At 41.8% G+C, this 115,343-nt stretch carries 103 protein-coding genes and 2 other RNA genes (2 of these 105 cut by a window edge); 46 read left to right on the plus strand and 59 right to left on the minus strand.

Annotation, left to right across the window (positions count from 1 at the left end):
* From Q3A68_RS02825 to Q3A68_RS02835, 3 genes are all read left to right on the plus strand, one after another.
* Nucleotides 1-472, plus strand: partial view of a TolC family protein gene (locus Q3A68_RS02825; RefSeq protein ID WP_302899511.1) — the end only. Its footprint begins 887 nt before the window's first position; 472 of the gene's 1,359 nt are visible here — the last part of the coding sequence; the start codon falls outside the window, past its left edge; the stop codon is at nt 470-472.
* Between the two features lie 152 nt (nt 473-624).
* Nucleotides 625-2,391, plus strand: coding sequence for a glycoside hydrolase family 9 protein (locus tag Q3A68_RS02830; RefSeq protein WP_302899513.1), 1,767 nt, complete (start codon nt 625-627; stop codon nt 2,389-2,391).
* 55 nt (nt 2,392-2,446) lie between these two features.
* On the plus strand, nt 2,447-4,717 hold the full coding sequence (locus tag Q3A68_RS02835; RefSeq protein ID WP_302899514.1) for a glycoside hydrolase family 3 N-terminal domain-containing protein: 2,271 nt from the start codon (nt 2,447-2,449) through the stop codon (nt 4,715-4,717).
* Between the two features lie 65 nt (nt 4,718-4,782).
* Here the strand turns inward: Q3A68_RS02835 and Q3A68_RS02840 are convergent, their stop codons facing one another.
* The 5 genes from Q3A68_RS02840 to Q3A68_RS02860 all read right to left on the minus strand — a co-directional run bounded on the left by Q3A68_RS02840 (nt 4,783) and on the right by Q3A68_RS02860 (nt 9,575).
* Complete coding sequence (locus Q3A68_RS02840) at nt 4,783-5,784, minus strand: DUF3667 domain-containing protein (RefSeq protein WP_302899516.1); 1,002 nt, start codon at nt 5,782-5,784, stop codon at nt 4,783-4,785.
* A gap of 14 nt (nt 5,785-5,798) precedes the next feature.
* Nucleotides 5,799-7,058, minus strand: coding sequence for a nucleoside permease (locus Q3A68_RS02845; RefSeq protein ID WP_302899517.1), 1,260 nt, complete (start codon nt 7,056-7,058; stop codon nt 5,799-5,801).
* A gap of 148 nt (nt 7,059-7,206) precedes the next feature.
* Nucleotides 7,207-7,806 carry a bifunctional nuclease family protein gene (locus tag Q3A68_RS02850; RefSeq protein ID WP_302899519.1) on the minus strand — a complete coding sequence of 200 codons (600 nt, stop codon included), beginning with the start codon at nt 7,804-7,806 and terminating at the stop codon, nt 7,207-7,209.
* Nucleotides 7,807-7,831: 25 nt separating this feature from the next.
* Complete coding sequence (locus Q3A68_RS02855) at nt 7,832-8,809, minus strand: electron transfer flavoprotein subunit alpha/FixB family protein (RefSeq protein WP_302899520.1); 978 nt, start codon at nt 8,807-8,809, stop codon at nt 7,832-7,834.
* Nucleotides 8,810-8,837: 28 nt separating this feature from the next.
* Nucleotides 8,838-9,575 carry an electron transfer flavoprotein subunit beta/FixA family protein gene (locus Q3A68_RS02860; protein WP_302899521.1) on the minus strand — a complete coding sequence of 246 codons (738 nt, stop codon included), beginning with the start codon at nt 9,573-9,575 and terminating at the stop codon, nt 8,838-8,840.
* A gap of 132 nt (nt 9,576-9,707) precedes the next feature.
* On the opposite strand from Q3A68_RS02860, the gene Q3A68_RS02865 reads away from it, so the two are divergent.
* Nucleotides 9,708-10,046: a tetratricopeptide repeat protein gene (locus Q3A68_RS02865; protein ID WP_302899522.1), complete on the plus strand. Its 339-nt coding sequence runs from the start codon at nt 9,708-9,710 to the stop codon at nt 10,044-10,046.
* A gap of 97 nt (nt 10,047-10,143) precedes the next feature.
* Nucleotides 10,144-11,343: a chromate efflux transporter gene (gene chrA / locus Q3A68_RS02870; protein ID WP_302899523.1), complete on the plus strand. Its 1,200-nt coding sequence runs from the start codon at nt 10,144-10,146 to the stop codon at nt 11,341-11,343.
* A gap of 3 nt (nt 11,344-11,346) precedes the next feature.
* Here chrA and dnaB read toward each other — a convergent pair whose 3' ends face one another.
* Nucleotides 11,347-12,906, minus strand: coding sequence for a replicative DNA helicase (gene dnaB / locus Q3A68_RS02875; RefSeq protein WP_302899524.1), 1,560 nt, complete (start codon nt 12,904-12,906; stop codon nt 11,347-11,349).
* A gap of 290 nt (nt 12,907-13,196) precedes the next feature.
* On the opposite strand from dnaB, the gene rlmB reads away from it, so the two are divergent.
* Nucleotides 13,197-13,958 (plus strand): 23S rRNA (guanosine(2251)-2'-O)-methyltransferase RlmB, encoded by a 762-nt coding sequence (gene rlmB, locus Q3A68_RS02880; protein WP_302899525.1) that lies wholly within the window; start codon nt 13,197-13,199, stop codon nt 13,956-13,958.
* A 295-nt stretch (nt 13,959-14,253) separates the two neighbouring features.
* Here the strand turns inward: rlmB and Q3A68_RS02885 are convergent, their stop codons facing one another.
* Complete coding sequence (locus tag Q3A68_RS02885; RefSeq protein ID WP_302899526.1) at nt 14,254-15,339, minus strand: mannose-1-phosphate guanylyltransferase; 1,086 nt, start codon at nt 15,337-15,339, stop codon at nt 14,254-14,256.
* Nucleotides 15,340-15,584: 245 nt separating this feature from the next.
* Here Q3A68_RS02885 and recQ point away from each other — a divergent pair, with 245 nt between their 5' ends.
* Entirely contained in the window at nt 15,585-17,780 is a 2,196-nt protein-coding gene (gene recQ, locus Q3A68_RS02890; protein ID WP_489671727.1) for a DNA helicase RecQ, read from the plus strand.
* Between the two features lie 110 nt (nt 17,781-17,890).
* Here the strand turns inward: recQ and Q3A68_RS02895 are convergent, their stop codons facing one another.
* Nucleotides 17,891-19,795 (minus strand): OmpA family protein, encoded by a 1,905-nt coding sequence (locus tag Q3A68_RS02895; protein WP_302899527.1) that lies wholly within the window; start codon nt 19,793-19,795, stop codon nt 17,891-17,893.
* Nucleotides 19,796-19,838: 43 nt separating this feature from the next.
* Complete coding sequence (locus tag Q3A68_RS02900; protein WP_302899528.1) at nt 19,839-20,462, minus strand: 7-carboxy-7-deazaguanine synthase QueE; 624 nt, start codon at nt 20,460-20,462, stop codon at nt 19,839-19,841.
* A 187-nt stretch (nt 20,463-20,649) separates the two neighbouring features.
* Between Q3A68_RS02900 and Q3A68_RS02905 the strand changes: the two genes are divergently transcribed.
* The 4 genes from Q3A68_RS02905 to Q3A68_RS02920 are packed head-to-tail and all read left to right on the plus strand — an operon-like array spanning nt 20,650 to nt 23,217.
* A complete protein-coding gene (locus tag Q3A68_RS02905; protein ID WP_302899529.1) occupies nt 20,650-21,411 on the plus strand; it encodes a hypothetical protein in 762 nt (253 codons plus the stop codon).
* Between the two features lie 5 nt (nt 21,412-21,416).
* Nucleotides 21,417-21,755, plus strand: a complete 339-nt coding sequence (locus tag Q3A68_RS02910; RefSeq protein WP_302899530.1) for a Rieske (2Fe-2S) protein — start codon at nt 21,417-21,419, stop codon at nt 21,753-21,755.
* Nucleotides 21,755-22,189, plus strand: a complete 435-nt coding sequence (locus Q3A68_RS02915) for a hypothetical protein (RefSeq protein ID WP_302899532.1) — start codon at nt 21,755-21,757, stop codon at nt 22,187-22,189. Before Q3A68_RS02910 ends, Q3A68_RS02915 begins: the two co-directional genes overlap by 1 nt.
* A gap of 56 nt (nt 22,190-22,245) precedes the next feature.
* Nucleotides 22,246-23,217, plus strand: coding sequence for an NAD(P)-dependent alcohol dehydrogenase (locus tag Q3A68_RS02920; RefSeq protein WP_302899533.1), 972 nt, complete (start codon nt 22,246-22,248; stop codon nt 23,215-23,217).
* Between the two features lie 53 nt (nt 23,218-23,270).
* Here the strand turns inward: Q3A68_RS02920 and Q3A68_RS02925 are convergent, their stop codons facing one another.
* Nucleotides 23,271-24,152 (minus strand): bifunctional 5,10-methylenetetrahydrofolate dehydrogenase/5,10-methenyltetrahydrofolate cyclohydrolase, encoded by an 882-nt coding sequence (locus Q3A68_RS02925; protein ID WP_302899535.1) that lies wholly within the window; start codon nt 24,150-24,152, stop codon nt 23,271-23,273.
* A 97-nt stretch (nt 24,153-24,249) separates the two neighbouring features.
* Nucleotides 24,250-26,037, minus strand: a complete 1,788-nt coding sequence (lepA, locus tag Q3A68_RS02930; RefSeq protein WP_302899536.1) for a translation elongation factor 4 — start codon at nt 26,035-26,037, stop codon at nt 24,250-24,252.
* A gap of 69 nt (nt 26,038-26,106) precedes the next feature.
* On the opposite strand from lepA, the gene Q3A68_RS02935 reads away from it, so the two are divergent.
* Nucleotides 26,107-26,973, plus strand: a complete 867-nt coding sequence (locus Q3A68_RS02935) for a fructosamine kinase family protein (RefSeq protein ID WP_302899537.1) — start codon at nt 26,107-26,109, stop codon at nt 26,971-26,973.
* On the opposite strand, the gene Q3A68_RS02940 is transcribed toward Q3A68_RS02935, so the two are convergent.
* Complete coding sequence (locus Q3A68_RS02940; RefSeq protein WP_302899538.1) at nt 26,956-27,237, minus strand: hypothetical protein; 282 nt, start codon at nt 27,235-27,237, stop codon at nt 26,956-26,958. The two genes, Q3A68_RS02935 and Q3A68_RS02940, sit on opposite strands and share 18 nt — an antisense overlap.
* A gap of 93 nt (nt 27,238-27,330) precedes the next feature.
* On the opposite strand from Q3A68_RS02940, the gene Q3A68_RS02945 reads away from it, so the two are divergent.
* Genes Q3A68_RS02945 through Q3A68_RS02955 form a run of 3 tightly spaced genes read left to right on the plus strand, consistent with a single transcriptional unit; the run spans nt 27,331 to nt 32,790 of the window.
* Nucleotides 27,331-28,062, plus strand: coding sequence for an ImuA family protein (locus Q3A68_RS02945; RefSeq protein WP_302899540.1), 732 nt, complete (start codon nt 27,331-27,333; stop codon nt 28,060-28,062).
* Nucleotides 28,059-29,570, plus strand: coding sequence for a Y-family DNA polymerase (locus tag Q3A68_RS02950; RefSeq protein WP_302899541.1), 1,512 nt, complete (start codon nt 28,059-28,061; stop codon nt 29,568-29,570). The genes Q3A68_RS02945 and Q3A68_RS02950 overlap by 4 nt, the downstream gene beginning before the upstream one ends.
* A 4-nt stretch (nt 29,571-29,574) precedes the next feature.
* Nucleotides 29,575-32,790, plus strand: a complete 3,216-nt coding sequence (locus Q3A68_RS02955; protein WP_302899542.1) for an error-prone DNA polymerase — start codon at nt 29,575-29,577, stop codon at nt 32,788-32,790.
* 60 nt (nt 32,791-32,850) lie between these two features.
* Here the strand turns inward: Q3A68_RS02955 and Q3A68_RS02960 are convergent, their stop codons facing one another.
* The 6 genes from Q3A68_RS02960 to Q3A68_RS02985 all read right to left on the minus strand — a co-directional run bounded on the left by Q3A68_RS02960 (nt 32,851) and on the right by Q3A68_RS02985 (nt 36,748).
* Nucleotides 32,851-34,230 carry a sigma-54-dependent transcriptional regulator gene (locus Q3A68_RS02960; RefSeq protein WP_302899543.1) on the minus strand — a complete coding sequence of 460 codons (1,380 nt, stop codon included), beginning with the start codon at nt 34,228-34,230 and terminating at the stop codon, nt 32,851-32,853.
* 119 nt (nt 34,231-34,349) lie between these two features.
* An RNA gene (gene rnpB, locus Q3A68_RS02965) (RNase P RNA component class A) lies at nt 34,350-34,717 on the minus strand.
* A 36-nt stretch (nt 34,718-34,753) separates the two neighbouring features.
* Nucleotides 34,754-35,173, minus strand: a complete 420-nt coding sequence (locus tag Q3A68_RS02970) for a c-type cytochrome (RefSeq protein ID WP_302899545.1) — start codon at nt 35,171-35,173, stop codon at nt 34,754-34,756.
* A complete protein-coding gene (locus Q3A68_RS02975; RefSeq protein ID WP_302899546.1) occupies nt 35,170-35,829 on the minus strand; it encodes an SCO family protein in 660 nt (219 codons plus the stop codon). Before Q3A68_RS02975 ends, Q3A68_RS02970 begins: the two co-directional genes overlap by 4 nt.
* Nucleotides 35,826-36,239, minus strand: coding sequence for a hypothetical protein (locus tag Q3A68_RS02980; RefSeq protein WP_302899547.1), 414 nt, complete (start codon nt 36,237-36,239; stop codon nt 35,826-35,828). Before Q3A68_RS02980 ends, Q3A68_RS02975 begins: the two co-directional genes overlap by 4 nt.
* 53 nt (nt 36,240-36,292) lie before the next feature.
* Nucleotides 36,293-36,748, minus strand: a complete 456-nt coding sequence (locus Q3A68_RS02985; RefSeq protein ID WP_302899548.1) for a DinB family protein — start codon at nt 36,746-36,748, stop codon at nt 36,293-36,295.
* A 364-nt stretch (nt 36,749-37,112) separates the two neighbouring features.
* On the opposite strand from Q3A68_RS02985, the gene Q3A68_RS02990 reads away from it, so the two are divergent.
* A complete protein-coding gene (locus Q3A68_RS02990; protein ID WP_302899549.1) occupies nt 37,113-38,453 on the plus strand; it encodes a GH1 family beta-glucosidase in 1,341 nt (446 codons plus the stop codon).
* A gap of 1 nt (nt 38,454) precedes the next feature.
* Here the strand turns inward: Q3A68_RS02990 and Q3A68_RS02995 are convergent, their stop codons facing one another.
* Both Q3A68_RS02995 and Q3A68_RS03000 read right to left on the minus strand, forming a co-directional pair.
* On the minus strand, nt 38,455-40,620 hold the full coding sequence (locus Q3A68_RS02995; protein ID WP_302899550.1) for a tetratricopeptide repeat-containing sensor histidine kinase: 2,166 nt from the start codon (nt 40,618-40,620) through the stop codon (nt 38,455-38,457).
* Nucleotides 40,621-40,708: 88 nt separating this feature from the next.
* Complete coding sequence (locus tag Q3A68_RS03000; RefSeq protein WP_302899551.1) at nt 40,709-41,890, minus strand: acyl-CoA dehydrogenase family protein; 1,182 nt, start codon at nt 41,888-41,890, stop codon at nt 40,709-40,711.
* Nucleotides 41,891-42,036: 146 nt separating this feature from the next.
* Here Q3A68_RS03000 and folB point away from each other — a divergent pair, with 146 nt between their 5' ends.
* The 3 genes from folB to Q3A68_RS03015 are packed head-to-tail and all read left to right on the plus strand — an operon-like array spanning nt 42,037 to nt 44,480.
* On the plus strand, nt 42,037-42,396 hold the full coding sequence (gene folB / locus Q3A68_RS03005) for a dihydroneopterin aldolase (RefSeq protein WP_302899552.1): 360 nt from the start codon (nt 42,037-42,039) through the stop codon (nt 42,394-42,396).
* Nucleotides 42,383-43,795 carry an FAD-binding oxidoreductase gene (locus Q3A68_RS03010; protein WP_302899553.1) on the plus strand — a complete coding sequence of 471 codons (1,413 nt, stop codon included), beginning with the start codon at nt 42,383-42,385 and terminating at the stop codon, nt 43,793-43,795. The genes folB and Q3A68_RS03010 overlap by 14 nt, the downstream gene beginning before the upstream one ends.
* 52 nt (nt 43,796-43,847) lie before the next feature.
* Nucleotides 43,848-44,480 carry an MgtC/SapB family protein gene (locus Q3A68_RS03015; protein WP_302899554.1) on the plus strand — a complete coding sequence of 211 codons (633 nt, stop codon included), beginning with the start codon at nt 43,848-43,850 and terminating at the stop codon, nt 44,478-44,480.
* Between the two features lie 58 nt (nt 44,481-44,538).
* Here Q3A68_RS03015 and Q3A68_RS03020 read toward each other — a convergent pair whose 3' ends face one another.
* Nucleotides 44,539-44,985 carry an acyl-CoA thioesterase gene (locus Q3A68_RS03020; RefSeq protein ID WP_302899555.1) on the minus strand — a complete coding sequence of 149 codons (447 nt, stop codon included), beginning with the start codon at nt 44,983-44,985 and terminating at the stop codon, nt 44,539-44,541.
* A 142-nt stretch (nt 44,986-45,127) separates the two neighbouring features.
* Here Q3A68_RS03020 and Q3A68_RS03025 point away from each other — a divergent pair, with 142 nt between their 5' ends.
* Nucleotides 45,128-45,565, plus strand: coding sequence for an Hsp20/alpha crystallin family protein (locus Q3A68_RS03025; RefSeq protein ID WP_302899556.1), 438 nt, complete (start codon nt 45,128-45,130; stop codon nt 45,563-45,565).
* A gap of 197 nt (nt 45,566-45,762) precedes the next feature.
* Here Q3A68_RS03025 and Q3A68_RS03030 read toward each other — a convergent pair whose 3' ends face one another.
* Nucleotides 45,763-46,008, minus strand: coding sequence for a GlsB/YeaQ/YmgE family stress response membrane protein (locus Q3A68_RS03030; RefSeq protein ID WP_302899557.1), 246 nt, complete (start codon nt 46,006-46,008; stop codon nt 45,763-45,765).
* A 128-nt stretch (nt 46,009-46,136) separates the two neighbouring features.
* Here Q3A68_RS03030 and Q3A68_RS03035 point away from each other — a divergent pair, with 128 nt between their 5' ends.
* Entirely contained in the window at nt 46,137-46,547 is a 411-nt protein-coding gene (locus Q3A68_RS03035) for a nuclear transport factor 2 family protein (protein ID WP_302899558.1), read from the plus strand.
* Between the two features lie 27 nt (nt 46,548-46,574).
* On the opposite strand, the gene Q3A68_RS03040 is transcribed toward Q3A68_RS03035, so the two are convergent.
* Nucleotides 46,575-47,066: a YajQ family cyclic di-GMP-binding protein gene (locus Q3A68_RS03040; RefSeq protein WP_302899559.1), complete on the minus strand. Its 492-nt coding sequence runs from the start codon at nt 47,064-47,066 to the stop codon at nt 46,575-46,577.
* 196 nt (nt 47,067-47,262) lie between these two features.
* On the opposite strand from Q3A68_RS03040, the gene ppk1 reads away from it, so the two are divergent.
* From ppk1 to Q3A68_RS03070, 7 genes are all read left to right on the plus strand, one after another.
* A complete protein-coding gene (gene ppk1, locus Q3A68_RS03045) occupies nt 47,263-49,308 on the plus strand; it encodes a polyphosphate kinase 1 (protein WP_302899560.1) in 2,046 nt (681 codons plus the stop codon).
* An 11-nt stretch (nt 49,309-49,319) separates the two neighbouring features.
* Nucleotides 49,320-50,207, plus strand: coding sequence for a Ppx/GppA phosphatase family protein (locus Q3A68_RS03050; RefSeq protein WP_302899561.1), 888 nt, complete (start codon nt 49,320-49,322; stop codon nt 50,205-50,207).
* Nucleotides 50,208-50,360: 153 nt separating this feature from the next.
* A complete protein-coding gene (locus Q3A68_RS03055) occupies nt 50,361-50,924 on the plus strand; it encodes a UbiX family flavin prenyltransferase (protein ID WP_302899562.1) in 564 nt (187 codons plus the stop codon).
* Between the two features lie 83 nt (nt 50,925-51,007).
* Nucleotides 51,008-52,327 (plus strand): tRNA (N(6)-L-threonylcarbamoyladenosine(37)-C(2))-methylthiotransferase MtaB, encoded by a 1,320-nt coding sequence (gene mtaB / locus Q3A68_RS03060; RefSeq protein WP_302899563.1) that lies wholly within the window; start codon nt 51,008-51,010, stop codon nt 52,325-52,327.
* 27 nt (nt 52,328-52,354) lie between these two features.
* Nucleotides 52,355-53,524: a prolipoprotein diacylglyceryl transferase gene (locus tag Q3A68_RS03065; protein WP_302899564.1), complete on the plus strand. Its 1,170-nt coding sequence runs from the start codon at nt 52,355-52,357 to the stop codon at nt 53,522-53,524.
* The gene (locus Q3A68_RS23120; RefSeq protein ID WP_368045650.1) at nt 53,517-53,975 is read left to right on the plus strand and encodes a GtrA family protein; all 459 of its coding nucleotides are present in this window, start codon (nt 53,517-53,519) and stop codon (nt 53,973-53,975) included. The genes Q3A68_RS03065 and Q3A68_RS23120 overlap by 8 nt, the downstream gene beginning before the upstream one ends.
* Nucleotides 53,965-54,756 carry an inositol monophosphatase family protein gene (locus tag Q3A68_RS03070; RefSeq protein WP_302899565.1) on the plus strand — a complete coding sequence of 264 codons (792 nt, stop codon included), beginning with the start codon at nt 53,965-53,967 and terminating at the stop codon, nt 54,754-54,756. Before Q3A68_RS23120 ends, Q3A68_RS03070 begins: the two co-directional genes overlap by 11 nt.
* A 108-nt stretch (nt 54,757-54,864) precedes the next feature.
* Here Q3A68_RS03070 and Q3A68_RS03075 read toward each other — a convergent pair whose 3' ends face one another.
* A complete protein-coding gene (locus tag Q3A68_RS03075) occupies nt 54,865-55,413 on the minus strand; it encodes a NifU family protein (protein WP_302899566.1) in 549 nt (182 codons plus the stop codon).
* A gap of 164 nt (nt 55,414-55,577) precedes the next feature.
* Nucleotides 55,578-56,921, minus strand: coding sequence for an adenylosuccinate lyase (purB, locus tag Q3A68_RS03080; RefSeq protein ID WP_302899567.1), 1,344 nt, complete (start codon nt 56,919-56,921; stop codon nt 55,578-55,580).
* Between the two features lie 170 nt (nt 56,922-57,091).
* Here purB and Q3A68_RS03085 point away from each other — a divergent pair, with 170 nt between their 5' ends.
* The 5 genes from Q3A68_RS03085 (at nt 57,092) to Q3A68_RS03105 (ending at nt 64,597) form a co-directional block, all read left to right on the plus strand.
* Nucleotides 57,092-57,709 carry a TetR/AcrR family transcriptional regulator gene (locus tag Q3A68_RS03085; protein ID WP_302899568.1) on the plus strand — a complete coding sequence of 206 codons (618 nt, stop codon included), beginning with the start codon at nt 57,092-57,094 and terminating at the stop codon, nt 57,707-57,709.
* 93 nt (nt 57,710-57,802) lie between these two features.
* Nucleotides 57,803-59,224 (plus strand): TolC family protein, encoded by a 1,422-nt coding sequence (locus Q3A68_RS03090; protein WP_302899569.1) that lies wholly within the window; start codon nt 57,803-57,805, stop codon nt 59,222-59,224.
* Between the two features lie 30 nt (nt 59,225-59,254).
* A complete protein-coding gene (locus Q3A68_RS03095; RefSeq protein WP_302899570.1) occupies nt 59,255-60,361 on the plus strand; it encodes an efflux RND transporter periplasmic adaptor subunit in 1,107 nt (368 codons plus the stop codon).
* A gap of 20 nt (nt 60,362-60,381) precedes the next feature.
* A complete protein-coding gene (locus Q3A68_RS03100) occupies nt 60,382-63,804 on the plus strand; it encodes an efflux RND transporter permease subunit (RefSeq protein ID WP_302899571.1) in 3,423 nt (1,140 codons plus the stop codon).
* A 172-nt stretch (nt 63,805-63,976) separates the two neighbouring features.
* Complete coding sequence (locus Q3A68_RS03105; protein ID WP_302899572.1) at nt 63,977-64,597, plus strand: TetR/AcrR family transcriptional regulator; 621 nt, start codon at nt 63,977-63,979, stop codon at nt 64,595-64,597.
* A gap of 196 nt (nt 64,598-64,793) precedes the next feature.
* Here Q3A68_RS03105 and Q3A68_RS03110 read toward each other — a convergent pair whose 3' ends face one another.
* The 4 genes from Q3A68_RS03110 to Q3A68_RS03125 form a co-directional block, all read right to left on the minus strand.
* Nucleotides 64,794-65,201, minus strand: a complete 408-nt coding sequence (locus tag Q3A68_RS03110; protein WP_302899573.1) for a hypothetical protein — start codon at nt 65,199-65,201, stop codon at nt 64,794-64,796.
* A complete protein-coding gene (locus tag Q3A68_RS03115; RefSeq protein ID WP_302899574.1) occupies nt 65,201-66,247 on the minus strand; it encodes a PorP/SprF family type IX secretion system membrane protein in 1,047 nt (348 codons plus the stop codon). The genes Q3A68_RS03110 and Q3A68_RS03115 overlap by 1 nt, the downstream gene beginning before the upstream one ends.
* 15 nt (nt 66,248-66,262) lie before the next feature.
* Complete coding sequence (locus Q3A68_RS03120; protein ID WP_302899575.1) at nt 66,263-73,879, minus strand: DUF8696 domain-containing protein; 7,617 nt, start codon at nt 73,877-73,879, stop codon at nt 66,263-66,265.
* Nucleotides 73,880-74,148: 269 nt separating this feature from the next.
* A complete protein-coding gene (locus tag Q3A68_RS03125) occupies nt 74,149-75,387 on the minus strand; it encodes a nucleoside recognition domain-containing protein (protein WP_302899576.1) in 1,239 nt (412 codons plus the stop codon).
* Nucleotides 75,388-75,454: 67 nt separating this feature from the next.
* Between Q3A68_RS03125 and Q3A68_RS03130 the strand changes: the two genes are divergently transcribed.
* The 5 genes from Q3A68_RS03130 to Q3A68_RS03150 all read left to right on the plus strand — a co-directional run bounded on the left by Q3A68_RS03130 (nt 75,455) and on the right by Q3A68_RS03150 (nt 79,981).
* A complete protein-coding gene (locus tag Q3A68_RS03130) occupies nt 75,455-75,937 on the plus strand; it encodes a DinB family protein (protein WP_302899577.1) in 483 nt (160 codons plus the stop codon).
* Nucleotides 75,921-76,358, plus strand: coding sequence for a DUF3052 domain-containing protein (locus Q3A68_RS03135; protein WP_302899578.1), 438 nt, complete (start codon nt 75,921-75,923; stop codon nt 76,356-76,358). The genes Q3A68_RS03130 and Q3A68_RS03135 overlap by 17 nt, the downstream gene beginning before the upstream one ends.
* A 239-nt stretch (nt 76,359-76,597) precedes the next feature.
* Nucleotides 76,598-77,026, plus strand: coding sequence for an OsmC family protein (locus Q3A68_RS03140; protein WP_302899579.1), 429 nt, complete (start codon nt 76,598-76,600; stop codon nt 77,024-77,026).
* 37 nt (nt 77,027-77,063) lie between these two features.
* On the plus strand, nt 77,064-78,245 hold the full coding sequence (locus tag Q3A68_RS03145; protein ID WP_302899580.1) for a trans-sulfuration enzyme family protein: 1,182 nt from the start codon (nt 77,064-77,066) through the stop codon (nt 78,243-78,245).
* A 341-nt stretch (nt 78,246-78,586) separates the two neighbouring features.
* Nucleotides 78,587-79,981 (plus strand): OmpA family protein, encoded by a 1,395-nt coding sequence (locus Q3A68_RS03150; RefSeq protein WP_302899582.1) that lies wholly within the window; start codon nt 78,587-78,589, stop codon nt 79,979-79,981.
* Between the two features lie 56 nt (nt 79,982-80,037).
* Here the strand turns inward: Q3A68_RS03150 and Q3A68_RS03155 are convergent, their stop codons facing one another.
* Both Q3A68_RS03155 and Q3A68_RS03160 read right to left on the minus strand, forming a co-directional pair.
* Nucleotides 80,038-80,421: an SRPBCC domain-containing protein gene (locus tag Q3A68_RS03155; protein WP_302899583.1), complete on the minus strand. Its 384-nt coding sequence runs from the start codon at nt 80,419-80,421 to the stop codon at nt 80,038-80,040.
* Nucleotides 80,422-80,439: 18 nt separating this feature from the next.
* Nucleotides 80,440-81,027, minus strand: coding sequence for an acetate uptake transporter (locus Q3A68_RS03160; RefSeq protein WP_302899585.1), 588 nt, complete (start codon nt 81,025-81,027; stop codon nt 80,440-80,442).
* A 133-nt stretch (nt 81,028-81,160) separates the two neighbouring features.
* On the opposite strand from Q3A68_RS03160, the gene gpmA reads away from it, so the two are divergent.
* Nucleotides 81,161-81,850 carry a 2,3-diphosphoglycerate-dependent phosphoglycerate mutase gene (gpmA, locus tag Q3A68_RS03165; protein WP_302899586.1) on the plus strand — a complete coding sequence of 230 codons (690 nt, stop codon included), beginning with the start codon at nt 81,161-81,163 and terminating at the stop codon, nt 81,848-81,850.
* Nucleotides 81,851-81,855: 5 nt separating this feature from the next.
* Here the strand turns inward: gpmA and proC are convergent, their stop codons facing one another.
* Nucleotides 81,856-82,674, minus strand: coding sequence for a pyrroline-5-carboxylate reductase (gene proC / locus Q3A68_RS03170; RefSeq protein WP_302899588.1), 819 nt, complete (start codon nt 82,672-82,674; stop codon nt 81,856-81,858).
* Between the two features lie 3 nt (nt 82,675-82,677).
* Complete coding sequence (gene argB / locus Q3A68_RS03175) at nt 82,678-83,475, minus strand: acetylglutamate kinase (RefSeq protein WP_302899589.1); 798 nt, start codon at nt 83,473-83,475, stop codon at nt 82,678-82,680.
* A 187-nt stretch (nt 83,476-83,662) separates the two neighbouring features.
* On the opposite strand from argB, the gene Q3A68_RS03180 reads away from it, so the two are divergent.
* The gene (locus tag Q3A68_RS03180) at nt 83,663-84,961 is read left to right on the plus strand and encodes an NAD(P)/FAD-dependent oxidoreductase (protein WP_302899590.1); all 1,299 of its coding nucleotides are present in this window, start codon (nt 83,663-83,665) and stop codon (nt 84,959-84,961) included.
* A 1-nt stretch (nt 84,962) separates the two neighbouring features.
* Here Q3A68_RS03180 and Q3A68_RS03185 read toward each other — a convergent pair whose 3' ends face one another.
* The 12 genes from Q3A68_RS03185 to Q3A68_RS03240 all read right to left on the minus strand — a co-directional run bounded on the left by Q3A68_RS03185 (nt 84,963) and on the right by Q3A68_RS03240 (nt 94,192).
* Nucleotides 84,963-85,586 (minus strand): FMN-binding negative transcriptional regulator, encoded by a 624-nt coding sequence (locus tag Q3A68_RS03185; protein ID WP_302899591.1) that lies wholly within the window; start codon nt 85,584-85,586, stop codon nt 84,963-84,965.
* Nucleotides 85,587-85,671: 85 nt separating this feature from the next.
* Nucleotides 85,672-86,619 (minus strand): Rossmann-fold NAD(P)-binding domain-containing protein, encoded by a 948-nt coding sequence (locus Q3A68_RS03190; protein ID WP_302899593.1) that lies wholly within the window; start codon nt 86,617-86,619, stop codon nt 85,672-85,674.
* Nucleotides 86,620-86,633: 14 nt separating this feature from the next.
* Nucleotides 86,634-87,776, minus strand: a complete 1,143-nt coding sequence (locus Q3A68_RS03195) for an aspartate aminotransferase family protein (RefSeq protein ID WP_302899594.1) — start codon at nt 87,774-87,776, stop codon at nt 86,634-86,636.
* Between the two features lie 12 nt (nt 87,777-87,788).
* Nucleotides 87,789-88,787 carry an N-acetyl-gamma-glutamyl-phosphate reductase gene (gene argC / locus Q3A68_RS03200; protein WP_302899595.1) on the minus strand — a complete coding sequence of 333 codons (999 nt, stop codon included), beginning with the start codon at nt 88,785-88,787 and terminating at the stop codon, nt 87,789-87,791.
* Nucleotides 88,765-89,118, minus strand: coding sequence for a cupin domain-containing protein (locus tag Q3A68_RS03205; RefSeq protein ID WP_302899596.1), 354 nt, complete (start codon nt 89,116-89,118; stop codon nt 88,765-88,767). The genes argC and Q3A68_RS03205 overlap by 23 nt, the downstream gene beginning before the upstream one ends.
* Nucleotides 89,118-90,311 (minus strand): argininosuccinate synthase, encoded by a 1,194-nt coding sequence (argG, locus tag Q3A68_RS03210; RefSeq protein ID WP_302899597.1) that lies wholly within the window; start codon nt 90,309-90,311, stop codon nt 89,118-89,120. Before argG ends, Q3A68_RS03205 begins: the two co-directional genes overlap by 1 nt.
* A gap of 225 nt (nt 90,312-90,536) precedes the next feature.
* Complete coding sequence (locus Q3A68_RS03215; RefSeq protein WP_302899598.1) at nt 90,537-91,193, minus strand: GNAT family N-acetyltransferase; 657 nt, start codon at nt 91,191-91,193, stop codon at nt 90,537-90,539.
* Nucleotides 91,194-91,314: 121 nt separating this feature from the next.
* Nucleotides 91,315-91,440 carry a hypothetical protein gene (locus tag Q3A68_RS03220; protein ID WP_302899599.1) on the minus strand — a complete coding sequence of 42 codons (126 nt, stop codon included), beginning with the start codon at nt 91,438-91,440 and terminating at the stop codon, nt 91,315-91,317.
* A gap of 221 nt (nt 91,441-91,661) precedes the next feature.
* Nucleotides 91,662-92,621, minus strand: coding sequence for a YpdA family putative bacillithiol disulfide reductase (locus Q3A68_RS03225; RefSeq protein WP_302899600.1), 960 nt, complete (start codon nt 92,619-92,621; stop codon nt 91,662-91,664).
* Between the two features lie 173 nt (nt 92,622-92,794).
* A complete protein-coding gene (locus Q3A68_RS03230; protein WP_302899602.1) occupies nt 92,795-93,082 on the minus strand; it encodes a GNAT family N-acetyltransferase in 288 nt (95 codons plus the stop codon).
* A gap of 154 nt (nt 93,083-93,236) precedes the next feature.
* Nucleotides 93,237-93,336, minus strand: an RNA gene (gene ffs / locus Q3A68_RS03235) — signal recognition particle sRNA small type.
* A gap of 223 nt (nt 93,337-93,559) precedes the next feature.
* Entirely contained in the window at nt 93,560-94,192 is a 633-nt protein-coding gene (locus Q3A68_RS03240) for a 2'-5' RNA ligase family protein (protein WP_302899603.1), read from the minus strand.
* Between the two features lie 27 nt (nt 94,193-94,219).
* On the opposite strand from Q3A68_RS03240, the gene dinB reads away from it, so the two are divergent.
* Nucleotides 94,220-95,452: a DNA polymerase IV gene (gene dinB / locus Q3A68_RS03245; protein ID WP_302899604.1), complete on the plus strand. Its 1,233-nt coding sequence runs from the start codon at nt 94,220-94,222 to the stop codon at nt 95,450-95,452.
* A gap of 82 nt (nt 95,453-95,534) precedes the next feature.
* On the opposite strand, the gene Q3A68_RS03250 is transcribed toward dinB, so the two are convergent.
* From Q3A68_RS03250 to Q3A68_RS03270, 5 genes are all read right to left on the minus strand, one after another.
* A complete protein-coding gene (locus tag Q3A68_RS03250) occupies nt 95,535-95,768 on the minus strand; it encodes a hypothetical protein (RefSeq protein WP_302899605.1) in 234 nt (77 codons plus the stop codon).
* Between the two features lie 67 nt (nt 95,769-95,835).
* Nucleotides 95,836-96,348, minus strand: a complete 513-nt coding sequence (locus Q3A68_RS03255) for a GNAT family N-acetyltransferase (RefSeq protein WP_302899606.1) — start codon at nt 96,346-96,348, stop codon at nt 95,836-95,838.
* Between the two features lie 89 nt (nt 96,349-96,437).
* Complete coding sequence (locus Q3A68_RS03260; protein ID WP_302899607.1) at nt 96,438-97,025, minus strand: hypothetical protein; 588 nt, start codon at nt 97,023-97,025, stop codon at nt 96,438-96,440.
* Nucleotides 97,012-97,509, minus strand: coding sequence for an RNA polymerase sigma factor (locus tag Q3A68_RS03265; RefSeq protein ID WP_302899608.1), 498 nt, complete (start codon nt 97,507-97,509; stop codon nt 97,012-97,014). The genes Q3A68_RS03260 and Q3A68_RS03265 overlap by 14 nt, the downstream gene beginning before the upstream one ends.
* A 46-nt stretch (nt 97,510-97,555) precedes the next feature.
* Nucleotides 97,556-98,089 (minus strand): hypothetical protein, encoded by a 534-nt coding sequence (locus Q3A68_RS03270; protein ID WP_302899609.1) that lies wholly within the window; start codon nt 98,087-98,089, stop codon nt 97,556-97,558.
* A gap of 53 nt (nt 98,090-98,142) precedes the next feature.
* On the opposite strand from Q3A68_RS03270, the gene Q3A68_RS03275 reads away from it, so the two are divergent.
* The 4 genes from Q3A68_RS03275 (at nt 98,143) to rpmA (ending at nt 101,079) form a co-directional block, all read left to right on the plus strand.
* Nucleotides 98,143-99,543, plus strand: coding sequence for a dicarboxylate/amino acid:cation symporter (locus Q3A68_RS03275; protein WP_302899610.1), 1,401 nt, complete (start codon nt 98,143-98,145; stop codon nt 99,541-99,543).
* Nucleotides 99,544-99,585: 42 nt separating this feature from the next.
* Nucleotides 99,586-100,098: a hypothetical protein gene (locus Q3A68_RS03280; RefSeq protein ID WP_302899611.1), complete on the plus strand. Its 513-nt coding sequence runs from the start codon at nt 99,586-99,588 to the stop codon at nt 100,096-100,098.
* 160 nt (nt 100,099-100,258) lie between these two features.
* Nucleotides 100,259-100,567: a 50S ribosomal protein L21 gene (rplU, locus tag Q3A68_RS03285; protein ID WP_302899612.1), complete on the plus strand. Its 309-nt coding sequence runs from the start codon at nt 100,259-100,261 to the stop codon at nt 100,565-100,567.
* Between the two features lie 50 nt (nt 100,568-100,617).
* A complete protein-coding gene (rpmA, locus tag Q3A68_RS03290) occupies nt 100,618-101,079 on the plus strand; it encodes a 50S ribosomal protein L27 (protein ID WP_302899613.1) in 462 nt (153 codons plus the stop codon).
* A 73-nt stretch (nt 101,080-101,152) separates the two neighbouring features.
* Here rpmA and Q3A68_RS03295 read toward each other — a convergent pair whose 3' ends face one another.
* The 8 genes from Q3A68_RS03295 to pbpC form a co-directional block, all read right to left on the minus strand.
* Nucleotides 101,153-101,590, minus strand: a complete 438-nt coding sequence (locus Q3A68_RS03295) for an energy transducer TonB (protein ID WP_302899614.1) — start codon at nt 101,588-101,590, stop codon at nt 101,153-101,155.
* Between the two features lies 1 nt (nt 101,591).
* Entirely contained in the window at nt 101,592-103,187 is a 1,596-nt protein-coding gene (locus Q3A68_RS03300) for a M1 family metallopeptidase (protein WP_302899615.1), read from the minus strand.
* A 20-nt stretch (nt 103,188-103,207) separates the two neighbouring features.
* A complete protein-coding gene (locus Q3A68_RS03305) occupies nt 103,208-104,182 on the minus strand; it encodes a polyprenyl synthetase family protein (RefSeq protein ID WP_302899616.1) in 975 nt (324 codons plus the stop codon).
* A 66-nt stretch (nt 104,183-104,248) separates the two neighbouring features.
* Nucleotides 104,249-106,393 carry a ribonuclease R gene (gene rnr / locus Q3A68_RS03310; protein ID WP_302899617.1) on the minus strand — a complete coding sequence of 715 codons (2,145 nt, stop codon included), beginning with the start codon at nt 106,391-106,393 and terminating at the stop codon, nt 104,249-104,251.
* 114 nt (nt 106,394-106,507) lie between these two features.
* Nucleotides 106,508-108,601 (minus strand): beta-galactosidase, encoded by a 2,094-nt coding sequence (locus tag Q3A68_RS03315; RefSeq protein ID WP_302899618.1) that lies wholly within the window; start codon nt 108,599-108,601, stop codon nt 106,508-106,510.
* A 105-nt stretch (nt 108,602-108,706) separates the two neighbouring features.
* Nucleotides 108,707-110,383, minus strand: a complete 1,677-nt coding sequence (locus Q3A68_RS03320) for an ABC transporter ATP-binding protein (protein WP_489671728.1) — start codon at nt 110,381-110,383, stop codon at nt 108,707-108,709.
* Between the two features lie 23 nt (nt 110,384-110,406).
* Nucleotides 110,407-111,117 carry a 3'-5' exonuclease gene (locus Q3A68_RS03325; RefSeq protein ID WP_302899620.1) on the minus strand — a complete coding sequence of 237 codons (711 nt, stop codon included), beginning with the start codon at nt 111,115-111,117 and terminating at the stop codon, nt 110,407-110,409.
* Between the two features lie 118 nt (nt 111,118-111,235).
* Nucleotides 111,236-113,617, minus strand: coding sequence for a penicillin-binding protein 1C (gene pbpC / locus Q3A68_RS03330; RefSeq protein WP_302899621.1), 2,382 nt, complete (start codon nt 113,615-113,617; stop codon nt 111,236-111,238).
* A 32-nt stretch (nt 113,618-113,649) separates the two neighbouring features.
* On the opposite strand from pbpC, the gene Q3A68_RS03335 reads away from it, so the two are divergent.
* Entirely contained in the window at nt 113,650-114,375 is a 726-nt protein-coding gene (locus Q3A68_RS03335; RefSeq protein ID WP_302899622.1) for a glycosyltransferase family 2 protein, read from the plus strand.
* 78 nt (nt 114,376-114,453) lie between these two features.
* On the opposite strand, the gene Q3A68_RS03340 is transcribed toward Q3A68_RS03335, so the two are convergent.
* Nucleotides 114,454-115,343 carry the final stretch of an alpha-2-macroglobulin family protein gene (locus Q3A68_RS03340; protein WP_302899623.1) on the minus strand. Its footprint extends 4,702 nt past the window's final position, so only the last 890 of its 5,592 coding nucleotides appear in the window; its start codon lies beyond the right edge, outside the window — the gene reads right to left on this strand; the stop codon is at nt 114,454-114,456.

A 115,343-nucleotide genomic window follows, 5' to 3' on the forward strand; every position in this document is an offset into this window, starting at 1 on the left:
TTCAAATACCGCCACCCAACAGGATTCTATTGGTGGATCCCGTTCTATTGCATATAGAGATCAGCTTAAAAACAACTATAACTCTTCGATTGGTTTAGGTTTGAGTATCCCAATTTTTAATAATGGTTACAAACGCAATACCTTAGATAAGGCTAAACTAAATGCTTTGTATCAGAAAGATGTAGAGGAAAATACCAAAATACAATTGAAGCAGAATATTGAGCAGACCTATTATAATATGATGGCTGCTTATAAAAGATATCAATCGCTAAATGATCAGGTTAAAGCTTATACTGAAAGTTATCGTATCTATAAACTCCGTTTTGATGCCGGAGTATTGACCACAGTTGATTTTATTATTGCAAAAAATAACCTTGAATCGGCTACTGTGAATCTGATCAGTGCCAAATACGATTACTTCATCGAAAGCAAAATCCTGGATTATTATCAGGGCAAATTGTCATTGCAATAATTACTGCCGATTTATTAAGCCGTGTTTTTAATATAAAATACAGCGATCCGTGTTTTTGTATGATGATTTGTTGAAATCATGTGCTATAAATCAGGTATTTAGTTCTGCAGGTATCGGATAAAGACCGTAAATTTAAGGGCTAATTAAAATTTATGTTTAAGAAAGCCCTTTACATATCACTCTGTCTTTTATCTTTTTTCCGTTTAACAACGTCAGCACAGTTTAAATCAGATAGCGGGAAATATAAAATACGGCTTAATCAGGTTGGTTTTTATCCTAATGCTCCCAAGATTGTTATTGTATTAACAAATAAAAAGGGGAGTTTCTCGCTTCAGACACCAGATAAGAAAATAGTATTCAAAGGTATACTCAAAAAGTCTATTCAACCTAATTTTGCGGGTCAGTACACCTGGATTGCAAATTTTTCAGCCTTTACCAAACCCGGAAAATATGTTTTAAATGTTTCGGGCCTAGGTACTTCTTATACATTCAGCATTTCTAAAAATGTTCATCAGCAGGTTGCCAATGCCTCTATCAAAGCATTCTACTTTATGCGGGCATCTACGCCGCTTTTGGAAAAGTATGCAGGAAAATGGCACAGGGCAATGGGGCATCCGGATAATAAAGTATTGGTGCATGCCTCCGCAGTAAGCGAGGGCCGGCCTGAGGGTACCCTGGTATCTTCGCCGCGCGGCTGGTACGATGCGGGCGATTACAATAAGTACATCGTTAACAGCGGTATTTCAACCTATACATTATTGTCCCTCTATGAAGACTTTCCGGAGTATATGAAAACCGTTAAGCTAAATATACCGGAAAGTGGGAACGGCATTCCTGATCTATTAAACGAAACGCTCTGGAACCTGCGCTGGATGCTAACCATGCAGGATTCAATCGATGGCGGAGTGTATCACAAACTGACCAATGCAGCCTTTGATAAAATGGAAATGCCGGATAAAGCGACTGAACCACGGTATGTTATCCAAAAAAGCACTGCTGCGACATTGGATTTTACTGCTGTAATGGCACAATCAGCCCGCGTATTCAGACAATATGAGGTACAACTGCCGGGCTTTGCGGATTCTTGTCGTGAGGCCGCTTTGAAAGCTTGGGAGTGGGCTCAAACACATCCCCATATCATTTATAATAAATATGTTCTGAATGATAATTTCAGTCCTAAAATAACGACCGGTGACTATGGAGACGGTGAGGTGAGAGATGAATTTATTTGGGCCGCATCTGAATTGTTCGTCACTTTAAAAGACATTAAATATGTTCACAAGATCAATGTAATTCCTGATGTCAAAATGCCATTGCCTTCATGGAGCCAGGTGCGTGTGCTTGGGTACTACACCATTGCAAGAAATAGTGAGCGTGTAGCGGGTACAGGCTACAAAAACATTGCTGAAATAAAAAAACGTATAGTGAGTTATGCCGACGGCCTGATCAAAGACGCAAGTAAGACAGCTTATATAGCCGTAATGTATAAAAAGAAGGCCAATTTCATTTGGGGAAGTAATTCTGTAGCAGCCAATCAGGGGATTGCATTAATACAAGCTTATAAGCTTACAGGCGATAAAAAGTATTTGAAATATGCTTTAGATAACCTTGATTATATTTTGGGCCGTAATGGTACTGGTTATTCTTTTGTAACGGGTTATGGAAGCAAAACCCCTATGCATCCGCACCATCGTCCGTCTATTGCAGATGGTATAGTTGACCCAATACCCGGTTTACTGGCGGGAGGTGCAAATCCAGGTGACGAGGACCACGTTCCGCTACCGTCATTTATTCCTGATGAGGCGTATACCGATAATGACCAGGCATATGCTTCTAACGAAGTTGCAATTAACTGGAATTCGCCGTTTGCCTACCTTGCCAACGCGCTCGAAGCATTGCAAAATAACATAAGTTATTAAAAATAAAGTTATTATATCGTTTTATTAAACCAACTATCAAACCAAACGCACAACCATGAGAAGAGTATTTTTAAACCTCATCGGCTTTGCAGTGCTTACAATTCCGGTATTAGTTCAGGCCCAAAAGCCTGCCGATGCGCTCGATAAGAAAGTCGACGCATTGATCGCTAAAATGACGCTGGAAGAAAAAGTAGGGCAAATGACCGAAGTAACGCTGGACGTTGTATCCAAAAGCAATGTCAGTACACACCAGCTTGACCTTGATAAACTAAAGGAAGCCATTATGAAGTATCATGTCGGCTCTATCCTAAACGTTAGCGGATTTGCTTACGACCGGAAACATTGGTACGATATCATTTCCCAAATACAAAATGAAGCTGGTAAGGATCGTTTAAAAATACCGGTGATTTATGGCATTGATGCTATACATGGGGTTACTTATACTCTGGGCAGCACGCTTTTCCCCCAAGAGATAGCGATGGCGGCTACTTTCAATCGCGATATCGTACACAAAGCCGGGGAGATCACCGCCTATGAGACCAGGGCAAGTTATATCCCCTGGAATTATTCTCCTGTATTAGACTTGGGTAAATCGCCGCTTTGGCCGCGCATTTATGAAACTTTTGGCGAGGATCCGTACCTGGTAAAAACTATGGGAGCGGCCATCATTACCGGCTATCAGGGTAATAATGTTGGCGATAAATACCACGTGGCTGCCTGTATGAAACATTATTTAGGCTACAGTTATCCACTAAGCGGAAAGGACCGTACGCCTGCATGGATACCTGATCGTTATATGCGCGAATATTTTCTACCACCATTTGCCGAGGCAGTAAAGGCGGGTGCAAAAACGCTGATGATTAACTCTGGTGAAATTAACGGCGTGCCGATACATGCCAGCAAATATATGCTGACTGATGTGCTTCGCGGTGAACTGCATTTTGATGGCATAGCTGTAACAGACTGGCGTGATATACAATATCTGCACGATCGCCATCACATTGCCGCTACTCAAAAAGATGCTGTGATGATGGCAGTGAATGCCGGAGTAGATATGAGTATGGTACCGTACGATTATACATTTTTCACGTATTTAGTTGAACTGGTGAAGGAAGGGAAGGTGCCAATGAGCAGGATTAATCAGGCTGTTCATCGCATTTTAAAGGTAAAATATGAATTAGGGTTATTTGAGCGCCCCGTAGGGAATCCGGATGATTATCCGAAATTTGGTTCGGATGAATTCCGCAATGTAAGCCTGCAGGCAGCCACAGAAGCGATCACATTGTTAAAAAATAATAACAATACCTTACCACTGAAAAAGGGTATCAAAGTATTGGTTACCGGTCCAACTGCAAACACCATGCGATCATTGGATGGTGGATGGAGCTATAACTGGCAGGGCGAGATGGCTGATAAATTAGCAGTAGGAAAGAATACCATACTGAAATCTATCGAACAGAAAATAGGGAAGGATAATGTAACTTATCAGCCGGGTGCATCCTTCGATCAATTGCAAAATATAGATGATGCCGTAAACGCGGCTAAAAATGCAGATGCGATTATTCTATGCCTGGGTGAATTATCTTATACGGAAAACGTGGGTAATATAGATGACCTGAGTCTGCCTGTTGCCCAAACCCAATTGGCTTTGGAACTGGCTAAAACCGGCAAGCCTATTATTTTGGTATTGGCAGAAGGACGCCCGAGGATAGTTACAGATGCCGAAAGTCATTCGGCGGCTACCATTATGGCTTATCTTTCAGGCAATGAAGGTGGCGACGCACTGGCAAATATTCTTTTTGGCGACGCAAATCCATCAGGCAGATTATCGATTACTTATCCACGATATACAAATTCATTAAACAATTATTACCGCAAAAATTTGGAAAACGGCAATCCGGATGATAAGCATGGCTATAACCCGTTGTATGAATTTGGTACAGGTTTGAGTTATACTACTTTCAACTATAGCAACCTGCATATTAATAAAACTGAATTAATGGATGGCGAAACGTTAACTGTTAGCGTTGAGGTGAAAAATACTGGTTCGGTGGAAGGTAAGGACGCGGTATTGCTGTATACCAGTCAGATGTATGCCAGTATTGCCCCTGATTTTAAACGCCTACGCGCTTATAATAAGATCAATCTAAAACCTGGTGAAACTAAAACGGTAACCTTTAAGCTCACATCGAAAGACTTAGCTTTTGTAAATGATGTAAGCAAAACGGTAACCGAGGGCGGAGATTTCAAAATAATGATCGGCGATCAGTCGATTAGCTTTAAATATATCAGCAATACAGTTCCGTCGAGAACGGGAAGATTATAGCATGCTGATAAGATCAATTATTCCGGTAACGACTCTGATGGTCGTTACCGGAATAGTTTAATAAATTAAATGATGGTTGTTATGACAAATACCAGCGTTACACAAAATGAAAGCGCTGCAAAATACATAATCCACATTCCTATCATCTTCGTAATTGTTCTGAAGATACTGCGATGGTATACCGCACGCAACGAACGGTAAATATACCATATCACATATAACGTTGCGGGCAAGGTTAGCCATTCTATGACGCTTTTACCAAAGGGCAGTAGTATCAACTGCAACAGCATAAAAAAGGCTAAAAACAAGAATAGAAAGCAATGAAAATGAAAGGAGTAAATCAAATGTTCAACGTAAAATTTTTTGTTTCTCCAGAAAGCGATCTTAAGAATAAGCGCAAATAGCGGCAGCAGAATGAACATCATTTTGGGGATGTTATGCCTTAGCTCTTCCGCAAAAACTTCTTTTGCATGGTTTCCGTATTTTTCCCGGTATTCAAACGTCTTTTTATTCCAGACTCTTGCAACGAAACCATCACGATCGTTTTCCGCTAACTTTTTTTGATTGGTTAGATATTCAGCATAGCTGGTATCTTTTGTTGTAGGATGGAACCAACCATTAGGTGTCTTTGTATAGTCCAATACTACTTCTCCTGCTTTTTTTGCTTGTTCAAAGGGTTTATTGCTGGCTGGCGTAACAACTACGCCTTTTTCAGCCGGTTTCCCATTGTCGTTAATGCGTGCAATGTTGTTATCACCATTGGTTTGAAACAGAAGCAAGAAATAAACAATACTAATAAAAATATACATTTTTACTGGGTGCAGGTATTGTGCGCGCCGGCCTGACATATATTCAATGGTAAGAAAGCCGGGTTTAAATAGCAGAGGTTTTAGTGTATGAAAAAATTGATGATCAAAATGAAAGTAGTCGCTTATGGTATGGTTCATCAAGTGGCCAAAACTTTCATGTAGCTCCAGGTTCTCCTGGCCGCAGTTATGACAGTAGTGCCCTTCAAGTATGGTGCCGCAATTCAGACAGTTATTTTCATGCCGGTAATGCTTTTTCATGACTTAGTGTCTTTTTAGATGTGTTGCGTAACTCGTTGTAATGTAGCAGTATGTTTATATCTAAAAACAAAAGGGAACACGACAGCTATAACTAAGGCGTAAGCAGCAAAAGTAAGCCATATGCCATGCCAGTTTTTGTTATGGTCAGCTAATATAAAATACTTGTCGATCAATATTCCGCTTGTCAGGCTGCCAAATACCGCACCGAAACCATTTACCATCATCATGAACAGCCCTTGTGCACTGCCCCTTATCTCTGGTGTAGTTTGAGTTTCTACGAATAAAGAACCTGATATATTAAAGAAATCAAATGCCATTCCATATACAATACAAGACAATATGATCATCCACAGGCCACCATCAGGATCGCCAAATGCAAAAAGACCAAAACGCAGTACCCAGGCTAGCATACTGAATAACATTACGTATTTGATGCCAAATTTTCGCAGGAAGAATGGAATCGCCAGTATAAACATTGTTTCGGATATCTGCGAGATTGACATAATAATGGCAGGGTGCTTTACTGCCACGGTATCTTTATAGATAGGCATGCTGCTAAATCCATTGAGAAAGTCTGTACCATAGGCGTTTGTTAGTTGTAAAGCAGCACCCAATAACATCGAAAAGATAAAGAAAATTGCAAATTTGGGTTCCTTAAATAAAGTAAAGGCTTTTAACCCTAAGAGATTTACAAATGATTTTTTACTTGTATGCCTCCCAATAGGAGGGCATTTTGGAAGCGTAAATGAATACACGCCAAGTACTAAAGCAATGGCGGAGGAAATATAAAATTGATTTGCAGATGTTGTATTGTGTGTAAGACTTATGGTCCACAAAGCCACAATAAAGCCAACTGTGCCCCATGTCCGTATTGGGGGATAGTCTTTCACTATATCAATATTTTTCCTTTTTAAGGCAGAATAAGCAACAGTGATAGAAAGCGATATCGTTGGCATATAAAATATCATGTTTAGAAACATGAGCCAAAAGAAAGCCGAGGGGTTGGACGCAAGGGGCAGTGTAAATAGCATAATTGAGCCCAATATGTGCATGATCCCATAAAGTTTTTCAGCATTTATCGCTCTGTCAACCAATATGCCAGTAATTGCAGGCATAAAAATGGCTGAAAACCCCATCGTAGAGAATATAGCTCCAAACTCTGTAAATGTCCAATGCTTGGTGTGATCACAATAAGCTCCAACTGTAAGAAGCCATGATCCCCACACAAAATATTGCATGAAGTTCATCAGTATTAAGCGGAACTTAATATTCATAAAGTGCCCTGGTTTTGTTGAAAGCCATAACTATTGAGATCAAAAGCTGAAAAATAATGAAATAAACACAGAATCAGAAAGACGATGAATGGATATTAGTATTAAATAAATAAAAGTGGATTCACACCTCAAATCTAATATCTCAGTATCAGGATGCTTTTCTGCGGTTCAGTTCGTCCCTTATTTTGGCCGCCTTTTCGTAAGCTTCCTCTGATAGAGCTTCCTGGAGTTTACTTTTAAGCTCATCGGTACTTAATGATGCATAACCGCTTGTTGTAGGAGTTACGGCTTTTTCTTCGGTAGTATCACTCATGTTTTCGAGATAAACAAAATCGTTGCCTTCGATTACGATACCTGCTGTTGAAAGAATGAATTCGTAAGTATAAATAGAGCAATCGAAGCGAACTGCCATCGCAATAGCATCGGAAGTACGCGCGTCGATCTCTATCGTTTTTTTGCCGTCTGAACAAACCAGTTTAGCATAGAATATACCATCAACCAGGTTATAGATAATAATTTCCTGTATAGTGATATTATAAGCCTGTGCGAAATTCTTGAACAGATCATGCGTAAGCGGCCGGCTTGGGGTCATTTTCTCAATTTCAATAGCAATTGCCTGAGCTTCAAAACTCCCTATGATGATTGGCAATCTTCGGCGGCCATTTACTTCGCCTAAAACCAGTGCATAAGCGCCGGATTGTGTTTGGCTGTATGATAGCCCCACGATATCCAGCTTGATTTTTTTCATATTGTTACCCATCACTGATTCTTATTTATGCTGATGCTTTATATTCTTTTACTGCTGCGATTAATTTGGGCACTACCTCAAATGCATCGCCAACTATCCCATAGTCAGCTACTTTAAAAATAGGTGCTTCGGGATCTTTGTTTATTGCCACGATCACTTTGGATGAACTAATGCCTGCCAGGTGTTGTATAGCGCCCGAAATTCCAATTGCAATATACAAATTTGGACTGACAGCTATACCAGTTTGGCCAACGTGTTCGCTATGTGGGCGCCATCCGGCATCTGAAACGGGCTTCGAACAGGCTGTTGCTGCACCCAATAGCTCGGCCAGTTCTTCTACCATTCCCCAGTTCTCCGGACCTTTTAATCCACGACCGCCTGAAACCACTATCTCAGCATCTGGTAAAGAAACTTTATCGGTTGAGCGAACGATCTCTTTGACCATTGCCTTAAAGTCGGATTCTTTAGTTTCCGCAGAAAAAGCTTCGATAGCCCCGGCTGCTGGTTTTTCAACTACCTGATAAGAATTTGGTACTAAAGCAATTACTTTGTTTGATGATGTGAGTTGAACGGTAGCAAATGCTTTGCCCGAGAATGCGGTTTTTTTAACAGTGAATTTATCACCTGCTATCTCTGGTAAGGCCACTACGCCGTCGGCGACACCAGCATCCAGTTTAACACCGATACGCGGCGCTAATCCACGCCCGGAAAATGAGTTGGATAAAACCACAATGTCAGCACTTTCTTTTTTGGCTGCCGAAGCGATAACTGATGCATAAGCCTGATTAACAAAATTCTTTAACTGAGCATTTGATACCGTAAGTACTTTACCGGCCCCGTATTTGCCCAGCAGACTGAGCTGGTCATTGGCTACATCGCCAATAGAAATGGCAACAAGGCTGGTGTTAGTTTGATCAGCAACTGCGCGAGCGTAAGAAACGGCTTCAAAAGTTGACTTTTTGAATTTGCCTTCTGCATTTTCTGTATAAATTAAAACTGACATATATGATCCGGTTCGTAAAACTATTTATTTATATCACTTTGGCTTCGGTGTGCAATAAACCGATCAATTTTTCTGCTTCATTGGCAGCTACCAGCTTCACCTGTCCGCGTGGAGCAGGGGTTTGATAGCCGAGTATTTCTGAATTATTTCTTACCTCGGTAGCTTCAACAACATTCAACGGTTTTGTACGCGCCGACATGATACCACGCATATTTGGTATTTTGGGCTCGGCAACACCTTCAGCCGTGCCCGCAACAAATGGGAAGGGTATTACCAATACTTCCTTACCGCCTTCAATTTCACGTTCTACTGTGGCTTTGTCACCATCTGCATCAAGCTTTTTGATGATAGATACCGATGGAATATCCAAAAGTTCACCCAGCATACCAGCCACTTTTGAGCCATTGTAATCAATCGATTCCCTTCCTGTTAAAATCAGGTCGAATGGATTTTGTTTCACGTATTGTGCAATTTGATAAGCTACAAACCAGGCATCATGTGGTTTTGCATTTATGCGGATTGCATCATCAGCCCCGATAGCCAATGCTTTACGAATGGTAGCTTCGGTATTGGCCTCACCAACATTGATCACAGTAACTGATCCTTTACCACCTTCTGTTAGCTCAATTGCCCGTGATAATGCAATCTCATCGTAAGGATTCAGGATAAACTGAACGCCGTTTGCATTAAATTGGGTGTTATTATCGGTAAAAGTTATTTTTGTCGTCGTATCAGGAACATTACTTATACATACCAGTATCTTCATCAGGCTATTTGTTTTAATTGGCAAATGATCTTTACAATGTGTGTTATGGTTTTATTCTTTTACTCATGAACACACAAAAAGGTTTTCATGAAATAGGTTTCGCAAATTTAGATAAAAAAGAGAGAGTTTAAAATGCAGTTGAGCCGATTAGAAAAGCTGTTGGAATTTTTACAAAATGAACCCAACGATGAATTCCTGCAATATGCCCTGGCCACCGAGTACCTCAGGCTCAATGATACTGAAAAAGCATTGTGGTATTATGAGAACCTGGTAAAAAATCACCCGGATTATGTGGGAACCTATTATCACCTTGGGAAATTATACGAAGCCCTAAACCGCAAAGAAGATGCAATAGGCACCTATGAGAAAGGAATGGAAACGGCTAAACGAAAAAGGGACAATCATGCGTTTTCGGAATTGCAGGCTGTATACCGTGAAGCGACCGGCTCGAACGAAGATGATGACTATTGAATGTTCATTAGTTCAAGGGAGCATTATGTTTATTAGTAATGCAAATTGATTATAAAAGAAGACCAATGAATCAGTGAACAATTGAACCAATGAACTAATGAGGAAACGTCAACTACTGTTTATCCGTGATGTGCTGATCTACACCTTCACTGCCTTTGGCGGGCCGCAGGGGCATATAGCCATTTTGCTACGCGAGTTTGTTGAGAAACGCCGCTACATCACCGAACTGGAGTTGATGGAATTGAACGCATTAGCCCAGATATTGCCCGGTCCATCATCCACTCAAACGCTGGTTGGTATAGCATGGAAAGTAGGAGGGCTGAGGCTGGCTATCATTACCTTTTTGATATGGATAGCGCCTTCGGCCGTAATTATGGGTATAGCGGCTATCAGTTATAAAATGTTTTTGACACATGCCCGGTTTGCCGAGATATTGCGCTTCGTGCAACCTATTGCGGTGGGCATAGTTGCTTATGCAGCGTATACTTTTGCCACAAAATTTCTGAAGAGCAAGGTGACCACTATGCTGGCTATAGGTTCATTGATAGCTACATTGATATTGCAGAATGCCTATGCCTTCCCGATCCTGGTTTTGTTAGGAGGGATCATTTCCTCCGCATTAGAAACACAACCACAGGAAAGTGAGCTACGGGTAAGCCTGTTTGCCAATGTGAACCCCAATAAGGTGGCTTATTTTATAGGCATTCTATTGGCCTTTGCCGCACTGGGTGCTATTATCAATCAAACATCACCTTTCAGTTTACCTATACGTTTGTTCGAAAACTTTTATCGTAACGGAATTCTGATTTTTGGTGGGGGACAGGTACTTGTTCCGCTGATGTATACCGAGTTTGTTGAAGTAAAGCACTACCTGGGAGCTTCTGAATTCCTCTCCGGATTTGCTTTGCAACAAGCTTTACCCGGTCCTACATTCTCCTTTACCTCATTTATTGGTAGCATGACGCTGGGTAATAAAGGCTTTGGCTTATGGGGGCAAATTCTTGGAAGTGTCATCGCAGTAATAGGTATAAACCTGCCGGGATTGATATTGATATTATTTATCGTGCCATTTTGGGAAGACTTAAAAAAGATAACCCGTATCCGTAATTCGCTGAGCGGTATCAGTGCTGTCGCGGTAGGTTTTATGGCTACGGCACTAATATTACTGGTAAGGCCCTTTGGAACCGACTGGTTGGCTTATGTATTAATGATAGGATCTTTTTGCCTGCTATATTTTACCAAAGTAAAAACCCCGATCGTTATTATTATCGGGGTGGTATTGGGACTAATATTTTGATCGTTAAAACGGGGCGTCATCATCATCAATCTCGTTTGCTCTTGATGGTCGAATAATAAAATTGCTTGGTTTATCAAATTCCTGCGAAGGGGTTAAGCCTGTGAATGGAGTACCTTGGGGCAGGAATGTTCCACCCTGATCCAAATCCTGGAATTTCACAAATTTGCCCACAAACTTCAATCGTACAGTTCCTGTCTCGCCGTTACGGTGCTTGGCAATAATAACTTCACCTACGCCGTTTGTCGGGTTGCCGTTCTCATCCTCGGTCATGCCGTAATATTCCGGACGGTAGAGGAACAACACCATATCCGCATCCTGCTCGATGGAACCCGATTCACGTAAGTCGGACAACATTGGTCGTTTAGAGGCGCCTGGCCTGTTTTCCACCGCACGGCTCAACTGCGACAGGGCTATTACCGGTACATTCAATTCTTTTGCCACAGATTTCAATGCACGTGATATACTACCGATCTCCTGCTCACGGTTGCCGCCGCCCTTACCATCGCTTTTACCTTGCATTAGTTGCAAGTAGTCGATGATGATCAATTGAATGTCATGTTGTGATTTTAAACGGCGGCATTTTGCCCTGAATTCAAAAATATTCAGTGCCGGAGTGTCATCTATAATGAGTGGCGCCTGCTCAAGCCTGCCTATTTTAGAGTGTATCTGCTGCCATTCCCATTCTTCCAATGTCCCTTTACGAATCTTTTCCTGCTCAATTTCTGTTTCACCAGATATCAAACGATTGACCAGCTGTATTGATGACATCTCCAGCGAGAACACCACAACAGGACGGTTAAAATCAACAGCTGCATTACGTGCGCAGCTCAACACAAAGGCAGTTTTACCCATCGCCGGGCGAGCTGCGATTATCACTAAATCGGAACGCTGCCAACCTGAAGTCATCCTGTCAAGGTCAGTAAAACCAGAGGCCACGCCGGTAAGGCCATCTTTTTTATCTTTTAATGCCTCGATCTCCTTCAGGGTTTCGTGCATAATGTCATCCATTTTTCGCGAGTCGCGACGGAGGTTGTTTTGGGCAATATCGAATAGGTTTTTCTCGGCCTTATCTAACAGGTCAAGAACGTCAGTAGTATCCTCATAAGCATTATTGATCACTTCTGTCGAAATGCGGATCAATTCACGTTGAATGAATTTTTGAATGATGATACGCGAGTGAAATTCAATATTGGCTGCTGAAGCCACACGGTTGGTGAGCTCGGTGATATAATAGGCACCACCTATCATTTCCAGCTCACCTTGCTGGCGCAATTGGGACGTCACCGTAAGAATATCCACGGGCGATGTTTTCTCAAACAAATACCTGATGGCCTTGAATATTTTCTGATGACTGTCTTTGTAAAAAACCTCGGGCTTAAGTATGTCGATCACAGAGGATAAGGCATCCTTTTCGAGCATCAATGCTCCAAGAACAGCCTCTTCCAAATCGATTGCCTGGGGCGGCAGCTTACCGAGACCGGTGTAGGGTGTGGGGTTACTAATTCTGCTGCGTCTTTCATTGGTAGTGGGCTTGTTGTAAGGGTTATCGTTCTCCAGAATCATAACCCAAAAGTATACGAAAAAATCACGATTTACTTATACGTTAAAATCTTTTTTTTAAGATCTTATGAAACGCCAAAGCAATAGACAATTAAATAATTTGTAAATAATTAATTAACAATGATTTGTTGAAAAATTTAATTTCCCGCTGTAAATCAGCCACTATTTATACTTGTTAGTAAATTGAACTTGCCACTAGTACTTTAAAAATTTGGTAAAAATTGCTATACATTTTAACCTCGTTGCAATACAATTAATATGGCTAATTTTACCCCTTCAATTAATCAAAAATAATGGCTTATAATAACAGGGAAAGCAGAGAAAATAATCAAATGGTTTTTGGTATCCGTGCTGTAATTGAGGCGGTTCGTTCGGGCAAGGAAATCGAGTCGCTATACATACAAAGGGGCATCGGCGGAGGCTTGTTGAATGAACTGAAGACACTGATGCAGGAATACGGAATTATCGGTCAACAGGTACCCGTAGAAAAATTGAACCGTATTACTCAAAAGAATCACCAGGGAGTGATTGCTGTTATTTCGCCTATTATTTACCAGAAGATTGAAAATATTATTCCCGAAATATTTGAAAAAGGGGAGACTCCTTTGATCTTGGTGCTGGATGGCATTACCGATGTACGCAACATGGGCGCCATTGCCCGTACAGCAGAATGCGCCGGTGTACATGCTGTTGTGATACCCGCTAAAGGCTCTGCACAGATTAATGCTGATGGTATAAAAACTTCAGCTGGCGCATTATACAAAATTCCGGTTTGCAGACACGATAACTTTATGCAAACCGTCCGCTTTCTGCAGGAATCGGGCCTGCAACTGGTATGCTGCACTGAAAAGACTAACGATGATATCTACAAACCTGACTATACCTCGCCAACTGCCATTATTATGGGCTCTGAAGAGGATGGTATTCGCAATGAGATCATCCGCATATCAGATCATTTAGCTAAAATCCCAATGTTTGGTGAAATCGAATCGCTGAATGTGTCAGTTTCTACCGGAATTATTCTTTATGAAGCAATTAGACAAAGGATGAATTAATCACCAATTATTTACAACAAAAATGCTGAGTAAACTTATTTGAATATTTCTAATTCTATTATTGACCATAACTGTACTTTTCTTCATTACGGCTCAGGGGAGCGGGCATAAAATACCGACGAAAACTAACTTAACTTTTGGACTAACCATTATAATCTTATTAGTATTGACTTTGATATTTAATTACTTAGCAAAGAAAAATTCTCTACTCATTAAATAGATAGCAATCCATTTTGTTAAATGTATAACATAGATTAATTAAAAGTCATGTTACTGGTCTTCAACCACTAAAAACTCAAATATACTTCGACCCAAACTTGGCTTTTACATCTGCAACAACCTGCTTTACATTTTGCTCCTGGTCACGCGGGCAGATGAGTAAGGTGTTGTTAGATTCAACAACGATGTAATCATGCAAGCCTTGTAAAACCACTAGTTTTTCGCCTGGCACGTTCACCATGCAGTTGGACGAATCATACATGATCACTTTTTCTGAAGGAATCACAACATTACCTACATAATCTTTCTCTGCAAGCTGGTAAATCGATGCCCAGGTACCCAGGTCAGACCAGCCGAACTCTGAGGGTAACACATACACATTGTCTGCTTTCTCCATTATTCCGTAGTCAATAGAGATATTGGTGCACTGTAGATAAGTCTTATGAATGTGATTCCTTTCGTTATCGGAATTGTAGACCGGACGGGCCTCGGCAAATATTTCATTCATTTCCGGCAGGTAACGGCTGAAAGCCTTCAGAATAGCATCAGCTGACCAAATGAAAATACCCGCGTTCCATAAGAAATCACCGCTTTGAATAAAGGTTTTGGCGATATCCAGGGTCGGCTTTTCTGTAAAGGTCTTCACTTTATGGAAGTCTTCATCCAATATTTGATCGGTGTATTGAATATAACCATAGCCGGTGTCTGGGCGTGAGGGTTTGATTCCAAGAGTGATCAGGCATTGGTTTTCTGAAGCAATTTTTAACGACTTTTCAATAGATGTAATAAAAGCTGCTTCATCCAATATCAGGTGATCCGATGGTGCAACGACGATTGATGCCTTCGGATTAATGCTTTCAATTTTAAAACAACCATATGCAATACAGGGCGCAGTATTACGCATCACAGGCTCGGTCAGGATCTGCTGATCGGTTATACCCGGTAACTGTGCCCTTACAAGATCAAGGTAATTTTCATTGGTAACAATGTAGATATTTTCCTTTGGACAAACTTTTAGAAATCGTTCGTAAGTATTCTGTATCAGTGTTTTGCCTGTGCCCAGTATGTCAATAAACTGTTTAGGATGTGATGTTCTGCTAATCGGCCAAAAACGGCTTCCAATACCGCCTGCCATAATGATAGCATAGTAGTCTTTATTCATGTTTGTTTTTAAAGAATTTTATTGCTGCAAACTAACGGCAAAAATGTAGAATATTCTGTAAATAATATACTAAATAAAATTACATAAAGCACAGTTGTGTTTAATTCGTTTTAAAACGAAGCAAGAAAATAAATTGTTTTCATTTAAAAATCATTTTTGTATAAAATTTTAAACAAAACCCGCCGTTTATTTAGAAAAATTTGTTATTTTGAGTTTTAAAATTAGAATTAAGGATACGTTGAATAATGATTGAAACAAAAAGGTCGCTTTTTGATAATCTACAGAACTTTTTCGGGTTCGACAATTTCAAGGGGGAACAGGAAGCGATTATAACCAATATCCTCGCAGGCAATGATACGTTTGTAATTATGCCGACAGGCGGGGGTAAGTCCATGTGTTACCAGTTACCGGCATTGATGAGCGACGGAACAGCGATTGTAATTTCGCCATTGATAGCCCTGATGAAAAACCAGGTAGACCAATTGAGGGCCTTCGGCGGCTCTGACAGCATTGCACATTTCCTGAATTCCTCATTAAACAAGGCTGAGATAGGCCGGGTAAAAGAAGATGTACTAGGCGGCAAAACTAAACTTTTATACGTTGCACCTGAATCATTAACTAAACAGGAAAACGTTGATTTTCTGAGACTCAACCAGGTATCGTTCGTTGCAGTGGACGAAGCGCACTGTATCTCTGAATGGGGTCACGATTTCAGACCTGAATACCGAAAAATAAGACAAGTGATTAGTAACATAGGTGATGATATTCCTATTATCGCCCTTACTGCTACAGCGACACCTAAGGTTCAGCAGGATATTCAAAAGAACCTGCAGATGAACAATGCAACGGTTTTCAAATCATCCTTTAATCGCTCAAATCTATTTTATGAGGTGAAAGCCAAGCGCAATGTATTAAAGGAGATCGTAAAATTTGTAAAGCAAAACACCGGAAAATCGGGAATTATATATTGCCTGAGCCGCAAAAAGGTAGAGGAAGTAGCAGAAGCACTTAACCTGAATGGCGTAAGGGCTTTACCATACCATGCCGGACTGGACTCAAAAGTACGTGCCGATACACAGGATAAATTTTTGATGGAAGATGTGGATGTGATTGTTGCGACTATCGCCTTCGGTATGGGTATCGATAAACCGGATGTTCGTTATGTCATTCACCACGACATGCCAAAGAGCATGGAAGGTTATTACCAGGAAACCGGTCGTGCCGGACGTGATGGTGGTGAGGGCGTTTGTGTCGCTTTTTATTCTGAAAAGGATATTGATAAGCTACAGAAATTCATGAAGGATAAACCAGTGTCTGAACGTGAGATTGGTACGCAAATATTGAAAGAAGTAATCGACTATGCGGAATCATCTGTATGCCGTCGTAAGCAATTGCTTCATTATTTTGGTGAGAACTTTAACGAAGCAGGTTGCAATAATATGTGCGACAATTGCTGTGCACATAAAGAGCATTTTGACGGCGAAGAACATCTGCATAAGGTATTGAGCCTGATTAAACAATTTGGTGAGAAGTTTGACGATGCCCATATCATTAGTGTATTGATGGGTAATGATAATCCTCAGGTCCACAATTATGAACACCATTTGTTGGATTCGTTTGGATCAGGCAAGGAGCAAGGCGAAAATCTATGGAATTCATTGTTAAGACAGGCAGTGTTGAATAATTATCTATCTAAGGATATCGATCAGTACGGTTTGTTGCGCTTAACAAAAATAGGAAACTCCTTCCTTGAAAACCCGCACAGCATACGTTTCATCATGAACAGGCCGATGGGTGCTACTGATGATGATGACTCAGAGGAAGGGCCGAAACAAGGTGGTGGGGCATTAGACGCCGAACTGCTGCAAATGCTGAAAGACCTCCGCAAGAAGATCGCCAAGCAAAAAGGACTTCCGCCGTTTGTCATATTCCAGGATCCTTCATTGGAAGAAATGTGTACACATTATCCTATCACAACTGAAGAATTGAAGCAAATATCAGGAGTAGGAGCCGGTAAAGCGATGAAGTTCGGTGCTCCGTTTATTGACCTGATCAAGAAATATGTGGAGGATAATGAGATTGATCGCCCGGTAGATATGGTAATTAAAAGTGCTGCCAACAAGTCTGCACTTAAGGTTTATATCATTCAGAATATCGACCGTCATTTGAACCTGGAAGATATTGCTGCTTCAAAAGGTCTCACTTACGAAGAGATATTGCGCGAGGTGGAATCAATTGTTAATTCCGGTACAAAACTCAACCTGAATTACTTTATTGATGAAGTAATTGATGAAGACAAACAGGAAGAGGTATTTGACTATTTTAAATCAGCCGAAATTGACTCAATTGATGACGCTTTGGTTGAACTTGGTGCCGATGACTATACCCGCGAGGAAGTACAATTGATGCGTATCAAGTTTATGTCCGAAATGGGTAATTAAGCGGAAAGCTTAAAGCTATAAAAATGGGAGGCCGGATCTTTTAGTCCGGCTTTTTTATATTTGCAAACGGCATAATTAATTGACAATCAGTTAACCTGACCGCTGAATAACTATTTCGCCACAATTTTAAATTCTGTCCTGCGATTCTTACTTCGATTTTCATCGTTGTCATTAGGCGCAATAGGTTGAGTTTCACCATAACCCTTATAAACCAGGCGCTCCGCCTGTACACCGTTGCCTAATAGATACTGATAAACTGATTTAGCCCTGTTCTCAGAAAGTATTTGGTTGGATTGTGCAGTTCCAACATTGTCAGTATGCCCGGAAACTTCAATCTTAACAGTTGGGTTTAATTCTAAAAAGTCGATCAGTTTCTTCAGCTCGGCTTTCGATTCATCCTTAATATCCCATTTATTGGTATCAAAGAATATATTTTTCAATACTACTTTGTTGCCCACCGCGATAGGTTGTAGTAAAGCAAGTATATCAAATGGGTTTTTATCATTATGCCCAATCAAGGAGAAGTTTGCTGAATAGAAAAGATATCCGTTTCTGGAAACATTAAGGCCGTAATTATGACCAGTTGTGAGTGTGGCCAAAAAATCGCCTTTATCTTCCGAACTGTAGTCCTGGAAAACAGGTTTTTCGCTTGCCAGATCAATTATCTCTACGGCTGACTCTAATGGCTGCTTAGTCACCGCATCCTCCACAATGCCTTTTACATAAGTTACCAGGTGTGGTCTCAGTTTTTGCGGAAGCTCAAATGCATAAATATCAAAGCCACCGGCTCCATTCAAGTTATTGGACGAAAAGAAAGCATAATTGCCATTTGCGGTAAGCGTTAACCCATTTTCATCACCGCTGGAATTGATAGGGAAGCCCAGGTTCTGTGGTTTTTGCCATTTGCCATCTTTCCCTAGTCTGCTAACAAATAAGTCTTTTCCGCCTAATCCCGGCCAACCGTTTGAGCAAAAATAAAGCGTACTATCGTCAGGATGTATGAAGGGTGATTGTTCGTCAAATGACGTATTAATATTCGGGCCCAGATTTTCTGGCTCCGCCCAGCCTTTGTCCGTTAACGTGGATTTCCAAATGTCATAACCTCCATAACCACCTTTTCGATTGCTCACAAAATATAATGTACGGCCATCTGAGCTAATTGATGGCTGCGCCTCCCATCCCGGTGTGTTTACCGGAGGCGTGATATCGAATGGTTTGCTCCAGCCTTCACCTTTCTTTTGCGATATATAGATATCGCAGCGACCTAATCCATCAGGACGATTGCAACCGGTAAAGAACAGTACTTTGCCATCCTGTGATAACGACAAAGCGCCTTCGTTATAATTCGGTGAATTAATATTATCACTCAAAGGAGTTGCTGTTTGCCACTTACCATCAACTTTAACGCTTTTATAAAAGTCTTCGTTGCTGTTAATTTTCCGTGTAAATATGATGGTGCTTTCATCAGCAGTAAGTGCAGGGAAGTACTCATCATCAGCAGTGTTGATCTCTGGACCTAAATTAACCGGTTTAAAATCTACGGGATGTTGAATGGCATCAAGACTAAAATTGCAGTCTTTTAAAAGTTTTTGCGCTAAAAAAGTGCTCTGCGGTGTCAGATGATCAATATAAGTCAGATACTTCTCAAGATGTTGTTTAGCATCAGCATAGGCAGCCAAATGTATTTCACAGTCGCCCATCTTAAAGTAGATGGACTCATTAAAATCGGGGTTGAGTTTAAGACATTGTTGGTATTGTGCTACCGCCTCCTTGTATTTCCATTCCTTTCGGTAAACATCGGCTAATTGTGCACGCGCTTCAATAAATTTAGAATCCTCATCTATGGCTTTCAGTAATTCAGCCACAGCTTCATCAAACATATGATCATCCAGATTCTGACCAGCCAGAGCATAATGCTTTATTGCCTGCTCGTTAGTGGTGCTGTATTGTCTTTCCTGGGCAGATAAAGAGAAAAAGAGGAATAAAAAAAATACCGATAAGAAAAAAACTTTCATTGTAGGTAATTAATACGGTATTTAATATCCGAAGTTACGCCTTTTAAGGAATATTCAAATATTTATGAGTCTGTAGTGATATTTCCCATTTCGGATTGTTCATTACATAATCTACTATGAGTGGCGTCATTTCTTTTGCCTTTGACCACTCGGGTTGCAGGTAAAGTTTGCAATCAGGCGATACCAGTTTAGCATGTTCCTCGGCCCAGGCGAAATCTGATTTGTTGAACACAATCACTTTAAGCTCGTCTGCATGTGCCGCAATACCCGGAGATGGAGATTTGAACTTTTTAGGTGATAAGCATATCCAGTCCCAATTGCCTGACAGGGGGTAAGCACCTGAAGTTTCGATAAAAGTTTTAATTCCTTTTTGCTGTAATTGGCTGGTTAAGTAATCCAGATTATATAACAAGGGTTCTCCGCCTGTAACTACAACTGCTTTTGAAGGATATTTTGAAACATTTTCGACAATCTGGTCAGCTGCTGTGAGCGGATGCAATTCAGCATTCCAGCTTTCTTTAACATCGCACCAGTGACAGCCCACATCACAACCGCCAAGGCGGATAAAATAAGCGGCTTTTCCGGTATTAAATCCTTCGCCCTGTATTGTATAAAACTCTTCCATTAAAGGAAGTAATGTGCCATCTTCCGGAACCTGGTGTGCCATAATTAAGCCGCAAAATTACCTTTTTAAGCTGAGACCGTAAAGCAGAATAACACAAACAGTACGGATTTTACTTTAAAAGGATAAACTTAATATCAAGATTATCAACAGGTTCTTTTTCAATATATTATTTAATTTTTTGCTTTTAAAAGTCCGTTTATTTTTTTACTATTACTTTAAAGGTTCAGGTATGCGAAAACTCTACATGTTCATGACTGTTTTGGTGATTTTTTGCCTGACATCGTGTGTTGATGTAGAGGAACATTACGACTTTAAAGCCGATGGTTCGTGCAAGGTTGCCTACAGCTTTGACATGAGTAAAGCGGTGTCAGTTTTGATGAACCTGATGTCGGATTCTGTAAAGGCAACGCCGCAATTTGCCGTTGTAAAAGATACTACACTTAACTTCTACAGCGCCTTGCCCGACAGTACGCAACAACGAATGACGCTGGATGAAAGCAACCTGGCGAAAAGTAGCAATCTGTCGGTGAAGATGAACCTTCAGAAAAGCCTGATGAAGATCAGCATCACCCATGATGCAAAAGATGCGGCCGACCTGCAATATTACCTTCGCAATATCTCAAGGATAGAATCAAACAGTAATCTCAAAGGCGTAACCAAGGATAAAAATACCCGTGATTTTGACGCCAGTCAGCTTATAAGCGGGCAGGATTATTACACTTATGAAGTAAGCCCTCATAAGTTTTACCGCATCATCGATAAAGCGAAATTTAATGCTTTCCTGAAAAAAACGCAGTCAACTTTTGCAATGGCAAAAGCGATGCTGATCGATATGCCTTATAAAGTGATCCTCAACTTTGCCAAGCCTGTAAAAAAAGTAAACAACCCTAAGGCGATACTTTCTGCCGACAGGAAGAGGGTTATCCTTCAAACCAATATGGATGAGATTATTAAGAATCCAAACGTAATGAATTTGAAGATCGACTTTTGATCTATATGAACTGGTACCTAATACCCGATATACAACTCACTGGAAAACCATTTATAAAGAAAGTAAAAGCAGGAGGCAAAACGCTTTGTCTGGTAAGCGTTGATGATAAAGTGTATGCACTTGGAGCCCGGTGCCCACATGCAGGTGGTGATTTGACACAAGGATGGTGCGAAGAAGGAAAACTTATTTGCCCTGTGCATCGTTATTCATTTAGCCTCGAAACAGGTAAGGGAAGTGAAGGCCAGAATGACTATATCGAGAGTTATCCTATAGAGATAAAGGATGGGATAATATATGTAGGTATAAGCTCATTTTGGGATAAATTGAAACAAGCATTTAAGTAATGAGTACCGCGGAAATCGATTATCTGACTAAAGATTTTTACCGGGCGATCAGTTTTGGCCATTCAACATCACCGGATTTTACTCCAGTGAAAATATTGTTCTATGGGACGGGTATATTAATCAATAACAGCTTTAGTAAGCCAATAACTTTTACCGCAGAAAGCTTTATAAAAGCAATGGAGTCACAAGTTGCTGACGGCGCAATCGAGCAATTTATGCAGCGAGAGTTACATTCAAAAACTGAAGTATTTGGCAAGGTTGCCCACCGCATCAGTGTTTATGAATACAATTTTGCGGATCATGAAATGCCAAAGTTACCCCGTGGCATTAACTTCATTCAATTCGTGCAGATCGAAGGTCACTGGCGTATACTATCAATGGCCTGGAGCGATGAAAATGAAAACCATTTAATACCTGAGGAGTATTTACATTAGTATTTGGTAAGTTTAATTGTTCTTAAAAACAATCAAACAGATACTAAAGTCAATTAATGAAAGCAGTTACTTATAGTAAATATGGCCCACCGGGCGTTCTCCAAATTAACGATGTTGAAATTCCTGTTCCGAACGACAACGAGGTTTTGATAAAAGTTTGCGCGGCTTCTGTTAATCCGCTCGACTGGCACTTTATGAGGGGTACACCATATCCTGTTCGGCTAATGACCGGGCTTAGGAAACCCAAGGTTGAAAGACTGGGTGCTGATGTAGCTGGTTATATTGAAGTTGTTGGAAAGAATGTAACGCAGTTCAAGGCCGGGGATTCGGTATTTGGCTCATGCCGTGGCGCCTTTGCAGAATATGCATGCGCTTCAGAATCAACATTAGTTATAAAACCAGAAAACGTATCGTTTGAACAAGCGGCCTCCGTACCTATTGGCACACTGACTGCGCTCCAAGGGCTTCGAAACAAAGGACGTATTCAGCAAGGAAAACATGTTTTAATTAATGGAGCCGCGGGTGGGGTGGGGACATTTGCAGTACAAATCGCCAAATCATTCGGAGCGGATGTGACGGGTGTATGCAGTACAAGGAATATGGATATGGTTCGGTCTATAGGCGCGGAGCACGTTTTTGATTATACCCGGGAGAATTTTACCCAAAGTGCACAATGTTATGATTTGATTTTCGACACCGTTGGGAATCACTCATTGTCGGAATATAAACGGGTCTTAAATCAAGGAGGAATCTATGTAGGGGCCGGAGGGCCGTCTGACGTGTGGATGATTGGCCCGATTATTCATGCCATACAAGCGCTAATGCTATCTTCAATCGGAAGCAAAAAATTTGTCGGATTTCTGGCGAAAATCAATAAAGACGATCTGATCTTAATAAAAGAGCTTATGCAGTCTGGTAAGATAGCGCCTGTTATCGACAGAAGTTATAAATTGACCGAGATCCACGAGGCCATCCGTTATCTGGAAGGAGGACACGCCCGAGGGAAAGTTGTAATAGTCTTAGGGTAACAGTACTGTCTAAATGTTGCTCAACGACTAATGCTTTTAACCTTTGCTGCATTTCAAGGATATACCTCTTTTTTTGCAGAAGCCAGTGTGTTCTTTAGCAATCCAATAATAGTCATCAAACCAACACCACCCGGTACAGGAGTGATCCATGATGATTTTGGTGCAACGTTTTCAAAGTCTACATCGCCATATAGTTTGTAACCTGACTTGGTTACTGTTGATACTTCGCGGTTCATACCCACATCAATCACGATCACACCATCTTTCACCATATCGGCAGTAATAAAGTTCTTTTTACCAATGGCTACGATCAGGATATCGGCTTGAAGGGTGTATTCTTTAATATTCGGTGTGCGACTATGGCAGATAGTTACAGTGCAGTTGCCTGGTTGGGTATTGCGCGCCATCAGAATACTCATTGGTGAGCCCACGATATTACTGCGACCAACTACTACACAATGCTTGCCGGTAGTATCAATACCGTATTCTTGCAGCATTAAAGTAATCCCATAAGGGGTAGCCGGGATGAATGACGGCAGGTTGCGCTGCATGCGACCCAGGTTAATAGGGTGAAAACCATCAACATCCTTGCGGTGATCAATTTGCTCGGTTACTTTCTCCGGATCGATATGTTTTGGTAAAGGCAACTGAACGATAATACCGTCAATATCCGGATCAGCATTCAGTTCAGCTACTTTTTTAAGTAGCTCTTCTTCGGTTACGTCGCTTTCATAGCGTACCAGGGTAGACTTAAAACCTACTTTTTCGCAATTTTTCATTTTGCTGGCTACGTAAGTTTCACTGCCGCCGTCATGACCAACTAACACCGCTACCAAATGCGGTTTGCGGCCTGTGTTTGCTAAAATTTTGGCTGCTTCTTCAGCTATTTCGCCCTTTAATTTTTCTGATACGTATTTACCGTCGAGTAATTCCATTTTTTTAGATGTGAGATATGAGACGTGAGATTTGAGATAAGAATTTAAAACCATGAGATCGGTCTCAAATCTCATATCTAACATCTCAAATCTATTATTAATCCAGTTTCAACACCGCCATAAACGCAGATTGCGGGATTTCCACGTTGCCAACCTGTCGCATGCGTTTTTTACCTTTTTTCTGTTTCTCCAGCAACTTACGTTTACGCGAAATATCACCACCATAACATTTTGCGGTAACATCCTTACGCAAAGCTTTTACTGTTTCACGGGCGATGATCTTGGCGCCGATAGACGCTTGTATAATGATCTCGAACTGCTGACGTGGTAATAATTCCTTCAGCTTTTCGCATATCTTTTTACCAAAATCATACGAGTTGCTGCGGTGGATCAAAGATGACAAAGCATCAACCGGTTCACTGTTCAGACGGATGTCCAAACGCACCAGGTCCGACTGGCGGTAGCCGATTTGGTGATAATCGAATGAAGCGTAGCCTTTGGAAATGGTTTTTAGTTTATCATAAAAGTCGAATACGATTTCGCCCATTGGCATCTCGAAAATCAATTCAACACGATCTGAAGTAAGGTATGACTGGTTTTTAATAAAACCACGTTTCTGAATACACAGTGACATTACCGGGCCAACAAATTCCGCTTTGGTAATGATAGTAGCTTGGATATAGGGTTCCTCTACATAATCCAACTTGCTTGGATCGGGTAGATCAGATGGGTTATTTACCTGTAATTCTTCACCTTTGGTGGTATAAGCTTTGTATGATACGTTGGGAACGGTGGTAATTACCGTCATGTTGAACTCGCGCTCCAAACGTTCCTGGATGATCTCCATGTGCAGCATCCCGAGGAAACCGCAACGGAAACCAAAACCCAGTGCCGCCGATGATTCCGGCTCGAATACCAGTGAGGCATCGTTTAACTGCAACTTGGCCATCGACTCACGAAGCTCTTCATAATCTTCCGTGTCCACCGGGTAAATACCTGCAAATACCATTGGTTTTACTTCCTCAAAGCCTTGTATACCGCTTTCGCAGGGGCGTTCTACATGTGTTATCGTATCACCGACTTTTACCTCACGCGCTTCTTTTATACCCGAAATAATATATCCTACGTCACCGGTCTTTATCACATCTTTAGGTAACTGGTTAAGCTTCAATGTACCTACTTCATCTGCAAGGTATTGCTTTTCGGTAGCCACAAATTTAACTTTATCACCTTTCCTGATCTGGCCGTTTACAACCTTATAATAAGCAATAATACCACGGAATGAGTTAAACACCGAGTCAAATATCAAAGCCTGTAGCGGAGCTTGCGGATCGCCGACAGGAGCGGGGACACGCTCCACAATAGCCCGCAGGATATCATGCACGCCCATACCGGTTTTACCTGAAGCAGCAAGAATTTCCTCGCGTTTGCAACCCAACAGGTCAACTATTTGGTCTTTAACCTCCTCAGGCATAGCGCCCGGAAGGTCCATTTTATTTAATATAGGGATGATCTCCAGGTCGTTTTCTAGTGCCAGGTACAGGTTAGATATAGTTTGTGCCTGTATACCTTGCGCGGCGTCTACAATGAGCAAAGCGCCTTCGCAGGCCGCAATAGAGCGGGAAACTTCGTACGAAAAATCCACGTGTCCGGGTGTATCGATCAGGTTCAGAACATATTTTTGACCATCTAGGACATAGTCCATCTGGATGGCGTGGCTCTTGATGGTAATACCACGCTCACGCTCCAGATCCATATCGTCAAGCAACTGTGCCTGCGATTCGCGCTGGGTAATGGTGTTGGTATATTCTAATAACCGGTCGGCAAGCGTACTTTTACCGTGGTCGATATGTGCTATAATACAGAAATTACGAATATGCTCCATTTGAAGCGCAAAAATAGCTTTTTAAGGCGACATTTTGGAATGCCGTTTTGAATTAGGTATTTTGATGATATGGCTATCAATAATGAGCTTTTAAGACACCTGGAAAAGGAATTGAATGCGACAATAAGCAAGGCTGGGCCCGTTGGTGGGGGAAGCATCAGCCATGTTTATTGCTTGCATACTGCAAAGGAAAAATATCTTTTGAAGCTTAATAATAAGGGTGCTTTCCCCGGTATGTTTAAGGCGGAAGCCGAAGGATTGGACATTATAAAAAGTACAAATTCTATTCATGTACCGACGGTTATCTTGCAGGATAATTTTGAAAGTGATAGTCTCCTCGTGTTGGAATGGATCGAAACTAAAAGGCCCAATCCCCAATCATCGGCATTATTAGGCGAGGAACTCGCTCAGATGCACCGGAACACTTCTGCAAACTTTGGCGAAGTGGCTGATAATTACATGGGCTCATTAAAGCAAGGTAATCGTTCACACCCAACATGGGCGGCGTTTTTCATCGAAGAACGATTGAAACCAATGGTTGAGTTAGCTATAAATAAACATCTGATAAACAACACGTATATACAAAATTTCGAGAAGCTGTATAAACAACTTCCGGGCTTGTTCCAGGAAGAACCCCCCTCTCTTATCCACGGAGATCTGTGGAGCGGTAATTACCTGATCAGCGTTGATAACAACCCTTACCTGATCGATCCCGCAGTATCCTATGGCCACCGCGAGTTTGATATCGCTATGACTACCTTATTCGGCGGTTTCTCTAACGAGTTTTACGAGGCTTATAACCATCATTCCCCTTTAGCAAAAGGCTGGCAACAACGTCTTGATCTTTGGAATTTGTATCCATTGCTGGTACATCTGAATTTATTTGGCTCAGGATATTTAGCACAGGTGAGGGATTGCTTAACGCAATTCATCTGATACTGCCGCTGCGTGCTTTTTAACATGACAAATAATGAACTTGGCCAGCTGTTCCTGTTCGTCAATGCTCATCACTGAACCATCGTATATCCAATAGCCTTTTACGTCAAACAATATCCTGCCCAAATAGTCAGGGTGCTCATCAAACGTTTTGTATAGATTATAAGCAATGACCTTGCTTCCAACTCGGTGGTCAAGTATTACTTGTATGATCTCGCCTGTGCCATTTTTCCGTTTTATCCAAACTTTCGTTTCTGTTATCAAATTAATATGTTTTACCATAGCAAAACAAAAATGAAAATTATTTACTAAAAATACTAAAAATATTAGCAATTTTGTTATCCGTAATAAACAGTTATGCCGGATAACAAAAGAGACATAATCAGCAAGTTGCAAAAGGATATTTTGCTTTGGGAGGGATTTAAACCACCCCAAACCGATAGTGCTGATACTTTTGGTCTCGGCCCGATAGAAAGCGCTTTCCCAAATGGCGTTTTTCCGCTCGGTGCTTTGCATGAGTTAATTTGTCCAACAGCTGAACAAGCGGCAGCAACGTCCGGGTTTATAACGGGAATATTAGGAAAATTGATAAAACAGGACGGGGTATGCCTTTGGATAGGGTCAGCAAGAAAGCTATTTCCATCTTCCTTGAGCGCATTTAATATAGAGCCCGACAGAATGATCTTTATAGACCTGAAGCGGGAAAGAGATATGCTTTGGGTAACAGAAGAAGCCCTGAAATGTGAGAGCCTGACCGCAGTTATAGCAGAATTGCAGGATATCAATATTGCGCAATCACGTAGGTTGCAATTGGCAGTTGAAAGTAGTAAGGTGACTGGCTTTATTATGCGAACAGATCTGAATAAAGCTAAAACAAGTACCTGTGTAGCACGCTGGAGGGTATCCCCAATATCAAGTGAAACCGAAGATGGTTTACCAGGTGTAGGTTTCCCGCGTTGGCAGGTTGAATTGCTTAAAGTTCGTAACGGGAGTCCGGGGGTTTGGAAAATGGAATGGGCCGGCAGAAGTTTTGTATCGCTTGATGAAAAAGTAATAGCACACGAAGCTTTGGAAAGGAGGGCTGGATGAGGGTAAAAAGACGATTTGTTGCTATATGGTTCCGTCATTTGATGACCGACTGGATGACCCTTAAACATCCGGGATTTAGTGAATTGCCATTTGTTTTGACAACACCTGTTAGGGGGCGTGTTGTGATCACTGCAGCCAATGCACTGGCAGAAATGCAGGGAATTACTACCGAAATGGCAATGGCTGATGCGAGGGCTATTATTCCATCCCTTGAAATGATGGATGATATACCGGGACAACCCGCAAAATTATTAAAGGCGTTGGGCGAGTGGTGTATTCGTTATACACCGTTGATTGCTGTAGATATGCCCGACGGATTAATACTGGACATTTCCGGCTGCAGTCATTTATGGGGTGGAGAAAGAGCTTATTTGGGCGCAATTATCAAAACGCTTAGAAGCAAAGGCTACGACGCAAGGGGTGCTATGGCCGATACGATAGGCACGGCTTGGGCCGTCGCACGTTTTGGCAAAGTAAAACCAATAATAGAACCAGGCCAACAGACGGAAGCTTTGCTGTCCTTAGCGCCAGCAGCATTACGATTGGAACCGCTGACTCTTGAACGGTTACAGAAGCTGGGATTCTATACTATTCAGGGATTTATCGGCATGGGGCGCCCTGTTCTGAGACGACGTTTTGGGCAGGAGTTTTTAATGAGGTTAGACCAGGCTTTAGGTAATGAGGATGAACCCATGCAACTGCTGCAACCCGTTGAGCCTTATCACGAGCGTTTGCCATGCCTGGAGCCGATCAGAACAGCTACCGGGATCGAAATCGCCATTAGGAAACTTCTGGAGCAGCTTTGTCATCGTTTAGAAGGTGAAGGAAAGGGTTTGAGAACAGCCATTTTAAAATGCTACCGGGTAGATGACAAGATCATACAGGTAAGCATCGGCACAAGTCACCCATCGCGCTATATCGATCATTTATTTAAGCTATTTGAGTTAAAAGTGCCTCTCATTGAACCTGCTTTGGGAATAGAGTTGTTTACGCTTGATGCATTAAAAGTAGAAGACGTTGAACCGGAACAAGAGGTGCTTTGGTCAACCACATCGGGAGGGTTGGAAGATGGACGCCTGACTGAACTTCTTGACAAAATATCCAATAAAATGGGCGCAGCGACTATTCATCGCTATTTACCACAAGAGTGCCATTGGCCGGAAAGGTCAATAAAACAGGCAAAAACATTACAGGATAAACGTATGACTGCCTGGCGTACCGACAGACCGAGGCCCTCTCTGTTACTACAAAAGCCTGAACAAATTCAAGTAACGGCACCTATACCGGATTACCCGCCGATGCTTTTTGTTTACAAGAATAAAGTTCATCAAATCAAAAAAGCAGATGGTCCTGAACGTATTGAGCGGGAATGGTGGCTGGAGAAAGGTGAGCATCGGGATTATTATTATGTAGAAGATCAGGATGGCCAACGTTATTGGTTGTTCCGCTCAGGTCATTATTCTGATGGCCAACCCAAGCAATGGTTTATTCACGGTTTTTTTGCCTGATATTATGAGCTATACGGAATTACAGGTAACCAGCAATTTTAGCTTTTTAAGGGGCGGCTCACACCCCGAAGAGCTGGTGCAGCAAGCTGCGGCATATGGTTATACTGCCATTGCAATTACCGACCGTAATAGTGTGGCTGGAGTGGTTCGTGCTCATAAAACTGCTCAGGTTTTAGGTATAAAATTTATCCCGGCTTGCCGGCTTGATTTACTTGATGGGCCAAGCCTGCTTGCCTATCCCACTAATATTACTGCCTGGGGCCGGTTATGTGCTTTACTAAGCAAAGGTAACTTGCGGGCTGAAAAAGGCAAATGTGATCTTTATAAAAAGGATGTATTTGAGCATGCCGAAGGAATAAAGTTTATTGCTATTGCGCCTGAATCTTTAAATGAAAGGTTTGACTTTGATGATCCTTTCAAAAGGGACATCAAAGAATATTATAAAGTATTGGGCAATAATCTTTATATCGCAGCTAATCGCTCTTATGATGGGAATGATGGTAAACGGCTTCATCGTATTTCGCAATTCGATGTGGCGATGGTAGCAACAAACGATGTCTATTATCATGAAGTACAGCGCCGCGAGCTGCAAGACGTAGTTACCTGTGTTCGCGAGAAATGTACCGTAAATAATGGCGGGTTTAAATTGCATGCCAATGCAGAGCGCCATTTAAAAACGATTGATGAAATGCAGCGCTTATTTCGTCAGTATCCTGATGCAATAGTGCGAACACAAGAAATAGCCGACGCTTGCCAATTCTCACTGGACACGTTGAAATATTTGGAACCGGAATGGATAAGTCCTGATGGGCGCACAGCGGATGAGCACCTTGCAGAACACACATGGAATGGCGCCAGGAAACTGCTTGGTGATAAAATAACACCTAAAATAATTGAACAGATCGAGTTTGAGCTGGCTTTTTTTGCACGTCGTAAACTGGCTCCATATTTTTTGAGGATATATGAATACACTAATAAGGCAACAGAATTAGGTATCCTGCACCAGGGACGAGGATCGGCTGCTAACTGTACGGTTTGTTTTTGTCTGGGTATAACCCCCGTAAACCCTACTAAATCGCAAATGCTGTTCTCAAGATTTATGTCTGACGCGCGTGATGAGTGGCCTGATGTGGACGTTGACTTTGAGCATGAAAGGCGCGAGGAGATTATTCAATGGATATACCAAACCTATGGCCGTGAGCATGCCGCCATTGTGGCTACTGTAACTCAGGAACGGCATAAAGGGGCTATACGGGATGTAGGTAAAGCGATGGGGCTATCCGAAGATACGATTAAAAGGCTTTCGGGTGCGATATGGGATTTTTCGGAAGAGGCTTTTGACCGTCAGCGAATACTCGAACAAGGACTGAATCCTGATGACCCTCATTTGTTTAAGGTTTTGGAGCTGACCGATCAACTCATGGGCTTTCCGCGCCAATTAGGGCAGCATACCGGAGGCTTTGTTATTACACAATGTAAACTTTCGGATATATGCCCTGTGATGAATGCCCGGATGGAAGACCGGACCCAGCTTGAGTGGAACAAAGACGACCTGGAAGATTTAGGGATTTTAAAAGTTGATGTGTTAGGTCTTGGCATGCTCACCTGTATACGCAAAGCATTCGACCTGGCTAAATCGAGTTATAACCTCAATCTTACTTTGGAGAACGTACCTCAGGATGATCAGAGAGTTTATGATATGATCTGCAGAGCAGATACTTTGGGTGTTTTCCAAATTGAAAGCCGGGCGCAAATGTCAATGCTTCCGAGGCTGAAACCAAGAGAGTTCTATGATTTGGTGATCGAGGTAGCTATTGTGCGTCCCGGCCCGATACAGGGGGACATGGTACATCCTTATTTACGTCGTCGTAATGGTGAAGAATCTGAAGAATACCCTAAGGAAGAGTTAAGAGCTATTTTAGCCAGAACTAAAGGCGTACCATTATTCCAGGAACAAGCGATGGAAATTGCCATTGTAGCAGCAGAGTTTACACCTGCTGAAGCTGATCAACTACGGCGCAGCATGGCAACCTTTAAGGCGAAAGGACTTGTGAGCCAGCATAGAAAGAAGTTGGTCGACGGGATGGTGACAAGAGGATATGAGGAAGAATTTGCAAACCGAGTATTTAAGCAATTGGAAGGATTCGGCAGTTATGGTTTCCCTGAAAGTCATGCCACCAGTTTTGCTCATTTGGTTTATATTTCCTGCTGGCTCAAGTGTCATTATCCGGATGTTTTTACAGCGGCTTTGCTTAATAGCCAGCCCATGGGCTTTTATCAGCCTGCCCAGATCGTGATAGATGCACAAAAACATGGGGTTATAGTACGGCCGGTGGATGTTAATCATTCCATGTGGGATAATACATTGGAAGAAAAAGAAGGTAAGTACTGCGCTTTGCGATTAGGTTTCCGGCAGGTAAAAGGATTGAAGGAAGAAGAAATGCAATTATTAATCGCGGCACGTGGGAATGGTTATAAAAGTATTAATCAATTAAGTGATGCGGGCATATCTCAAACTGCTATAGAAAAATTGACCGATGCAGATGCATTCAGATCACTTGATCTTGATCGTCGACAAGCTTTATGGGAAGTGGCGGCACTAGCTGATAAACCTACCGGGATTTTTATAGGGCAACCTTCTGAAAGCACCCAAGAACATCAAATGGTTTTACCATTTATGACCCAGGCGGAGCATGTAGTTCAGGACTATGCCTCTATAGGTTTATCCTTGAAAGCGCATCCGGTGAGTTTTGTCCGTGAGAAATTAAACCTGTTGCATGTAAGGACGACCAGCGAATTGTCCACCCTTAAAGATGGAGATTTAATTAAAGTAGCAGGGCTTGTAACCGTTAGGCAGCGACCAGGCACAGCCAAGGGGATTTTGTTTATCACCATCGAAGACGAAACCGGATTCTCTAACCTGGTGGTTTGGGAAAAGTTGTTTGACAAATATCGGAAGGAAATACTTCAATCACGTTTGTTAATGGTAGAGGGTAAGTTGCAGATCGAAGGACTGGTCATCCATGTGATTGTTAATCGTTGTTTCAACCTGTCGAAATATTTATCTGAACTGGTGCCTCAAAAAAATGAAGATGTGCCGGTGCTTTCTTTATCACGCGCTGATGAACGAACGGCATCTGTGCCTGATAAACGAAATACAGCACCCGATCAAAATAAAAGAGTAGAAAAGGTTTTTTATAAGGGGCGGAACTTTCAGTAGGTGGTCTTAAAACATTACAGCGCTTTGAATTTTATTAATTCAAAGCACTGTAAAAATGCATTACTCGCCTCGTTTTAAACCAAACTTTTCGATCTTACTATATAAGTGACTGCGTTGAATATCAATATCATCGGCAGTTTTGGATACATTCCAGTTGTTCTTCTCCAGTTTAAATTTGATGTATTCGCGCTCCGCATAATCTTTGTATTCCTGGAAATTGGCAAACTGATCAAAATCCGTTTGAGGGGCTGCCGAGCCGCCATTAGTCGATGGGCCAATGGCAGACGGATTAGCGAAAGACCTAACGTCGTTATCCGTGATTATTTTATCACTCAGAATAATCAGACGTTCTACCATGTTACGTAACTCACGAATGTTACCGGTCCAGGGTAATTTTTTTAACTCATCAATAGCAGCTTCCGATATTTTTTTTGGAGGCATGCCGTAGTCATTACATATTTCCTCGATGAAATTTTGTGTGAGTAAGCCGATATCATCTCTGCGTTCTGAAAGCGGCGGCACATGTATCAAAATCACACTTAAACGATGGTACAAGTCCATACGAAAGTTGCCAGCTTCAATTTCTTTAAGCAGATCCTTGTTTGTTGCAGCTACTACACGTACATCAACCTCAATTTCTCTTTCTCCTCCTACACGGGTTATTTTGCTTTCCTGCAAAGCCCGCAATACTTTAGCCTGTGCCGAATGACTCATGTCTCCGATTTCATCCAAAAATAATGTGCCACCATGGGCCGATTCGAATTTGCCAATGCGTTGCTTTACAGCCGAAGTAAATGAACCTTTTTCATGCCCAAATAATTCGCTTTCAATCAGCTCTGAAGGGATAGCGGCACAGTTTACTTCAATTAAAGGCGCAGAAGAGCGGTTCGATTTTTCATGAAGCCAACGAGCAACCAATTCCTTCCCGCTACCATTCGCCCCGGTTATCAATACACGGGCATCGGTAGGTGCTACTCGTTCAATAGTTTCTTTAATCTTCTGTATCGGTTGGGAATTGCCTAAAATAGCGCGTACCTTAGAAACCTTTCGTTTTAAAACTTTCGCTTCGGAAACAAGGTTGCCGCGGTCCAGGGCATTTCGAACTGTAATCAGTAAACGGTTCAGATCTGGCGGTTTCGAAATAAAGTCGAACGCGCCTTTTTTGCTGGCCTCCACAGCAGTTTCCACTGTGCCGTGGCCCGATATCATGATAAACGGCAGATCCGGTTTAATAGCAAGTCCTTCCGAAAGAACCTCCATGCCGTCCATGCGGTTCATTTTTATATCACATAGAACCAGGTCGTAGTTATTATGTTCAATTAATTCAAGACCGTCGGTTCCATTATCCACATCTTCAACTTCATAATCTTCATATTCAAGTATTTCGCGCAAGGTGCTACGAATCGCACGCTCATCATCAATAATTAAAATCTTAGCCATTTTTTAGTTAGAGTCGGTAGAAATATTAAACACACGAAGATAGAGAATTGTTGTATAGAAAAACAAACACTTTAAAAGCAGGTAAAAAATAACCCCTTCCGTTTAAGAAAGAGGTCAAATTCAGCAGCAAAGCTGTAAGCCGGGTTCTGTCTGGTTCTATCATTGATCTGGCCCTGTCATTGCTGACAGGTTCAAGCAACCTACCCATCCTGGTGACCGCCGAAACGATACAAAAGCGAGCAGCTTCATTTCCAGGACCTATTTGGTCTTTCAACTCCTGAGGTTTACCGCGATCCCTGTCGCCAGGAAAAGCCGTGAGCTCTTACCTCACGTTTTCACCCTTTCCCCGATAAATCGGGGTGGTTTATTTTCTGTGGCACTTTCTGTCACCGGCTGAACGGCGCCTTCCCGTTAGGAAGCAGGATGCTCTATGTTGCCCGGACTTTCCTCCTCCGCCTAAAGCGGAAGCGATAGAACGATTTGCAGACACAAAGATAGTTTATTAAGTTGATTGATTAAGTGATTACTTGCAGCCGGCAAGGTTCTTTTGTACCGATTGCTCATCAATCGTACTTAATTTATTGCCGAATGAATTGCCAATGTACGTTAATACCTGTGAGATTTCTACAGGTGAAAGATCATTAGCTGGCATCACATCTTCAAAGGTTTTACCGCTTATAATAATCTGACCTTTTAAGCCATTTTTTATATAACAGGGTAGGGCCAATATGTTTTTTCTTAAATAGGTTGAATCTGAAAGCGGAGGTATGAGTGCTGATAAACCTTCGCCCTTAGTACCGTGGCAGTTTTGGCAATGCTGCTGATATACCAGCGCGCCGGATGAGTAATAACGTTTGAATTCCAGGCTTTCATCACTTTGGCAGGCCGTAATAAACAGAATAGCTAAAAATGCCGCAATGCTGCTGACAAATCTCCAACTCATTGTACAATCATTTGATCGGGTTCGGCCTGTAAGGTTTTGATATCATCTATCAACTGATCCACTTGTTTTGGATCGGTACCATCGTATGAACCTCTGATCCTTTTTTGCTTATCGATTAATACGAAATAGCCGGCGTGAATATAGCCTCCGGCAGCGCTGCCGTCCTGCTTCACAGCAACCAGGTAATTCTTTTCAGCGATGGTATAAATATCTTCTTTTTTACCTTGTAGAAACCACCATGTGTTCCCGGTTATCCCCAATTTATCAGCATACTTCTTCAAAACAGGTACACTATCGTGCTTGGGGTCGATAGTGTGGGATATGATCTTAAAATTACCCGTACTCTTAAAGGTATCATACACCTTCAACATATTACGGTGCATGATGGGGCAAATCGAAGGGCAGGTGGTGAAAAAGAAGTCGACTACATAAATATTTCCATTCAGGGTTTTATTACTTACGCTATCCCCATACTGATTGACAAATTTAAAAGGGGGGATTGTTTGGTAAATAGTGTCCGTTACCTGTTTGCCATCTACAGTTTTGGTTATTGGTTCACGGTTGCCGTAAATAGGTAATGTTTTTTTATCAGAACCCGATTTGCAGGCACTCCATAATGTTATTGCTACAAATCCCGCGATCAGGAAATTTTTCATTTTGTTCTGCTTGAAAGGTATTTGGTAGATTCATCAACAGCGGTATTCATGAGTGAATCAACCGACATTATGCTTTTTTTTTGCTCGTTATAATAACTTATGATCTCATCATGCTGTTTTTTGTTAATCACATCAGGATCAAATTTTTGCATCCAAATCTCCATAGCTTCTTCGGCAGCAGTTAATTTTAGCTCAATTGCCTTCATATTGGTTTTTTCTGCTGTGTCTTTTGCGGGTAATTTCAGCAGGCTGTCCAATGCCATTTTATTTTTCATGATGGCTTCATCCTTACCCATTAATTTATCATGTACCTTTAGAATATTACTGAGGAGCTCTTTTTCCTGTTTTTTATTATCAGAACAAGCTGCAAAAATTAAGCTTGCAATAAGTACAAGAGATCGTTTTTTCATAGTAGTATATTTAGGCTCAAAAGTAAGATTTAAACCGCAAAAGCCGGAGCAAATTAATGTTCACGTGCAAATAATATATAATCAGTACCGGGCAAACCTATCCCCACAAGTTTTAAATGCTGACCAACTTGTGCACGGTGATGAGTTCCGTGATTAATTAAATGGGTGAGGATATCGGAGAGCCTGGTTTCAAAAGTATCTCCCTGCAGGTTTTTGTAATATATGGATTGTTCAAAATCATTATTGCTTGCACCTACGAGGAATGTCAGCCATTGACTGTGATTATCATTTATTATTTGCTCGAAGGTGTTAGCCTTCCAGTCGGGCCATAAAGTGGTAACACTAGCGGGTTTACCTATGCAGCGGCCCAACCAAACTTGTTGTGCTATTAATAAGTGCGCCATCAATTGTTCAGCTTTGGTTCGGTCCTCGGTTTGAAGTAAGGCGGCCAAGATACGCAGATTGGCATACCGATCGTAATGAAGCAGGCGGATAAAGTAATCTTTCATCCGTCAAATTTAATTAACGGAGGACGTGATTTAGTCCTTACTGCGTCTGTTCGAAGTCAATTTTTCAACTTATGTGCATAACAAAAAGATAATGTTGTCTTCACTATTAGATTATATACTTGTATTAGTTTTATATCAAGAAAATGAATTGTTATGAAACTCTTTTCCGCTCTTTTCAGAAGTTTACGTGAATGGATGATCTTAAAAAGCATGAGATCAACTTTTATTCACTAAACACTTTTATCGGTTTTACTTTTCTATTATCCAATTATATTGTACAATTTGGGATTCATATTATTGTCCGCTGTTAAAAGCAAATCAGGCTTTTTGACGGGGGCTTATCCTGTGTATGGATCAATAACTTATGGATCATTTGACTAAAGCGCTTTTTGGGGAAGATTTCAAGTGGGGTGTATCAACAGCTGCATTTCAGATAGAGGGAGGGTGTGATGCCGACGGTAAAGGGGCGTCCATCTGGGATGCGTTCACTGCGAAAAAAGGTAAAATATTAAATGGCCATAAAGCAGACGTGGCCTGCGATTTCTATAATAACTACAAGGCTGATATTGATCTTATCAAGCAGTTAAATATCCCTAATTTCAGATTTTCAATATCTTGGACGCGCATATTGCCAAATGGAACAGGCGAAGCTAACCAGGCCGGTATTGACTATTATAACCGTGTAATTAGTTATTGCATTTCACAAGGTATCGAACCCTGGGTTACCATTTATCACTGGGACCTGCCGCAGGCTTTAGAAGATAAAGGCGGCTGGACAAACCGTGATATTATAGAGTGGTTTACCGAGTTTGTCACTTTATGTGCGAAAAGCTTTGGTGACAGGGTAAAATATTGGATGGTGATGAATGAGCCGTCGGTATTCGCAGGAGCAGGGTATTTTTTTGGAATACACGCCCCGGGACGAACTGGGCTAAAGAATTTCTTGCCTGTTATACATCACATTGTTCTTAGTATGGCTGCTGGTGCCACGAAGCTCCGTGAAATATTGCCCGATGCGGTAATAGGTACTACATTTTCGTGTTCCTATATTGAACCACGGTCAGCTAGTAAACGTGATATGAGAGCTGCGATGGTAGCTGACGCTTTGGTAAATCGTCTATTTATTGAACCTGTATTGGGCTTAGGATACCCTGTAGCCGATCTTCCGGTTCTAAAAGGTCTTGAAAAATTTATTCAGCCTGGCGATGAGCAGAATATGTCATTTGATTTTGACTTTATCGGTTTGCAAAATTATACGCGGGAAATTGTACGTTATTCATTCTTTACGCCATATATTAATGCCAGCTTAATAAAGGCAAAAGACCGAAAGGTGGCTATAACCGCAATGGGTTGGGAAGTCTACCCTCCGGCAATCTACCATATTATTAAAAAGTTTAATGCTTATCCACAGATTAAAAAGATACTCATCACAGAAAATGGTGCGGCATTCCCCGATGAGGCTATAGATGATGAGGTAAATGACCCCCTTCGTACAGAGTATCTGCAGAGCCATTTGAAGCAGGTTTTTAAAGCGAAACAGGAAGGTTGCAGAGTAGAAGGATACTTTGTGTGGACTTTAACCGACAACTTTGAATGGGCCGAAGGCTATCATCCGCGTTTTGGATTGGTACATGTTGACTTTGACACGCAAAAACGCATCATCAAGTCGTCGGGTAAGTGGTATGCCGATTTTTTAAAAGGTTAAATTAGTTTACCTTTTGTTTACTGGCCTCGCGGTCTGATTCAAGGATAATCAAATCCATCTTCTTTGGCTTTGGGAGGCTTATGTAAAATGTGGTGCCCTTTCCGGCCTTACTTTCGAACCAAATTTTGCCCTGATGTTTTTCAATGATCTGTTTACAAATAGAAAGTCCTAGCCCAAACGATTTCTCGCCAATAGTGCCGGCCCGCTTGGCATCGGTAAACATATTGAACACTTTATCTTTCATCTCGTCGGGAATGCCAATTCCATGATCAGTTACGGATATTTGTACCTGAGTTGATTCATTGATACACTTCAGGCGGATAGTTTCGCCTACAGGACTGAATTTTATGGCATTACTGATCAGGTTGCTTATCACGCGCCATATCATTTCACGATTGATATATAATTGTTCAATTGAACTTAATGGATCTAAAATGATTTCCTGATGCTTTTCCGAAGCTTTAAATCTTAATAATTCGATACTGTTGTTTAACAATGAATTCACTTCAACCAGTTGCTTTTTCAGAGCAGTTGAGGTGGTGTTTGTTGCTTCCAGAATCTCGTTGATCAGTTCAAGCGTATCCGATGAGGTATCTTTAATAATCTTTAATTGATATTGCAGATCGGTATCATACGCTGTTTCTTCCACCATAATACTGGTTAATGAAGCTATGCCTCCAAGTGGGTTTCGCAAATCATGCGCTACTGTACGCAAAATGCGGTCTTTCTCACGGCTACTGTTCTTAATTTCGTCAAGTGCTTTTTCCAGATCTTTCTTTTGCGAATTGATCTCCTTGTTTAGATTTTTTACTGTAATTACATCCAATTTCGATCTGCTCCAGTTGCGCCAAACCAGAAATATGATCGCAATAGCCATCAACGCAGAGATAATAGCTACAGACAGATAAATTTTCTGCAGTTTATTATTGTTGCTCAGATTTTCAATTTCGTATTGTTTTTCAAAATTTGCTAACTGCTGGTTTACATCGCTTTCTTTTAATGTACTCAGTCTCTTAATGGCCGAATCCTTAAATACATTATAATGCTGAATATAGGTCAAAGCTTTAACAGCGTCTTTTTTCTCCAGGTAATATGCTCCCATGAGCCTGTTCCAGTCAATTTCAGCATCCGGATTACTTAAAACATCCAATTGTTTGCGCAGGCTGAGCAGTTGCTTATATAAGGAATCTCTTTTATGTTGATTGTAATAGATCTGTGCCAGTTTAATTTCGGATGATTGCGCATCACGGTTATCGCCACCTTTCTTTAAGTTGATAGCAATGCTTTTTCTTAGTAACCCCTTAGCCTTGTCATACTGTTTACTCATGATAAGTGCTTCAGCTTTATTACCATAGATCACCCCCCTGGCCATATCCAGCATATCAGCTCTGTTTTTGAAACGATCGATGTTACTATTAACGAATGCAAGGGCTTTATCAAAATAGAAAACAGCACTATCCAAATTGCCATTATGTCTGTAGCTTATTGCTATGTTATCTAGTAATTCCTGACGACGATAGAAAGTTGGAAAATCGTCTTTCCCATTATCCGGTATCGACAGGTTTTGAGCATAACTATCTTTAAAATATTGTGCCGCCTGTTTGTAGTGAGCCTGCTTGTACATAATCATACCCATTCGGTAAGTATAATCAGACAAGGATACTTTATTCAGGTAGCTTTTTGCAATAAGGTAGCCCTGAAAATAACATTGATACGAATCATTATATTGGTTCAGGCTAAAATAGGTGTCACCTTTCGCATAATTCGCCTCGGCAAAGTTTGACACATACTGTTGTTTACTAACACTTTGTTGTGCTGTGGCGAGCATGCTATCTGCAAACGCCAGGGCAAGCTTATAATTGCCTTTAGTTTTTTGCTGATAAACATAATGAAAGCCAAAATATCGGAACCGGTCATTTAGGTTTGGATTTTTGATATGGGCAAATGCTGAGTCGAGATAGTACATCCCACGGGCCGGTTGATTAAAATCAAAATAATGGGTAGTGTTTGCAAAAACGGGCTTAAAAGCATCAGAAAACTCACTAGCTTCTGTGTTTTTTTTGTTGCAAGAAATGATCAGGAAAGAGAAAAAATATAAAAACAAGCTTGCCAGGCACATACCTACGGTAAGCGGGAACGACTTGTTTTTGGTTTTTAATAAAAGCATCAATAGAGAGTCCTAACCACGCCCTTATACGCAGAAGGAGAAGATGTTGTTATGATTTAAAGGGGTTTTTGACTAATTATCAAAAATGTTACTTAAAAGCATCTTCGCCGGTAATGTCCATGCCGGTTATTAATAAATGAATGTCATGTGTGCCTTCATAGGTAATTACCGATTCAAGGTTCATCATATGGCGCATGATGGAATACTCACCTGTGATACCCATTCCGCCTAATATTTGTCTCGCTTCCCGGGCTATGTTTATCGCAGTTTCCACACTGTTACGTTTAGCCATCGATATTTGGGCAGGGGTGGCCCTGTTCTCATTCTTTAAAGTTCCTAACCGCCAAACCAGTAGCTGTGCCTTGGTTATCTCAGTGATCATTTCCGCAAGCTTTTTTTGTTGTAGCTGGAAACCGGCTATTGGTCTACCAAACTGTACCCGCTCTTTGGCATAACGCAATGCGGTATCGTAACAATCCATGGCGGCGCCTATCGCTCCCCATGAAATGCCATATCGAGCCTGATTTAGACAACCAAGGGGGCCTTTTAACCCTGAAACATTAGGAAAAATATTATTTTTTGGAACTTTTACATTATCAAATACTAACTCACCTGTGGCAGAAGCCCTTAAAGACCACTTATTGTGTGTTTCGGGGGTGCTGAAGCCTTCCATACCACGCTCTACCACCATTCCGCGGATCTTTCCGCTTTCGTCTTTTGCCCAAACTACGGCAATATCTGCAAATGGGGAATTAGATATCCACATTTTGGCCCCATTTAAAACGTAATGATCGCCTGCATCTTTAATATTAGTGACCATACCGCTCGGATTTGAGCCATGATCAGGTTCGGTAAGTCCGAAACAACCCATTAATTCACCGGTAGCTAGCTTAGGCAGGTATTTCATTTTTTGTTCTTCCGAACCGTAAGCATAAATAGGGTACATTACCAGCGAACCCTGCACTGATGCCGTTGAACGGATACCTGAGTCACCACGCTCAATTTCCTGCATAATAATGCCGTAAGAAATATAATCTAATCCGGCACCGCCATATTCTGCAGGTATGGTTGGACCAAAGGCACCTATTTCAGCTAATCCTTTTAATAATTGCTTCGGGAATTGCGCTTTTTGAGCATAATCCTCAATAATCGGACTTATTTCTTTTTTAACCCAGTCGCGTACACTTGCACGTATTAGTTTGTGCTCATCAGTTAGTAATTCATCAACAAGAAAGTAATCAGGAGCTTCAAATAGGTCTGTTTTTGCCATAATGATACAATTGGTGAGGCAAAGATAGATGTTTAGTCCGAAAGTCCGCGTAAGTCGGAAAGTCAGTGAGACAGCATTCAGTTAAATAATCTTCCGGACTTATGCGGACTTTCGGACTTTCCGACTATTAAAACTAAATTTGACCCATGATCACAGTAGCAATACACGGCGCTGAGTTTTTTGCAAAACATGGATATTATCCCGAAGAGCAACTTTTAGGATGCAAGTTTTTGGTGGATATTACGGTGGATTTTACACCGGCAGACGAGTTGAAAAAGGATAGTCTGGCCAATACAGTAAACTATGAGCAATTGTACAACATCGCCAGTCGTCAGATGCAGCATCCAAGGAAACTGATTGAAACTTTAGGGGAGGCTATAATAAATGATATCAGAACTGCGTACCCTTATATCGAAAAGGCAGAGGTGATCATCAAGAAGAAACATCCTCCTATGCCCGGGCCGGTTGATCATACAAGCGTTACAATTACCTATGCAAAACCATAAAATGGAATTTAATAAAATAACTGTCGAGCTGTTATCGGCCATCAAGGCTATTGTTGGTGGAGATGCTGTGATAGCGGAGCGTGAAGAGATGGAAGAATATAGTCACGATGAGACCGAAGATTTAACCTATTACCCTGAAATAGTGGTTAAGGCCGGGTCGACAGAGGAAGTTTCGGCATTGATGAGGCTTTGTAACCAGCATCTGATACCAGTAACACCAAGAGGAGCGGGAACAGGGTTAAGTGGTGGCGCATTGCCAATAAAGGGGGGCGTACTTTTGTCGATGGAGCGATTTAACAGGATTCTGCATATTGACGAAGGAAATCTGCAGGCTACAGTTGAACCGGGTGTGATCACCGAAGTTTTTATGGATGCCGTTGCCGAGAGAGGTTTACTTTATCCTGTTGACCCGGCAAGTAAAGGTAGTTGCTTTATAGGCGGCAATGTGTCTCATGGTTCTGGTGGACCGAGGGTGGTCAAATATGGCACAATCCGCGAATATATCCTGAATCTGCAAGTAGTTTTGCCAGACGGGGAGATTATCTGGACCGGTGCAAACACTTTAAAATATGCCTCAGGTTATAATTTGACCCAATTGATGATCGGTTCTGAAGGCACTTTGGGTATTATCACCAAAATTGTAGTTAAACTAATACCAAGACCTACGCAGGATGCCTTGTTGCTGGCTTCCTTTGGTAATAACGAGATGGCCTGCGCTGCGGTGTCAGCTATATTCAGGGCCGGAATTGTTCCGTCAGCTTTAGAGTTTATGGAACGAACAGGAGTAGAATGGGTGATAGAGCATGATGATATTAGCTTTGATTTGAAAGACGGTATAGAGGCGTTTTTACTAATTGAAGTAGATGGCACCAACCAGGATGTGATCTTCTCTGATTGTGAAAAAATCAATGAAGTCTTGGAGCAGTTTGATTGTAAAGATGTACTGTTTGCCGATTCATCAGCTCAAAAAGAGGAATTCTGGCGTTTACGTCGTACCATGGCTGTGTCGGTAAAATCAAACTCCATTTACAAAGAAGAAGACACCGTGGTACCGCGCGCTCAACTACCACAATTAATTAAAGGGATAAAAGAGATAGGTGTCAAATATGGCTTTGAATCAGTTTGTTATGGCCACGCAGGGGATGGTAATTTGCATGTAAATATAATAAAAGGCAACATGAGTGACGATGCCTGGCATAATCAGCTGAAAGACGGTATTCGTGAGATATTTGAGCTAACAGTATCTTTAGGCGGCACGCTATCCGGCGAACATGGGATCGGCCTGGTTCAGAAAGAGTTTATGCCGGTTAAATTCACCGATAGACATTTTGCATTATGGCGTGGTATAAAAAAAGTGTTTGATCCAAACGGAATTCTAAATCCCGGTAAAATATTTTGATGCAATTTTGGGATTAAGTGATTTTATAATAAATTGAATAAAAAATCGGCAATTGAAAAGCTTAGAGTTTGATATTTCATCCGGCGACCTTATAAAAGTGGCTTTAGCGGTATTCTGTGGTTCTGTTATGGGTTTGGAACGTCAATACAAAAACAAAACGGCCGGTTTCCGTACTATTATCCTGATCTGTCTTGGCTCAACCATTTTCACCATGATCTCACAACGTGCAGGCCAGGGAGTAAACATCAATCTGGTTACAGGTGTTGGTTTTATTGGGGCAGGAGTAATATTTAAGGACAATATTTCTGTCAATGGACTTACTACAGCTGCAGTGATCTGGGTTGCCGCTGCTATCGGAATGGCCAATGGTTCAGGTAATTATATGCTGGCAATTATCTCCACCTTTATAACACTGATCGTATTAATTATTTTCCACTTTTTTGAAAACTACCTGGACAATATCCATCACGAAAAGCTTTTATCACTGGTATTCGATGATGATGATTTTGAAAACCTGAAAATGGTAGAAGATATTATCCAAAAACAAAAACTCGGAGCGGAAACAAGGCTGGTTAATAAAAAAGACGGTTGTTTGCAGGCGACTATTTTTGTTACCGGACGTAAAAAACATATCGCCAAGCTGAACGAAACGCTTTTGACAATAAAAGAATTAAGATCATTTTAGCCTGACCCTAAACCTATTTCAGGCCATTTACACATTCACACAATTGCAAATTTGCAAATCAATTTGTATTCAATATCATCCTCGGCTCATCATAAGCAATCATGCGGGCTCGTTGTTCTGTGGGAATCTTCACTGATTTGTGCATAGTGTAATCATAGCTGATGCAAACGGTTTTGCCAGTAGTACAAATTTCTTCAGTATCGCCATTTACCTTCACCAAAACGTGCATAACATCAAAGCTACTGTTGCCGATGCGGGTGGTGCGTACATAACAAACTATCTCATCTTCCCTTAAAATAGGCTTCAGGTAGTTGATCTCTGATCGTGCCAGGATAATGCCGTTGTGGTTCCAATCCCATTTTACGACATCACGCCAATAGTTCGACCGCGCTATTTCGAAATAGGTTAAATAGACAGCGTTGTTCACATGCCCATAAGCGTCAAGATCTGAGAAGCGGATGGGAATCATGGTTTTATATTTATAATCTGCTAAATTTTCGCTCATTTTATGTCATTATGTCTGTCTTAAATCAAATCAATCAGACACAATGTCTTAAATTGATGATTTTTAACACTTGGTATAACAGTTGATTTATCCTCCCCGAAGTTAATAAAACTAACATAAGAAATTCTGGAGGATATAAATTATGACACTTGTAAAATTCAATAACGGTCACAGAAATGCAGTAAACCCTTGGTTTAATGATGTATTTGATACTTTGTTTAATGATTCAGTTTTAAACGACAGGTTTGTTACTAAAACCCCTGCCGTTAACATTGCAGAAACTGAAAATGAATTCCAAATCGAATTGGCTGCACCAGGCTTAAAGAAAGAAGATTTTAAGATCAACCTTGACAAAAACGTATTAAGCGTATCTGCTGAAAAGAAAGCTGAAAATGTAGAAGAAGGTAAGAAATACAGCAAACGCGAATACAGCTACAGCTCATTTGTAAGATCGTTCACCTTACCTGAAGTAGCTGACCAGGCTAAAATTGAAGCTGAATATACCGATGGTATCCTGAAGCTGAATGTAGCCAAGAAAGAAGAAGCTAAGGCACAAAGCAGAGAAATCTCTGTAAAATAATTTTTCCCGGGTGCCAAGAGCAGTGAGATTAAATGTTGTGATTTGGTAGAATAGCTTGAGGCCCCGGAAAAATATAAAAGTCCGGAAAGCATAACGACACTTTCCGGCCGGTTTTAAAAGATCGTTTTCATAAGTAAGTTGTTGGTTTAGTTTGATTAGGCCGTTCCGGATTCCGGAGCGGCCTTTTTTGTATACGATCAGGATCTTCCTTTTATCAATCGTACTATCCAAACCAGGATAACCGCCCCGATAAATGCGGTGACAATGTACCCAATGCTGCCACCTGAATGGATATGAAACCATCCTAAAACATGGCCTCCTAGCCAACCGCCAATAAGCCCTAAAATGATATCAACAATAATTCCGTATCCACCGCCCTTCATCACCTGACCGGCTAACCAGCCTGCAATGCCTCCCAGTAAAATCGTCCATAATAAGCTCATGATTTTTTAAATTTAAGTGTGACAAGAAATAATTGGTTCGGTCTGCACAGGTCGCAGATTTCAATCTAATATAACTATATCGCCGGTATTATCAATATGCTTATTTTAGGTCATCAATATTCAATCCTATGGATACCATCACCGAATCAAACAAAAAGGTGGTCGATACCTTTTTTATGGCGTTGGAAACCCAGCAATTTGATCTTTTGAAAAATATTTTTGCGCCAGATGGGAAGCAACTTAATCCTTATGCTCCCGACGGGTTTCCGAAAAGTTTTAATGGATCAGAAGGTATCTACAAACAATACAGTGGGTTAACGGCTAATTTTGGCAAGATGCTATTCCCGCGAAAAATTTACGCTACCGAAGATCCGGATTTCTTTTTTGTACAATTCAGGGGGGAGATTGAGATCAAAGCCGGCGGTAAATATGAAAATGACTATCTGGGTACATTCAGATTAAAAAATGGAAAAATCATTGAATACACTGAATACTTTAACCAGGTAGTAATGGCCAGAGCATTTAATATAAAGCTGTAAATTACGCCGTCCGCCTTGCATCAACCACTAATTCCGCATATTGATATATTGCAACGGCTGTCCAAAATCTTCTTTCCGGCAAAGGCTGATGACGGCTTGCAAGTCGTCGATCTTCTTACCCTGAATACGAACCTGGTCGTCCATAATGGAAGCCTGTACCTTTAATCCGCTGTCTTTGATCTTCTTTACAATTTTTGAAGCGGTTGTTTTATCAATGCCTTCCTTGATCTTAAGCTCCTTGCGGATCATATTGCCTGATGCATATTGTTCTTTACCATCATCCAAAACCGAGGGATCTATACTCTGCTTTACCATACGGCTGATGATCGAATCTTTAATGGCTTTAAGGCGCATATCGTTCTCAGTTACAATCGTGATCTGGTTAGTTTTTTTATCTAATTCAATACTGCTTTTTGAATCATGAAAATCATAACGGTTCAAAATTTCCTTCTTGGCGGTATTGATTGCATTATCGAGTGTTTGGCCGTCTATCTTGCTGACGATATCAAATGATGGCATAATCGGAGGTTGTTAATTGTACAAAAATATATTCCTTTATAAGAAATGATAATATAAAATTTAGATTAGTTTATTTCAATCTGTTTTGTGTGTAAATTGTATATACTAAAATACCCGCTATTTAAAGTTTAGTTAATATTAACTTAACAAATAAATAGGCAGTTTTGTAAGCAGGGCTTTACGGGGCCGTATTTATATGGATATTAAAAAGATACCTTTAATTAATAGAGAGATCAGCTGGTTATACTTCAATGACAGAGTTCTACAGGAAGCCTCCGATCCGACAGTCCCGTTAATTGACAGAATACGGTTTTTGGCCATCTTTTCCTCCAATCTGGATGAATTTTATCGCGTACGTGTGGCCACCATGAGCCGCCTGGCCAATCTAAACGAAAAGGCCAAGGAAGTATTGGGCTATAACCCTAAAAAGATTCTCAACCAGATAAAGAATGTCGTTGTAAAACAGGAACGTAAGTTTAATAATCTATACGAGAACATTATTGTAAAGCAACTGGCTGAAGAAAAGATATTCATCCTGAATGACAAACAGCTGAACGTAACCCGAGGTGCTTTCGTGAAGAATTATTTCCGCGAACGCTTGCTGGCAACATTGGTACCCATTATGCTTGACGAAACTCAGGCTTTCCCTGAATTAAGGGACAGGGCGATATACTTTTTCGTGAAACTTTCAACAGGTAAAAAATCGCGGTACGCCCTGATAGAAATACCTGATACGCTATCAAGGTTTTTGGTTCTGCCTGATACAAACAATCTGAAATTTATTATTCTGCTGGATGACATAATCCGCTATGCCTTGGAAGATATATTTTTCATTTTTGATCATGATACGATTGAAGCGTACTCTATCCAGTTGACCCGCGATGCAGAACTTGACCTGGATAAAGAAGTAAGTGAAAAGTTTATCGATGCATTGAGCAAAAGCCTGCAGAAACGTAAGAAAGGTAAGCCAATGCGGCTACTTTATGATACAGAAATGCCATTAGAAATGGTTACTTATCTGGTGACCAAGATGGGATTACATGCGGAAAGCCTTATTCCGGGCAATCGTTATCAGAACTTTAAGAATTTTATCAGTTTTCCTAATGTGGGCCGGCCTGAACTGGAATATACACCCTACCAGCCATTACCCGTGGATGGTCTGTCATTCGGCAAAAGTTTGATGGGTATGATCGCTCAAAAGGACTATATGGTAAGTACGCCATATCAATCGTTTGATTATATCATTCACTTTTTGCGCGAAGCAGCTATTGATCCGAAGGTAAAAGAGATAAACATTGCCTTGTACCGTGTTGCAAGTAATTCGAGGATTATTCACGCTTTGATCAATGCGGCAAAAAATGGCAAAAAAGTAAACTGCCTAATGGAGTTGCGTGCGCGGTTTGATGAACAGAATAATATTACCTATAGCAGCAGGCTGGAAGAAGAAGGGGTAAATGTTCTGTATGGTATAAGCGGCTATAAAGTGCACTCCAAAATATGCATGGTCACCCGTACTGAGAAAGGTAAGCCTGTGAATTATGCGGTATTTTCAACCGGTAACTTTAATGAAAGCACGGCACGAATTTATGCTGATCATACCTTATTTACCTCTAATAAAAAATTAACGGATGACCTGGCTGAAGTATTTAAGGCACTAAAACAAAATCAGTTTGCAAAAGGCTTGAAACACCTTATTGTTTCACCGATAGACTCGCGTCCAGCTATCTATAAGTTGATAGACAACGAGATCAAAAATGCAAAAGCTGGTAAGCCGGCTTATATGATATTAAAGATGAACAGCCTTGCCGATGAGCAGGTGATAGCAAAATTATACCAGGCAAACAATGTTGGTGTAAGAATAAAGATGATCATCAGGGGGATGTGTTGTTTGGTGCCAGGAGTAAAAGGCTTTAGTGAAAATATCGAAGTGATCAGTATTGTAGATAAATACCTGGAACACGCCCGCATACATATTTACTGTAACGGAGGTAATGAACTGATTTACCTGACCTCCGCTGATTTTATGACCAGGAATATAGATAACCGGGTAGAAGTAGGCTTCCCGATCTATGATGAGGAGCTTAAGAAAGAGATCAGAGACATCATCAATATTCAGTTGGAAGACAATACCAAGGCCCGCGAGATTAATAGCCAGAACAGTAATAAATATCACAAAACACACAATGATATACCTTGCCGGGCACAAATAGACATTTACAACTACCTTAAATACAAGAATTAATCCCTTTAAAATTGAGATACGCCGCTATAGATATTGGATCAAATGCTGTAAGATTACTTATAGCTGATATTATTGAAAACAACGATTCCGTTTCATTCAAAAAGAATACGCTCGTCAGGGTCCCCTTACGTTTAGGAGACGATGCTTTTCTGCAGCAATTTATTTCGGAGCGTAAGGCAACAGATCTGGTAAAAACCATGATTGCCTTCCGCAACCTGATGGACGTTTATAAAGTAACCGACTACATGGCTTTCGCGACATCAGCCATGCGCGAAGCTAAAAACGGAGCTGACATTGTAAGAACGATTAAAGAACAGGCTGACATCGATCTGGAGATAGTTACCGGGCAAAAGGAAGCAAAGATCATCTACACCAATCATGCCGAACAAAATATAGATAAAAGCAAAAACTATCTTTATATAGACGTCGGCGGTGGCAGCACCGAGTTATCGTTATTCACTGAAGGTAAATTAGAGGCCTCACGGTCGTTCAACATCGGCACCATACGTATTTTGGATAATCAGGATAAGGAAGAAACATGGAATGAAATGCGCGATTTTATTCGCGACCATACCAAACATTTCAAAAGTATTAACGGCATAGGTACAGGTGGTAATATTAATAAGCTTTATCGTTTATCGGAGGAAAAGAACAACGCTCCGTTAACTTTTGTTAAGTTAAAATCTCTTTATAGCTACCTGAATTCTTTCTCGTTGAAGGACCGTATTAACGTATTAGGGCTTAATCAGGATAGGGCGGACGTCATCATCCCGGCATGCGAAATATATTTGTCGATAATGAAATGGGCCAATATTAAGGCCATATATGTTCCAAGCGTAGGCTTAGTGGATGGAATTGTTCAGATTTTGATCGAAAAAAACTTTTCAAATACCGATTAAAAATATTTTAAGAAATTGTTTAAAAATTAAAAAACTGTTTTTACATTTGTAGTGCCCTCTCATAGGGCATGTTTTTCATAGGTAGATGTAGGGTCGAGTACGTGTATTCGACCCTTTTTTGTGCGTCCGATATAAATCTGTAGCTTTGTTTCAATGCCGAAAAGAAAGATTGTCGTTGCCATTACAGGTGCCAGCGGGGCTGTTTATGCTCAATTATTACTTCAAAAATTGCAGCAATTGCGCGCTCAGATTTCAGAAGTGGCTATTGTTATGTCTGATAATGCCAAACAGGTATGGCAATTTGAGCTTGATAATTCCGATTACGACAAACTTCCTTACAAGATTTACCCGAAGAACGATTTTATGGCGCCTTTTGCATCCGGATCAGCGCGTTTTGATACGATGGTGGTCATTCCATGCTCTATGGGAACACTTGGTCGCATAGCCAGTGGAACATCCGACGACCTCATTGCCCGGGCTGCGGATGTGATTCTGAAAGAACGCCGTAAACTGATCCTGGTGGCTCGCGATACCCCGCTTAATTTGATTCATATCCGCAATATGGCTACTATTACAGAGGCAGGTGGAATTATTTGCCCTGCTGTCCCGTCATTTTATAGTAAACCCGAAAGTATTGAAGATGTAGCCATGACGGTTGTACACCGGGTGATTGACTTGATAGGATTGGAGAACGAGAGCTATCGCTGGAGCGAGTAGGGGCTGTAGATTAATTGTCAAAATGCGCCTAATCATTGATCTCTAATCAACTAATCTCTAATTTTAGTACATTTGCGCCGCAAATGAATAAGAAAGTCGCATTTTATACATTAGGCTGCAAGCTTAACTATTCGGAAACATCAACCATCGGTCGCCTGTTTAATCAGGCCGGTTACGATACGGTTGATTTTACCGACACGCCCGATGTGTTTGTGATCAATACATGTTCTGTTACCGAAAATGCTGATAAAAAGTGCAAAAAGGTAGTTAAAGAGGCATTAAAGATATCTCCAAATGCCTATGTGACCATCGTCGGTTGCTATGCTCAGCTTAAGCCAAAAGAGATTTCGGAAATACCGGGTGTGGATATGGTTTTGGGTGCCGCAGAGAAATTTCAGATCATCGATCATATCACTGATCTGACCAAACAGCCAAAAGCATTGGTTTATAATCAGCCGGTATCAGAGGCCAACCAGTTTGTTTCATCTTATTCATTTGGCGACCGCACGCGTACTTTTCTTAAAGTTCAGGACGGTTGTGACTATTCCTGTTCATTTTGTACCATTCCCCTTGCCCGTGGGGCCAGCCGGAGTGACACTATCGAGCACGTATTGGAACAAGCCAAACAGATTGTTGCCTCAGGTGTGAAAGAGATCGTGCTTACTGGTGTTAACCTTGGTGATTTTGGTATTCGCAATGGAGAACGTGAAGATAAGTTCTTCGACCTGGTAAAAGCTCTGGATGAAGTAGAAGGAATAGAGAGGATTCGTATATCATCTATCGAGCCAAATTTGCTAACGGATGAGATCATTGAGTTTGTGGCCAAGTCAAAGCGCTTTATGCCACATTTCCATATTCCGCTGCAATCGGGTAATAACAAGATATTAGGTTTGATGCGCCGCCGGTATAAAAGAGAGCTGTATGCTGACAGAGTGGCTAAAATAAAGGAACTGATGCCAGATTGTTGTATCGGGGTGGATGTGATCGTCGGGTTCCCTGGCGAAACACGTGAGGACTTTATTGATACCTATAATTTCCTGAATGGGCTGGACATTTCTTATCTGCATGTGTTCACTTATTCGGAGAGGGAAAATACCCCGGCTGCCGAGATGAGTAATCCCGTTCCGGGATCAACGCGTGCCGAAAGGAGCAAGATGCTGCACATTCTGTCTGACAAAAAACGCCGTGCTTTTTACGAAACACAGCTTAATAAAACCGAAAAAGTGTTATTCGAAGGCGATATCAAAGATGGTTTTATGCATGGCTTTACCCGCAACTATGTGAAGGTGAAAGCCAAATACGACCCTGTTTTAGTTAACGAATTAAGGTCGGTTTATTTAACAAATATTTCATCTGACGGTGACGTGGAGATTACCGAAAGCGAAGAATTATTAGTGCATTAAGTTTATATTCGCTGCAAATTAACATCTATGTTCCCAACCCTTAGTTCCCTCATCCAATATCTTACCGGCCTCGATATTCCGCTTCCAATACAAACCTTCGGTTTTTTTGTGGCCTTTGCTTTCCTGGGAGCTTATTGGGCTTTTTCGCAAGAATTTAAACGTAAGGAAAAACTGGGTTATGTTCATCCGATGGAACGTACAGTTACAGTTGGCGAACCAGCCTCTTCCGGCGAGTTGATTGCAAATGGCATATTCGGGTTTATTTTAGGTTATAAGCTGATAGATGCTGTTGTCAACTATCACAAGCTTTTAGATGATACACAAGGCTTTATTTTGTCGGCGCGTGGCAATTGGATAGGTGGCATTGTCGGTGCGGCTGTTTTTGCCTACTGGGCATATGCTGAAAAGAAAAAACATGTGTTAGCTCACCCCGTCACCAAACAGGTAACTATGCATCCGCACGAATTGATGGGCAGCATATTGCTTTGGGCGGCTATTGCAGGCTTTGCTGGCGCTAAAATATTCAATGCACTGGAGAACTGGGATCAGTTTGTGGCCGACCCGGTTGGCATGTTGATCGGCTTTGCAGGATTAACCTTTTTTGGAGGATTAATATGCGGTGGAGCAGCTGTTTTATACATAGCCAATAAAAATGGAATTAAGCCGTTTACCATGCTGGATATCGGCGCACCGGGTATGATGTTATCTTACGGCATTGGCCGTATCGGCTGCCAGATGTCGGGTGATGGTGATTGGGGTATAAATAATTTTAACCCAAAACCACACTGGTTAAGTTGGGCGCCTGATTGGATGTGGGGTTTCAAATTTCCTCACAATGTGAATGAGGCGGGAGTAAGCATACCTATGTGCGTCGGAAAATATTGTAAGGAGTTACCGATGCAAGTTTATCCGACGTCATTTTATGAATCGGTGGTTTGTATATTACTGTTTTTCTTTCTGTGGAGTATACGTGACAAGATAAAGGTACCTGGCGTTATGTTTGGAATCTACATGATCATAGCAGGTGTTGAACGCTTCCTGATTGAGTTGATAAGGGTCAACACCAGGTACAAGATTGGCGGATTAGAATTTACACAAGCTGAATTAATTTCCGTTATATTGGTAGTAGGAGGAATCATTTTGATAGCTGTAGCGAAACGTAATTCAAAACAATTGACCCCAACAACGAATGGTTGATCAGCTTTTGCAACATAAACTGGTAAAAAACCAGGTTTTTAGATTTCTTCTTTCGGCGGGTACTGGTGCTTTGGTTGATGTCTCGGCCTTTCATTTATTTTACCAAAATATTTTCGAACAAAAGACCTATAACGTTTTTTCTTTTACGCTCGGCAATTATACAATATCATTGGCTATATCATTTTTTTTAGGCGTCATAGTTAATTTTTTAGTAACAAGGTATTTAGTGTTTAAGGAATCGAAATCCAAACCTACTAAGCAGTTTGTAAGATTTATTTCAGTCGCAATTGTTGGATATTTTGCGAATTGGACACTAGTAAAGCTATTTATTTTAAAATTTGACTTTAATCCGGATATAGCAAGAGTAATGGCAATTTCAATTTTATTCTTTGCCAGCTATTTTATACATAAGATGTTTTCGTTCAGCTTATCTTTGCGGCATGCATCTTGAAAGACTAACGCACGAAGTAATTCGTGTTGCCAAACAAGCCGGCGATTTCATCCGGCAGGAACGTAAAAACTTTGATCCAGATAAAATAGAGTATAAAGGACTGAACGACCTCGTGTCCTATGTTGATAAAACAGCGGAGAAGATCATCGTAACCGAACTGGAAAGATCCTTACCCGAAGCCGGATTCATCACCGAGGAAAAAACCACTACTAAAATAGGTGATCGTTATAATTGGATCATTGACCCCTTAGATGGCACTACCAATTTCATACATGGCGTACCCAGTTTTTCTGTAAGCATTGCGCTGAAAGAATATGATGAGTTGGTATTAGGGGTGGTGTATGAGATCAACCTGGACGAATGTTTTTATGCCTGGAAAGACGCACCCGCTTATCTGAACGGCAAAGAAATTAAAGTGAGCAATAATCCTTCCGTTGGAGGTAGTTTGATCGCAACCGGTTTCCCTTATTATGATTTTGAAAAGCAAGCGGCATATATTGCACTATTTACAGAATTAATGAAAAGCTGTCATGGCTTGCGTCGTTTAGGTTCTGCAGCAGTTGACTTAGCTTACACAGCATGTGGCAGGTTTGAGGCATTTTATGAATATAACTTAAATCCGTGGGATATAGCAGCCGGTGTTGTCATCGTTCGGCAAGCCGGAGGAGAAGTGGTGAATTACAAAGGAGGCGATGAAGTACTTAATTCGCGTCAGTTACTGGCAACCAATGGCAAGATAACTCGGGAAATGCTTGAGATTATTCAACAATACTTTAATTAAGTAGCACGAATTTCACGCTGATTAAAAGCAAATTGCACGAATAAATTCCATCAACAGGACCTCAATTCGTGCAATTCGTATTTTATTAATTCGTGTAATTGGTGCCAATTACATCGCTTCCGAAACTACCTCGGTAACTTCTGGAACCATTCTTTTCAACAGATTCTCGATACCTGCTTTAAGCGTAACAGTTGATGACGGGCAGCCACTGCACGAACCTCTAAGTTCAACAGTTACTACGCCATCTGTAAATGACTTATAGTGAATAGCTCCGCCATCTTGCTCAACAGCAGGGCGAACGTAATCCTGCAATATCTGCTGAATTTTGATCTCCGCTTCGGTGCCTTCAAACGCAACTTCCTGTTGCTCTTCCATTTGTACTTTCAGTTCAGCTTCAACGGCGCCTTTTACAAACTCCTTAACTATTGGCTCCAGGTCGTTCCAGTCACTTCCTTCAGTTTTGGTTACAGTAACGAAGTTGCTGGCAAAGAAAACACCGTTCACAAACGAGAACTTGTACAGTTCTTTTGCAAAAGGTGAGTGTTCTGCACTCTCCTTTGTAGGGTAATCAACACTACCATTGATCAGCAACTTGTTCACGATGAACTTCATGGTTGCCGGGTTTGGGGTCGATTCAGTATATACGTTGATGTTCATTTTAATTCTAAATTAATGCAATAACAAAGTTAGACAGCTTTTTGCTTACTTTCAATAGGTCGAGTTGTTATGACGCCTTTATGATAATGTGCAAATATGCGAATGCGTAAACGTACAGATTCGATTTTTTCATTTGCACGTTCGCACATTTAACCATCTGCACATCAAACACCTGTATAATTTGAGGGACTTATTTTCTTGATCTCTGCTTTTATTACGTCGCTTACATTCAAGGTTTCTACAAACTCAGCAATAGTTTCGGCATTGATCGCTGCGTTTGTTCGGGTCAATTCCTTTAATGCTTCGTATGGATTAGGATAGCCTTCGCGGCGCAAAATGGTTTGTATAGCTTCTGCAACTACTGCCCAGTTAGCTTCCAAATGTGCATTGATTGCCGGTTCATTCAGTAGTAATTTATTTAAACCTTTTACAGTTGATTTGATTGCAATTAAAGTATGTGCAACCGGAACACCAATATTACGCAGGACTGTAGAGTCAGTCAAATCGCGTTGCAAACGAGAGATCGGCAGTTTGCCCGCAAGGTGCTCAAATAACGCATTAGCTATGCCCAGGTTGCCCTCGGAGTTTTCAAAATCTATCGGGTTAACTTTATGCGGCATGGCTGATGAGCCCACTTCTCCGGCTTTTATTTTTTGCTTAAAGTAATTCATGGAGATATAAGACCATATATCCCTGTCCAGGTCGATTAGAATATTATTGATACGTTTTAATGCATCACATTGCGCTGCAAAATTGTCGTAATGCTCTATCTGCGTGGTGAATTGTGAACGGCTAAGGCCAAGAATGCCGTTTACGAAATGATCCCCAAACTTTCTCCAGTCGATTTCAGGATAAGCTATATAATGTGCATTGTAGTTACCAGTAGCACCCCCAAATTTTGCCGAATAAGGCACCTGTTTTAATAAATGAAGCTGGTTTTCCAGGCGTTCAATAAACACTTGTATCTCTTTGCCCAAACGTGTTGGTGATGCAGGCTGACCATGGGTATGCGCCAGCATGGGTAAAGTGGCCCATTCGGCAGCATAGCTTTTTAATAGATCGATTAACTCTGTAATAGCAGGGAGATAAGCCTCGTCAATAGCTAATTTGAAACTGTAAGGAATGGATGTGTTATTAATATCCTGTGATGTAAGTCCGAAATGAATAAACTCCTTATACTTTTCAAGGCCAAGCTTATCGAATTCTTTTTTGATAAAATACTCAACTGCTTTTACATCGTGGTTGGTGATCTTTTCAATGTCTTTTATGCTCTGGGCATCACTTTCTGAAAATTTTTGGTAGATGCTGCGTAACTTTTCTGATAATTTTTTATCAAAATCCTGGAGCTGTGGCAAAGGATATTCGCACAGGGCTATAAAGTATTCTATTTCAACAAATACTCTGTATTTGATAAGCGCATATTCTGAAAAGTAACCGGCTAACCCGGCTGTGGTATTACGGTACCGGCCATCAATAGGAGAGATTGCCGAAAGCGGTGTAAGCGTCATGTAGTGCTAATTTTCGGCAAAGGTAACAAAATCAGTTCGCAGTTTTGAGTTTGCAGTTTGCAAACTGTTAACTGACAAGTATAAACTGGTTGAGATTGTCTTGGAAAAGTCATTTATTCAGGAAACTTTGAAATCAAAAAATGTTTCCATAGTTTTGACCCATTAAGTCAATGAGTCAAACAGAGAGAATAATATTAGGCGGTGAGGAGCTTTTTTTAAAGGCGGGGATCAAGAGCGTCACGATGGACGACATCGCCAAACACCTGGGAATGTCGAAGAAAACTATCTACCAGTTTTTTAGAGACAAAAATGAACTGGTGATCGCCCTGGTTAATAAAAAGCTCCGGGAAGATGAGGATCAGATGGAAGAGATTGTTGCTAAATCAACCAATGTGATCGAGGGAATGATCAACATGATGAAATGTTCGGAAGATATTTTTTCCAGGATCAATCCGGTGGTGATACATGACCTTCAGAAATATCATCCGGATGCCTGGAAACAATTCCAGAATTTTAAATCGGGCGTGATGGTTCAAACACTCGAAGAACTTTTGAAAAAGGGGATAGAGCAGGGTTACATAAGGGCTGATATCGACGTAAAGATAATTGCAAGGATGAGGATGATGCAGGTGGAGATGGGCTTTAATACCGCCATTTTCCCGCATTCCGAGTTCAATATATGGAAGGTGCAGCAACAGTTTCACGAGCACTTTAATTATGGGATTTGTACGCTTGAAGGGTATAAACTCCTGAATGAATACAGGAGCCTGCACGAACAGGTAAATTAATTAATGCTATTGACATACCGTTGTCACACAGGTTTTTAACCTTTGATAATGCAAACTAATACTAATACGAATAAACACAACTCACTATATACTATGAAACATCTATTTCTATTTATGCTGCTTCTGTCGGGATTAACTTTAAGCAGTTATGCCCAGCAGACTGCGCCTCCACCGGGTACAGCCCATAATTTTTCGCTCCAGGACTGTATTAACTATGCCTATGAACACCAGGATACTGTGAAAAATGCGGCGCTGGATATTAAAAGTGCTGAATACAAGGTAAAAGAAACGACAGGAATAGGTTTACCCCAGATAAATGGATCTGCCAGCTTTACGGATTATTTAAAAACCTCTACTATTTTATTTCCCAATTTTATTACACCAGCGGTCTATCAGGTATTGATAGATCAAAAAATAAAAGACGGATCAGGCAATACAATTACTACTGTGCCGAATGGTGCAGGTGGCTATACATCAGTAAGCTTTCAGCAAAAATATAGCACTAATGTAGGCCTCACATTAACTCAGATATTATTTGATGGTAGCTACCTTGTCGGCTTAAAGGCTTCAAAAACATATAAGGAGTTATCTGAGCGCAGCTATATACGCTCAAAAATCGACGCAAAAGTAAATGTCACCAAAGCCTATTACCAGGTATTGGTAAGTAATGAGCAAATCAGATTATTAGATGCTGATTTAACTCAGCTTAAACAACAGCTTGACCAGACAGTTGCTCAAAATAAGCAAGGCTTTGTTGAGCAAATTGATGTTCAACGCATACAAGTACAGTATAATAACCTGGTAACAACCCGGGAGAATACGATAAGATTGTTGGTGCTAAATTACCAGTTATTAAAATTCCAGATGGGAATGCCTGTAAATGAAGAGCTTACGCTGGCTGACAAGTTGGAGGATATTAAGTTAGAATCAGATATCTCAAACCAGGGAGATACAACATTTTATCATAACAGAATAGAATATGGTCTCTCTGAAACCAATTTGAAGCTCAACCAACTTGATCTTCAGCGTAGAAAGTCTCAGTTTTTGCCAACATTTTCAGCAAACGGTAATACTTCAATAGTTAACCAAAATAATTCGTTTAACCAATTGTTTAAAGCTGACTATCCATCGACTTATGTAGGATTAAGTTTGAATATACCAATTTTTAGTGGCGGCCAGCGCATTAACCAGGTAAGGCAATCAAAAATAGCCGTGTTGAAGGCACAGAACGACCTTGATAACCTTAAGAATGGCATTCTGCTTCAGGCTAATTCAGCGCAGATTACATATACCAATAGTTTGAAATCATTAGACAACCAGAAAGAGAATCAAAAACTGGCGCAAGAAGTATTACGTGTATCGAAGATCAAATATGGCCAGGGAGTAGGCTCAAGTATTGAGGTGACGCAGGCGCAAACAGATCTTGAAACAGCCGATAACAAATATATACAAAGCTTGTATGATGCCCTGGTTAGCAAAGTTGACCTGGATAAAGCATACGGAAAAATTCAATAAACAATCACAACAGACTCAGAATATAAAGACATGAAAAAACTATTATACATACCGGCAATTTTATTATTGGCAGCTTGCAGTCAGCCACAGGGTAAAGCTGCTAAACAGGCTGAACTGGATAAACTTAAAAAAGAACAGGCTGACCTGAATGCCAAAATAACCAAGTTACAGACTGAGCTCGGCTCAACCGATTCCGTGAAACGAACTGAAGTGAACGTTGTTGATATAAAAGCAGGTAACTTTACCAATTATGTTCAATTACAGGGCCGTATTGATGCTCAGGACAATGTGGTAGCGTATCCACAGGCTTCGGGCTCCATTACAGGCTTATATGTAAAAGTAGGCGACCACGTGAGCAAAGGTCAGGTTTTGGCGCAGTTGGATAACAGTGTGCTATTACAAAACATTGCACAGGCACAAGCGCAGGCGGAACTTACTAAAACAGTATATCAGCGTCAGAAAAATCTTTGGGATCAGAAAATAGGAACTGAAGTGCAGTTTTTACAGGCAAAAAGTAATTTCGAAGCATCTGAGAAGCAAGTAGCTTCCTTGAAACAGCAATCTAATTTGTATCGCATTGTTTCTCCAATATCTGGTTCTGTTGATCAAATGGATCTTAAATTAGGTCAGATAGCGTCGCCAGGTGCAACAGGTATCCGCATTGTAAATGCTGATGTTTTGAAGATTAAAGCCGATGTTCCCGAGTCCTACGTAGCAAATATCAATCAGGGTGATAATGTTAAAATTGTTGTTCCTGATGCGAATGATTCGTTAACGGCTAAAGTGACTTTTGCTGCAAAGGTTATAGACCAGGCATCTCGCAGCTTTGGTATCGAAATAAAATTACCTCAGCGCAAAACATTGCGTCCGAATATGACAGCTGTGATAAAGATCGCTGATTATTCAAAAAACAATTCGATTGTTGTCCCATTGAATGCAGTGCAAAGGTCAACATCAGGCGATTATGTTTTTGTTGCTGATAACGGCGAAGCAAAGAAAAAAACGGTGAAAGTGGGGGCAGTCTCAGGCGCACAGGCAGAAATATTAACCGGACTAAGTAATGGCGAAAAATTGATCACACAAGGCGCCAGTGAAGTTGAAGACGGTGATAAAATCAAAATATCAACTGCTAATTAATCATCTAAAATCGACAGGATATGAAAGATGTTGTAAAAGAATTCAAGCCCTCAAGCTGGGCGATAGATAACAAGACAGCAGTTTATGTGATGATATTTTTGATCACGTTGCTTGGCTTGTTAAGCTATAACAGGTTGCCGAAGGAAAACTTTCCGGATATAGCGCAATCAAAAGTATTTATCACTACGGCTTATGGTGGTCAGTCCCCTCAGAATATTGAAACACTGGTAACCAAACAGATCGAAAAGCAATTAAAATCGCTTAAGGGCCTGAAAAAGGTGACTTCGAACACGCAGCAGAACGTTTCTATCATCACTGCTGAGTTTCAGGCGAATGTTGACATTAAAGATGCTAAGCGAGATGTAAAGGAAGCGGTTGATAAAGCTAAACAAGACCTTCCTCAAAATGATAATCAATTAAAAGAATCGGTTATATCGGATATTAATGTGGCTGATATTCCTATCCTGTACATTAATATATCAGGTAACTATGATCTTAAAAAATTGAAGGAATATGCTGATAACCTGAAAGATGATATCGAAGCCATGAAGGAAATTTCCAAAGTGGATGAGGTAGGGGCGCTCAAACCAAATATTCAGATCAATGTCGACCTGAATAAGATGACTGCCGCACAGGTAAGCTATAATGATATTATCCAGGCTGTTGGAAATGAGAACGTCATTTCTTCGGCAGGTAACATCAAGACCGATGGCGTGCAACGTGCTATTGATATAAAAGAGGATTTCAAGAATGCGGATGAAGTAGCTGCCATGGTGATCAGAAATCCGCAGGGCAAAGCTGTTTACCTGCGTGATATTGCCGAAGTAAAGGATGCATTCCAGGACCAGGAGAGCTACGCTCGTTTAAAAACAAATGATGATCCTAATTTTAAGAACGTTATTACGCTTAACGTTAGTAAAAGATCCGGAGAGAACCTGATCGAGGCGTCGGACAAGATCAACCAGTTGATAAAGGACAAACAAAAAACTGTATTCCCTAAGGGATTGAATATTACAGTTACTGGCGATCAGTCAGATAAAACCCGTACTACGCTGAATGACCTGATCAATACCATCGTGATCGGTTTCATCCTGGTAACTATCATCCTGATGTTCTTTATGGGTAGTACCAATGCCATCTTCGTGGCACTATCGGTACCATTGTCCTGTTTCATCGCATTTTTGGTGATGCCGGCCATTGGGTTTACCCTGAACATGATCGTATTGTTCTCGTTCTTGCTTGCATTGGGTATTGTGGTGGATGATGCCATCGTGGTGATCGAAAACACACACCGAATTTTTGCTAATGGTAAAGTGCCTATTAAACAAGCTGCTAAAATGGCTGCAGGTGAGGTGTTTTTGCCTGTATTTTCAGGCACCATGACCACTTTGGCACCATTTGTTCCGCTGGCATTCTGGAACAGCTTAATCGGTCACTTTATGTTCTTCCTGCCAATTACGCTGATCATTACCTTACTGGCATCGTTGGTTGTAGCTTATATCATGAACCCGGTTTTTGCTGTTGACTTTATGAAGCCGCATCATGATGGCGAACATGATCATCCGAAATTTGATAAAAAGGTGCAGCGAGCTATGTTGTTTTTGGGTATTGCAGCAGTTTTTGGATATTTGATGAATCGTGGTGTAGGAAACTTTGTGGTATTTGCAGCACTATTGTATTTACTAAACCATTTCTTTTTGATGCGATGGATCGACCGTTTCCAAAAGAACGCCTGGCCCAGATTCCAGACATGGTACGCAAAACGTTTGGAATGGGCAGTGCAAAGACCATGGTGGGTATTAGCAAGTATCATTGGCTTATTTATTTTTACGATTGGATTTACTATCGTTCGTAGCCCGAAAGTGGAATTCTTCCCGGCAGGCGACCCTAACTTCACTTATGTTTATGTAACCATGCCTATTGGTACCGATCAGTCGTATACTAATGAGGTGGTTGCCAAACTCGAGAAAAAGGTAGCTGCTGTAGTGGAACCAGACAAGGATATTGTATCATCTATTATCTCCAACGTTTCAATCGGTGTAACCGATCCTACGGATGAAGACCAGGGTACTTACTATAATAAGGGCAAAATAACAGTAGCTTTTGTTGAGTTCGGTAAACGTAACGGTAAGGATACCAAGAAAGTGATGGAGAATATACGCAGGTCTGTACAAGGTATGCCTGGCGTAAAAATTTCTGTAGCTCAGGAAAATGCGGGACCACCGGTACAAAAGGACGTCAGCATAGAGATGATAGGCGATAATCTGGATACGCTGGTAAGAACCAGTGACAGGTTGAAAAAATTCATTGAGAAACAGAACATAGCCGGTATCGAGAATCTGGTACCTGATGTACAGAATGATAAGCCTGAGATTGTATTTGATGTAGACCGGGAGCGCGCAAACCGCGAAGGTATTACTACGTCGCAGATCAATCAGGCTTTATTTACCTCTATCTATGGTTTTAAAGCTTCCGATTTCAGGAACACGAAGGAGGATAACTACGAGATCGATGTACGTGCCCAAAAAGCTCAACGCGATAATATTGACGCTTTGAAAAATCTGAAGATCACTTATCGTGATTTGGCGACCGGCGGTGCTATTCGCCAGGTACCTATCTCAGCCTTTACAGATATCAGGTATACAAATACCTATGCTAACATCAAACATAAACAATCAAGACGGGTGATTACGTTAGGATCAAATGTATTGAAATCAGCTAATGCCAACGAAGTGAACGTTGCAATAGCCCAGGCTATCAAGAATTTTAGAGTACCTGATGGTGTAAGCATCCACATGGGTGGTGGCCAGGAAGACCAGGTAGAAGCAGCAACATTTTTGGGTACTGCTTTGATGATATCTTTCGGTATAATCCTGATTATATTGATGACACAGTTTAACTCGATAGGAAAGACATTTATTATCCTGACGGAAATATTCTTCAGTATCATTGGTGTGTTCCTGGGCGTGGCCATATTCAAAATGACCATCTCCATCGTAATGACAGGCATCGGTATAGTTGCATTGGCCGGGGTAGTTGTTCGAAATGGTATCCTGCTGGTTGAGTTTACCGATATGCTGATAGAGCAGGGGGCAAGCCTGCACGACGCAGTAGTAGAAGCTGCCCGTACCCGTATGACACCGGTGTTGTTAACTGCTACTGCTGCTATGCTTGGGTTAATCCCGCTGGCTGTGGGCTTCAATATCGACTTTGCAGGTTTATTTACCTCATTTAAACCGCACATTTACTTTGGTGGTGATAACGTTGCATTCTGGGGGCCACTATCATGGACAATGATTTTTGGCTTAGGCTTTGCAACAATTATTACGTTAATATTGGTACCATGTATGTATATCATCAGGATAAGGCTTAAAACAGCACTCTTTAAGAAAAAAGACTCCGCCGAAGAGCCACAGGAAATTGAAGTAGGTCAAATGGTCTAATCTTCAATATGCATATTCAAAGAGCTGCCTGCTACACCAGGGCAGCTCTTTTGTTTTAGGCTAAAAAACATCGTCCAGGCATATTCATTGTGTAAAAATGACATTGTAATGTTGGAATTTTTGATAGATTTGTTTGAAAAGTCAAATTTGTCTATTAAACATTTAATATTTAATGGGTGTAATAAGCGAACAACAGGATATTAAGAGGGAAAAAATATTAGAGGCAGCTTATGAACAGTTTTTGCATTATGGTTACTCTAAGACCACAATGAATGAGATTGCCGGCTCATTATCTTTATCGAAAGCCTTACTTTACTACTACTTTCCAGATAAAAGTCAGCTTTACATAGCCGTAACACGCAAGCTGGCCGGTGATTATCTGAAGACTTTACAGGATAATATCAGCAAGATTACCGATCTGAAAGAAGCTTTTGTATTCCAGATTGATACCCACCATAACTTCATACTAAATAATTATAATTTCTTTGATTACTTCAGGCTCAATGAGCAAAATATGCCAGATGCGATATGGGAAATAGTGGATGATATCCGCCAGGCAGAGATGAGCTTGTTAGGCGATACCATTATTGCTGAGGCCGAACGCGGTAACATAAAACCAGTTGATACCCCCCGGGAAGTTGTTGGATTATTGCTGGACGCATTACATGGTGTAAGGGTCGGGTCGGCAGCTTACAATAAAAAGAATAGTTTTCCCAGGAAAGAACATCTGGAAGAGATCCACAACAAGCGTCTATTGCTGATCGATATTTTTATTAAAGGATTAAAGTACTGATCTACTGTCACCTTTGGGTCAAAAAGTCATTAACCTTAAATTAACGCCTGCTTTATTTGGTATATTTGACTAATTAAATTATTTGGTCAATAATTATTCGTCATATAATTGTTAAAGATACTTCTTAATTTAGAGGTGATTGTTTTAGAGTGATTGAAGCATCCCGGGGATTACCGGGGTGCTTTTTTCTTTTATATCAGTCCTTAATAAGACTAACCATTTTCCATCTTTTTTTATTTAGGGCATCACCACCAAAAAACTGCAACGTGATTACGAAGGATGTTACCGTTTTTTCTCCCCTGGTATCCTTCGACTCCAGGTAAGATTTTATGGTGTAAGTAGAGTCGGTTTTTTGGTCAAACTGATAACCTGTCTCAGGGAAAACAATATTAGCAGTTTTTACATTCTGTTTTACAAACTGCTTGGCAATAGTGTATACATCTTCATTTTTCGGAGGGTTATTTACTATTTCCTCATTCGTTCCGCTACGTGCAAACCTGACGAGAACAAACGTAAAAAAAACGGCAAGTATGATCAGGAATATGATCAACTTGTAAGCAAACTTCTTTTTAATCGCCTGATTGTTAACGTAGCTTTTTGACATTAGTAAAACTCATAACAACGCCTTACTCCTTCAAATCGCCCTGGCGATCCATCGCCGCTACTTGAAGGTAAAGTCGTTTCGTATCCTATGCTTCCTTCGGTGCTACCCGCAGTGTTACCATAGGTAAGGCCTTGTACCGCTGCGTCATGACTAAAACCAAAACGCAGCTTTTCGCCACCTTCCCTGTTAATAAACAGATCAAATATAAGAGATAAAACGACAGCACTAGGGCCTGTTTGTGCACCACTGCGGTAGGAGAGTCCAACGTTTACACCACGGCGCTTGTATTGCATACCGATACTGTACGATTGAAACTTGTCTTGCTTATAATAAACTACGGATGGAATTACATAAGATTTATCGTCATCATCCATATTTTCGAATGGATCAAGGTTCAGGCGATAGCTGATATGGGTATTGAGTCTCATCGGCAATTTAGCTGGCATACCGGTAAACGATTCGTTGGGTTGGTTCACATGTTGCAACGCTGCACCGATATTAAATTCACCTATTACCAGGTTTGTACCAATACCTGTATCAAAATAAAATTTATTATTAAAAGGTAATTGAGTAGCTGCTGAAACTGAGCCGGGAATAATACCAATGCTGGCGTCTAACTGATCGTCAAAAACCAATTTATTATAGTCTATTTTCCGTTGAGTAAAGCCTGCCTGCAAACCGAATGAAAGTACGAAGTCTTCGGAACCGACGCTGTACGAATACAAACCCGATAAGTTTGTTTTATCCAGGTAAGCGGTACCTTCACTGCTTCGGGTAAACAACAGACCAATACCGCCACCAAATCGTGGAATATTCCAATCAATAGATCCGGAAACATACGATAATGTACCGGGCACCGCCGTCCATTGGTTACGGTAGATCAGGTTCATCCTGAGATCAGCCTTGAACTGGCCCGTAAGAGCAGGGTTAAGATATAAAGGCGAATTGAAAAACTGCGAGTACAAATGATCCTGGGCAAAGCTCGTAAAGCTTTTAAATAGTACCATCAGGAGCACCAACCGCCGCATAACCATATTATTCTTCACCTTAATATTATCGTATTATCTTAATAAATGTATTGCCCCTGTTTTGCTTGGTGATGAATTATGGTATGACATTCCTTTCCATTCCTCGCCGTTTAGAAGTGTAGCACTTATTTGCCATATGTAAACACCTTGCTCTACAATTTTGCCTTTATAAGTACCATCCCAACCTTCAATAGGCGAGCCATTGTTATCTAACTTAGTTGTTTCCCAAACCAATTGACCGAAATTGTTAAATATCTGCATGCGCCATGTTTTCATCCCGAACCCTTTCGCAATAAATGTATTCAGGCTCTTATCCGAACTGGCTGGAATAAACGCATTTGGTAAAAATAAGTTTCCCTTAAACGTAATATTTATGCTCTTAGAGATCACTTGGGAACAATCCGTACCTGGTGTCGTGGCAGTCAGCGAGACCGTAAATGGCGCCTTACTAAAATCAAAATGGTGTGAAGCAGGCATATAAGACGGATCAAAGTTTGATCCATCACCAAAGTCCCACTTGTAAGTTAATGATGATGCAGGGATGTTATCTACCCCAGGCGTAGTGTTGTTGAAAGTAACGTTAAAGTTCTGATCAGCAGTCCAGGTAAAGTTTGGAGCGGGGATAGGATAAACCGTAAACTGTTTCAACGCCGATTCAGGGGCATCACCACAACCGGAATTGCCCGCTGTTATTGATACGTAATATACACCTGTGGCGGGAGGAGTATAGGGAATGTCTCCAGTTCCGGCGGGTAAGGTCAGTATCGGTTTTTTATTGGAATCATATATAGTAATCGTGAATTTATCGCCGCCGGATGAGAGGTTCTGGAACGTTACCGGGCTGCCAATACAAACATTGCCGACATCACCTTTGATCTGTATTTTCGATATCAAAGATGATGGCGAAACCTGTATATCATTAGACGGAGAAGTAGCCTGGTTACCGCACTTGTCTATCACCACCAGGTACATTGAAAAGTGAGTTTGCTGAGTAACCGTCATTGGTTGAAAGACGGCATCCCGCGTATCCGGATAAGTCAAGTGTTGTACTATGTTACCATTTGCGTCTTTCAGATAAAAATCATACTGCGCATTATCGCCGGGCGATAAGTTTTGAGCAGAAAGCGTAAATGTACCACAGGCTGATGTTTGAGACGGATTTAAAACTGCAAGCGGTTTAGCAGAGCTCACTTTTACGTAAGCAACATAAGGTGCTTGCGAACCGCAATTACTTGTAGGTGTCATAGAGACCTCATAAATAGCTTCGGTACCATCATTTGATGGCTGGAAGGTATGAGACGGCGGGTTCACAGCAGTTACCTGGGGCGACCCATCACCAAAATTCCAAACAAATGTACCACCGGTTGGTGTAGGAGTAGATGTATTGGTAAATGTAACTGTTACAGGTCCGCAACCATGGTCTTGATCCATCGCGAAATTTGGAGTAATGTCGGAAGACACACTGATTGCAACAGTTGAGGGTATATCCTGACATGGTGGTAAACCTTTTATTGTCCAGGTGAACTTGTAAACGTTCCCTCCTTTCATACCAGTAACTGACGTGATATAATTATTAGGATCAGCAATATTCACTGGTGGGCCTCCGGTTTGCATCCATGCTCCAACAAATGCCCCCGGATCGTTACCTTTTAATGTGGTGCTGAATTGATTGCACAAATTTTGGTTTGGTCCTGCATCAGCAATAGGCGTTGGCGGGTTAACGGTAATGGTAGTAGGTGTCGAGCGTACGTCACCACAAGTAAGACCATTACGTACAATTGCCCTGTATTGCGTAGTTCGTGTTAGATTTTTATAATTTATTACAGATGTCGTATCACCCATCGGCTGCCAGTTATTCCCACCAACTGAGAATTCCCAGCCTACTACAGAACCGACCTGCTGCGAAAGGCGAACTTGTCCGAAATTGCTACCATAACAAACGGTATCATTGGTCGATGTAATACCACCGTATGGCGCCGGGTCGATCGTAATATCCACCTCATCGGGTTTAGACGGACACGCCGCTGTATTTGTTACCGTCCAAATGAATTTATAGACACCAGGTTTCAGGCTATCAACCATGGTCTTCGGATCTGCAACGTTAGCAAAAACTGGTAACGACGGCCCTGATAGCATGCTCCACCGACCTTTATTTGGTAATTGGACTGGAGTGGCGTTGAGCTTATAAGAAGTTTGATTACATACACGATCAGATGGTCCTGCATTTGCAGCAACAGGAGGTGGATCCACGGTAATTGTGGTCACTGTTGAAGGCACCTCCGGGCAGACCCCATTTTGAACCCAGGCACGATATTGGGTGGTCTGGGTTAAATTGTTATAACTAATTTTTCTATTGGTATCCAATATCGGCTGCCACCCGTTACTGATGGTGTCACGGTACTCCCAGCGAACCACATGGCCATATTCTCCCGAAAGCGTGATCGGTCCGCCATTGCTGCCGGCACAGACCGTTGCATCACTTGATGTGGTACCACCTACCGGTGCTTTGTCAATAATGATGGTAACGTCATTTGCGCTTGGCGGACAGGCTGTAGCATTGCTTATTGTCCATCTGAATACGTATTTGCCGGGTATTAAATTGATTACATCGCTACTATTGCTAGTTGAATCTGCAAACTTTGCATTGGCCGTTGGCGGTTCACTAAATATTGTCCACACCCCTTTATTTGGGAATGAAACGCCGGTAGCCTTAAGCTTGTAAGTAGGTTGATAGCATATTGTTTCATCCGGGCCGGGATCGGATACCGTTGGAGGGGGATCAACGGTAATGGTCGTGATTGTCGATGAATCGGCCGGACAAGTGCTGCCGGGGATTTGCACCCAGGCCCTGTATTTAGTTGTCTTCAACAGACCTGAATAATCTTGTTTATCCGTAGTATTAAAGATGGTTTGCCATGTTCCGCTATCATTATATTCCCAGCGCAATACGGATCCCGCATACGCTGTAAGCTGTATGGTGCCCGAATTGGCTCCCGAACAAACATGTGTATCACTTTGGGTGGTACCACCAACAGCTGGCGGGTCATTTTTTATCGTAACCGTATCAGCAGTTGGTGGACAAGATCCTGTCCTGTTGGAAATGGTCCATATAAATTTGTAGGTAGTACCGGGCAGTAGTCCGCTTACTCCTGAATTAGAAAGCGTGTCGTTTGCAAAAACTATACTTGCCGGGCTGCCTAAAACGGTCCATTTGCCTTTGCCGGGTGATGGGTTATTGCCTTGCAGAACATAATTACTCTGATTACATAGTGCATAATCCGGACCGGCATTTGCCGCAATCGGCGGCTGATCTACCGTAATTGTAGTTGGAGTCGAATATGCAACTGGGCAAACTCCATTAGTTATAACAGCCCTGTACTGAGTGGTCTGCATCAAACCTGAATAGTCGTATATATTAGTTGTGTCTGCAATCGGAAACCAAGTGGTATTATCAACCGAATATTCCCACCTCAATATTTTGCCGGATTGCCCAGAGAGTGTTATCCTTCCTGCATTGGCGCCTAAACACACGTGCGCGTCGCTTGACGTGTTACCGCCTATAGGGGGAGCATCGAAAGTTATGTTTACCGTACTACTGCTCGGAGGACATGATGGGGAAGCTGTGATGGTCCATTTAAATGTGTACAGTCCCGGAGCAGATGGAGTGACCGTGGCATAGGGGTCTGTTATAGAAGAAAAACTGGCGGCAGGTCCACTACTTACCTGCGACCATACACCTGTACCAACAGCAGGTGGATTACCACTTAATTGATACGAGCCCGATGAATAACATATTGTGGCGGGCGAACCTGCATTCGCCGTTGTAGGTGGTGGATCTACGATTACTGTTGCTGTGGTCGAATAATCATCGGGACATGAGGCTCCATTGTGTACCTTGGCACGGTAATAGGTTGTTTGTAACAGGCCTGCAACATTCAGGGTATCCGCCGTAACCGTGATCGATGTCAAGTTGGTAGCAAAGGTCGAATCGGTTGAAGACTGCCATTCTACTAACGTACCCGATCTGCCGGCAAGCGCGATTGAGCTGTTTCCACCCACGCACACTTCCGCAGGGTTAGGTGTAGCTATGCCACCGACAGCCGGAGGCTCGAAAGTTATAGTTACCGTACTGCTGCTCGGCGGACAACTCGCAGAAGCTGTGATGGTCCATTTAAATGTATACGATCCCGGAGCAGGAGGGGTGACGAAAGCCTGACCGTCTGTCAAGGAAGAAAAACTGGCCGTAGGCCCACTGCTTATTTGCGACCATACCCCTGTTCCAACAGTCGGCGTATTTCCGCCTAACTTATATGCACCTGATGCATAACATACTGTGGCGTTCGGACCGGCATTTGCCGTAGTAGGCGGAGGGTCTACAATTACCGTTGCTATAGTTGAATAAACGTCAGGACATGAAGATCCGTCATGTATCAGGGCACGATAATAGGTGGTTTGGGTCAGGTTGGCAACAACCAAGGTATCCGCGCTAACAGTAGTCGATATCCAGTTGGTAGCAAAGGCCGTATCTATTGAAGACTGCCATTCCACTAAAGTACCCGATTTGCCGGCAAGTGAGATCGAACTGTTGCCACCCTGGCAAACTTCTCCGGGGTTAGCAGTCGCAATACCGCCCAGGGGCGCTTTATCAATAATGATAGATACCGAACTGCTGCTTGTTGGGCATGAAGCAGATGCCGTAATTGTCCATTGAAACTGGTAATTGTTGCCCGGTGTCAAACCTGATACAGTTGCATGAGGGTCGGTATTATTCGGCGAAAAAATGATACCTGGAGTTGGGGCTCCCACTTGTGACCACATCCCGGTTTGGGGTGTCGGATCATTAGCTTGTAACGGGACAGAGGTTACGTTACAAAGGTGCTGCAGCGGCCCTGCATTAGCAGTAATAGGGGATGGCTCAACAGTAATTGAAACAGTCACAGGCGTACCCGGACAGCTGCCATTATAAGGAGTGATCGTATAGGTTACAACGCGCGGCGTAGTATTACTGTTCACCAGGTTATCTACAATACTATTTACAAGAACGGCTGTACTTTGGCTGCTATTGCCTGTTACACCTGAAGGTGCGGCACTTGTCCAGGTGTAGGATGTATTGGCTACATTTGACGATAGCGTAATATTTGCGTTTGCAAGCACATTACTACAAACTGGTGAAGGTGCGTTTGCAATGGCCGATGGCAACGGATGAACGGTAACCTGAAGCGTAAATGGAACTCCAGGACACGAATTATAAGTAGGGCTGATCGTATAAGTCACGATAGCATCCGTAGTGCCGGAATTAGTGATCTGATCGGTTATGTTATTACCACTTCCTGGAGTAGTAAAGTTGGCTGCCGTTCCTGTAGTTACAGCGGCCGTCCACGTAAAGCTGGTTCCGGCATGGTCAGCGGTTATATTATAATTAACCGCCTGCCCCGAGCAGGTTGCCACAGTAGCAGAACTATTGATCTTTGCCTGTGGCGTGATATTAATTACAACCTGGTCAGTTGTTGTAAGACAAGGGGCAGTAGACGTAGCTGTAAGCGTCAATGTGGCTATTCCTGCCGATATTTCTGAAGCAGAAGGTGTGTAAGTTGGCGTTAGCGATGTAGTGCTCGAAAAGGTACCTCCACCTGCACTGCTCCAACTGTAACCGGTACCACCCACCACATTTCCCGACAAGGTAACGGTTGGTACAGGGTACGCACAAACAGTCTGGTCCGTACCGGCATCGACAGTAGGCGGCTGGATAAAAGTGATATTTTGCGAGTCGGATGCGGTGCCGCAGGCATTAGCATGAGTTACATTAATGGCATAAGTGCCATAGCCGACGAATTTTATTTTTGGATATTTACTGCTTGAGTTTGTCCCTCCTGCAAAAACAGCGCTGCCACCTGCTGGTGGCGTTACGGTCCAGGCATAGGTATCTGTTGAGGCGGAGCCTGTAAATAGCACTTTGGTAGACGAGCCACTGGTGCCATCAAAAGTTAGTGTCTGGTTATCACCACAAAGCGACACATCTGGCGACAGGGTAGCAACAGGCGTAGCTTGTACTACTATAGTTTGTGTAACCGATCTTGTGGCACAGGCCGTATTAGCGACATCGCTAATGTTCAAGGTTATTGTATAAGTACCGGCTGCCGTAAACTTAAATAGAGGTGAAATGCTGTTTTGGTTAGTTCCGCCTGTAAAACTATAAGTGGAAGGCGTAGCTGACCAGGTGTATACTATAGGGCTGCATGGAGCACTATCTACTACTGATGTATTAGTTACGGGTACTGATGCAGTTGTTACGCAAACCGGGCTTATAATAGTAAATGCCGGCTGCGGCGGGTCTTCAAGACAAATAGACTTTTGAACATCTGCTGCCGCGCAGTAAGGAACGTTGGGATCCGCAGGCGCGTCTGCATGAAGTAATATCGTGTGGGTACCATGTGACGTAGTAGCAGGTATGACATAAGAATAGGCCAGATTTACCTGGCTAGCTACCAGAGTTCCATCAAAATACCAATCGTACAATGCATTTGGATTCTGTAAATTACAGTCAAGTTGGGTAGCTGTACTGTAGTCCGGCCCCGGTCTGGAATTATTGGGCACGGTGATCGCCGTGCCCACACAGGCAATGGCGGGTAGGCCAAAGTCGACCGTCGGTGTAATTATTATCTTAGCAGTAGTAGTACTTGGAGCAGTTAATCCACCGCAATATGGTGTCGATGGCTGGCATATTACCTGTAACGGAGTGCCTGAACCACAAGTTGGCGCCGTATAGTCATGCGACAATAGACCGCCGGCCTGAACTATATCGCAATAATCTAAAACGCTGGTTGTCCCATCGCCCCAGCTAACTGTGTACAATGTTCCCGGATAGTTGTTGTTTATTCCAATAGCGCCCGAGAAGGGTACACCAAACGTTAATGTCGCCATACCACCCGCCGGCATACAGGCAAAAGGCTGACCAACCGGGCTAAACGGATTAAGCAAGTTATTGTTAATAAGTTGATAGCCATAGGTGCCAACTACACCACCAATGGTTGATTTAGCAATAACGGTATAATAAGATTTAGTAGGCGTGAATGAATACCCGCCTGCCGGTATTGTGATATTAGTACCCTCGCTGCTGCCTGACGTCTCGTTATAAAAACTGGCAGTAACGGTACCGCTGGATGTTGGTGTAATTGTAAAAGGTGGAAGGGTACCTACACATCGCCCGAATACACCACTGGAAGGAATTGTCTCCGTAGAGATCGTAGGTTTTACTGCCGTACCAGCCGCAACAGTGATGCTCGCCGTGTTTGAACTGGTGGAAGCTGGGGTAGTTGTTACTACTTCGATGTTATAGGTTCCCGGTGCCAGTGCTGCAGGTAAAGTACCATTAACAAAACTGGCATAGAATCCTGAATAGGTTCCTAAGACTGTTGTGCCTGACGCAAAAGAGCCTGATGAGTTGGACAAAATTACCTGGAACTGATTGCTGCTTTTATCCAGACAAGAGCCTGTAGTACCGAGACTGATAGGAACTGCCACAGTTGATCCCGGAGCATATGGCCCCGGATCAACCGTGCCGACCGTTATAGTTTGAGCAAAGGCACCTGTTATAAAAAACAAGGTGAGTATTGCTAAAAAGAATAAATGTTTCGTAAAGGTTCTATCCATACACATTTTTTTCACTTAATTGTAAGGGTATGCCTAACAGTTGTTCTTTACCTTTTTAGCAACAAAACCTGCTTTTATCAGAAAATGCAGGTTTTAAGTAAATAGAACTAACTTCCGCCTTTATACGAAACTGAGTGCATTGGGTTGCAGTATTTTAGCTAAAACGAGCTTGTTAAAAATGCTCCAAAAAGAGTCGAATTAGAACATTCTGATTAACTGGAAGTTAATTATAATATCTGAAGCGAAAAGAAATCAAAATGTGGATAAGTTTATCCGAAAAACAAGTATGAAACGAAAATTGCAGCAACAATTCCAGCCAAATCTGCTATCAACCCAAAAGGAATTGAATAACGGAATTTTTTAATGCCGACCGACCCAAAATAAAGTGCCACAATGTAAAAAGTGGTATCTGCTGAACCGTTAAATACACAACCTAAACGACCTGCAAAACTGTCGGGGCCAAATGTTTGCATAGTTGTAATCATCATGGCGCGTGATCCTGAGCCACTTAATGGTTTCATATATGCAACAGGCATGGCGTCTACAAAACGCGTATCCAGGCCTAAACCGTTCACTGCCCATCTCAAACCATCGTTCATATAACCCAAAGCACCGCAGCTACGGAAAACGGCAATACCCACCAGCATAGCAACGAGGTAGGGGATGATCTTAATGCAGGTATCAAACCCACCTTTTGCTCCATCAATGAATGCTTCAAAAACGTTGATTTTCTTAAGCATACCTCCTAAAATGAAGACAACAGGAATAGCAAACAAAAGTAGGTTACTGGTGATTTTTGAGAAGGTACTGATTTGTTCTTTAGTTAGATGGGTTGTAAAGAACCAAACCATCACTGTGATGAATAAACTAACACCGCCAAGCCAGGCGATGATCACCCTGTCAAATAAATTGATTCTTTGGCGAATGGCTACCGCGATCATGCCGATCACAGCTGATACATACGTAGCTATGATGCATGGAATAAAAACATCTGTTGGATCCTTGGCGTGAAGTATAGCGCGCTGTGCAATAATGGCAACGGGCAACAACTGCATACCGGATGTAAGCAGCACCAGGAACATGATCTGGGCATTACTGGCTGTCTCTTTGTCTTCATTTATCTCCTGCATGCTATCCATTGCTTTTAAACCAAGTGGGGTAGCCGCGTTTAACAGTCCGAGCAGGTTTGCCGAAAAACTCATCAGGATATTTCCCAAAGCCGGATGATCTTTTGGAATTTCAGGAAATATGCGACGAAAAAATGGCCCTACAATGCGGGAAAGGAAGTTAATTGCACCTGCTTTTTCACCAATTTTCATGATCCCGAGCCAGAAAGTCATCGCACCGATCAATGGCAGGGCAATGTCCATTACCGCTGTTTGTGAAGAGCTGAATAAGCTATCAACAATTGATTTAAAGGCTTCTGTATCGCCCAGAAAGATCAATTTTACCAGGGCAAGTATAAATGCAATAACAAAAAAGAATATCCAGATATAGTTAAGGGCCATAGTGCTTATTCAGGTGTTGAAGGTAACAGTTTTTTGTAAAAAGTTTAAGATTTCATTGCTATATTTAATGACAGATATCGCAGCTATGAAACAGATATCCAAAAATATATTAACGGCGATCTACCAGTTTATCAAATCGCTTAACAATCCCGACAATCGTCCAATTGACTGGAGCATCAGGTCCGCACCCGGCAAATGGTCAAGAAAGGAGATCATGGGCCATTTGTGTGATAGCGCCATGATCAACCTGCAACGCTTTATAAGATGCACTTATCAAGAGAATTTTAAATTGGTCTATGAGCAGGATGAATGGGTAAAAGCACAGCATTACCAGGAAATGACTGAAGATGAAGTGTTGCAATTATGGAAGATCTTGAACCTGCAGATTATTCATGTTCTGGATAATTATCCGACTGACAGGATGCAGGCTAATTGTGACACCGGCAAAACTGAGATAAAGCTCCATACGGTAGAATGGTTGGCGAATGATTATTTAGACCATCTGCAACATCACTTAAACCAGATCAGAGTACATGAACCCGTCAATTGATCCTGGGCAAACTCGTCCAGCCGGTTATTCCGGTACCCCCCTTGCCAAAAAGTTGGGGATAAAAGATAATTTTCATATCGAGGTGATCAATGCGCCTGAATATTACCGATGCCTTTTTACTGATCTGCCTGCTAATTTATATGTCGAAAATGGTAAAGATTCTAAGGTGGATTTGATCCACTTTTTTACCAAAGACCGGCAAGAATATCAATCCTTACTACCGCAATTAAAAAATCGCATCAAATCCAATGGATCGATATGGGTATCCTGGCCCAAGAAATCATCCAAAATAGCTACTGATGTTACAGAAGATATTATCCGGAATTTTGCCCTTCAGACAGGCCTGGTTGATATCAAAGTTTGCGCTGTTGATGAAATTTGGTCGGGCTTAAAACTGGTTATTCCCGTTAAGGATCGTTAAGTTAATCTCGTTGGTTTCAGTGGTTACATAGCCTTGATTTTTCTAACACAACTATTACGATAAGTCCCCCAAAATTCTGTCGTAAGCAAAACCTATTGAGAGACAAACCGTAAAAGCGGTTATTCAAAGTATTTTTATTAACCTAAGTTTAGAGTTTATTTATCAAAAGTCAGATTTGTTCCTCTCGGCTAACATTCCTGCCTAAAAATGATAACTTTGCAACCTTTAATTATAATAAGATGCCTACTATTCAACTTTCGCGTGTACACGGTGATTTCGGCTTTGAGGCTACAGATGAAAATGGACACACTATTAAAATGGACAGCAGCCCTGAAAGCGGCGGTCTGAATTATGGAGTTCGCCCTATGCAGAGCCTGTTAATGGCTTTAGGCGGATGCTCTGCAATTGATGTCATCAGCATACTGAAGAAACAACGCCAGGATGTGGTTGATTATAAGATGACCATCAGCGGTGAGCGCGAAAAAGGCAAGGAACCTTCTCTTTGGCAAACTATCCATGTCAAATTCCAATTGTATGGTGATATTGATAAGGATAAAGCGGCCCGCGCGGTTGACTTGTCTATTAATAAATATTGCTCGGTTGCAGCTACTTTGATGAAAGCAGGTGCAAAAATAACCACATCAGTGGTTGTTCACCCGGCTATATAATTTACGATACATTCTTCTACTACATTCACAAAATATCATGTCTAAAAAATTAGATCCGGTTACCCAGGCTATCCGTATTCAGTCACAAAAAACTCAGCAACAGGAGCACTCTACTCCGTTATATCTTACCAGCAGCTTTACTTTCGACGAAGCCGAAGCGATGCGCGCGGCTTTTGCTGATGAAACAGATGATAATATCTACAGTCGTTTCAGCAATCCTAATGTGGATGAATTTATTGCCAAAATGTGCGCCCTGGAAGGTGCTGATGCTGGTTTTGCGACATCAACAGGTATGAGCGCCATATTCTCATCTATGTTTGCACTGTTAAGTAAGGGAGATCATTTAATCTGTTGCAGCTCAGTTTTTGGGAGTACGTTTACCATGGTAACCAAGTATCTTTCCAGGTTTGGTATTGAAAGCACGCTGGTACCTGCCAATGATAACGCGGCATGGGAAGCAGCCGTTAAGCCTAATTCAAAAATGGTTTACCTGGAAACTCCTACCAACCCTCAATTAGAGGTGCTCGATCTGGAGTGGATAGGTCAGTTTTCTAAAAAACACGGACTCATACTGAATGTAGATAATTGCTTTGCTACACCATTATTGCAGCGTCCGATAGATTTTGGTGCCGATCTGGTTGTTCACTCAGCTACCAAATGGATTGACGGACAGGGTAGGGTATTAGGTGGTGTAATCGTTGGTCGTGCTGATCTGATAAAAGATATTTACCTGTTTTGCAGGAATACCGGACCGTCTATGTCACCGTTTAATGCATGGGTATTAAGCAAGAGCTTGGAGACGTTAGATGTACGCATGCAACGTCATTGCGACAATGCGCTGAAAATAGCTGAGACCTTGCAAGGCAATCCAAATATATCGTGGGTGAAATATCCTTTCCTAAAGGGGCATCCACAATATGATATCGCTAAAAAACAGATGAAATTAGGTGGCGGTGTATTGTGCTTTGAGATAAAAGGTGGTTTGGAAGCTGGTCGTAAGTTTCTTGATGCTCTTGAAATGCTTTCAGTAACGGCCAATTTAGGTGACACAAGGAGCATAGCATCGCATCCTGCAAGTACAACTCACTCCAGGTTAAGTGATGCTGAAAGATTATCAGTAGGGATTACACCGGGACTGATCCGTATTTCAGTTGGATTAGAGAAGGTGGAAGATACAATAGCTGATATTACTCAGGCTTTAGAAAAAAGCTCGCTATAAAAAAAATCCAATACCGGAAACATATCAAAAACCGGTATTGGATAATTATTCCTCAATTCTGTACACTTTCTGTAGAAAGCGTACCTTTTATAACTCATTTACCTCAATATTCAAAAAGTCAGGGCTGTTACATATTCTTAACTTGCCGGATGTATCGACGCTGCTGACAGCATTCCCTATATAACTGCTCTGTAGTAACTTATCCCGTAAATTTCTCGCACATTATTTTTTCCTATTTCCTATTTGGGCAACAGTCATGTGACCAGGTGCTGCATGGCATCGATATTGACTACCTGCGTTGAATGTCTTACGAAAGGACATTGAAACCAAATTTTTAGCTTATGAAGTTCAACTTAAAAAAGGCTATTCTGTTATTTTCAGGAATTATGACAGGGAGTCAACTATTCGCACAAACTCCTGATACAACCAAAACCGTACAAACAACAACAAATTACGTAAAACCATTTTCACCAGAAAATGCTTTTCGCACATGGTCTATAGGAGTTAATGTTGGCGTTTTAACACCATACAACATTATCCAGGACAAGAGAAGCATGGATTTTACATCGCCGAATGGGGAGCTGGGCTACAGCGCTTATATCAAAAAACAAATATTACCTTCTTTTGGCTTACAGCTCAATTTAATGGCAGGTAAGCTTTCCGGTGATCATGCCCAGGCTAATGCAGTTGGATATTCACCTTACAATGGCTTCAGCACCAAATTAAATTATGCTGTCGACTTGAGTGGTAATTTTACGTTGGCCAATATTAACTGGCGCCATAAGCAAGGCTTTATACAGCCATACGTTACACTTGGCGGCGGATTAATGGGATACAAGCCAACTGTGACCATACGCGGTGGAAGCGGGGGCTCGGTAACGGCTGATCAGATACATGAATTTTATATTCCTGCCGGAGCGGGCGTAAAGTTCAATATCTCGCAAAGCATCAATTTGGATCTTGGTTACCAGATCAATTTTGTTAACTCTGACAATATTGATGGGTACAATCATGGTATGGGAAATGATCGGTTCTCTTACGCTCATATTGGGTTAGAATTTGCTTTAGGTTCACGGTCTAAGCCACAACTGGCAACGCATAACCCTGTTAATTCAATGCGTACAGAATACCTGACCGAGGAGGCTACACTGAATAATTCGATACAGGCACAGCGTGCTCAGCTTGAGGCAGAGAAAGCTAAAAATGATAAATTACGTGCAGACCTTGATGTAACTAACGCTAATCTGGCTAAGTTTACTGTTGACAGCGATGGTGACGGTGTTCCTGATTTCTTCGATAAGTGTCCTAATACGCCTAGCGGTACAAAGGTAGACGGCTCAGGTTGTCCGCTTCCAACACCAAAAGATGTGAAGGTGTATGTAACCGAAGAAGATAGAAAAATTGTAAGGGAAGCGATAAAAAACCTTGAGTTTGATTTTGGTAAAGCAACTATAAGGGCGCATTCATATCCAAGTCTTGATAGAGTAGCGCAATTGCTGATCGATAAAAACTTTAGCCTCAAATTAGCTGGCCATACGGATAACGTAGGTTCTGCTGACGCTAACATGAAATTATCAAAAGATAGGGCAGAGGCCATTAAGGCTTACCTTGTAAGTAAAGGAGCTAATGCGTCTCGTATCGAAGCTACCGGATATGGCAAGACTCAGCCGATAGCTAGCAATAAAACAGCAAAAGGCCGTCAATTAAATAGACGTGTTGAGTTTACTTTGTTTTAATAAAATAATCAATAATTAAATTAGAGAGCCGCCCATTATTGAGCGGCTTTCTTGTTTTATGGCACGTCGAAGAAATCTGTCAGCGGGCCAAAGTAGGAATCATCCCAGCCCTCGGCGAAACTTTCGTAATCCGCGTCGGGAATATTAGTATGCCTTAGCTCTACCGAAGTTCCTTTTTTATCGGGATGAAGTTTTATAGTGACGATAGATGCTTCAGGTTGCCCATCAAAATACCATTGCTGTACGATTTTCTTCCCTTGCTCAAATTCCAGGTTCTTTCCTACAATACTTCCTTCCCACATAGAAAACTCCGATCCAGGCTCGGTACTCATAACGGCTTCTTCACCGGTCCATAACTCAATAGTTAATGGATTGGTTAATGCCATATAAATTTCCTCCGGTGTAGCGGGTAGAAGGTAATATTTTTTGAAATCTTTCACAGGTGCAATTTAGTAGAATTAGCTGACTGCACCAATCGGCAAAACTGTCCTACCATATACTTCATTTAAAACATTGGCTATGCCAGTATAAATAGCAGATAATCCGCATATTATGCCTTCGTATCCGGCAAATGTTTTGATAGAAGCGTTACCTGTAGCATCGCCGACAGCTAATAGGAAAAATAGTATAGTAAGCGACGCAAACACGAATTGTAACGCTCTGTTTAGCTTGAGTGTACCGAAGAACATGCAAAAAGTAAAGAAGCCCCAAACGCCCAGATAAGCTGCAATAGCGCCGTCAGTTGGTTTGTCTATCCAACCTACTTTGCTCATTACAATCAGTCCGACAAATGAGAGCCAGAAAAAACCGTAGGACGTAAAGGCTGTTAAGCCAAAGGTGTTATTTTTCTTAGCCTCAATTATACCGGCTATAACTTGCGCGAGTCCACCATAACAGAGGCCCATGGCCAGGATCATAGAGTTCAGCCCGAAGAATCCGGCATTATGAAAATTTAATAAAACTGTAGTCATGCCAAAGGCGCAAAGACCAAGAGGAGCAGGATTAGCGGTCCCATCCTTAGCGGGAACAGGTGTTGTTGGGATCATAGTAATTTAGGTTTATTGTTAGAGTTTATGATGCAATATAATAAATGATTTATAATGATTGCACCCATTATTGCCAATGGGTATTTGCAAATCCGCCTTTCAGCTTTTACCTTTCGGCTTTTACCTCAATAAAATGCAAAAACTGCTATTAATTCGTCACGGCGAAAGTATCTGGAACCAGCAAAACCGTTTTACAGGATGGACAGACGTCGACCTGTCTGAGAATGGCTACCGGCAGGCAAAACGTGCAGGGCAGCTATTAAAAAAGCATTGTTACACTTTTGACACAGGTTTTTGTTCTGTTCTAAAGCGGTCTATCAAAACTCTGGATATTGTTTTAGAAGAAATGGACCTGCTTTGGATTCCTGTGCAGAAGTCGTGGCGGTTGAATGAGCGTTTCTACGGGGCTTTGCAGGGATTAAACAAAGATGAGGTCACCGCACAGTATGGTGCCGAACAGGTTCACAAATGGCGCCGTGACCCGCATGAATTACCACCTGCAATTACCAAAGATGACGACCGTTACCCGGGTAAAGACCCACGCTACAAAAATTTAACTGAACGCGAATTGCCCTTAACTGAAAACCTGAGCGAAACAATGGATAGGGTATTACCTTTCTGGCACGAGAACATTGTTGCTGCTATCCGTATGAATCAAAAGGTTATCGTATCAGCGCATGGGAACAGTTTGCGCGCTTTAATACAGTATATTGACCACTTATCAGATGAGGAAGTTACTCAATTAGATCTGCCTACAGGTGTGCCTTTAATTTATGAATTGGATGACCAATTAAACAGGATCAGGCATTATTATTTGGAATGATGCCTTTAATCCTCTTTATCATATAACACCGCCGCCTTATCAGCCGATGTTTTGATGCCTTTGATCATAGCTGAACTAAAGCCATTGTGCTCCATTTCGTTCAAACCGGCAATGGTACAGCCTTTTGGTGAGGTTACTTTATCGATTTCCTGTTCAGGGTGAGAAGATAACTGCAAAAGCAGATCGGCCGCGCCTTTGGCGGTTTGTGCAGCCATTCTGAGTGCATCATGTGCATGGAAGCCGATCTCTGTTCCTCCCTGTGAAGCAGCGCGTATAGAACGCAGAAAAAATGCGATACCGCAGGCACAAAGCGCTGTAGCCGAGGTCATCAATTCTTCATTGATCTGGATAGTTACGCCAACCGTATCAAAAAGCGATTTTACCAGCTCCATATTTTCATTAGAAGCATTTTCTGTTGAGATACAAGTCATGGATTGACCAATAGCAATAGCTGTGTTAGGCATAGCCCTGACTACCTGAACTAATGTTCCAGCCTGCACATAAATATCATGACAGCTAACCCCCGATACAACAGAGATAAGCAGATGGCGCTGTTTCTTTAACGAAGGACGGATTTCATACATCAGTTTATTCAACTGTTGTGGTAATACTGCTATAACTACTGCGTCCGACCTTTTTACTGCATCCGAATTATTATCAGTCGTTTGAAAACCTTCTTTTGACAACAACGCTAAAGCACCTAAGTTCCTTCTTGTCACAATAATCTGCTCGGGTTTGTAAATCCCTGCTTTAACCAGTCCCCGGGCCAATGAAAGGCCTATATTTCCGCCTCCTAATATCGCTATGGTTTGTATCTCGCTCATTTCTTATTTGCTTAAACGTGTGCCAAATGAATTTTCGTGTTTTAATTGTGCTAAATCGTCAGATTTGCCTATAATTACCGCTTTTACACCACAATTGATAGCGGTAAATGCATTATCCAGTTTTGGTAGCATACCACTGTGAATGATCTGCTGTTCCTTTAGTCTTTCATACCGTACAGGGTCTATTTCCCTGATCAGTGATTCTTCATCATTAATATCCTGCAGCACCCCTTTTTTCTCGAAGCAATATACTAAAGTAGTTTCATATAGCGCCGATAAAGCAACGGCAAGAGCAGAAGCTATGGTATCTGCATTGGTATTTAATAGTTGCCCTTCGCCATCATGAGTGATTGCACAAAATACAGGTGTAAATCCTGCATCCATCAATTTTTCAAGATTTTTTGGATCGATAGATTTATCGTCAATGTCGCCCACAAAACCATAGTCAATGGTCTTAACAGGGCGTTTTTTTGTCCGGATAAAATTTCCGTCCGCACCGGTAAGACCGATTGCATTACTGCCAAACCTTTGCAATTGTGCTACAATATTCTTGTTAATTAATCCGCCATAAACCATCGTCACTACACGCAGGGTTTCAATATCGGTTATCCGGCGGCCATCCACCAGTTTTGTTTCGATGCCAAGCGTTTCAGATAGCTGCGTTGCCACCTTTCCACCACCGTGCACCAGTATTTTATTGCCATCAACCGCGGCGAAATCCTTTAGAAAATGATAAAGATTCTCTGAATTATCGATAACATTCCCGCCAATTTTGATGACATGTAGTTTCTTTTTATCCATGGATAGTAGTTTGCACAAATATTACCCTGCATGTTTTGTGCTTTTGTCAAATAAAGGGCTAAAAATAGTAATTAGGCCGTAAAAATAAGACGAGTTTAAGAACATCCATATATTAAATTAAGTTAATATGGCATAACGAAGGTTTTTTTATCCTTATTTTGCGCTCAAGCTCTGGTAATATTTACTTATGGATCAAAATAAATCGGCCCACATGCCGCGTATTGTTATTATTGGCGGTGGTTTTGGCGGGATTAACCTGGCAAAAAAGCTAAAAAATAAACCTGTAGAAGTGTTGATGCTGGATAAGCACAATTACCATACTTTTCAGCCATTACTTTACCAGGTGGCGATGGGCGCTATTGAAGCTGATTCGATCGGCTTTCCGGTACGGAGAATATTTACCAATCAAAAAAATTTCACTTTTAACCTGGCTGAAGTTAAAACCATCAATCCTGAGAAAAATACCGTAACAGCGGATATAGGTGAAATACCCTACGATTACCTGGTAATTGCTACAGGTGCCAACACCAACTTTTTCGGCAATACGCAAATAGCGCATTATACTATGCCGATGAAAAACATTAGTGAGGCATTGAATATCCGCAGTTACATGCTGCAAAATCTGGAAAAGGCGGTGATCACAACAGATCCAGAGGAAAAGGATGCCCTGCTAACATTCGTGGTAGTAGGAGGAGGCCCGACAGGCGTGGAGCTTTCAGGCGCATTGGCCGAAATGCGTAATAAAGTGCTTTGTAAGGATTATCCCTCATTGTGTGAGGAAGATATGAAAGTGTACCTGGTGGAAGGGAAGCCCGTTGTATTGGGCGCAATGTCTGCCGACTCATCTGCTGCGGCAAAGGCAGCATTGGTAAAAATGGGAGTGATCATTCATAACGGCGTTCATGTGAAAAGCTATGACGGTCATCTGTTAACTATAGACGACGGAACAATTATAGATACCCGTAACGTATTCTGGGCAGCAGGGGTAATGGGAGAAATGCCTGATGGACTGACTAACGGAACCATCACAAGTGGGAAAAGAATATTGGTTGACGAAATAAACAGGGTAAACGGTTATCAAAATATATTTGCTATAGGGGACGTGTCAGCTATGATTACCCCGGAGACACCAAATGGAATACCCGGAATGGCACAGGGCGCTATACAAACCGGTCAGCACCTGGCTAAAAACCTAATGCATATCATCAATGGCGAACCAACTGTTCCGTTTAAATATTGGGATAAAGGCTCACTGGCCACAGTAGGACAAAATAAGGCTGTGGCCGATATTGGCAAGTTCCATTTCCACGGGTTCTTTGCCTGGCTGTTGTGGATGTTTGTCCACCTGATGTCGTTAATGGGGTTCTCCAACAAGCTCAGTGTATTGGTTAGCTGGGCGTCGAAGTATTTTGTGAGAAATACTGATAACAGACTAATAGTGCGGTTCTTTAATATGGAAACCCGCTCGCTCGATACTTCAAAATAGCTTACTTTGACTGTCCGTCCGGAAGTTTGCTCATATAGGCTGCTATTTCCCGTTCATTGGCATCAGGGCTTTGCGACAGCGAGTTGATGATATTCGTTTGTTCCTGTTCGCTTCTGTTCTGGCTCAGCTTCCTTTTGGCTTGCAGATCGGTTACTTCTATTTCAAAGGCAACAATGCCGTTCATCATTTTTAACCTGTATTGCTCCGGCAAGCTCTCCCATTGCTGTAAATAAGCCGATTCGAAAGCGTTTATGGTATGTTTGAGTAACTCCGTCTTTTGTGCAATATCATCCAATATGTGCGCTTTTCCATAAGCATGAACGGCAATATAGTTCCATGTAGGCACATTCTCCACCTTCCCGTAATTGTTAGGTGAGATATAGGCATGAGGCTCCGTGAAGATAACTAAGGAGGTATTCCCTTCTATTTCCTTCCACTGCGGATTTGCCTTTGCAAAGTGAGCTTGCAGGGTCAACTTATCGTTTTCCTCTTTTACCAGAAATGGCAAATGCGTTGCAACAGGTACACCATCCATCTGCGTAATGATTGTAGCAAAACTGTAGCGTTGCATAAATGCTACAATCTCTTGTCCGTCCGTAAATGAGTTAAAAGAAGGAATGTACATCGAGCTTAGTTGATTGAGTTAATTGGTTGATTGAGCTGAATGAGTTCAAACTTAATCAACTCAATCTAACCTAATCAACTTTAAACTATAATGATTCCAGCATCTGTTTCAATACTGCTTGCGCAGCCCAGACACGGTTGCCTGCTTGGTGGATCACTATTGAATTTTCTCCGTCCAGAATCTCGTCGGACAATTCAAGATTACGGCGAACCGGCAAGCAGTGCATCACCTTGGCATTGTTTGTATTTTGCAGGCTATCGTTAGTCAGCATCCAATCGTTATAACCATCGAATACTTTGCCATAAGGTTCATAAGCAGACCAGTTTTTTACGTAGATGAAATCAGCATCAGCCAAGCCTTCGTTCTGATCATGAGTAATAGTTGCACCCTGGGTAAAATCAGGGCATAATTCATAACCTTCTGGATGTGCAATGGTAAAATCTACATCAGCCTTACACATCCATTCCGCAAATGAATTTGGTACAGCCTGAGGTAATGCCTTTACGTGAGGAGCCCAGGTTAAAACCACCTTTGGACGAGGCTTGGTTTTCAGTTCTTCAATCGTTACCAGATCAGCCAGACTTTGTAAAGGGTGACGCGTAGCTGATTCCAAACTCACTACAGGGACACCGCAGTATTTCACAAACTTATTGAATATATCTTCGCTGTAATCTGCATCACGGTCTTTTAACCCCGGGAAAGAGCGCACCCCGATAATATCAACATACTCTCCCAAAACAGCAGCAGCTTCACGAATATGCTCTACAGTACCCCCATTCATTACGGCACCATCTTTCAGCTCTAATGCCCAACCTTCTTTATCTATATTCAACACCATTACATTCATGCCCAGGTTCATGCCTGCCTTTTGGGTACTTATGCGGGTACGTAAGCTAGGATTAAGGAAAATCAATCCTAAAGTTTTATTCTTACCCAAATGCTGATGTGCATATGGGTTTTGCTTTAAACTAAGCGCTTCTTTAACCAGTGCCTGAACGTCGGTTACATCGTTTACGGAGGAAAAAAGTTTCATATGCGACCGGGGTATTATTGTGTTATGGTTGAATGATTTAGAACAGTAGCGAATGCCTCCAAAAATCTATCAGCATGAGCTTTGGTCAGATTTAAAGCAGGTAACAACCTGATCACGTTTGGTTTAGCCTCACCTGTGAAAATATGATGCTTGAATAATAAATCTTTTCTTGCATGGGCCAGCTCTTCAGGCAGTTCAATGCCGATCATCAACCCACGGCCACGAACTTCCAGCACCTGGTCAAATTTCTTTAACTCATCTATCAGGTACCCGCCAACTGTTGCAGCGTTGTTCATCAGTTTATCCTGTTCCATAACTTCCAGTACTGCCAAACCGGCAGCACAAGCCAAATGGTTACCGCCAAAGGTCGTGCCGAGCATACCGTAAGCAGGCTGAATTTTTGGCGAGATAATAATGCCTCCAATAGGGAAGCCATTGCCCATGCCTTTTGCCATGCTGTAGATATCGGCATTTATTCCTGCGAAGTCATGAGAGAAGAATTTTCCTGTCCGTCCGTAACCGCACTGAACTGAGTCTGCGATAAACACCGCATTATGCTGATCGCAAAGCCACCTGATCTTCTGTAAAAAACTCACACTAGCTACCTGTATACCACCAACACCCTGTATCCCCTCTATGATGACGGAAGATACTTCATGCTCGTTAAATGCCTGCTCTAAAGCCGCCTCATCGCACCATGGCAAGAAGATCACGTTCTCGGTTTCATTAATCGGAGCAACAATCTTTGGGTTGTCGGTTACAGCAACTGCCAATGATGTCCGTCCGTGGAATGCTTTGCGGAAAGCTATTACTTTTTTCTTGCCATTGTAGAATGAGGCCAGTTTAAGCGCATTCTCATTTGCTTCAGCACCGGAATTGCACAAGAACAACTGATAATCATCTTTGCCCGAAACTTTGCCCAATTTCTCGGCCAACTCTTTTTGCAAAGGGATCTCAATAGAATTGGAATAGAATCCTATTTGATGTAACTGATCCTCCAATCGCTTTACGTAATGCGGATTGGTATGTCCGATTGAAATAACGGCATGACCGCCATACAGATCAAGGTACTCAGTTCCCTTGTCATCATAAACCAAACTTCCAACACCTTTTACAATGTTGATCGGATTGATTGGATATACATCAAATAGTTTCATTGTAGTACGATATTAAAAAGCTGTCGCTTTTAGTTTAAGTCCTGCGGTTTCATCAAGACCAAACAACAAGTTCATATTCTGAACTGCCTGCCCTGATGCTCCCTTTGTTAAGTTATCAATTATACTGGTGATCAATAGCTTGCTGCCGTGCTTGGCAACTTGTATAAAGCACTTGTTAGTATTAACCACCTGCTTTAAGTCAATATTACGTTTGGTAACATGCGTAAATGGATGACCTGCATAATAATCTTCAAATATCTTCAATGCTTCATCGCCTGATAAGTCGCTATCCATGTAAATTGAGGCAATAATCCCACGTGTATAATCACCACGATAAGGCACAAAATTTATTGTCCGTCCGTAACTGGGTTGAAGTTGATGTATCGATTGTTTGATCTCCTTCAAATGCTGGTGATCGAAGGCTTTGTAGATAGACAGGTTATCATTTCTCCACGTAAAATGCGTGGTGCTTGACAAACTCTGACCAGCTCCTGTTGAACCTGTTGTACCGGTAATATGCACTGCTTCATTCAATAAGCCCTTTGCCGCTAAAGGCAATAAACCTAATTGCAGACAAGTAGCAAAGCAACCTGGATTAGCCACGTTTTGAGCTGATTTTATAGCATCACGGTTTAATTCAGGCAAACCATAAACAAACTCACGATCATTGATCTTCGAGGATGCAGTCAATCTAAAATCCTGGCTTAAATCTATGATTTTAACAAGTGCAGGGATAGGGTTAGCATCCAAAAACTTCTTAGCGTCACCGTGTCCCACGCATAGAAATAATACATCAATATCATTGGATAATTCGCTGGCAAATTTCAGGTCAGTATCGCCGAATAGATCGGTGTGTACTTCATAAACATAGTTCCCTGCATTGCTTTTACTATGAGCAAAGGCAATCTCCACGCTAGGATGGTTTACCAGTATGCGCAGCATTTCGCCGCCAGTATATCCTGCACCGCCAACTATTCCCGCCTTTATTTTATTTGATGTTGATCCTGTCATTTTTTGTAGATGGTGTAGAGTAGAGTATGAATTCCAGGTCGGTCGTTTCCTTATTGCTGATGAAATGCTTTTGTCCTGGTTTTATTTCGATACCCTGTTCCGGCTTCAGTTCGCTTTCAACCCCGTCGATGGTGAAAGTTGCTTTGCCTTTGATAATAAAAAATACCTGGGTTGCCTTTTCGTGGTAATGCAACTGCTCGGCAGTATCTGGTGGCATCAATTCCTGCTTTACAGAAAGTTGATCGGTATCTATGAAGTTCCATCCATAGCAATCGTCGCCCCATTTATAGTGGCTCGTGCATTCGCTTTTTGAAAAGACAGGGTTATCCATTATTCTGATTGATTTACTTTGTGATAGATCATTACCTGGTTGCCAAATATTTTAGAAAAACCTTTAACATCCTCGCCGGTCCACGCATTGTTCATCTCGCCATAGCTTCCAAACTTGCTCGACATCAAATCATGTTTCGATTCAATGCCTGTTACCTGGAAGCGATATGGATTCAATTGAACAAATACCTTTCCGCTTACATTTTGCTGTGTGTCGGTTAAAAACGCCTCGATATTACGCATAATCGGGTCGTGGAACTGCCCTTCGTGCAGCCAGTTGCCATAGAACGAAGATAACTGATCTTTCCAGGAAAGCTGCCACTTGGTCAATACATGTTTTTCTAAGGTATGGTGCGCCTTGATGATCACCATCGGTGCAGCAGCCTCAAAACCTACACGACCTTTAATGCCGATAATGGTATCGCCCACGTGAATATCCCTGCCAATGCCATAAGGCTGCGCAATTGCCTGCAATGCCTGTATAGCTTGTGTGGGGTGACTATATCTTTGTCCATCCAATGCAACCAGTTCGCCTCTTTCAAATTCTAACTCGATATTTCTGGTGCCGGATGCTGTCATTGGCGTAGGCCATGCATCTTCCGGTAAGCCTAAATGCGAGGTTAACGTCTCTTTACCGCCAACTGATGTTCCCCAGATGCCTTTATTGATAGAATACTTAGCCTTCTCGAAGTTCATATCTACGCCATGCTTTTTCAGGTATTCGATCTCTTCCTCGCGGCTCAGTTTCAGGTCGCGGATGGGAGTAAGGATCTGTACATTTGGAATCAGAATGTTGAAGATCATATCAAAACGCACCTGGTCATTACCGGCACCTGTACTGCCATGTGCTACGTATTCAGCACCAATCTCTTTTGCATAATTGGCTATAGCTGTAGCCTGGCTTACACGCTCCGCACTTACCGAAAGGGGATAGGTGTTGTTTTTTAACACGTTACCGTAGATGAGGTATCGCACGCAGGTATTGTAGAAGTTCTCAGTCTCGTCAACCACATGGTGTGAAGTAACGCCCATGCGATAAGCACGCTGTTCAACATTATAAAGTTCATCAGCGCTAAAACCGCCTGTGTTTACAATCACCGAGTGAACCTCAAGGCCCAGATCACGTGTTAAATAAATGCAGCAGAATGAGGTATCCAAACCACCGCTGTAAGCCAATACTACTTTTTTCTTCATCGTTTTATTTGGGGTGAAAGCTGAGAATCAAAGATTCGTTATCCTAATAACATAGCTTTCAGTTCATTAATTGTTACTTTAATATTATTATTTATGTTTTGTCCGTCCATAACTGAGTAAAATATCCTGTCATGGCGAGGAACGAAGCAACCGCATGCTATACAGGGCGAAGATGCATAGTTCGCGATTGCCACGCTATCGCTGGCAACGACATAGGATAACCTCTCATCCCTTCAGTTCGAAACTAAACTTCTCCATCCGCCTTTTTATCGCATTCTCAATACGCTCCAAAAGGGTAGCCTTATGGGTGATCCTTTTCATCTTGTCCTCCTGTTCCTTTTGCTTTTCCGCCGGATCAAACAGCATAGCAGTGCACATGCAGTTTTTGCGGTCCTTACTCATCAGGATATCATAGTTCACGCAGCTTTTGCACCCCTCCCAAAATTTCTCATCCTGGGTAAGTTCAGAGTAGGTTACGGGTTCGTAACCAAGATCAGAATTAATCTTCATTACAGCCAGTCCAGTGGTCAAACCGAATATCTTAGCATCAGGGTATTTAGTACGTGACAGCTTGAATATCCTTTCCTTGATCGCCTTAGCCAGCCCTGACTTGCGAAAATTTGGGTTAACGATCAAACCTGAATTAGCTACGAACTCACCGCTCCAGGTTTCGATATAACAAAAACCTGCCCAGGTACCGTCTTTATGAAAAGCGATAACCGCCTTGCCTTCCAGCATTTTATTGGCTACATACTCGGCTGAACGTTGCGCAATACCTGTACCTCGTGCCTTAGCCGACTCAGCCATTTCATCACAAATCTGTTGTGCAAAATCGACATCCTGCGCTGATGCAACCCGAATATCAAAATCTTGTATAGTCATTTAAGTAGTAAGAATTAACGTTAAAATTGAAGCGTTGCCGCCAATACGTAATAGATGGATTTTTGTTGATGAAGTTTAAAAATAAATACTTCATCATAATGGGTTATTAGCAGAGCGTAAATTAAACCCGGGGGATATAAAGCCTTCGTCGTGAAGGGGCATACTCAAACACAGGTGCAACCAAAGCAACAGTGGCCGGGGCAAATATGGCCCTGACAACGGTGTTAAATATGCTTTGCAGTTTCATTTTAAAAGCGTGTTTTAGTTACTTTTTAATTTTCTGCAAAGTATCGCATTAATTTTTATTTATGCAAGAAAAAATTTTACTTATTGCGCTATGGTGATATTGTTGTATTGACATATTGCTAAAATGGGATATTGTTGCTTTGTTTTATTGTTAAATTGTTGTGCACCTGCATGATGTAATTAAACAAGCCCACACAATCAACAATTCAGCAATACAACAATTCAACGTTTAGAAACGATATCATTCGCAATCATCTCCGCATGTATGCGCGAGTTTTCGATGAACCATAAATGAGTATCCATGCCGCCGCAAACTACACCGGCAAGGTAGATGCCCGGCAGGTTGGTTTCCATGGTATCATGGTTATACTGAGGAATGCATTTGGCATCCGTTGAAAGGTGTATGCCAATCTTTTTCAAGAACTCAAAATTGGGCCTGTAACCAGTCATCGCCATTACAAAATCGTTAGGGATGGTTAATAATCCATCAGGGGTTTGTATATCCACATCGTGTTCACGAATAGCAGTCAGGCTGGAGTTAAAATGGGCCTTAATGCTGCCTTCTTTAATACGATTGATAATATCAGGCCGTACCCAGTATTTTACCCGGTGACTTACTTCTTCACCTCTGATAACCAATGTCACCTCGGCACCTTTGCGAAAAGTTTCCAAAGCCACATCAATAGCCGAGTTGCTTGAGCCTACCACGACTACCTTTTGTAAAGCATAAAAGTGAGGGTCTTTGTAGTAATGCATCACCTTTGGCAGATTCTCACCGGGAATATCCAGCTTTACGGCGATATCATAAAAGCCAGTTGCTACGATCACATTCTTCGCCTCATATTTACCGCGCGAAGTAGTGACGGTATAATGTTTGTCCGTCCGTATAACTGTAAGAACTTCCTCAAATAAATTCACTTTAATATGATTGGAGAAAGCTACGCGGCGGTAATACTCCAGCGCTTCGGCGCGGTTAGGTTTATTGCTGATGGTAACAAACGGTATCCCGCCGATCTCCAGTCGCTCAGAAGTGCTGAAGAAGGTCATGGTAGAAGGATAGTTGTATAACGAGTTGGCAAGGCACCCTTTTTCAATAATAATGTAGTTTAAATTAGCTTTTTTTGCCTCCAGGGCACAAGCCAAACCAATGGGGCCACCGCCTATAATGAGTATATCGAGCATTAGCGTTATTTTTATTTATTCCCGTCATTGCGAGGAGTGAGCGACGAAGCAATCCTCGATTAGCATAGCGGCTATACAAGTTCTGCACCTTTTTCCCTTCGCTCTGTATAGTTTGAGATTGCTTCTTCACGGCTCAGCCCGTTCATCGCAATGACGCGTGGGTTATGTCTATTCTAAAAATTCTTCACCAGCACATCGTCATAAGCTGGTGTACGGTTAAAAACCGACCGTGCAAAGGTGCATGTGGGTAATATTTTAAACTGATTTTCGCGGGCATATTTTACACCGGCCTCTACCAGTTTCTCACCCATATGATGGCCTTGCAGCTTCTCGTCCACCTCGGTATGGTAAATGTTCATTACCCCATCGCGTATCAGGTAGCGCATTTCACCTAAACGGTTGCCATTATCATCGATATAAAAAACACCTGTGCGGTGATGTTCTTCTTGTTTTATTTCCATAGGTTGAACCTTGATTTACAAGAATAAATGATTGCCATAAGTAATAGCACAATAATAATGTAAACTTTTAAAAAAATGTTATGGAGCTTAGTAAGGAATTCTGAAAATCCTTGAAATCAGGCGAATTAAGGTCCAGAAAAATGAAGAAATAAAAAAAGGGTAAGCTACTTTTATCGCACCGCTACAACCCTCTACCCTTGCTGCGTTCCCACCCTGGGGGAGTTCAAGAGGAGCTGGTCGTAAAAGACTTACCCCGGCGCAAATATAGACAAAAGGTTGAATTGGGGTTAAGAAAAAGTTATTTTTTAAGGGAAATGGGGAAAGGGGAAGGGTAAAAGGTTAAAGGTGAATGGATAAAGTGATAAAAAAACCTACAGTCGGGTGTTACACTAAGCTCAGTCGAAGTGTAGTTTGTAGGGCTCTGCCCGCCAATGTTTCGAAAACCTCAACATGACAACGCTCATCTGCGCTTCTACTTTAAAATAATTTGATCTGTTGATTCGCCCTATAATTACCCGTAAGTGGTTTGGTTGACGTTGCTTTTGGCAGCGTTTCACTCACTAAATGCCTTGCTTCAAAAGGTATCTCCATCAGCACTTGCCAATGCACGAAGGTGTTTAATGCCTCACGTTGCAGGATGGTGAGTTTGCTTACTTCAAAATCCTGTACCCATTTTATTTTGCGGAGATGAGGCCATAGTTTATCAAAATCATTCCTATGGATGTTCCGGGCTATAGGGATATGCGGCACCAGGTAATCCTTTATGTTGAGACTCTTTTTAAGGGCCTTGACCCATTGCGTGGTAAATGCTGACGATTGTATTTTAGCATACACTGTGCGGTATTCCTCGCCATGATTAAAGAAATCGAACCCATCAATAACCAGCGTAGCTGGGGGCAACAGTTTTATATTAGCTTTTAATGCTGCCAGTTCAGGCTCAGCCATGTAGGGCTTGCGGCGGGGCATAGGTTTTATGCTGATGTGAGCCGTTGAATACATACTATCGTAATGGCCTATGATATCAGCGGATTGCTGTTTGTATTTCTCAATCTGCTCGCAAACATCCTCTGAAGGTGAGAGAATGATCAAATAATCTGTATACCCTTTCATACCGTTATTTTTTTGAGGGATATAAATATGCTAATATTTTTAGCATATATCCAAATAATTTTTCACATTTGTACAGTGGAAGCCAAGCGGTATATCATGCATATCGATCTCGACTCGTTCTTCGTGTCGGTGGAGCGTAAGTTCAATCCTGAGCTGATAGGTAAACCTATTATCATTGGCGGCAATGCGCAGCGTGGTGTAGTAGCGAGTTGCAGTTATGAAGCACGTCAATATGGGGTGCACTCAGGTATGTCATCACGGGACGCGTTTAAGTTATGCCCACACGCTATTTCGGTACGCGGTAATCATCATTTGTATTCAGAAGCATCGACAGAAGTAACCAAGATCATCGACGATATGGTACCTCTCTATCAAAAGGCTTCGGTTGATGAGTTTTATATCGACCTGACAGGTACGGACCGGTTTTTTAGTCCTTATAAGCTGGCATCAGAGGTGCGTCAACGCATTATTCGCGAAACACAGCTACCTATATCCTTCGGGTTGGGATCAAGCAAAACCATCGCTAAAATGGCCACCAACAAGGCTAAGCCGAATGGCCAGTTATTTATACCACATGGCTGCGAGATGCAGTTCCTTGCGCCGTTACCCATATCAGCCATACCGGGGTTAGGGGAGAGCACTGCAAAAAAGGTATACGAATATGGCATTGAAAAAATAGGCGACCTGCAACGGGTTGACCTGCGTTTTTTGCAAACCCTATTCGGCAAGAATGGCTTATGGATGTATAATAAGGCCAGGGGACTGGATCCGGCAGAGATCATACCGCATGCTGAACGCAAATCCATATCCACCGAACAAACCTTCAGTCGCACTATATCGGACGAGCGGAGATTAGAATCCATACTGGTATCCATGACGGAGGAACTATCATCCAAGCTGCGGCGAGAGAATAAACTGGCATCGTGCCTGGCTATCAAGATACGTTATGCCAATTTCGAGACACATACCCAGCAGGAAAAGATTGCCCTAACAGCGGCAGAGCATATCCTGATACCTGGCGTTAAAAATCTACTCAAAAAAGCATGGAATAATCACCGACCTGTAAGGTTAATAGGCCTGAGGTTAAGTCAGCTTTGCACCGGCAGCTACCAGATAAATCTGTTTGAAGATAATGAGGAGCAGATCAGGCTATACCAGGCAATGGATAAGATCAATTTCAAGTTTGGCGATAAAACAGTATGTCGTGCTGCCGGTATGGAGATCGGGACAAGGAATTTCAATCCGTTTATGAGGGGTTAGGATCAGAAAGCTGAAAGACCAAAGCTGAAACCTCTTTATAGCGATTACTCTTAGCTTTAAGCTTTTCGCCTTCGGCTTTAAGCTACATCACCCAAAGCTCGTCTTTATTCTTATCAGCATAACCCCATTCTTCATTATTTAACTCTTTCGGCTTAATGCTGTCATCTTTCAGGACGATAACTATCATCGATATAAAAATAACTGGAAATGATAAATATAATATCCCGGTTAAGATAAGGGAAGATGAATAATTGGGTATGACATACAACCCAATGAGATAAATTGTTGCCCAGATTACTGCGGTGGTGGCTTTCATAACATTGTCGTTTTATTGGTAACAACTGATTAATTATGAAGTTTTAATATTTGTCAATAGTGGTGTATCACAACTCCTTCCTCATTAAAATATCGGTCTGCTCATCTTTTCCCACCCAGAATTTATGGTTACCGAAAGGTTTGAACCCATTGCGCTCATAAAAACGTTGTGCCGCCTGGTTATGCTCCCATACACCAAGCCAGATGTAGAGCTTACCTTCGGTTTTTGCTTTATCAATAGCATAGTCCAATAACTGATTGCCTATTTTTTTACCTTGCTGACTGGCCAATACATAAATACGCTCAACCTCAACTGCATTCTCATCCTGCATCTCCGTTTGTGCCAATGAATAATTAAGCTTCATATAACCCACTTTTTCATCATCAATAATGGCAAAATAGAATTGCGAGTACGGATTTTGTAACTCACCCGACAGTTTTTGACTGGTGAACGCTACAGAGGTATAAGCTTCAAAATCATCCTTATTGTTCAGGTGCTCAAAGGCATCGTAAAAGGTTTTACGGGACAATAATAATAACTCCTCAGTTTCGGACGGACGGACAAGACGTATGGTAACCATTTTTAATTTGAAAATGTGTTGATTTGAAAATTTGAAGATGCTGCAAATTTAATTTTCAAATCTTCAAATTGGCTAATCTTCAAATCAAATTATTCAAACTGCTCCTGCAACCGCTCTAATCGATCGATGATCAGGTTCAGCTTTTCTTCCTGGCTTTTGAAGATGCGCTTTTTGTAATAGAAAGTGAGGAATAATATCCAGATGACGGTGAAGCTATAAAACCCTATTCGATAATAAATGGATGCATTGCCCAGTATTTCGACTAAGTAGAGCGATAATCCAAGGCTGATGAGCATTACATACAGGTAATAAAACCACCCGGCTATTTTGGCCTGATCTTTTTGGTATTCTTTCAGGTCTTGCAGGTAATCGGAAGGATTTTGAGTGGCGTCATGCTTGCTCAGGATACGATAATTGCGGATGATACGGGCGGCATAAGCCATCATGGTCAACAACATTATGAACAGCCCTACATAGGTTAACCACTGAAACACAAAGAAAATAGTAATAATAAACGTAAGCGCTACCATAACCACCATTGCCACTATACCCCAGTACAGCTGACTGGTGATACTGCGTACTCCTTTTTTTACCTGCTTCAGCGTCTCCTCCACTGAAAGCTGCTCCTGCTTTGGCTGTCCCTGCCAAACGGACATCAAATGATCAAAGTCTTTCATAGTGGTTATACAACTCTGTTAATTTTTGTTTAATACGATGTATTTTCACCCTCAGGTTGCCCTCTGATATGCCCGATATATCGGCTATTTCAGGATAAGGCACTTCATCCAGCACCATAGTAATAATAATTCTTTCTGATTCTTCTAACTTAGATATACACTTATAAAGCAGCGCTACCTGCTCATTCTTCTCTGAGTATTCTTCTCCCTTACTTTCAGCAAACTGAGGTGTTATTTCATCCTTAGCCTGTCGTTTTTCAGACCGTAGGTAGGTTAAACAGGTGTTTACAGCAATACGATAGATCCAGGTGGATATTTGCGCCTGGTTACGGAATTTCTCCAGGTTTTGCCATACTTTTAAAAAAGTCTCCTGTAGCAGGTCATTCGCGGCATCATCATCGCCGGTATAACCATAGCATAAATGGTATATCTTTTTTGAATTAGCTTCAAATATTTGCTTGAAGACTGCTTCTCTGGTATCCAATTCAGTTAACTTTTTTAGTTTTTAGATAGGTTAAAGGGGTAATTTGTTACAACAGATAATCGTTCATATTTAGCCATCGTAGTTTTTCTTCAGCCTCGCCAACCATATTGTTAAAATCCTGGCTGTAATCGAACTGAAGATCTTCGTGCAATTTAGTTATGGATTTGCGTATTTTATCTAATTGACGGGTAAATATTAACCGCAGGGGTTTGTAGGTTGATGATGCCCGCTTATCTACATACTGCACGTAATTACGGCAAAAATTGATAAGTACTTCAACCTCAGCCTCACTGGATGCCATAAACTTGATGTATTTACCTAACAGCCTCAGTATTTTCCGCAGACTTTTTGCCAGCTGATAATTATTATATGGCAGCTGACTAAACATTAAACCACTTTCGGCCATCAGGGCATCGATAAAAGCACGCTCGTTATCCGCATCAAATAACAGGTAGCCTGTTAGCTCCTTATTCTCTTTTTTGTACCGAACCAAGCGCAGGCAAAGCTCTGTCAGCTGGGAATTATCCAGGTGCTGAAGTTCTTTTTTTATCTCCGCAATGCCATAGTTTGGGATGCTCATGCCTCTAACATCATTATTTTAGCAAATAGTTGTAGTTTCGCACTTTCATTTTTATGCACAAAAGCAGGCTTACCCTATACATCATTATCGCATTGGTGCTCGGCGTTGCAACCGGATATGTTTACAATGTTAAAGTAATTGACGACCTGAACAAAAAAATAAGCGTTGCCGACGCGAATATAAAAACAATTGATGCACATGTAGCAGGATTAAAAGATACCACTGCAAAGGAGTACAAGCAACTCAAATCGCAAAGAGCAAGTTTGGCGCAGTTACGGACCGACAAAAATACCGAACGTGATAACAAGCTGGAAGGCTTCACCATTTTGAGCGATATCTTTCTGCGGTTGATTAAGATGATCGTAGGTCCGCTGGTATTCACCACGTTAGTAGTAGGCGTGGCCAAAGTGGGTGATATAAAGGCTGTGGGCAGGATAGGGGGAAAGACGCTATTGCTATTCATTACAGCCACGTTTGTATCACTGTTGCTGGGTATGGTGTTGGTAAATTTATTTGAACCGGGCGGTTCTATCCATTTATCATTACCTGAAGGTCATTTGAGCGTAGATGTTAAAAAAACGGCCATATCATTTAAAGATTTTATCGGTCACGTCTTTCCGAGAAGCTTTACAGAGGCAATGGCGAATAACGAAATATTGCAGATTGTGGTATTCTCGCTATTCTTTGGTGCAGCAACGGCCGCTATTGGCGAAAAAGGGGAGATCATCATCAAATTCCTCGACGCCGTAGCCCATGTGATCATGAAGATAACCGGCTATGTGATGAAAGTTGCCCCGATTGCAGTATTTGGCGCCATAACGGCGGTAGTGGCTAAGGAAGGCTTGGGTATTATTTCAACCTATGCGTCGTTTATCAGCGAATTTTATTTTTCACTGCTTTTGCTTTGGTTGCTGATAGTTGCCGGAAGTTTCTCCGTATTAAAAGGCCGGGCATTTACATTGCTGAATAACATTAAGGATGCCGTTTTAGTGGCATTCAGCACATCAACCAGCGAAGCAGCTTATCCAAGATCGTTGGAAGAATTGGAGAATTTCGGCTGCAGCAATAAGATCGTGAGCTTTGTTTTGCCGTTGGGTTATTCATTCAATTTGGTTGGCTCGATGATGTATATGACCTTTGCTTCGCTGTTCCTGGCGCAGGCTTATGGCATACACCTGGGTTTTGGTCAGCAATTATCCATGCTGTTGATGCTGATGCTGATGAGCAAGGGCATGGCAGGTGTCCCACGCGCAGCATTAGTAGTGGTGGCAGGAGCAATCGGCATGTTCAATATTCCCGAAGCGGGTTTGGCCTTGTTGTTAGGTATCGATCCTTTATTGGATATGGGAAGATCAGCAACCAATGTTTTAGGCAATGTAATGGCTACAGCAGTAGTAAGCAAATGGGAGAATCAGCTAGGCGATGGCATCCCGGTAGCAAATAACGATTTGTAATTTTTAAAATCAATAATTCAATAATTCACTAATTAAAATAACATGAGAGATTCACGCTCGAAAAGAATATTCATGGCCTGTGCTGTAATTGTGCCCTTTGTGGCCTACTGCGTTTATTATTATGCGCATGTTTTTAAAAACGCACCCTATAAATTCAGCGAATTTGAATCGATGACATTTGAATACGGCCCCGGCGCTGATAGTCTTATCAACAAATACAGCTCAAAGACCGGCCAATATCAATATGTAGATAACCGTGATTCAATCCTTAAAATGAACCTCCATCTACCAAAAGAAGAGCTTTTATACCTGCACCGCAAAGCTGCAGACCTGGGTTTCTGGGATTTCCCAAATGTAGAGATAGGTGATACGACTCAAAGACGTAACGGTATGCGGCCGCTGCGCTATGTTATCGAGTTTAAATATAAACGTAAAACCAAGAAGGTAATTTATGATGAGTCGTTTAGTGGCGATGAGCGATTGAAAGATGCTAATCAGCGTCTGATAAAAGAGATAAAGCGGGTTCTGGCTAAGGAAGAAGGGAAGGAGAAATAGTTGATTAGGTCAAGTAGTTGATTAGGTCCTTAAAAAACTCAATCTAACTCAATCTAACTCAATCAACTTAATCCAACACTTTACTCAAAAAAGTATTGCTATTTAAAAACAGAATAACTACATTTGCACCTCGAATTTTTAAACAAATTAATTAATAACCATGTACGCAATAGTAAGTATAGCCGGACAGCAATTTAAAGTTGCTAAAGACCAGCAGATCTTTGTACACCGTTTACAGGGAGATGAAGGCGCTAGTATTGAATTTGACAATGTGTTATTAGCAGAAAACGAAGGCAAATTCAAATTAGGAACTGATTTGAAAAATGCTAAAGTATCAGCTAAGATCGTGTCTCATTTAAAAGGTGATAAAGTAATTATCTTCAAAAAGAAAAGAAGAAAAGGTTACAAAAAGAAAAACGGTCACCGTCAACAATTTACCAAAATAGAGATCACTGGTATCACATTATAATTTAAGGTTTTAAACGTGGATTCTTAGTGATCCAATAAAAAATATAAGAAATGGCACACAAAAAAGGGGCCGGTAGCTCACGAAACGGCCGCGAGTCGCATAGCAAACGTTTAGGTATCAAGATTTTCGGTGGTCAGCCTGCAATTGCTGGCAACATCATCGTACGTCAGCGTGGTACCCCGCACAATCCTGGCGAGAATGTTGGCTTAGGTAAGGATCATACCTTATTTGCATTAGTTGATGGTACAGTGATTTTCAAAAAGAAAGCTGATAACCGTTCATACGTTTCAGTAATACCTTTTGAAGCTGCACCTGTAGTTGAAGCTCCAAAAGCAAAACCTGCTGCAAAGGCTGAGAAGAAAGCTGTAGAAGCACCGGTTGCTGAAGCTCCAAAGGCTGAAACTAAAAAAGAAGTTGCTCCCGCTGCTGAAGTTGCTGAAGAAGCACCCAAAGCGAAGAAAGTTGCTGCTCCAAAAGCAAAAAAGACTGATAAAGAAGAAGGCGCTGAGTAATCAGTTCTTTATAAAATACAAAGCCCCGGTCTGATGCAGATCGGGGCTTTTTGATTATTTTTAATTTTTATTCCTATGGTTTAAACTCAACCATGGCAACGAACTGAACTCTAACGGCCTTTTCATTTTGCATACCGGGATTCCATTTAGGGCTATTTTTAACCAGTCTTATCGCCTCTATATCGCAAGCACCGCCTATTCCTCTAACTACCTTTGAATTAGCAATAGTTCCGTCTTTTTCGACAATAAAGGTTACAAACACTTTGCCTTTACGCCCATCTGTCTTATCTTTTTCCGGGTACTTAAGATTTTCCTTCACATAATCCAACCATTTTTCCATTCCACCTGGAAAACTCGGTGGCTGTTGTACCGCAACAAAAATAGTGGAATCAGTTATTGGGCGTTGCCCTGGATCGTTCAGTTCTTCACTTTGCTTTACATTGTTGGTTGTTTGCGCTTTTACAATAGTAAAAGACGCAAGCACAATAATTGTGATAAAGGCTTTTTTCATATTATTCTATTATAATCTTCTTGATATAAAACACTTCAGGGTCTATAATAGGTATCGATTTGCTTTCTACACGCAAACCTTTGACATCTACTATTGATCGCTTAGTACCGGCATCGGTTGTAATATCAAGAGGTAATTTCATATCGATATTCTGAAGTTGTATGAGATATTTATTAGCTGGAAGTGTTTTGATATGTATCTCTAATTTATTGGTTGTTCTTAAGTAGAGGTCAAACAATGGCTTCAGATTATATCCGGCTTGTTTGGTGAAAAACTGCTCAACGTCATCGGTACTTACCAGGTTATCGTAGGTGTACTGCGGACTGGTTACAAACTTCTTTAACGTTGGAAAGAAAAGACTATCGCCCATCACATAACGGAGCGTATGCATAAAGAAAGCACCTTTTGTGTAAATATCACCAATGTAGGCAGCCTCTTCATCCATATCAGGATGCTGAACGATGGGCAATTTGTTCTCAAAACTAAAAATGCTCTTCTGAAATATTTTGTTATAAGCTTCTTCACCGTCAAACTCACGGGTATAAAGTGCATCGCCAAATGAGCAGATACCTTCATGGATCCAGTAATCGGCCCAATCCTTTGCGGTTACTTTGTTGCCCCACCATTCATGCCCAAACTCGTGGTGCATTAGCCAATCATAATCCTCACCACCGATTTTTGTGTAACGAAATTTATTGCCATAAGCCACCATGGTTTGATGCTCCATGCCCAAATGGGGCGTTTCCGCCATCGCGATCTTCTCTTTCCAGAAAGGATACTCGCCAAAATACTTTTCCTGCTCATGAATCGTTTTGACGAATACATCCAGGAAATGTTCAGCTTTATCGGCGTGCTCTTTTAAAACATAAAACTGCACTTTGGTTTTATTTCCGTCGCAGGTGGTGTAGGGTCTGCTGAAAACTTTATAATCGCCCACATTAAATATGATGCTATAATTATTTATCGTGTAATTGGTTTTCCAATGGTAAGTGGCAGTCTGACCAGATTTGGTAACGTTTTGCAACACACCAGGACCGGCAACGACGAGGCCTTTAGGAATAGTGATGATCATATCCACGCCTTCGTTGGGTTCATCAGAAGGATGATCTTTACAGGGGAAATACAATTTACCGCCAGCACCTTCGGCTGTAATAGCCATCCATTGATGGCCGGTTGAATCTTTCGACCAGATAAAACCGTCGTCCCAGGGTGGCCGGCGTGCTACGTGCGGCTTGCCACCATAATATACGCGAACGATTGCAATACCCGTCTGTAATTCTCCGGCAGGGTGAATAGAAATAAGATTGTGTTTATAGTCAAAATGTTCAGTTTTTCCGTTCACCAATACCTTGCTGACATTTAATGAGTCCATCAAATCAAAAAGCAGAACGTGGGTTGGTTTTGCCATGTTTACTTTGATCTCGGTATAACCGCTGATAACATGCTCCGCAAAGTCGACATTCAGCGCAATCGTGTAGTGCCTTACATCCATAATGGCCTGCTCAGGCTTTAATTTGCCGCCATTGGTGAGGGTTTGGGCGCTGACTGAAAATATTGAAAGGCAAAACAGAGATAGGAGAAAAAGGAATGATTTCATCCTTTAAATATAATTAATTCTCAATTCTCCCGAACCATCAATCCATCGGCAAAGTCGCGCAGGTATTGTTTACGGTTTTCGGGCTGAGTAATAGTGTCTAAAGCAGCAAACGCTTTATCAGCATAGTTATGCATGGCCTCTTCTGCGCGACGCCTCACTTGCAGCTGACTATAAATCTCAGTCACAGCCACAACCTTTTCTTTAGGATCTGCATTGGAAATGGTCAACCATTTTTTCAACTCAGCCTTTTGAACGGCATTAGCCAGCTCCAGCGCTTTAAGTAGTAAATAGGTTTTTTTGTTAGACATGATATCCCCTCCAACCTGTTTCCCGAATTTTTCAGGGTCGCCGTACACATCTAAAATATCATCCTGTAATTGGAAAGCGACGCCCAATTGTTCACCGAAATCGTGAAGTAAAACAGCTTCCCTGTCGCTAGCCCCGCCGATTAATGCCCCGATTTTTAATGCTCCGCCCAATACAACGGCTGTTTTCAGGCGTATCATGTTAATGTATTCATCAATGCTCACATCATTCCGGGTTTCAAACTCCATGTCCAGTTGCTGACCTTCGCAAACACCTACCGCAGTTTCATTAAAAATATTGAGGATAGGCCTTAACAAATGCTGATCTACATTCATCATCAACTTATAGCCCTCGATCAGCATCACATCCCCCGAAAGTATGCCTACATTATTATTCCAACGCTCATGAACCGTCGTTTTGCCGCGGCGTAATGGTGCATTGTCCATGATGTCATCATGCATCAGCGTAAAGTTGTGAAACACCTCGATAGCCAGAGCAGGAGAGATAGCCTTGTTAACATCGCCACCAAAAAAATCACACGCCATCAATAGAAGGGCAGGGCGCATACGTTTTCCACCTAGTGAGAGAATATATTTTATCGGCTCATATAACTCTGCAGGATAAGTAGGAAAAGTAAGTTTTTCAACCTCATTGCTAATAATAACCTGCAGATCGTTTAATTTCTTCATGTCTATTTATTTGTTGATCGGTATTCTGTCAAACCACGTAACTCAACCAACCGATCAACTATCTAATTAATAATCTCTGTCCTGTATAAGGGAAAAATCTATTTGCTTTTTGGTAAGATCAACGTTTTTAACCTTGATCTGCACTTCGTCTCCCAGTCTATAGACCTTCTTTTTACGTTGGCCAATTATAGCATAATTTTTTTCATCCAGTGTATAAAAATCGTCAGCTATATCGCGCAGGCGTATCATACCCTCGCATTTGTTGTCGATAATTTCCACATACATACCCCATTCGGTAACACCCGAGATAATACCGGTATAAATCATTCCGATCTGGTCTTTCAGGAATTCTGCTTGTTTATACTTTACTGACGATCGTTCAGCATCGGCTGCCTTCTTCTCCATTTGAGAACAATGCTGGCAAAGTTTTTCGTAAAACTCTGCATTGGCCGATTGTCCTCCATTCAAATAGTGGAATAACAACCTGTGCACCATCACATCCGGGTAACGGCGGATGGGAGAGGTGAAATGCGTATAGTGATCAAATGCAAGTCCGTAATGGCTGGTGGCTTTGGTGGTGTAAATAGCCTTAGCCATAGATCGTATAGCCAATTGTGTCAGAACGTTTTGCTCTTTTTTACCTTCCACATCCTCCATCAGGAAATTGAGTGACTTAGCTATCTCCTTATCTGATTTGGTGTTTATGCGATAACCAAACCTTGCTGCAAATTGTGCAAAGCTGGCCAGACTATCCGGCTTAGGCGAGTCGTGCGTACGATAAACAAAGGTGTATTTATGCTTTCCTTTACCTTTTTTGCTTACAAACTCAGCCACTTTACGGTTTGCTAACAGCATAAAATCTTCGATTAGTTTATGGGCATCCTTACGCTCCTTTACATATACGCCTGTTGGCCTGCCTTTTTCATCCAGCTTAAATTTTACTTCCGTGGTTTCAAAGCTGATGGCGCCATTTTTGAATTTACGGTCACGAAGTTTGTGCGCGAGTGCATTTAATTTTAATATCTCTTTATCAAACTCTCCTGATTCATCTTCAATAATTTGCTGCACTTCCTCGTAAGTAAAGCGGCGGTCAGAATGAATAACGGTCTTACCAAACCATTCATTTACTATGTGCGCTTCTTCGTTTAATTCAAAAACTGCTGCAAAGCAAAGTTTATCTTCTTTTGGCCTGAGTGAGCATAAGCCATTTGATAATCTTTCAGGCAACATCGGTATCACCCTGTCGACGAGGTAAACTGAAGTGCCTCGCTCCAGCGCTTCTTTATCCAAAGCAGAATCTGGCTGAATGTAGTGGGCCACATCGGCGATGTGTATACCCACTTCATAATTGCCATTGGGCAAATATTGAAATGATAGCGCATCATCAAAATCCTTTGCGTCAAATGGGTCGATTGTAAAAGTTAATATCTCTCTAAAATCACGTCTTCTGGCAATTTCATCTGCGGTAATTACATCGGGTATTTCTTCTGAATCCAGCTCTACTTCTTTCGGGAACGACAATGGGAAACCATACTCAGCCAGTATAGCATTCATTTCCGTATCGTTCTCGCCCTGCGTACCTAATACATGCTTGATACGACCAACGGGGTTCTTAGCTTCAGGTGGCCAGTCGGTAATTTCAGCGATGGCTTTTATTCCGTTTTTTGCACCATTCAGTTCATTAATCGGAATAAAAATATCATGCATCATTTTCCGGTCGTCAGGAATAAAGAACGCAAAACGGTCCGACAGTTTCACAATGCCTGTAAACTCCATCTTATTGCGATGAAGTATTTCAATTATTTCGCCTTCTTTGCGTGCACCTTTACTTTTCGCATATACATATACTTTTACCCGATCACCATTAAGTGCATTGCGAAGTTTGCGCGGAGCTACGTAAATGTCGGTTTCGTCTTCATCATCCGTAACAATAAAAGCCGATCCGTCATTAGTCATATCGACTACACCTTCAATAAAGGTTTTCAGTTCCCGTAGTTGAAACTTACCATTCGAAACTTCCTTAAGGACGTTCTTTTTAGCCTCGTCCTTTAATATTTCAAGTATGATCTCCCGATCTTCAGTATTATGGATATTTAATTTGGCTGAAACCTGTTTGTAGTTCCAGGAGGTATTTCTGTTTTGCTCAAACACATCCAGTACCATTTGGGTGAGTACTTGTTTGATGGATGAGTTCTTTTTATTTTTAGACATAGATAGAATTTACAGCCAAAGGTACAAAGATTGTTGCATGAATTTGGGTATTACAATTAATGCAGACACTGCAGCATTCCACCCTCGCATTCCGTTTATTAAATAAAATCAAAGCTATTTTTCTTCCATAATTTTTACCCCCCAGGCTCCGATCTCCATTTTATTTTTAGTGGAGATTTCAGCACCACTCAATAAATCTTTCCCGGACTTGTAAGAATAAGTAAACACGGCAGGACTTGCGGAATAGTTGAAATAATAGTGAATTGCTTTGCCGTATTGATTAATACCTGATTTTACAACGAGAGGAAATTTAAGTTCCTGATTGGCACCCCACAGACCGGCTGATTTAATGACATTTTCTACAACTTTTTCGGTTATAGCCTCACTCGTGATACAACCAATATAAGTAGCCATGCCTTTCCCGTAACTGTTTTGTGTGATGGCTGCATATTTACCCCAAACCGGGTGATCATAGTAAGCCAGCACCTTCGCTGTTTTTGGAGTGATAAGCTCCATAAAAGTATTTACGGTATTATCCTTGCCTGCATGAAATGGATCGTCCTTTAGGCCCACGTGCTCAGGAGTTGTAAACTGACTGTAGGTGATACCGCAGGCTTCGCTGATAATACCAGGCTGTACCGAAGTGCGTACCTTTACATTCTGATCGGAAAAGCCGCTTTTGAAAGTACAAAGGATATGCCCGCCATTCTTGACAAAATTGTTCAACCGGATCAGCAGGCTATCGGGAGCTGCGTACAAAGCCGGCACAATAATCAATTTGTAGTTTTCTAAAGTATTACTGGATGGGTCAACAAAATCAACCCCAACGTTGATCTTATACAGAGCATCATACAATGAGCGCAAGATATCGTTGTAACTTTCTCTAGCTCCCCAGCCAAATGAGAAGGCATTAAATCCGGTCAACGCTTCGTTGCTGAATAAAATGGCAACATCATTTTTCTTCTTTAGATTAATAAGGTGCGAACTTAACCTATTAAAATCGGCCCCGATTGTTTTTGCTTCCTCATAAGTAGGATTGGGTTCAAAATCATGGCTCAACAAGCCCTTCCAGTAAGTCTCGGCCGAGTTGTGTATCGAGTGCCAGTGCCAATACTCCACCATATTCGCTCCTGAAGCCAGATGGCTAAACGCCTGTAAATAAAGCTGACCGGGATAAGGCACCCACTGTGCGAAGCCTTGCGCCTCGGTTTCCATTACCAGATAATTTTGCCCCCCTTTCATGGACCGGCCAAGATCGCCGCCAAAAGATATCTCCATGCCGGTCAAATGATCCTGCGAAGGATGATAAATATCCACACCAGCGATATCCAACGCTTTAGAGGCAGCAAAATGATCTACCTCCGGTTGTATACCATAAGAATAACCATGCCAGTCAAAATCAAAATTTTGCGTGATAAACTGATCCGGATGTTTATACTCTCTTACAATACCAGCCTGCCAGGCCAGGTAATCCGTTACCAGTTTACGTTGAAACTTATAAAACTCGGAAGTAAGACTGGCATTGATACTTCCGTTAACCGAAGGAAAATCATCCCAGTTATTTATCCGGTTACTCCAGTAATCTAACCCAAAAGCTTTGTTAACGGTATCCAGCGACTTAAACTTTTCCTTCATGTAGTCCACAAAAAGCCTCTGAACATTCGGCCCGCTGGTGCCATAAGCTTTGGTTTCATTATCTACCTGATAGCCGATGATAGCAGGATGATCTTTAATATGTTCCAGCATTTTACGGATCACCCGTTCAGCATATATTCTGAAATGTTCGTTAGTAATATCCATATTCTGACGCGCACCGTACTGATTTTGTCCATGCGGAGTAATAGCCAATACATCAGGGTATTTTCTTACCAGCCAGGTAGGTACAGCGTAGGTGGGGGTACCAATGATCACATGTATACCTGCCTTATGCATAGCATCAAGAACGCGATCGATATGATGGAAATCATAAACGCCTTCCTGGGGTTCTACCGTACTCCAGGTGGACTCAGCTATCCGCACAACATTGATGCCTGCGGCCTTCATCATTTTCACATCTTTTTCTAACCGGTCATAGGGCATGTATTCATCGTAATAAGCAACCCCATACAGCAGTTTGTCTGTTTTTGCCTGCGGATATGCGCTTAAAGATGTAACTAAAAGAATGATTAACGCGCTAAAAAGCCCGATGGAAGTAGTTTTTGCTGACATAAGCATAATAAGTGTTCGGTTTACAATTATTATGCAATATCCGATAATAATTAATAATTCAGGCTTTGAACATAAAGATTTTTGATGATTAAATTCAGGTTGTAGTTATACTCCGGGAATAGAAGATATAAGCCGTTTCGTGTATTCCTCCTTTGGTCGATAATAAATATCATCAGGGTCGCCGGTTTCTATTATTTCACCTTTGTTCATCACCATGATACGATCGGAGATGTGTTTTATAACGGAAAGGTCGTGTGAGATGAAGATATAGGTCAGATTAAATTCCAGCTGCAGTTCACGGATCAGATTTAATACCTGCGCCTGTACGGATACATCCAAAGCAGACACCGATTCATCACAAATAATAAACTTTGGTTGTAAAGCTAATGCACGGGCAATCACAATACGCTGCCGCTGACCACCGGAAAACTCATGAGGATAACGATAAAAGTAACTTGCAGGGAGGTTCACACGCTCGAGTAACTCCAATACTTTTTTTTTGCGTTTAGTATTGTTCTCATAAAGTTGATGTACCTGCAAAGGCTCCATCAGGGAGTCGCCAATGGTAAGCCGCGGGTTTAAAGAAGAATAGGGGTCCTGAAAAATGATCTGTATATCACGGCGCATATTGCGCATGTCTCGCTTGTTGAGTGTTCTAATATCTGTATCCTCAAAATTCACATCGCCTGAAGTTGGTTCTATCAGCCTAAGTATGCTTCGCCCTAAGGTAGACTTACCACAGCCCGATTCACCAACCAAGCCTAATGTTTCGCCGGGATAAACATCAAAACTTACCTTGTTGACAGCCTTTACAAACAGTTTCTTATTGGAGAATAAGCCTGCACCAACCGGAAACCAAGTACACAGTTCATTTATTTGAAGAATAGGTCGCTGGGCGTAGAGCTTTTGTTTTCTGTCTTTTATCTCATTGCCCTTATAGCTGTATTGCTCTCTTATGGTTTCTACAGAAACAGCTCTATCTTCTGCATCCAAAAAGTCTGCTACTACCGGAAGCTTTTTTAGATGATGATCTGGTGCTGGCCGGCAAGCCAGCAATCCTTTGGTATAAGGGTGCTTGGGATTAGAAAATATGCTTTTGGCAGTTCCATTCTCAACGATATTACCCTTGTACATTACGATAACCCGATCGGCAATTTCGCTTACCACACCCAGATCATGCGAAATAAAGATCAGGCTCATATGGCGATCAGCTTTTAACCGCAAAAGGAGTTCAATGATCGTTTTCTGAACAGTAACATCCAGTGCAGTAGTCGGTTCATCTGCTATTAGTATCTCCGGATCGCAGGACAAAGCCATCGCTATCATTACCCGCTGCTTCTGTCCGCCGGATAATTGGTGAGGATAGCTGTCAAAAATCGCTTCAGGGCGGGGTAATTGTACTTCGTTAAAAAGGTTTATTGTTTTCTCTTTGGCTTCTAGCCTGCTCACACCTAAGTGAAATCGGATGGCCTCTGTCACCTGAAAACCGCATGTAAGGACAGGATTCAATGAGGTCATAGGCTCCTGAAAAATCATCGCTATCCGGTTACCCCGTATTTCGCGCATTTTGTCTTCAGGGAGCTGCAAGGTGTCGATGTCATTCAATAATATTTCGCCACTAATGACCGTATTGGATAAATTATGCAGTCGCATGATGGCCAAAGACGTAACAGACTTTCCTGAACCAGATTCACCCACAATGCCAACAGTTTCACCTTTCTTAAGTGTAAATGAAGTATCCTTAACGGCTTCAATAAAACCATCCCGTGTTTTGAACTTCACTTGTAGGTGTTTTACCTGTAGCATTATTGTCCGATAAGGGTTATCAAATCATCTTCGATCAGGCTTTCGCCGCGATAGCGCCGGATCAGTTGTGCGGTTGCGATCACGTCTTTCTGGCAGTAAGTGGATATTCGCTCCAGGTCATTCTCGTTCCAGTATACGTGACCAACCATGCTGCCGTCTATATCATCTTTCGGCGTAGGGATATTAAAAATAGCCGTAAGAAGATTCAGTGAGGTATAGCTTTTATAATCGCCAAATTTCCATAATTCCATCGTGTCCAGGTGATTTACTTCCCAAGGTTTTTTACCTGATATTTCTAACTGCGGCGGAATTTGCAGTCCGTTTATCAGCATCCTGCGACAGATATAAGGAAAATCAAATTCTTTGCCGTTATGTGCACAAAGTACCAGGGTAAGTGGCTGGGAGCGAAGCAGCTCACCAAACTTGATCAATATCTCCGTTTCATCATGTGAAGCAAATGATTTCACTCTGAGGCCAGTTCCTCTGCCTTTCGTATATATGCCGACCGATATACAAATAATCTTGCCAAACTCTGCCCAAATACCTGCACGACCGTAAAATTCTTCTGCCGTCTCCTCCTTACGCTGATATAGTGTCTTCAGGTCCCAAAGCTTTTGCATATGCCCGGGTAACTGATCAAAACTACTGCATTGAGGTACAGTTTCAATGTCCAGCACCATCAGGTTATTCAAATCATATTGTTCGAGCATTTTTGGATCAGATTTCTATTTTGTTGCAAGATAGTAATTCAGGCAGCAGTTTTCAGCGGGCAGTTTGCAGTTAATTGTACCCGGCACCGTAAGCAAACCGCCCACTGAAAACCGCCAACTATTTAGCGAGTACCTCAAAATTGATCTGTAAATTATTGCCATTGCCATCCACCAGGGTGAGCTTATGTTTACCTGCGGGTGGATTTAAAGCTATCTGATGAAAATCGCTCGTTTCGCCAACATATTTATCATCCAGGTGCCAGAATATCTTTATGCCAGTCTGCCGGTGAGCAGCGTTGCAGATCATGCGTCCACGGCTTCCATCTGCTTCCAATGGTACATATACCTTGGCTCCATCTTTGGGATAAATCAACTCCATCGGGCTTCCTCTTTCCGCTAATGCGCAGTCCGATCTGAATGGTGGTAAAACATGATATTGATAGTTCTTTGTCTTGTAGTAATATTCCATTGATGGCGGCAATACGAACCATGCTTTGTTTACCATACTTCCCGGCGACATGCAGTCCGCTGTTACCTGCCATTTGCCGCTTGCATCCAGGTGCACCAATTGGTGCCATGGGCATGCCGGTGCTTTCAACCCACTTTTGGGTACCCACATTTCGTCTGTATCTTCGCAATACTCGCCGGCCCGGTAACCGCTTTTATGGCATACTTTTATCTTCACCATTTCGCCTACAGGCATATCAAACCAATCGCGCGCCACGGGTAATAACCTGAATATTTCAAACAGAATTGGGGCAGCGGTGTTGATCCCGGTTAGATCAGGCCGACCTTCACCATCTGTATTGCCAACCCAAACACCGACAACGTACCGGGGTGTAACGCCAATGGCCCAGCCATCACGAAAGCCAAAACTGGTACCTGTTTTCCAGGCAATTCGCTGGGTAGAGCTAAATTGCTGCCAAAGCATTTCTTCACCCGGCCGCATCACTTCCTCCATCGCCTGGAAAGTGTAATAAATCGCCCCTGCATCTAATAATCCTGCTTTTTGCAATTGTGGCTTTCTGGCAGGCTGAAGGGCATATACCGGGCTATGGTAATCCGCTGTATCATATTTGCCATTGTATTTGTTGTAGTGGTTTAACACCCGGGCCATATCAGCGTAAGCTCCTGTAAGTTCCCAAAGGGTGTTTTCTCCTCCACCCAATATCAATGATAAACCATAGTGATCGGCCGGTTTTTTCAAGGTGGTGATGCCTGCTTTCTGCAAAAAATCATAAAAGCGTTCGTACTTAAATTGCTGCAGCATTTTTACGGCGGGCACATTCAGCGAACGCGACAAAGCCCTTGATGCTGGCACAGCGCCATCATAACCCAGGTCAAAATTCTCAGGATGATAACCTGCAATTTGTGTAGGTATATCCGGGATAAGACTGTTGGGCAGTATCAAACCATCGTGAAGCATTGACGCATATAAAAGCGGTTTTAATGTACTTCCGGGGCTCCGGGGAGCATTCACCACATCCACATCGCTTTCCATTTCCGGATCTTCAGGGTGTGAGATATTGCCCGCATACGCCACCGCTGCACCTGTCTCCACATCTAATATTACAGCAGCTATGTTATTGATGTCATTAGCCTTCAAAACCGAATGGTGCCTTTCCAGTATATCGTTTACCTGTTGCTGAAGATTTGATTTGATGGTTGTGCGGATACGTGTATCACTTGTTTTATCAGTCTTGTGATCCGATTTAAAGCGTTCCAAAAGATGAGGGGCTGATTGTGGTAAAGGCATGGGCCTGTCGGGCACTGGTTCCAGCTTTGCAAGGGCTGTTGTTGTGCTGTCGATGGTACCTTGCCTATATAGCTTATCCAGCAGCAGGTTTCTTTTCTTCAATAAAATTTGCCTGTTCTTTCCGGGATGTACTAATGACGGAGAATTTGGCAGGACAGCCATAGCCGCCATCTCTCCCCATGAAAGTTTATCAGGACTGCGTCCAAAATACCGCCATGCTGCTGCATCCAAACCGATGACGTTAGTACCAAAAGGTGCATTGCTGGTATACAGAGCTAATACTTCCTGCTTGCTATGGGTGCATTCCAGACGCACGGCCATAAAAATCTCGCTCAGTTTATTCCAAAAGGTACGTTTATGCTTGGTTGCTAGTCGGATCACCTGCATAGTAATAGTGCTGCCACCGCTTACTACATGTTTGGAATGCATATTTTGCTTGATAGCCCTGCTAAAAGCAATCATATCAATCCCCGGATGATGCTCAAAACGCTTATCCTCAAAAGCGATAATGCATTGCTTAAATTTTTCAGGGACTGCAGTGTCATAAGGAAAATGCCATTGTCCATTAGGTGCTATAGCTGCGCCTAATAGTTGGCCCTGGTCATCATCAATCACATAAGAAGTAGGACTGTTAAACAATTGCCGTGGAAGGCAAAACCAGAACCATAGCACCAGAGCCAATAAAATAGCCAGAAATATGATTACTTTTGGTTTTTGAACGTATTGTTTAACGCGCTGAAACACCTTATTGATAATTAGAGTATCTGTTGACCAAGATGAAAATAAACAAATTATCCATCATTATTCCGGCTTATAACGAAGGTAATACCATCCACCTGATACTCAACAAAATTAAATCCGTTCAACTCATTGGTAACATCGAAAAAGAGATCATCATCGTTAACGATTTCTCAAAAGATCACACCGAGCAAGCCATCGCTGACTACCAATCTGCCAATCCGGATATGAATATCCAATACTTCAAACACGAAGTAAACAAAGGTAAAGGTGCGGCACTGCATACAGGTATTGCAAAAGCAACCGGCGAATACCTCATCATCCAGGATGCCGACCTGGAATACGACCCCAATGAATACAACGATCTGCTAAAACCTATTGTAGATGGTTTTGCCGATGTGGTATATGGCTCGCGTTTTATGGGTAGTAACCCCCACCGTATTTTATTCTTCTGGCATACTATCGGAAATAACTTTTTAACATTTTTATCCAATATGTTCTCCAATCTGAACCTAACAGATATGGAAACCTGCTATAAGCTGTTTGATACCAAGCTAATCCAATCTATTAAGCTGACTGAACAACGTTTTGGCTTTGAGCCCGAGGTAACCCAGAAAATTGCCCGTGTACCTCGTATCCGCATTTATGAGGTAGGTATATCTTACTACGGCCGTACTTACGAAGACGGTAAGAAAATAGGATGGAAGGACGGTGTACGGGCGATCTATTGTATTTTGAAGTATGGCTTTTTTGGAGCTAAATAAGTTGATTAAGTTAGATTGAGTTGATTAAGTTTTAATGGGTTCTAACCACTCACTTAATCAACACAATCAACCAACTAACTATTTCACAACCTCTACCCATTTCCCTTTTTCCATCGCATTTACCGATACATCATACATCGCTTCGCAGCTTGTTGCAGGCAGATAGTATTTACCGGTATAAGCAGCATTCAGCATTACATAGAAGGTAACTTCCTTACCTTCTGCTAAACTGAAATGAGTGTTAACCCTGTCATCTCTTACATCACGGTAATCCGATGGAGAAGATTTGAAGGCCTCATCGTCATTCATCATGCGGGTATTTAGTATTTCCCATCCTGAAGGGAATATCTGTGTTAAAGCCAGGTTATCATATCGCCCGCGATGTCCGGGGTTTTTAATATTCACCTGTGCTACAAAGTCCGTCCCTTGTTTAAGTGCGACAGGGTCGACAGGCTTTCCGGACAGATTGAAGTAACCAATCCGCATTTGTAAAATATCCGGCTTGCTGATCGACTGTACATCCTGCGCCGCTGTAGGCTGACCTTTCTGTATCAATCTGATGTACAATTTATTAGAGCCATTATCTTTAATTACTACTTTACCTCCATTGGATGCAGCGGCTGTTTGCCACATGTACGAACCTGACGTAACGCTACTGCCGTTGTAATTAAACTGCAACTTGCTTCCCGATTTATTGATTCCGCAATATTCCGCTATAGCCAGTAATGAATAAGCCGTGGTTTGTGTGCTATACCAGCTATCCTGAGCTAAGCGTGCAGCAACGGTGCGTAACATGGCGGACGCTCTTTGTTGTTGACCCAATAATGTTAATGTTTCCAATATCATAGCTTCATCACGGAGATCAGAGCCATAAGTGCCATACATCATATTATAAGGCTTTATGGTGGTAGGTAAGCCAGCTATCATCTGCTGACCAATCTCCGGCTGACCCGATAGTTTATAGGCTG

The sequence above is a fragment of the Mucilaginibacter tolerans genome (assembly GCF_030519375.1).
Lineage (GTDB): Bacteria > Bacteroidota > Bacteroidia > Sphingobacteriales > Sphingobacteriaceae > Mucilaginibacter.

What these genes read in the sequence shown, in the direction of transcription:
- Q3A68_RS02830 (WP_302899513.1), top strand. Translation starts at nt 625, where the DNA reads ATGTTTAAGAAAGCCCTTTACATATCACTCTGTCTTTTATCTTTTTTC.
- Q3A68_RS02835 (WP_302899514.1), top strand. Translation starts at nt 2,447, where the DNA reads ATGAGAAGAGTATTTTTAAACCTCATCGGCTTTGCAGTGCTTACAATT.
- Q3A68_RS02840 (WP_302899516.1), bottom strand. Translation starts at nt 5,784, where the DNA reads ATGAAAAAGCATTACCGGCATGAAAATAACTGTCTGAATTGCGGCACC.
- Q3A68_RS02845 (WP_302899517.1), bottom strand. Translation starts at nt 7,058, where the DNA reads ATGAATATTAAGTTCCGCTTAATACTGATGAACTTCATGCAATATTTT.
- Q3A68_RS02850 (WP_302899519.1), bottom strand. Translation starts at nt 7,806, where the DNA reads ATGAAAAAAATCAAGCTGGATATCGTGGGGCTATCATACAGCCAAACA.
- Q3A68_RS02855 (WP_302899520.1), bottom strand. Translation starts at nt 8,809, where the DNA reads ATGTCAGTTTTAATTTATACAGAAAATGCAGAAGGCAAATTCAAAAAG.
- Q3A68_RS02860 (WP_302899521.1), bottom strand. Translation starts at nt 9,575, where the DNA reads ATGAAGATACTGGTATGTATAAGTAATGTTCCTGATACGACGACAAAA.
- Q3A68_RS02865 (WP_302899522.1), top strand. Translation starts at nt 9,708, where the DNA reads ATGCAGTTGAGCCGATTAGAAAAGCTGTTGGAATTTTTACAAAATGAA.
- chrA (WP_302899523.1), top strand. Translation starts at nt 10,144, where the DNA reads ATGAGGAAACGTCAACTACTGTTTATCCGTGATGTGCTGATCTACACC.
- dnaB (WP_302899524.1), bottom strand. Translation starts at nt 12,906, where the DNA reads ATGATTCTGGAGAACGATAACCCTTACAACAAGCCCACTACCAATGAA.
- rlmB (WP_302899525.1), top strand. Translation starts at nt 13,197, where the DNA reads ATGGCTTATAATAACAGGGAAAGCAGAGAAAATAATCAAATGGTTTTT.
- Q3A68_RS02885 (WP_302899526.1), bottom strand. Translation starts at nt 15,339, where the DNA reads ATGAATAAAGACTACTATGCTATCATTATGGCAGGCGGTATTGGAAGC.
- recQ (WP_489671727.1), top strand. Translation starts at nt 15,585, where the DNA reads ATGATTGAAACAAAAAGGTCGCTTTTTGATAATCTACAGAACTTTTTC.
- Q3A68_RS02895 (WP_302899527.1), bottom strand. Translation starts at nt 19,795, where the DNA reads ATGAAAGTTTTTTTCTTATCGGTATTTTTTTTATTCCTCTTTTTCTCT.
- Q3A68_RS02900 (WP_302899528.1), bottom strand. Translation starts at nt 20,462, where the DNA reads ATGGCACACCAGGTTCCGGAAGATGGCACATTACTTCCTTTAATGGAA.
- Q3A68_RS02905 (WP_302899529.1), top strand. Translation starts at nt 20,650, where the DNA reads ATGCGAAAACTCTACATGTTCATGACTGTTTTGGTGATTTTTTGCCTG.
- Q3A68_RS02910 (WP_302899530.1), top strand. Translation starts at nt 21,417, where the DNA reads ATGAACTGGTACCTAATACCCGATATACAACTCACTGGAAAACCATTT.
- Q3A68_RS02915 (WP_302899532.1), top strand. Translation starts at nt 21,755, where the DNA reads ATGAGTACCGCGGAAATCGATTATCTGACTAAAGATTTTTACCGGGCG.
- Q3A68_RS02920 (WP_302899533.1), top strand. Translation starts at nt 22,246, where the DNA reads ATGAAAGCAGTTACTTATAGTAAATATGGCCCACCGGGCGTTCTCCAA.
- Q3A68_RS02925 (WP_302899535.1), bottom strand. Translation starts at nt 24,152, where the DNA reads ATGGAATTACTCGACGGTAAATACGTATCAGAAAAATTAAAGGGCGAA.
- lepA (WP_302899536.1), bottom strand. Translation starts at nt 26,037, where the DNA reads ATGGAGCATATTCGTAATTTCTGTATTATAGCACATATCGACCACGGT.
- Q3A68_RS02935 (WP_302899537.1), top strand. Translation starts at nt 26,107, where the DNA reads ATGGCTATCAATAATGAGCTTTTAAGACACCTGGAAAAGGAATTGAAT.
- Q3A68_RS02945 (WP_302899540.1), top strand. Translation starts at nt 27,331, where the DNA reads ATGCCGGATAACAAAAGAGACATAATCAGCAAGTTGCAAAAGGATATT.
- Q3A68_RS02950 (WP_302899541.1), top strand. Translation starts at nt 28,059, where the DNA reads ATGAGGGTAAAAAGACGATTTGTTGCTATATGGTTCCGTCATTTGATG.
- Q3A68_RS02955 (WP_302899542.1), top strand. Translation starts at nt 29,575, where the DNA reads ATGAGCTATACGGAATTACAGGTAACCAGCAATTTTAGCTTTTTAAGG.
- Q3A68_RS02960 (WP_302899543.1), bottom strand. Translation starts at nt 34,230, where the DNA reads ATGGCTAAGATTTTAATTATTGATGATGAGCGTGCGATTCGTAGCACC.
- Q3A68_RS02970 (WP_302899545.1), bottom strand. Translation starts at nt 35,173, where the DNA reads ATGAGTTGGAGATTTGTCAGCAGCATTGCGGCATTTTTAGCTATTCTG.
- Q3A68_RS02975 (WP_302899546.1), bottom strand. Translation starts at nt 35,829, where the DNA reads ATGAAAAATTTCCTGATCGCGGGATTTGTAGCAATAACATTATGGAGT.
- Q3A68_RS02980 (WP_302899547.1), bottom strand. Translation starts at nt 36,239, where the DNA reads ATGAAAAAACGATCTCTTGTACTTATTGCAAGCTTAATTTTTGCAGCT.
- Q3A68_RS02985 (WP_302899548.1), bottom strand. Translation starts at nt 36,748, where the DNA reads ATGAAAGATTACTTTATCCGCCTGCTTCATTACGATCGGTATGCCAAT.
- Q3A68_RS02990 (WP_302899549.1), top strand. Translation starts at nt 37,113, where the DNA reads ATGGATCATTTGACTAAAGCGCTTTTTGGGGAAGATTTCAAGTGGGGT.
- Q3A68_RS02995 (WP_302899550.1), bottom strand. Translation starts at nt 40,620, where the DNA reads ATGCTTTTATTAAAAACCAAAAACAAGTCGTTCCCGCTTACCGTAGGT.
- Q3A68_RS03000 (WP_302899551.1), bottom strand. Translation starts at nt 41,890, where the DNA reads ATGGCAAAAACAGACCTATTTGAAGCTCCTGATTACTTTCTTGTTGAT.
- folB (WP_302899552.1), top strand. Translation starts at nt 42,037, where the DNA reads ATGATCACAGTAGCAATACACGGCGCTGAGTTTTTTGCAAAACATGGA.
- Q3A68_RS03010 (WP_302899553.1), top strand. Translation starts at nt 42,383, where the DNA reads ATGCAAAACCATAAAATGGAATTTAATAAAATAACTGTCGAGCTGTTA.
- Q3A68_RS03020 (WP_302899555.1), bottom strand. Translation starts at nt 44,985, where the DNA reads ATGAGCGAAAATTTAGCAGATTATAAATATAAAACCATGATTCCCATC.
- Q3A68_RS03025 (WP_302899556.1), top strand. Translation starts at nt 45,128, where the DNA reads ATGACACTTGTAAAATTCAATAACGGTCACAGAAATGCAGTAAACCCT.
- Q3A68_RS03030 (WP_302899557.1), bottom strand. Translation starts at nt 46,008, where the DNA reads ATGAGCTTATTATGGACGATTTTACTGGGAGGCATTGCAGGCTGGTTA.
- Q3A68_RS03035 (WP_302899558.1), top strand. Translation starts at nt 46,137, where the DNA reads ATGGATACCATCACCGAATCAAACAAAAAGGTGGTCGATACCTTTTTT.
- Q3A68_RS03040 (WP_302899559.1), bottom strand. Translation starts at nt 47,066, where the DNA reads ATGCCATCATTTGATATCGTCAGCAAGATAGACGGCCAAACACTCGAT.
- ppk1 (WP_302899560.1), top strand. Translation starts at nt 47,263, where the DNA reads ATGGATATTAAAAAGATACCTTTAATTAATAGAGAGATCAGCTGGTTA.
- Q3A68_RS03055 (WP_302899562.1), top strand. Translation starts at nt 50,361, where the DNA reads ATGCCGAAAAGAAAGATTGTCGTTGCCATTACAGGTGCCAGCGGGGCT.
- mtaB (WP_302899563.1), top strand. Translation starts at nt 51,008, where the DNA reads ATGAATAAGAAAGTCGCATTTTATACATTAGGCTGCAAGCTTAACTAT.
- Q3A68_RS03065 (WP_302899564.1), top strand. Translation starts at nt 52,355, where the DNA reads ATGTTCCCAACCCTTAGTTCCCTCATCCAATATCTTACCGGCCTCGAT.
- Q3A68_RS23120 (WP_368045650.1), top strand. Translation starts at nt 53,517, where the DNA reads ATGGTTGATCAGCTTTTGCAACATAAACTGGTAAAAAACCAGGTTTTT.
- Q3A68_RS03070 (WP_302899565.1), top strand. Translation starts at nt 53,965, where the DNA reads ATGCATCTTGAAAGACTAACGCACGAAGTAATTCGTGTTGCCAAACAA.
- Q3A68_RS03075 (WP_302899566.1), bottom strand. Translation starts at nt 55,413, where the DNA reads ATGAACATCAACGTATATACTGAATCGACCCCAAACCCGGCAACCATG.
- purB (WP_302899567.1), bottom strand. Translation starts at nt 56,921, where the DNA reads ATGACGCTTACACCGCTTTCGGCAATCTCTCCTATTGATGGCCGGTAC.
- Q3A68_RS03085 (WP_302899568.1), top strand. Translation starts at nt 57,092, where the DNA reads ATGAGTCAAACAGAGAGAATAATATTAGGCGGTGAGGAGCTTTTTTTA.
- Q3A68_RS03090 (WP_302899569.1), top strand. Translation starts at nt 57,803, where the DNA reads ATGAAACATCTATTTCTATTTATGCTGCTTCTGTCGGGATTAACTTTA.
- Q3A68_RS03095 (WP_302899570.1), top strand. Translation starts at nt 59,255, where the DNA reads ATGAAAAAACTATTATACATACCGGCAATTTTATTATTGGCAGCTTGC.
- Q3A68_RS03100 (WP_302899571.1), top strand. Translation starts at nt 60,382, where the DNA reads ATGAAAGATGTTGTAAAAGAATTCAAGCCCTCAAGCTGGGCGATAGAT.
- Q3A68_RS03105 (WP_302899572.1), top strand. Translation starts at nt 63,977, where the DNA reads ATGGGTGTAATAAGCGAACAACAGGATATTAAGAGGGAAAAAATATTA.
- Q3A68_RS03110 (WP_302899573.1), bottom strand. Translation starts at nt 65,201, where the DNA reads ATGTCAAAAAGCTACGTTAACAATCAGGCGATTAAAAAGAAGTTTGCT.
- Q3A68_RS03120 (WP_302899575.1), bottom strand. Translation starts at nt 73,879, where the DNA reads ATGGATAGAACCTTTACGAAACATTTATTCTTTTTAGCAATACTCACC.
- Q3A68_RS03125 (WP_302899576.1), bottom strand. Translation starts at nt 75,387, where the DNA reads ATGGCCCTTAACTATATCTGGATATTCTTTTTTGTTATTGCATTTATA.
- Q3A68_RS03130 (WP_302899577.1), top strand. Translation starts at nt 75,455, where the DNA reads ATGACAGATATCGCAGCTATGAAACAGATATCCAAAAATATATTAACG.
- Q3A68_RS03135 (WP_302899578.1), top strand. Translation starts at nt 75,921, where the DNA reads ATGAACCCGTCAATTGATCCTGGGCAAACTCGTCCAGCCGGTTATTCC.
- Q3A68_RS03140 (WP_302899579.1), top strand. Translation starts at nt 76,598, where the DNA reads ATGCCTACTATTCAACTTTCGCGTGTACACGGTGATTTCGGCTTTGAG.
- Q3A68_RS03145 (WP_302899580.1), top strand. Translation starts at nt 77,064, where the DNA reads ATGTCTAAAAAATTAGATCCGGTTACCCAGGCTATCCGTATTCAGTCA.
- Q3A68_RS03150 (WP_302899582.1), top strand. Translation starts at nt 78,587, where the DNA reads ATGAAGTTCAACTTAAAAAAGGCTATTCTGTTATTTTCAGGAATTATG.
- Q3A68_RS03160 (WP_302899585.1), bottom strand. Translation starts at nt 81,027, where the DNA reads ATGATCCCAACAACACCTGTTCCCGCTAAGGATGGGACCGCTAATCCT.
- gpmA (WP_302899586.1), top strand. Translation starts at nt 81,161, where the DNA reads ATGCAAAAACTGCTATTAATTCGTCACGGCGAAAGTATCTGGAACCAG.
- proC (WP_302899588.1), bottom strand. Translation starts at nt 82,674, where the DNA reads ATGAGCGAGATACAAACCATAGCGATATTAGGAGGCGGAAATATAGGC.
- argB (WP_302899589.1), bottom strand. Translation starts at nt 83,475, where the DNA reads ATGGATAAAAAGAAACTACATGTCATCAAAATTGGCGGGAATGTTATC.
- Q3A68_RS03180 (WP_302899590.1), top strand. Translation starts at nt 83,663, where the DNA reads ATGGATCAAAATAAATCGGCCCACATGCCGCGTATTGTTATTATTGGC.
- Q3A68_RS03185 (WP_302899591.1), bottom strand. Translation starts at nt 85,586, where the DNA reads ATGTACATTCCTTCTTTTAACTCATTTACGGACGGACAAGAGATTGTA.
- Q3A68_RS03190 (WP_302899593.1), bottom strand. Translation starts at nt 86,619, where the DNA reads ATGAAACTTTTTTCCTCCGTAAACGATGTAACCGACGTTCAGGCACTG.
- Q3A68_RS03195 (WP_302899594.1), bottom strand. Translation starts at nt 87,776, where the DNA reads ATGAAACTATTTGATGTATATCCAATCAATCCGATCAACATTGTAAAA.
- argC (WP_302899595.1), bottom strand. Translation starts at nt 88,787, where the DNA reads ATGACAGGATCAACATCAAATAAAATAAAGGCGGGAATAGTTGGCGGT.
- Q3A68_RS03205 (WP_302899596.1), bottom strand. Translation starts at nt 89,118, where the DNA reads ATGGATAACCCTGTCTTTTCAAAAAGCGAATGCACGAGCCACTATAAA.
- argG (WP_302899597.1), bottom strand. Translation starts at nt 90,311, where the DNA reads ATGAAGAAAAAAGTAGTATTGGCTTACAGCGGTGGTTTGGATACCTCA.
- Q3A68_RS03215 (WP_302899598.1), bottom strand. Translation starts at nt 91,193, where the DNA reads ATGACTATACAAGATTTTGATATTCGGGTTGCATCAGCGCAGGATGTC.
- Q3A68_RS03220 (WP_302899599.1), bottom strand. Translation starts at nt 91,440, where the DNA reads ATGAAACTGCAAAGCATATTTAACACCGTTGTCAGGGCCATATTTGCC.
- Q3A68_RS03225 (WP_302899600.1), bottom strand. Translation starts at nt 92,621, where the DNA reads ATGCTCGATATACTCATTATAGGCGGTGGCCCCATTGGTTTGGCTTGT.
- Q3A68_RS03230 (WP_302899602.1), bottom strand. Translation starts at nt 93,082, where the DNA reads ATGGAAATAAAACAAGAAGAACATCACCGCACAGGTGTTTTTTATATC.
- Q3A68_RS03240 (WP_302899603.1), bottom strand. Translation starts at nt 94,192, where the DNA reads ATGAAAGGGTATACAGATTATTTGATCATTCTCTCACCTTCAGAGGAT.
- dinB (WP_302899604.1), top strand. Translation starts at nt 94,220, where the DNA reads ATGCTAATATTTTTAGCATATATCCAAATAATTTTTCACATTTGTACA.
- Q3A68_RS03250 (WP_302899605.1), bottom strand. Translation starts at nt 95,768, where the DNA reads ATGAAAGCCACCACCGCAGTAATCTGGGCAACAATTTATCTCATTGGG.
- Q3A68_RS03255 (WP_302899606.1), bottom strand. Translation starts at nt 96,348, where the DNA reads ATGGTTACCATACGTCTTGTCCGTCCGTCCGAAACTGAGGAGTTATTA.
- Q3A68_RS03260 (WP_302899607.1), bottom strand. Translation starts at nt 97,025, where the DNA reads ATGAAAGACTTTGATCATTTGATGTCCGTTTGGCAGGGACAGCCAAAG.
- Q3A68_RS03270 (WP_302899609.1), bottom strand. Translation starts at nt 98,089, where the DNA reads ATGAGCATCCCAAACTATGGCATTGCGGAGATAAAAAAAGAACTTCAG.
- Q3A68_RS03275 (WP_302899610.1), top strand. Translation starts at nt 98,143, where the DNA reads ATGCACAAAAGCAGGCTTACCCTATACATCATTATCGCATTGGTGCTC.
- Q3A68_RS03280 (WP_302899611.1), top strand. Translation starts at nt 99,586, where the DNA reads ATGAGAGATTCACGCTCGAAAAGAATATTCATGGCCTGTGCTGTAATT.
- rplU (WP_302899612.1), top strand. Translation starts at nt 100,259, where the DNA reads ATGTACGCAATAGTAAGTATAGCCGGACAGCAATTTAAAGTTGCTAAA.
- rpmA (WP_302899613.1), top strand. Translation starts at nt 100,618, where the DNA reads ATGGCACACAAAAAAGGGGCCGGTAGCTCACGAAACGGCCGCGAGTCG.
- Q3A68_RS03295 (WP_302899614.1), bottom strand. Translation starts at nt 101,590, where the DNA reads ATGAAAAAAGCCTTTATCACAATTATTGTGCTTGCGTCTTTTACTATT.
- Q3A68_RS03300 (WP_302899615.1), bottom strand. Translation starts at nt 103,187, where the DNA reads ATGAAATCATTCCTTTTTCTCCTATCTCTGTTTTGCCTTTCAATATTT.
- Q3A68_RS03305 (WP_302899616.1), bottom strand. Translation starts at nt 104,182, where the DNA reads ATGAAGAAATTAAACGATCTGCAGGTTATTATTAGCAATGAGGTTGAA.
- rnr (WP_302899617.1), bottom strand. Translation starts at nt 106,393, where the DNA reads ATGTCTAAAAATAAAAAGAACTCATCCATCAAACAAGTACTCACCCAA.
- Q3A68_RS03315 (WP_302899618.1), bottom strand. Translation starts at nt 108,601, where the DNA reads ATGTCAGCAAAAACTACTTCCATCGGGCTTTTTAGCGCGTTAATCATT.
- Q3A68_RS03325 (WP_302899620.1), bottom strand. Translation starts at nt 111,117, where the DNA reads ATGCTCGAACAATATGATTTGAATAACCTGATGGTGCTGGACATTGAA.
- Q3A68_RS03335 (WP_302899622.1), top strand. Translation starts at nt 113,650, where the DNA reads ATGAAAATAAACAAATTATCCATCATTATTCCGGCTTATAACGAAGGT.